This is a genomic window from Streptomyces sp. NPDC048290 (assembly GCF_040652095.1).
Classification (GTDB): Bacteria; Actinomycetota; Actinomycetes; order Streptomycetales; family Streptomycetaceae; genus Streptomyces.
Genome location: NZ_JBEZLM010000019.1, coordinates 29,093 through 142,877, shown reverse-complemented (window position 1 = coordinate 142,877; position 113,785 = coordinate 29,093). Strand labels below are relative to the sequence as shown.

Below are 113,785 nucleotides of genomic sequence, written 5' to 3'. Positions count from 1 at the left end.
GACATCGTCATCCTCGCGGTCGGCTGGACCCGCATACCCACCGTCGTGGCCGGGCTGCCGTCCCTCAAGGCCGCACCAACCAGTTCCTCAGCCTGCCCCCGCACCCGGTGGTGGCCAGCCTCGGCACGATGTCCGGAAGCGAGTTCACAGCTGCCCTCATGCCGGGCGCGCGTGTCGTCAAGGCGTTCAACACGCTCTACGGCCCCTACATTGCCGCTGATCACCGCCACGCGGCGGGCCGCCAGATCCACTTCCTCGCCGACGACGACACCGACGCCAACGCCAACGCCACCGTCTCCGATCTCGCGGATGACTTCGGCTTCGCTCCTATCGACCTCGGATCACTTCACGAGGGCGGACGCCCTATGCAGCTCGGCGGCCCGCACGCCCTCCAGCAGTCGCAGCCGTAGGACCACCAGGAGGTGCGGCAACATCCCCGCGCGTGAGCGCCACCATGGACGCGCCGCGTGAGCGCTGATGCGCAAACGAACACAAGGAGAAAGTGATGATCGCCCAGAACAAGGACCAGCCCACCCGCATTGTGTACAGCACGTACTACCGCGTACATCCGGAAGACCGGCAGAAGTTCATCGACGCAGTGACCCCGCACCTGGCGGTCGAAGCCCAGATCCCGGGGGTCGTCTACTACGTCTTCGCCCAGGACATCACGGATCCCAACACCTTCCATCTCTCTGAAGGGTTCCGCGACCAAGCGGCGCTCGATGAGCACGACCGCTCCCCGGCCTTCGCGGAAGCACTGCGCAAGGTCAGGGACTCGGTACGCATCCTTGATCGGCAGGGACAGCGCTATGTGGTCGCCTCGCAGGGCCCGGGTGACCCGCCCGGTGGGGTCACACTCGCGCAGTAGGCCGTCATGGCACCACTGCCCCGTCAGTCGGCACGAAGAGGACCGCGCAAGTCGGATCAGGGCCTACAACGGACGCATCAGGAGGGTGATATGGAGAGCGTCGAGTTCGAACGTCAGTGAAACACCGGGATCATCGTCCTCCGGGACCCGCCGAGAAGCCGGCTCGGGCGGGCGTTCGCCAACGAGAGCTGGTTGCGAACCTTCATCGCGGAAGTCAAACCAGGCGTATGCGGCTATCGAGGCCCTGCGTATACCGGTTGTCGCGGCTGTTCAGGGTCAGGTGGTTGGCGGGCACTACGAATTGCTTCTCCGGGCTGATGTGGTCCTTGCCGCCGGGGCCGCCTCGTTCACTTGGGTTGAATCGGGCTCCGGCATGACACGACTGGCGGGCGGTGTGCAACGCCTGGCTTGACATCGGCCGTAGCCGGGCAACCGTGCACATCATGCTCGCTCAATGGGTCACCTGACTGACCCCTCAGGGTCGATGCGGCGGCGTGCCTGGGCGGCCGGGCCCGCGCTTGGCGTCGGCCCGCAGGCACAGAACCGGGAGGCTGCCCCCTGGCGCAGCCTCCCGGTTCTGTGCGGGTCAGACGGTTCGCGGCGGGTGGTCGAAGGTCCCGCCCTTCACACTGCGGAGGAAGGCGCTGACCGTCGCCGGGGTGAACACGTGCACAAGGCCGGCTTCGCCCTCGGAGTACACCGAGTGGTATATCGGGGTGACCCGTTCTGGTCCCTGGCCGAGGGCGTCATGCAGGCGCCCGGTCAGGCTGGTCAGTCGGTCGGCTGGGTCAGGGGCGGGAGCCAGCCCGCGATGTGTTCGGGTGTGCCGGTGCCCTTGGCGCGCCGGACGAACGCCGAGCGCAGGGCCGGATGGGGCTCGCCCGGCTCGTAGAAGTTGCGCTTCATGTGCCGCAGTTCGTCCTCCCGGTACGAGGCGAGCGGGCGGTCCGCCTCGTCCGCCTCGCGACGGGCCCGCTTCGCGCGGAGCCGTTCGGCGTGGAGCGGGGACCCGGCGAGCTGGGCGGCGCCGCGCTCCACCCACGCGTCGAACTGGGCGACCGTGCCGGGCACCGCGTGGTCGACGAGACCGATCCTGCGGGCCTCGGCCGCGCCCACCGGGAGGGCCTCCTCAGTGAGCCGCGCCGCCTCCTGGGCTCCGACGCGCCGCGGAAGGGAGTACGTCCAGTACTCGGAGCCGTGGAGCCCCATCAGCCGGTAGTGGGGGTTCAGGACGGACGCCTCCCGGCACCAGACCTCGTCGGCGGCGAGGGCGAGCATCAGGCCCCCGGCGGCGGCGTTGCCGGGGAGGGTCGCGACGGTGAGCCGGTCCGTGGTGGTGAGGACGGCCTCGGCCAGGTCGTCCATGGCGTTGATGTTCGCCCATGCCTCGGCCGCGGGGTCGGTGGCCGCTTCGATGACGCCGAGGTGGATGCCGTTCGAGAAGAAGTCCGTGCGCGGCCCGAGGAGGAGGACGTCCGTCGGACGGGTGCGGGCCTCCTGGTAGGCCGCCAGCAGGCGTCGGCACTGGTCGGTGCTCATGGCGCCGCCGGGGAAGGCGAAGGTGACACGGCCCACGCGGCCGTTCTCCTCGTAGCGGATCTCGGACCAGCCCTCGCCGTCGTCGGGGAGCGGGAACTCCGGGACGCCCGCGACCTTGTCGCCGAGTACCGTGGTGGCCGGCAGCTTCCACGTCGCCGGTCCGCCCGGGGTGCGCCGCCGGCGCAGCTGGGGAATCCACACCGCGCCGTCGGTGGTGGCGCGGCAGACGGCTCCGTCCCGGGTGGCGACGATCTCGCCGGGGGCACCGCTCAGGCGTTCCTCGGCGTGGCCGCCGTGGAGGTAGTACTCCTGGCCGAAGAGTTCGTCGAGGACGCCGGGCTGTGAGTCGGCCGTGCGCAGCTTGCGCAGGACGGTCGCGGTGTCGTCGGCGGTCCAGTCCACGGCGCGGAACGCCTGCCCGTGGTACGGCCGGAGGCGGCCCTGCACGGCGGGGTCGCCGTAGTCCAGCGGGACGGGCTCGTAGTCGCCGCGGGCGAAGCGGGCGACGGCGAGGAGGATCGCCTCCAGCGCGGCGTCCGCCGCGGCGCCCCGGTACAGCTCGCTCTTGCCGCACGCGCCGACCTCGAACGAAGCGTGCGCCCAGATGTCACCGGCGTCCATGTCCTTGTCGGCCTGGAGGACCGTTACGCCCCAGGTCTGCGCGGACTCGTGGAGCGCCCAGTCCAGCGAGGACGGTCCCCGGTCGCCGGGCGGACCGGGATGGACGATGAGGACCCGTCGGTCCTGCCAGATGTCGTCGGGCACGGGCACGGTGAGCATGGGCGCGAGGATCAGATCGGGATCGGCGGCACGGACGGCCTCCCGCATCCCCTGCGCGCTGTCGGGTCCTTCGGCGATGTGGACGGCCACCCAGTGCCCCCGCTCGCGCAGGGCGGTGTGCGTCCGCTGGGTGAGGCTGTTGAAGGCACTGGCGAGCAGCAGAACGTGCATGGGATCCGTCTCCTCCGGCCGTTCGACGCGCCGTGTGGCGCGTCTATCCGGGGAAACGACCGTCCCACCGGTCCCGGTTCACCCCACTTTCCGGCGGCACACGGTTGGGGGCATCGGAGGTCCGGCGGGAACGGTCCGCCCCGGCGGGGCGCGCGGGGGCGGAAGGGGTCCTGGGGATGGGACCGCTGAGGGAGAACGCTGGTGGGGAACGGCCGCCGGGCCGTACCCCGTTGACTCCGGCGGCCATCGGCCGTGGCAGGCGGGAGCACCCTGACCGGCCGGAGTGCCGCCTGCTCCGGGAGGGGGCCGGAGCGGGCACCTGTGCGCCGCCGCGCCCGTCCGGCACCCCGGGCCGCGAGCGTCACGGACGCCGTCAGGCCGCTCAGCCCGACCCGGCGGGACGGTCCGCCGCTCGCAGCGGAACGACCCGTGTCTACCGCCGCCCCGATGGCAGAGAGCCGGTCCGCGCCGTCAGGGAGTCACTGTCCGCCAACGGCATCGGGCTGCTCAACCTCGGCGCGCAGCGCGTCCTCGACGCGCCGGGCCAGGACCTGACCGACGGCCCAGCAGCCCGCCCCGTCCAGGCGCTTGTACGAGGCGGCGGGGCTGGTCTCCACCACGGCGACGGCCCCCTCCGGTCCGACGTCGACACGGACGCGGGCGGTGATCCCCGTCCCCGAGGGCCCCCGCAGGGCCAGGTCGAGCTTGCCGTGTCCGAAGGCGGTGACCTCGTCGAGCCGCAGCGCCGGGGTGCGCTCCACCGCGTGCCGCACACTGTCGGTGAGCTGGTAGGCGGTCCGCTTCCCGACGCCGGGCACGCGCACCTCCCGGACGTACGGCAGTCCCACGGCCTCGGGGCCGAGAACGAGGCCGTAACGCCGGGCGGTCCGGGCCGCGCCAGCCGTGTCCACCGTGGACAGCACGAGAGCGAGGGCGAGCGCAGCGGCGGCACCCGCGCCCGCCGCCGACCCAAGGGCCTCGCCCCACGGGGCACCGTCCCCAACGAGCATGACGGCGGCCATCGCACCCCCGCACAAAACCCCCACCGCCAGAGCGGGCAGGGCAAGCCACCGCAGGACCGCCAACCAGTAGCCGAACATCACATCTTCTCCTTCTCACGCGCGAGTCGCACCATACGTCGGCTGGTGGCCGGGGCCGACATCACCCCCGGTCACCAGCCGCACTCAGCCCCGCGGTGCCCGGACCGGTGTGAGCGGCTGAGGCCGGGCATCCCGGCGGGACCAGGTTCGCCCGGTTCCTCGTTCGCAGGGCCCGCCCGCGGGCCGGTTCTCAGTGCCCGCCGGTGGTCGGGCCGGTCGTGCGGGCGGGGCTGTCGTGGAGGCCGAGGCGGAGGTGTTCGACGTGGTAGAGGGCCTGGTCGAGGAGTTCCGCGACGTGGTCGTCGTAGAGGGAGTAGACGATGGAGCGGCCCTGGCGTTCGCCGGTGACCAGGCCGAGGTTGCGCAGGAGCCGGAGCTGGTGGGAGCAGGCGGAGGGTTCCATGCCGACGGCTTCGGCGAGGTCGCCGACCGAGCAGGGGCCTTCCTGGAGGCGGGCGAGGATGTAGAGCCGGGAGGGTGTGGCGAGGGCCTGGAGGGTGGCGGCGACGTCGGCGGTGCCGACCGCGTCGAGGCGCTCGCGGGCACTGGCGGTGCTGGTGGTGTCGCGTCCATGGCCCATGGCCCCATCCTAACCGCGACACCTGAAGACCTGTTCAGATGTTCCTGTACGGTGGAGGTGTCGGCCCACCTCGCCCGTGAAGGGTTGCTTCGCCATGTCTTCTGATGTTCTGGATCAGCGGTCCGCGCCGCCCGCCGACGCGCCGCGTCCGGTGCCGCCCCGGCGTCGCACCCGGCTGCTCGCGCTGCCCGAGGCCCGCTGGGCGCTCGCCGCCCTGGTGCTGTTCCTTCTCGCCCTCCCGGTCCATCTGCTGGACGGCCCGGGATGGCTGTGGGGGACGCTGTTCGCCGCGACGTACGTCACCGGCGGGTGGGAGCCCGGGTGGGAAGGGCTGAAGGCTCTCAAGGACAAGACGCTGGACGTGGACCTGCTGATGGTCGTGGCGGCGCTCGGGGCCGCCGCGATCGGCCAGGTCCTCGACGGTGCCCTGCTGATCGTCATCTTCGCCACCTCCGGCGCCCTGGAGGCCGTCGCGACCGCGCGGACCGCGGACTCCGTGCGCGGACTGCTCGACCTCGCCCCCACCACCGCCACCCGCCTGCTGCCGGGAGGCGACGAGGAGACCGTGGACGCCGAACGCCTGGTGGTCGGGGACCTCGTCCTGGTCCGCCCCGGTGAGCGGGTCGGCGCGGACGGGCGGGTGATCGAGGGGGCCAGTGACGTGGACCAGGCCACCATCACCGGTGAGCCGCTGCCCGTTCCCAGACAGGAGGGGGACGAGGTGTTTGCCGGCACCGTCAACGGCACCGGCGCCCTGCGCGTACGGGTGGAGCGGGACCCGTCCGACTCGGTGATCGCCCGGATCGTGAGGATGGTCGAGGAAGCCTCCGCGACCAAGGCCCCCACCCAGTTGTTCATCGAGAAGATCGAACAGCGCTACTCGGTCGGCATGGTCCTGGCGACCCTCTCCGTCTTCGCCGTCCCGCTCGCCTTCGGCGACAACCTCCAGTCCGCCCTGCTGCGGGCCATGACCTTCATGATCGTCGCCTCGCCGTGCGCGGTGGTCCTCTCCACCATGCCCCCGCTGCTGTCCGCCATCGCCAACGCCGGACGCCACGGCGTGCTCGCCAAGTCCGCCGTCGTCATGGAACGCCTCGGCCAGATCGACACCGTCGCCCTGGACAAGACCGGCACCCTCACCGAAGGCACCCCCCACGTCACCGACCTCCGCCCCTTGCCCGGCAGCGGCCTGGACGACAACGGCCTCCTGGCCCTGACCGCCGCCGCCGAGCACCCCAGCGAACATCCCCTCGCCCGCGCCGTCGTCACCGCCGCCCGCGAACGCCACCTCCCCCTGGCCGACGCCGACGGCTTCACCTCCGCCCCCGGCCAGGGCGTCACCGCCACCGTCGACGGCCGCACCGTCACCGTCGGAGCCTCCGCGCGGCTGCTGGACGATGCCGCCCGCGCGGAACACCGGGCCGTGGTGGCCGAGCTGGAGGAAGCCGGGCGGACCGCGGTCGTCGTCCTGCGCGACGGAACACCGGTGGGTGTCCTCGGGATCGCCGACCGGGTACGGAGCGACGCGGCGGCCACCGTCGCCGCCCTCACCCGCCTGACCGGCCGTACGCCGATCCTGCTGACCGGCGACAACGAACCTGCCGCCCGGCACCTGGCCGCCGAGGTCGGCATCACCGACGTCCGCGCCAACCTGCTGCCCCAGGACAAGTCCGCCGCCGTCCAGCAGTGGGAAGCCCAGGGCCGCAAGGTGCTGGTCGTCGGTGACGGCGTCAACGACGCCCCCGCCCTGGCCGCCGCCCACTCCGGCATCGCTATGGGCAAGGCCGGTTCCGATCTCGCCCTGGAGACCGCCGACGCCGTCGTGGTCCGCGACGAACTCGCCACCGTCCCGGCCATCGTCCAGCTCTCCCGCACCGCCCGCCGTCTCGTCATCCAGAACCTGGTCATCGCCGGGACGTTCATCACCGTCCTCGTCGCCTGGGACCTCCTCGCCACCCTCCCCCTGCCCCTCGGCGTCGCCGGCCACGAGGGCTCCACCGTCATCGTCGCCCTCAACGGCCTTCGCCTCCTGCGCGAAGCCGCCTGGCCCCACCCCACCCAGGACACCACGTGAACCGACGCACCCGCCCCAGGAGCGGCAGGACCCACCGTCACCGTCTGCCGCGGCTGCGGCACCCCCAAAGTCCCGGGACTCGACCACACCGCCGGGCTCCGCGACCTCGATATGCCGGGCAAAGCCGCCGACTTCCTCCGCACCCGCGCACTGGAATCCGCCGAGCGGGCCGCGCCCGACCAGGGGTGACCGTACCGCGCGGCCGGGGCTGCACTCCCGCAGTCCACCGCCAGCTCCTCGCACTCTGCCAGCCGCTCGACCATGGCCCCGGAACCTCGCAGCGCAAGGCTCGCCGCGAGTACGAGAACCGCGTCAATGCCTTTGAGGCCAGGGCTCAGCGCTGAAGAACCACCAGGGCCGCAGCCCAAAAGAACCAGGGCAGCCAGGCAGGCCCAACTAGGCTACGTGCCGTGCATTCTCACCGGATCATCTGCCCGCCGACCCGCTCCTGAGCGGGGCGCTGCCAGGGCCCGGCCGACGCATACGGCCGCGGCCCCAGTTCGGCGTGGCCTGTGAGCCGCCGATGATCCGCTGCTGGCCCCCGCTCCGACGATGCCCTTCATCCACGTCGAAGCCGGAGCTTTTCCATGCCCACACGCTCGTCACCCACCCTTGCCCGCATCCCGCGGTCAGGCACTGCCTTGCTGATCCTCGCCGGACTGCTGTGGGGCACCGGCGGCCTCGCCGGCGCACACCTCGCCTCCCGTACTGGGCTACAGCCGGTCGCCGTCGCCGCGTACCGGCTGCTGGTCGGCGGCGCCCTCATCACCGCCTACGCCTGGGCCGCGGGCAGGCTCAGGATGGTGCCACGCACACGCGCGGCAGCGGCCCGGGTGGCTGCCACTGGCGTACTGCTGGCCGCGTATCAGACCGCGTACTTCGCGGCAGTGGAGGCCACTTCAGTCAGCCTGGCGACACTGACCACGATGGTCTCGATCCCCGTCCTGGTCACCGTCGGCTCCTCCGCCCTCGACCGGCGTCCGCCCACTCTCCGTGCGGCCGGATCGATCGTGGTCGCTGTCAGCGGACTGATGCTGCTGCTCGATTCCCCGACCAGCACGAGTGGCGACATCACTACAGGAGCGGGCTTGGCGCTGCTCGCCGCGCTGGGGTTCGCCGTGCTCACACTGGACCGCCGAACGCCGCTGCCTGGCCTGGACCTGGACGCCGCGACCGGTCTGGGCTTCCTGACGGGGGGCCTGCTGCTGTTGCCCGCCAGCCTGGCGTCCGGGATGGAGCTGCCACTCCGGACTGACGTGGTCGGCGCTGTGGTGTTCCTCGGGTTGGTGCCCACCGCCGTCGCCTACACCAGCTACTTCGCGGGCTTGCAGCGCGCCGGTGCAGCCGCCGGAATCGTCGCAGTCCTCCTCGAACCACTCACTGCCACGCTGCTCGCGGTGCTACTCGGCCATGATCGCCTGGGTGGGGCGCAGCTTCTCGGCGCCTTCCTCGTCCTGGTCTCGATCGGCATCCAGCAGGCTCCGACCAGGACGAACGCCACACCATGACCATCCCCTACCTGTCCATCGCTGCCTCTCCTGCGAGGCATTGAGCGGGGTGCTCGGGCCAGCGGGTCCGTCCACGGCCCGAGCACCCTCGCGGACAGGAATCCAACGACTCTGAGGACTCTCCGGGTGGAAGAACCATGTCGTGGTCGTGAAGGGGCGTATGGCACCACGTGGGGAACTCGATGACCACTGGCTGCTCCACTCGCCAGCCCCTCCGTCACCCAGGTGCGACTGGACCGTCGGCTGAGCCCCGAACGCCTCCGAGTTCAAGGCCGATTCCCAGTGCCGCGTACCGCTGGGCGGTCGCGGCGGAGAAGCGGTCCAGATACGGCGAGACCAACTCGGCTGGATGCATCGGATACTCCCGCTCACCACCCGGGGCTCCCGTCGGCGCCCTGGCCGTCGCACCCTTCTTCAGCTACAGCCGAACCCAGTCGGCCTCGGTCAGCAATTCCACAACACAGCACGCCTGAGGCTTGTCAGCCGCCGAGAGTCTCCATGCACGTCATGCACCGACTCGTCGCCCGCAGTTGTGTGTTCCCCCCAGTGGCGCGGGCCGGGTTGCTTTCGCGATAACACAGCATGGCCGCGTTGCCCACTACGGCTGCACCAGAAGCTCACCGCTATGCGACTGGGTTGGGTGGCAGAGCGGTTGGCTTCATTGACAGCGGACAGTCGCCGCGGGCTGGATGCCGCCGTACTGGCCTGTCGCGCCGCGCGTTCCGCTCGGCCCGGCGCAGGGTTTCGGCGTGGAACGTGACGGACTGCCGATCCGGGCACGCCGTCAGTGTGGTGGAACGGCGGCGGGGTTCAGGCCGGTCGAGGCCAGGGTCTCTTGCTACTTGTGCGTGGTCGGCCCTGTCGGCGCCTCACTGATGGAAGGCGTCAACTGCTCCCCCGCGACCAGGTGTGCTGCCGCTGCCCGGCGTGTACGCGGGCGCGGAGTCGCCGAGGCCGTCCACGCGGAGGCGTGCGGTGTAGCGGGCGCCCCAACCGGCCACGCGGGGCGGCTCCGACGGGTCGATGCGGACGCCGGGGTGCGTGTCGAGGATGGCGGCGACCATGCCTTCCACGATGGCGGGGATGAACGCCTTTACGAGGCAGGCATGTTCTCCGTGGCCGAAGGAGACCAGGGGCTGCCGTGGGCGGCGGAGATCGAAGGTGTCGGGGCGCTCGAACACCGTCTCGTCGCGGTTGGCGGAGCCGATCGCGGCCAGCACCTGAGCACCGGCGGGCAGTCGCGTGCCGCCCAGCTCCGTCGGCCGGGTGGTCATGCGTTCGGCGAGCCCGAACGGTGGCATCCAGCGCAGGACTTCGTGGACGGCATCGCCGAGGAGCTCCGGGTGGTCGCGGACGAGCCGCCGCTGGTCGGGGTCGCGGAGTAGGGCCACCAGGAGGGTTCCCGCGGCCCACCCCGGTTCGGGAAGGGACGGGAGGACCACATGGATCGTCGGGAAGACCTCCGTCGCGCCGCGCGGGCAAGCGCTTCCGGGGGTGTTGTGCCGCCATCGTGCGACCGCCGAGGACGGGTCCGGGCCGAGGTTCTCGAACCAGGGGGTGAGCATGACGTCGAGTTCGTTCATGGCGGCGGCGGACACCGCGACCTTGGCGGGGTCTGCCGGAGCGAGGATGCCCAGCCACAGGTCCTGTGCCATACGCAGCAGACTCGCGCTGTCGACCTCAAGGCTCAGCATCCAGCGGAACACCTCCGCCGCGACGGGTTGCAGGACCTCGCCCATGAGGTCCGCTCGTCCGTGCAGTCCGGTGACTCGCGCCATGACGCGCTTGCGGGCGTACTCCCGGGCGAGGCCGGCCCGTTCGGGTGCGAAGAGTTCCTCCACATCGGCGCGCAACCGGGTGTGGCGGTCGCCGCTGCTCGACAGGATGTTTCCCGGTCCGTAGATCTCCGACATGGCGGATGGATAGTTGGTGGTGAAGGTCTGGCTGTCGGCCATCACCTCGCGCACGTCCTGTCGGCGTGTGACGAGCCAGCAGCCGAGCGCGGGGATCTCGGCCACCGGGTGGTCCCGTCGAAGCCGCTGGTAGACCGGATAGGGATCTGCCTCGAGCATCTCCGGCGTGATCGTGTCCAGGAACGAGGTCATGCGTCCTCCCGAGGTGCTGCGCGACTGGTCATCGTCGATCTCCTGGAATCCGGAGGTGGGTGACCGCCGTGCAATCGGCGGCCACCCACCTCCGGACGCACCGCGCCCCATGCTCGGCCACGAGGTCCGTCGGGCCCTCGGTCCTGTGCCCCACACACGGCACAGGGGCTGGGAGGTGGGCGGGATGCGGTCCGGCTTGCCGCCGGCGGGGTCAGCGTTGGTGGGGAAGCGGGGGGCGCTCGGCGTCCTTGTCGTCGGAGCGGTCGAACGCTCCGGGCCGAGAGAGGTCGTCGAGCAGTTCGTCGATCAGCTCCTGGGTGACGTGGGGCATGACGTAGATGTGGCTGTAGTCGTGGCGGCGGCCACCGAGGTTGAGGGGGACGCAGGCCAGGGAGTACTTGCGCGTGATCTCGGCGCAGGGCTGCTGGAACCAGACGCTGAGGGCGTGTTCGCCGTGGCCGACCTCGATGCCGTCCTCGGCCCAGGGCTCGCCGCGTTCCTTGAGCCGGTCGCTGAGGTTCCGGAGACGGTCGGCCGTGTACTCGGCGATCCGCAGGACCTCGGCGGCCTGCCGCACCTGCTGCTCCTCACTGAACTGCGCGAGATGGTTCCACATGGCCAGGGAGGCGAAGCCGCTGCGGGAGCCGGCGAAGGTGCTGTCGGGGGAGGAGACGACCGCGGGGTCGGACGGAGGACGCAGCTTGGAGCCGGCGCGGGACATGTAGATGCCGGTGGGGACGGGTGCCCCGGGGTACTTGTGGCCGCTGGTGACGATGGAGGACACCTCGGGGATCCGGAAGTCGAAGACCGGGGGTGCGCTGTCGATGAGTCCGTTGTCGCGGGCCTTCTCCAGGTAGGGGGCGTAGGCGCCGCCGAGGGCTCCGTCGACGTGGATCCAGTAGCCGTTGCGGATGCTGACGCGCTCGGGGTCGTCGGGGTCGAAGCGCACGGTGCGGTCGACGAGGCCGTGCCGCGCGAACACCGGGCGCAGACGTTCACAGGCGCCCTGGACGTCGTCGTAGGCGCCCTTGAAGACGCTGCCGATGTTGAAGTTCACCAGGACGGGGTGGCCCTTGGCCGCGAAGAACTCCACGAGGGCGACCAGCGCGTCGACGTCGACGGTGCCCGGCCCCTCGTCACCGCCGGTGGTCGGGACGCCCCCGAGGGGCCAGCCGTTGTAGGTCTGTGTGCCGGTGCCGCTCACGTCGATGGGGCACTCGCCCGGGTAGAGGCTTCCGCCCAGGTCGTAGAAGGTGGGGATGTCCAGCACCCGCATGGCCTTGATGTGGGAGTAGTGGGTCTCCTGCGAGAAGAACGCGACCGGGGCGTAGGCGTTGGGGTTGTCGTCGGGGTGCTGGGCCCGCAGGTAGCTGGTACGACAGCTGGCGTCGCCGGAGACCTCGTCACGGACCAGGGCGTTGCCGTCGAGGTAGTCCCGCGCGTTCCACATGGCGTAGAGGTTGCCCTCGGTGCTGCCCATCGACAGGACATAGCCCCACCCGTCCTCGTCGCGCGGGCGGGCCGGGTCCTGGGGCAGCGGCGCGTGCCACAGAGCGGCGTAGTGCTCCAGGACCGCCCGCTCCAGCCACCGGGAGTGCAGGCTGTAGTTGCTGTCGACGAACGGGTCCCCGATGTTGTTGATGTGATAGCCCAGGAACCGGCCGAGAGCGGCGTGTCCGTCGAGCGACAGGTTGACCTGGTAACCCAGCAAGCGCCCGCGCCGTTCGCCGAGATAGCCCTCCAGCTTCGCGAGGACGGCACCCCGCTGCTCATCGGTGTAGGCGACGCTGCCCAGCCGGTAGTCGCTGTTCGCCGGCAGTCCCGCCGGGCGGGTGTCAGAGTGTTCGATGGTCATTTCACGTCCGATTCTGGGCGATCCTTCGAAGCGGAATTCAGGCGGTGAATCACCGTCAAGGGAGAATTGCTTCGGAATACGCTCGCTTCTGAGGGGGTGAAGGCGTTGCGAGAATCGACGGCCGACATGAAGCCTGACGAGCGAATTGCCGGAGCAACCCGTCATGGGAATGCCGGGCCGTTTGAGGCGGCGACAACGACCGTGGCCGATGCCCGCGCCCCCAGGACCTCGCGACACACAGGGTAAGTGCGACAAGGAGCCCTAATTACTCACTTGTCTATGCTTATCCTCGGTCTAGCGATTTCGCGTGAAGAATATTTACTTCGATGCCTCGGGGCGTGCCTTTGGGAGCAACGTTTCGGCAGTTCTCGGGGTAGCGGTTTCACGCCATGGAGATTGTCCGACGGCCGCATCTGCGCCCTTCTGGACGAGCGGCCCACGTAGGTGACTTGGGGCGGCGGTCGGGAGTCGGTGATTCCGGGGCACGCCGCCCCAAGGGGTGCGTGAACAGGTCCACGGCCTTCTCGTGCACCCGGACCGCCGCGGAAGACTGTGGCGGCCGGTCTGTCATCGTGACCGCCTCCCGTTCGCCTCCCGTGGCAGCCGGGCCGGGGCGTTCAGGGGGAGTTGCGGACGAGAGTCCGTCCGTGAGCGGCGGTGACGGCGATGCCGTCGAGGTCGGGTCCGTGGTCGCTGGTGAGGTGGACGGCGTCGGCGTCCTGTCCGTCCGCGTGGATGCCGTCCCCCACGGTGAGGGTGTCCAGGCCGCCGTCGATCTCCACGGTGGTCACCCCGTCGCCCCGGGCGGCGATCCGGCCGCCGATCTCCACAATCCCGATGTGCCCGCCCTCCTTGACGCTCAGCGCGGTGGCGGACAGTCGTGTCTGCACCCCGCGGACCAGGCTGGTGCCGGTGCCGCCGGTGGTGGTGAGGTCACCTCGGATGGTCAGGACCGGCAGCGGTTTGCTGACCTGGACGCCGATGGCGCCGTCCCCTGTGGTGGTGATGGAGTCGAACCGGGCCTGCCGCAGGCTGCCGTCGTAGACGTTGAAGCCTCGGGCGCCGGTGCCGTGGGTGGTGATCGGGGCGTGGACGTCGAGTTGGTGGAGGTCGCCGAAGTTGACGAACCCGATCCCGCTCGGTCCTCGGGAGGTGATCGGACCGCCGGCTTCCCAGGAGTCGACGGTCCCCCAGTTGTCGAGGACCATGTCGTTCTGCCCGTACGTCGTGACCGGACCGGCCGTGTGGACCTTTTCGGCGTGGGCACCGGAGATCACGAAAACGCCGCCGGAGATCAGGTCCGGGGTGCCTTCGGGGATGCCGCCGTCCGTGTGGATCTCCCCAGTACGCAGCAGACTCACCCGGAGAATGCCGCCGTCGCCGTGCCCGTCCCGGTCACCGTGGCCGCCGACGAACACCCCGCTCCCGCGCACCGGGCTGTCGGTGCTGCCCACGGAGATGTCGAGCAGTTCGGCGGTGATCACTACGGCCGCGTCGGGCTGCCGGTTCCAGAGTGTGAAGGCGCCCTGGAGGGCGTCGACGCCGAACCCGTGCGGCCGGGCGGCCCGTCCCCGGACATCGGCGGCTTCGACGGTCAGACCTTCCACGCGGACATGTCCGAGGCGGACGGATGCCTCGGCGAGCAGCAGGACCTGTCCCCGGGTGCGCACGCGCTCCAGCGCGAGGGTGCCCAGGTCTTCCACGGTGGTGTCGTTGCAGATCGCGGTCTCGTGGTCGGGGCAGCGGATCGTGATGTCCTGAAGGACGTTGTCACTGGTCAGGCGTATCCCCCGGGCGCCGAACTCCAGGGTTCCGCCGCGCAGCCTGGTCCCGGGCGGGAGGGTGATCATGGGCATTCCCGACACCGTTCCCACCAGTTCGATCGCGGAGACCTTCTTCGCCAGGGCGCCGGACAGTTCGGCGGCCGTCGTCACTCTGGTCCATTCCACGGCCCGCATGGCCCGCTCCCGCACTCCCCGAGCTTCCTACCGTTCCGTTCCCGTTCGGCGCCGTGTGGCGACAGCCCGTCGGGGGAAGCGGGCGGACATGGACGTCGGCGCCATTCCGTCCGCTGTCACGGACACGGTCCATCCGCGGAGCCCCCGCCTTCTCCACGCTACGCCCGCCCCTGTGCGCGTGCATCCCTTCATCGTCGGTGGAGGCCGGGAGTCCGCTTGGTGTCCGCCTGTCAGCAGGGGCGGCGGATGCGGTATCGGGCCCGGGTCGGTCAGCTCCGGGGCTCGCTCGCGGCGGAGCGGGGCCGCCTCAAGACGGCTCCGGTAGTGGAGTCACGGGGGGGCCTCGGGTGGGATGGCAGGGCGAGGGCGAGGAGCGCGAGGTCGTCGGTGACGCCTTGGCCGGTGTGGTGGCGGACATCGGCCACGAGGTGGTCCAGGAGAGCGTCCGGGCCGGTGAACCGGCGAGCCGCGAGACGCCGCGCGGGGTCGTAGAAGACGCCCTGCCGGTCGCGGGCCTCGGTCAGACCGTCGGTGAACAGCAGGAGCAGACAGCCCTGGGTCTGGAGGTCGTAGGTGTCGGAGGTGTCGTAGGTGTGGTCCCCTCCCCCACCGCCGTCGGCATTCGCGTCTCCGTCTCCTGTGAGGTCATGGGTGCCGAGCGGCAGGGCGTAGTGGGTGGGTTGGAGTGCGTGGACCGTGCCGTCCGGGTCCAGGAGCAGGGGCGGTGGGTGACCGCGATTGACGATCCGCAGCGTGCGGCGCCCCGGCGGGATCTCGCAGAGCACCGCGGTGATGAACGATTCGGCGGGCCCGGGGCCTGCGCGGCGGGTGGATTCGCGGGTGATGGTGCGGTCAAGGCTGTCGGCGGCGGCGCACAGGCTGGGTTCGGTGTCGGCGATGACACGGAAGGCACCGATGGCGACGGCGACTTCAGCGACCGCGTCCAGTCCCTTGCCCTGGACGTCGCCGATCAGGAGGCGGACGCCGTACGGGGTTTCCTGGACGGCGTAGAGATCGCCGCCGATCAGTGCCTCGGTGGCGGCGGGCTCGTAACGGGCGGCGACCTCGAACCCCGCGACCTTCCGGGGCGGCAACGGCAGGACGGCGCGCTGGACGGTGGCCGCGGTCTGGCGGGCGGAGGCCAGGCGTCGGCTCGCGGTGAAGATGATGCGGTTCACCAGGACAGCGAGTCCGGTGACGAACAGGACGGTCGCGGTCTCGGTGTCCGCTCTGGGCGATCCCAGCGAGCCGGTGCTCACGTGCAGACCGATCTGCGCGGCGATCGCAGTCAGCCCGATCCCCAGGGTGCCGGGCCAACTGTAGAAGGGGGCCGCCAGCAGAGGCGCGGAGGCGAGCAGCGGCGCGGCGGTGTAGCTGGGCGGGACGAACGTGTCGTAGACGATCGCGGCGCCGATCACCGCCCAGGGCAGCAGCCTCAGCACCGACGGGACACTGCTGCGGGGTGCGTGCCGGTCGACCACTGCGACCGGCCTGCGGATACGGCGCACCCCCTCACACCATCACAGGATGGCTGGCCGTGCCACGCAGGGCAGCCGGTGGTGGTCGGACCATCGAGGCCGGGGGCGGCCCGCGCCCGGAGCAGATCCTCACCCGGTTCGGCGACCTTGTCCGGATCGACACGGATGGCGGTTTCGCCGTCGAGGCATTCAAGCCGTTCAGGGACGGGTGATGAACCCAGGGGGGACGCCGCGTCCAGGTGGAGTAGAGGGCGGTCCATCGGTCCATCTGTATGGGGCAGGGCGTACCGGTCGTACTCGCTGCGGTGTCAGTGGTGATGAGGCCGGACGCTGCGTCGCCGGTGTGGAGGGAGACGCGGGCGATGTCCGCGAGCCGGTGGTCGGCGAGTCCGAGCGTGTGGCGGGCGATCCGGTACTCGTCGGTGAGCGAGGTGCCGAACATCAGCGGGGCTTCCGCGCCGAGCGAGCACCGGATTCCGGCGGTCAGCAGCCGGGGAGCGGGTCCCGGCAGGGTCGGGAACGACGGCCAGAATTCGGTTGGACGTCGAGGACACGTCCGTCCAGCGGGACGTCCCGTTCGGCCGACCGTTCCAGCAGGGGGGTTCTCGACGGCGTGGATGCCATGCGCGACTCGGTCGCGCCGAGGTCTTCGAGGGCGGCCGGGAGGCGGCCGGGGCCGCACAGCTCGTCGGCGTGCGGGGGCGGGGTGAGGTCGGTCGACCTCGGCGATGGCGATGGCCCCGGTGAGGGGCTCGGTGGGGCAGGCCGCCTCGTCGCCCGCGAGGCACCCGTGGCCCGCGTGACGGGCCTGGCGGACGGTGTCCTCGGGGCTTCCCGTGCCGGGAGACGGCGAGCGTCAGGCCGAACCCGACGCCGCACTGACCGCCGGCCTGGCGTGCGGCGTCGATGACCGTCTCCGGACGTACCCGCGAGGATCCGGCACCGGACAACGCTGGAAGGCCCGTTCAGCGGCGTCGTTCCGCCAGGAGGTAGACCAGGTCGTAGAGCGGCTGCGGATCGTCGGCCAGGACCGTGGATCCGGCGAGTTCCCCGCAGTAGGCGAGCACGTCATCGGGGCCGACGTCGCTGCGGCCCTCGCCGGTGACGAGGTCGACGTAGGTGAGGGTGAAGCCGCTGCCGACGAGGTCGTCCAGCACGGTGCGCGGATCGGAGCCCGCGGCCTGGAGACCGGCGGGCCAGAACTCCACCCAGACGCGGTGCACGCGCTCCAGCGTCCTGGTCGCCCCGGCCAGCACACGGCCCTCGGCCCCCTCGACGTCGATCTTGAGCAGGTCGATCGGACCCTGCCCCGCCTCCAGGGCGGACAGGGCACTGTCCAGGGTGAGGGCGTCGACCTCCTCCGACTCGCCGGAGTAGCTGGGCAGCAGGCCGGAGGCCACGGAGTGGCAGGCATGGTAGGTGCGGTCGAGGTAGATCGTCTCCCTGCCATCGCGGTCGGAGATCGCCACGTGCCGGCAGTGCACGCCGGGGTGGTTGCGGCGCATGTTGTCGGCCAGCAGGCCGAAGGCGTCACCGGTCGCCTCGAAGGCGATCACCTGCCCGTCCGGCCCGACGCCGTGGGCGAACAGACTGGCCAGGTAGCCGAAGGAGGCGCCCACGTCGACGATCGTGGCGCCGGGGCGTGCCCACACCGCGAGGCGGGCGAGTTCTTCGGGCCAGCTCACGCCGGTGGCGAGGAAGTGGCCGCCGTGGCTCCGGTCGTTGCTGTCCACCATGAGGCGCGCGCCCCACGGTGTGCTGACCTCGTCGTACGTCGGATCGATCGTCACCATGGCCGCATCTTCCGCCCCGAGCGCAAGGGAAGTCCAGCGACCAAACACCCACCGGGGTAACCCGGTCGATGCCGGGTTGACGCAGGAGGGGGACCTGGTTGCGGAGTTCGCCCCTGCCGGGTCCGGGCGGCCCCGCCAGTCACTGCCGCAGCCCGGGTACACCTACCCGGCACCTGGCCGTCGCTGTGTCGACGGCCAGGCACGGCGGTCCCGCCCGGCACGCCACACCGGTGAGCGCGCCCCGGTCCCCGGCTGCGCTGCCCGTCCCGCCCTGTCGCCCATCCCCCCAACACCAGCCAGGGACACAAGCGAGGGGCCGAGCAGACGGACCCGTTTCACCTCGGCTGGGGCTTCGTGCCTCATGGTGGCGAGACCCCTTCGACGCTCGCCGGGTCACAGCTCTGGACGATCCCTCAGCTGGGGGGGCTGTACGTGCTCCGCTTCCGCTCCCCCGTTCCCTGCCTGGCCGTACTCGGCTCGGCCTGCTGGATGGGACCGACACACCTTGCGCCGCCGGGGCCTGCCTGCCCTCGGTGCCGGGCCGTTCTGACGGACCATCGACGCCAGATCGGCCCGCCCACGCCCGGAGACCACATCGGCGGTCTCAGGAAGCAGGGCCGTGGTCAGGTACAGGAGCCTCCGTCAGGTGAGGCGTTTGCGCACGTCAGACGGGTGGCGGTGGGTGGTTGTCAGGGGCGGGGTCCGTGTATGCGGGAGTGCGTCCGGGGAGGACCAACCGGCTCTCGTAGGCGACGGTCACCAGTTGGGCCCGGCTGGGCGCGCCGATGTCTCTGCCCACTCACGCTGACACGCGCAGCTACCCGGCTAGGCAAAGGCCGGCTGCGAGACCCACGACACGAGCCACTGCTCCGGCCCCGGGGACGCCCACGTCCAAGATCCTGCGGGGCGGGAGCGTGCCTGAGTGGAGGTGGTGGTCTGAGGCCGGTACCTCCGACACCGTCCACGGCCCGGCGCCGCCGCTACCAGCGGGCCGATCTCGGCGACCAGACCGACGTCGTCACCATCGGCGTCTGCGGTGTGCTCATCGCGTGCCTGGAACAGGGCACGGCCGGTAAGTCCTGCCGTGACTACCACGCCCTCCTGCCGCAGGAAGTCGGCGCCTGCAAGCGCGCTTCCCTCACCGGACGCGGCCCGATCACCAACGCCGGCATCGACAGACTGCGCGACGACGTCCTCGTCCCGCATCCGCATCGCCCCCCCTCGAACACTGACCTCCACACCAGCCCGCGAGGAGCAGTCGCCGTTCTCGCCACCATCGGCGCACTCGCCCTTACCGGCACGACGGCCGTCGCAACTCCCTCCGTGCCGCGCGAAGGCACCGCCACGATGCATGCGGGTGCGGCAGCGAGTGAATCGACTACGACGCCAGCCGGGACCGCCGGATCAAGAGCCGGCTCTGCTTCTACGCGAACGGCTGGGGCGGGCTGCCCCCGGAGCTGTCGGTCAGGTGCGAATGGCAGGCCCTCGGCGGGATCGGCTGGCAGGCCCCCCGAACGGCTGCCTCATCAATGACCCCGCCCATCTCCAGGTCACCCACCCCAACGGCGAGGAGATCTACAGCAACCTCGCCGGTGCTGACGGCAAGAGCAGCGCGATCATCCGGCCCGCGGATGTCGGCGTACAGGTGGGCGTTGATGTGTACTCCGGCAACGGACGGACCCGCTCGGGAGGTACGCCGGTGAGGCATGTCCGCCGCCCGAGACGGGTCGGGGACCGTCAGCCGGAGCGGTGGTGGCCGTAGGGCTCCTCGGGGCGGTCGCCGTAGGAGTCGTGGTGGTGCGAGGGCGGGCACTTGGTGCGGATGGTGGCGCGGGCCGGGTCGCTGCGCAGGGCGTCCTCGGCCGCGAGGGCGACGGCCGTGTTGGTGACCCGGCCGGCGCGGGCGTCGGCCTCGGTGACCGTGTAAGTGCCTGTGCAGGTGGTCGACGCGCCCGGCGCCAGAGTCACCGACTCGCAGGTGACGCCGGTGACACGGTCGTCCTCGATGTGGACGCCGGTCGCCGTGGTGCCGCCCGCGTTGGTCACCGTGTAGGTGTAGGTCACCGTGTCGCCGGGGCGGTAGGCGCGTGAGGTGTCCGTCTCCTTGGTGAGCTGGAGCTTGGCCGCGGCGCCCACGGGGAGGGTGACCTGGTCCTCGGGCGAGCGGACCGGGTCGCCGCCGGATGTGCCGGTGGCGCTGGCGGTGTTGGTGACCCGCCCGGCCTCGGCGTCGGCCTCGGTGACCGTGTAGGTGCCGGTGCAGGTGGTCGACGCGCCCGGCGCCAGAGTCACCGACTCGCAGGTGACGCCGGTGACACGGTCGTCCTCGACCGTCACCGACTCGATCTCGGTGTCACCGCCGTTGGTGACCACGTACTCGAACGGCACCTCGGCGCCCGGGAGCAGCGGGTCCGGCAGTGGTGGGTCCTGGGCGACCTGCTTGACCAGGGAGAGCGCCGGGAGCGGACGGTCGGGTTCGATGACGACATTGCGCAGCAGATGGACGTCCGTGAACTGGCCGGTGGAGGCGGCGAACCCGAACTTGTAGGTGTCCGGGAGCGGTTCGGGGGCGTCGGTGGCGAGGACCTGGTGGGTGCCGGTGCCGTCGTGGAAGTCGATGTCGACCGTCAGCCGGGGGTCGGGGGCTGGGGTGAGGGTGACGGTGACCGTGCGGCGGGACTCCTCCAGCGCGGCTTCCGCCTCCTCGGGGGTCGCCCCGGGGGGCAGCGAGGTGGTGGGTCCCTGGAGTCTGCCGGGGAGGGTGGAGGTCCATGGGCCGGTGGTGCTGTCCAGGTTGTCCGAGGTGGCGGTGAGGAAGCAGTAGCCGGTCGTGCCGTCGCCGGGGCCGCGCAGGGTGACCATGTTCGGGCCGGGCGCGGGCACCCGGAAGGCGGTGCCGGCCGGGGAGCGGTCCGCGCAGCCGTCGCCGCGCTGCTCCCAGTCGCCGAAGTAGTTGCCGAGGACGTCCAGGCCGACGCCCAGGTAGCCGCGGTCGACGCCGGGCAGGAAGGGGTTGGCCGGGTTGTCGTCGGGGAGTTTCTGGGCGTAGCCGAGGCTGCCGCCGAAGGCGCCCGGGTGGTCCAGCGAGCCGCTGCCGTCGACCAGGAAGAAGGAGAGGCCGTCGGCGGGGGTGTCCGGGGTGGTGGAACCGTACTGCCACTGGTCGAAACTGACGGTGAGTCCGGCGTCGGCCGGGATCGCCTGGTCGTAGAGGACGGCGCCGGACTGGTCGTGGGCGGCGTCCGTGAGCCGTAGATAGCCGTGCGGGGCGGCGTCGTCCGGCGGGACCGGCCCGGACGCGCCCTGCGGGCAGCCGCCGGGCGGATGGTTGCCGGGGCCGGGCGCGGGGGCCTGCGGCGCCCCGGTGAGACAGGCGGAGCCCACGGCGACGAAACCGGGGTCGGCGGTGGCGCCGGTGAAGGTCTCCGAGACCAGCGGGACGGCCGCGGCGACCCGGGGGCGGGCCGCGTCCGGTGCCAAGGGCGCGGCTACGGCCGCGGGGGTGACGGCCGTCTGGAGCAGGGCGGCGGTGGCTGCGGTGGTGCCCAGGGCAGCGGCCCAGGTGCGACCGCGGTGGCGCGGCCGACCCGGCCCGTCCGTCCCGGACTGTTGTGAATAGCACATGAAGTACATGACGGGCATTAGAACCGCGCGCCCGGACGGTGCCGGGGACGACGGCTGACAGGTCGTCCACCCGGCCGCACCTTCGCCCCACTTTTCACCTGGACGCCACGTCGGAGACACCGTCAGAGGCGTTGCCAGTGGCTGTCAGCGGGGGGGGTGTCAGCGTCGTAGGCGCGACCACTGCGACCGTCACCGCGTCGAAGGCGCGACCACTGCGAACGTCACCGCGTCGTAGGCGCGACCACTGCGACCGTCACCGCGTCCTGGGCCCGCATCGCTGCCGGCCGGCCCGCCACACGACCGTCGCCCGCTCCCCGCCCGCCCCCGACGCCGCGATCGAGGACCTGCCACATATGCCGGGTGGCACCCCGCCGGACGACCCGGTGACACCAGCACGTACGCGGACGACGCGCTGACCTGCTGATCGAGGCCGCCCCGAGCAGCTTCGCCGAGTTCCTGGGCAGCGCCGTGCCCTTCGCGGCCGACGGCTGCCCGGTCGTTCTCGTGGTCATGGCCGTCCGCGAGGCCGACGGCCGCCTGGCCACCACATGCGCTACGCCCGCTCCCTGTAGAACGGCGACACCGGCCGGACCTGTGTCGGACCAGGAGGGTTCTCGAACGCGTCGCGAGACCTTGACCGCTGAGGAGGTGGCTTGTGGAGACGCGTCCCCGGCGGCGAAGTGGCGGCGGAGGAGGCGATGGAGAGAGGCCTGCGGGACCTGGTCCACGTCGTCGGCGGGTGCCGGGCCGGGCTGAGGGGGTGACCGACGGGCACGGTGTCCTCATTCCCACGGCCTGCGGGCCAGGTCGGCGGCCGTCCGGCACACACGCGCGGATATACGCACGGGCCGGAGCCCACCATGAGGACTCCACCCCTACACCCCCGTCTGACCATCAGCGGCAGCGAGTGTCCGGTTCCTCCTCGACCATCCCGCTGTCGTGTGAGTGTGTCCGTGGCTGACGCCACACCACCCGGCTGGAGTTCGTGGGTGGGACGGATGCTGGACGGCACGGCTCCGCGCCGCCAGTCCGAGGGCTCTCTCGGCCGCTGAACGTCTCGCCGCTCTCGTTCCGGCCGTGCCAGGGTCTGTCTGACACGCGGATCGCAGAGGCCCGCGTCCGGCGGACGACGCGCGTCTGATGTCCGAAGCCGCGGCGCGCGGTATACGCACGGTACGTTGCGCTGCTGGCCGCGTGGGTCAGAAGCAGGACCGGTTGTCGGTGGAATCTGGGAACGACGGCGAGCTGACCGCCCTCAAATGGTGCGTGAGAAGTGGGAACAGGTCGGGGCACACCACCGGACCACTTTGGCCGGATCAGGTCTCGCCAGCTGGCGCGCGGCTCCCGAGCATGGCGCAGGACGTCGGGACGCTACGGGGGTCCCTGGAGTGGGCGCGTGCCAGATGTGGTTCCGCCGGAGCTCGTGCGGCGCGAGGTGAGGTGGGGGTTGGGCGGCCGTGAAGCGGATCGGCGACTACACGGTCGTTCGCCTGCTGGGCAGTGGAGGAATGGGTTCCGTCTATCTGGCACGCTCGCGTTCCGGAAGGCTCGTGGCCATCAAGGTCATCCGGCCCGAGTTCGCCGCTGACCCCAGGTTCAGGGAGCGCTTCCGCCAAGAGATCGAGGCCGCCCGCAAGGTCGGGGGCTTCCATACGGCCGCCGTGGTCGACGCCGATACGGCCGCCCCGCAACCGTGGATGGCCAGCGCGTACGTCGAGGGACCGACCCTGGAGGCGGAGATCGGGCGCGGGTCGCTCCCTGAAGGGCAGCTGTGGCGGCTCGCCGCGGCACTGGCCGAGGCACTCCAGGCCATCCACAGTCACGGCCTCGTGCACCGCGATCTGAAGCCCGCCAACATCGTGCTGGCTTCCGACGGCCCCCGCGTCATGGACTTCGGGATCGCACGGGCCATGGAGGAGTCCCGGCTGACGACCGACGGCGTGGTGGTCGGCACCGCGGGATACCACTCACCGGAGCAGGCTCTCGGACGCCCGGTCACGGGGGCGAGCGACATGTTCGCGCTCGGTGCGGTGCTCGTCTCGGCGTCCGGCGGTAGCGCGTTCGGCCACGGCTCGCCCGCGGGACTCATGTACCGGGTGGTGCACGAGGAACCGGACGTCTCCACGGTGCCGCCCTCACTACGGCCCGTGGTCCTCACCTGCCTCCGCAAGGAACCTTCCCGCCGCCCGAGCCCCCTCGAACTGCTCGACCTGTGCGCAGCGCATGTCGGGGCCACGCCGACGCACGACGCCACGGTGATGGACGACGAGCCGCCCCCTATCACCCCTCCGCCCTCGTCGTGGCCCCACGAACCGCAGCCACCGACAGTGTCAGCGGAGAGCCCTTCACCTCCCACTGCCGTGTATGTCGTTCGCAGGTCCGTCTGGTTCCGGCAGATTCTCCGCAACGTGCTCGGTGTGGCGGGACTCGTCGTCGGAACGGTGCTGAGCGGCACGGCCGCCTTCCCCGTCGCGATACCGGTGGCGGCCGGGATCACCGCCTTCCTGCTGGCCATACGGCTCCTGGGCCTGCTCGGCACGGCCAAGGACGGCCTCACCTTCAGCAGCCGCGGCATCGGACTGGGCCCGCCGGACAACCACGTGGTCATTCCCTGGCACGAGATCAAGGCTCTGGAGCTGACACGCCATACCAGGTGGACGGAGCTGACCGTCCATCTCCACGTGGTGCGGCAGCCGCCCACGGGTTCCCACCACCCGACCTGGGTCCGCAGCGGCCACGGCGGTGTCACCCGGATCCGTACGCGCAGACTCGCCCCGATCGGCACCACACCCCAACTGCCCGATGCCCTACATGCGTTCGCCAAGTGGCAGCGGATCCTGGTGCGCGAAGGGTGAACGGGCTGGCGCCGCGTCAACCGGGACAGCTCCTCACCCGACACAACCACTTTTCCCGCGCTCCACAGTCACCCGCGCGATCGGAGAGATGCGCGAGCTGCCGGCCGAACGGGGATGCGCGGTCCCCGACCGTCCCCGGCCTGCGGCTGCGGCTGCGGCTGCGGCTGCGGCTGCGGCTGCGGCTGCGGACCCTGGCAGATGTCTTCGCCCATGCCCAGGCCGGGGGCATCGGGCTACGGCTGGATGCCACTGAGGTCCAGGTCCGCAGGCCCGTGGCCGGCGGCGGCGGACGCAGGGCATTCGTATCGGGCAAGAAGAAGCAGAACACCATGAAGGCCACCGTCGTCGCCGATGCCCGGGGACGCACGCTCTGGACCGACACCCCGCGACCTGGCCGGATGCACGATGCGACCGCCGCACGCGACGAAGGCATCGCCGTCTGCTTCCAGCACTTCCCAGCCGTGGAGGTACTGCTGGACGACGGCTGCCCCGGGCTCCGGCGCGACCATCCCGGCCAGGCGATCACACCACCCGGAAAGCCGAACAAGATCGCCCTGCCGCACATGCACGCAGCCGGAGAAGAGGCCCGGCACAGACACTCGTCGAAGCGCATCATCGTCGAGCACGCGCTCACCGACCACAAACGCTGGAAGCAACTGACCCGCTGGACACACCGGCGAGATGCCCTGCCCGACGCCTACCGGGCCATCGCCGACCGCAACACCACCACTGACGAAACCACCATCTCAGGGCCCCACATCCCCAACAATCACGCACCAGCTCGTTAAGGAACAGGTTCCAGCTGAGGCCCTGGGAGGCACTGAGCGGCGAGGTCCTTCCGGGGACGGGCCCTGTGACACCCGCCCTCATGCCCAGCCCCGAAGCCGGGGCGCCGTCACCCCATTCCGACCTCACGGAGTCGTTCGACCGTCGGCAGCGGTGGCCTTGCTGACCTCATTGTCGGACCGCGCACAAGGTGGGCTCGGGCGAAGTCCGGCACAACGGCCCACTTCCCGCCCCGCAGGACGTCGAGCAGACAAGCTCAGCCCCCATCCGGTCCCCGGCGGCCGTCATCCCGTGGGCCGGGCAGGTTCCTGTAGTCCCGGGGCGACACGCCGTAGGCGGCCCTGAAGAGGCGGCTGAAATGGGCAGGGTTGGTGAAACCCCAGCGTTCGGCGATGACGCAGACCGGTCGGGCGTCCAGCCGGGGATCGGCCAGATCGAGGCGGCAGCGTTCCAGCCGACGCTGCCGAATCCAGGCGGCGGGGGACGTGCCGTCCTCGGCGAGCAGGTGCTGAAGCCGGCGCAGAGAGATGTGGTGGGCGTCCGCGACCGTCTGAGGAGTCAGAGCCGGGTCCATGAGGTGCTGCTCGACAAACACGCCGATCTGTGCCCGCAGTGCGCGTCGGCGGGCCTGCGGGCTCAGTTCCTTCTCGGCCTCGCCGTAACGGGCGACGACGGATGCCAGGAGTTCCAGGGTCACCGTGGTGAGGGTGGGGACGTCGGCCCGGGTGAAGTCACGGGCATTCGTGTTCAGGTCGGTCAGCCAGCGGGCGAGCAGCGATCCCATGCCGCTGCGCCCGCTGATCGGGACGGCGAGCAGGCGCCGCACCGTCCTCTCCGGCAGCGGCATCAGACGGCGCGGGATCTGCACGGTCACATACGACCAGCCGTCCCCGACCGTGCGGATGTTCTTGTGGTAGGGGCGGCTGGTGTCCGTGATCACCAGGTCGCCCTCACACGGCGCCGCGTCCGTCCCTGCGAGGGAGAGGGCTCCCTCCAGACGCAGGAAGTAGTTGACCTGATACGCCTCGGGATCGAACCGCCGGATGACCTTCGCCGTCCTCGTGACATCCAGATGCGGAAAGGTCATGGTGGTCACCTGTAGGTCACCCAGGTCGAGGATTCTCATCCTGGCGCGGAAGTCGTCCTGCCGGTCGCTGCGCAGCCGGTTCGGCATGTGTGATCGGTCGGTGAAGTCGGTGAACAGTTCGAACCGCTCCGCAGCGGTGACAGTCTCCGTGGTGAAATCCGTGACCAGCATCCCGCCCCCGCACAACGTCCCACTCATGCTGCCTTTGAAGGTGGCACAGGCAGACACGGACCGTCCAGCAATACCCCGGCCCCACACGAGCCGCACTCGGCGCCGGGAGCCCAACCCATCCGTGCCCCGCAGCCCGTCCCGGCAAAGACCCGGCACCCCCCACACTGCCCGGCACAAGGCCGTACAACAGCTGACCGCCCATACTTCCCTCCCACCGCGTCAGCCTCCACAGCGACCGGGTACAGGGACGTCCGCCACGACCCGACCGCCCACCGCTTCCTCACCCCGGGGCACGGAAGGCCACCAAACCGATGCATTCGGCCTGCTGACGACGGTCACGTGCGACGACCGCGCCCTCCGCCTGTCCGCTCCGGCACGGCTGACCCTCTCCGTCTCCCTCTGCTCAGCCCTGGGCTGGCTGGACGGGCCAACCCGACGGCCGTAGTGGACACGCCACCCCTCAGCCGCGGCACGCCAACGCCAACGCCAACGACGACCCATTGGGCGAAACCGACCCGACCGCGTCTCCACGGGGCAGCGGGCGAAACCCCTCGATAGCGCGGAACCAGGCACGCAAGAACCAGCGGGACTCTCCCGCATCGAGCGCCGCCAGAGCACCTCCAGAACCACCACGTCCCCCGGCCGCTCAACATCGTCCGCCCGCCGGCCAGATCCGCTGGACCAAGACTCTGATCAACTCGATTCCATCAGCCGTACACAGAGACTCCATCAGGCGGAGTAGGCCACGCTGCGGACTGTGCCATCGCGCCACCGCTCGCCCCAACGAGCCCCACGCCCCGCAGAGTTGCGCCATGGTCACCCCTTGACCAAGGGCTATGCGGAGGTCGTCGCCAGACCACCCAGCGGGACACCATCCACGCGGCCCGCTCGCCTCCCCCAGGTCATCAGAATCCGCCGCGCGAACCGGCCCCCACCGAACATTTGCGCCAGCTTGCGTCAGCGCCTCCGCTCCCGTCGGACGCATGAGGCCCCACTGCTCCACGTCGCTCACAGTGACACTGGCGTCGCCAGGTGGCGCGGGGTGCGGGGCAACGCCAACGGGCCCCGTGCCCGTTACCTGCTGAGAAGACGGTTCAGGAAAGGGGACTTCCGCTTCCGTATTTATGCGGAGCGGAACCGGTCCGTGGAACAGCCGCACGGAAGTCTGTTTCACACAAAAACAATAGGCTGGCCAGATCCGGCCAGCCTCTCCCGTGCACGTTCCCGCCTGGTTGACGCCCGGCGAGATTGCGCCATAGCCTCACCTCTTGGGCAATCAGCCGGCCGCCGGTTGAAGCGCCCTTCATGGGATCGATCCACGGGGGAGGAATTCCATATGGCCGATCTTTTATCGTCCAGACCCGGGTCAGCGCAATTGCCCACGCTTGTCGACACGCTTGAATCGCGAGCGGAACGGCAGCCTACGGACATCGCGTACGTCTTCCTCCACGACGGCGAGGACGACGAACGCGCCATCACCTACCGGAACCTCCGGGCGGCGGCGACAACCCTCGCCGAGGAGCTTACGGAGCGGGGTGGCCGGAACGAGCGGGCGCTCCTGCTCTTCCCGCCGGGACTCGACTACATCGTCGCCTTCTTCGGGTGTCTGTACGCGGGGGTCGTGGCCGTCCCCGCGTACCCGCCGCAGGGTGCCCGGAGCGCGGACCGGCTGGACGCCATCGTGCGTGACTCGGGGGCGCGTCTGGCGCTGACCTCCGGGGACCTGCTGCCGCTGGTGCGCTCGGCGCTGGACACCCCGCTGACTTGGGTCGCGGTCGACGCGGACCGACTGGGGGCGCCGGGCTCGATCCCCTCATCCACCCCGGGCGCGGCCCCCTCATCCACCCCGGGCGCGGTGCCCACGTCCACCCCAGGCACGGCCCCCTCGTCCACCCCGGCGGCGGACGACCTCGCCTTCCTCCAGTACACCTCCGGCTCCACCCGGCTCCCCCGCGGTGTGATGCTGACGCACGCAAATCTCACGCACAATCTGGCCGCCATTGACGAATCCTTTGCCGGCGCTCGCCATGACGTCATGGCGAGTTGGCTTCCCCCATATCATGACATGGGGCTCATCGGGGCCATCCTGGCGCCCATGTACGGTGGTTATCCGGCGGTTCTGATGTCACCGCTGCATTTTCTCCAGAAACCGTACCGCTGGCTCCGTGCCATATCCCGTCACCGGGCCACCATCAGTCCCGCACCCAATTTCGCGTACGAATTGTGTCTGCGCCGGATTGACGAGGAGCAGCGGGCCACGCTCGATCTGAGTTCCTGGCGTGCGGCCGTCAACGGGGCGGAACCGGTGCGGGCGGAGACACTGGACCGGTTCACCGAACGGTTCGCTCCGACGGGCTTCGGTCCGGACGTCTTCCGTCCCAGTTACGGACTGGCCGAGGCCACCCTGCTGGTGTCGACGGATCCGGTCGGCCTGCCCCACGGCCGCTTCACCGTCGAGGACGTGCCCCGGGTCGCCTGCGGGACCGCGCGGGGCGGCCAGTCGGTGGTCGTCGTGGACACCACGACCCTCGCTCCGGCGGGGCCCGGCCAGACCGGTGAGATCTGGGTGTCGGGCCCCAGCGTGGCCGCGGGCTACTGGGGGCGTCCCGAGGAGTCCGCCGCGCTGTTCGGCGCTCGACTGCCCGACGGCCGCGGCCCGTTTCTGCGCACCGGTGACCTGGGGGCGCTGGACGAGCGGGGCGCGCTCGCCGTGACCGGACGGCTGAAGGACCTGCTCATCCTGCGCGGCCGGAACATCTACCCGCACGACGTGGAGAGCGCGGCCGAGCGCGCCCGCGCCGAGGTGCGGCCGGGCTGCGGCGCGGCCTTCACGGTTCCCGTGGACGGCGAGGAACAGCTGGTGCTGGTCTGTGAGGTGACGGACGGCGCGGACACCGACGCGGTGGCGCTCGCCTGCCGACAGGCGGTCCGCGAGGAGTGCGACGTCGACCTCCACGAACTGGTGCTGATCCCGGCCCGTACGGTCCCCAAGACCTCCAGTGGGAAGATCCAGCGCGGCGCGACCCGCGACGCCCATCTGGCCGGAACGCTCTCCCCCGTCGGCGGCTGGCGGGCCTCCCCGGTTCCGGGGGCCCCGGCCGACGGTCCGGTCGGCGTGCCGCCCCGCGATCCCCTGGAGGCGCTGATCGCCGGCATCTGGGCGGAGCTGCTCGGGCAGGACGCTGTCGGCGTCCACGACGACTTCTTCGCGTCCGGCGCCCAGTCCGTACTCCTCACCCAGCTCGCCTCACGGCTGGAGTCCGAGCTGCCGGTGCGGATCACGGTCGGGGACCTGTTCCAGGCCACGACGGTCGCCCGGCTGGCCGCGTTGCTCCAGAGCCGTCCGCTCGTCGCCGACGAGGACCAGGTGGCCGACCTCATCACCCGGGTCGGCCCCGGCTGATCCACCCGGCGCACACATCCCCACCGTCGCCAAAGCCACACGCGCACACCCCCACCCCCACCCCCACCCCCACCCCCACCGTCACCGTCACCGTCACCGTCACCGTCACCGAAGCCACACGCGCACATGCCCCACCCTCACCCCCGCCAAAGCCACCCGCACCAACGCCCCACCCTTCCCGCCGCCATGTCGCACGTACGGAGGGTTCCCTTGGCCGCATCGGATGTCGCGGACGTCTTGGCCGACCTGGTCACCGACGCCACCGAGCACCACTACAGCCCCTACACCCGCTTCGACTGGGCCGACACGCTCGCCGAACGGCAATGGTGGATGTCGCCCGAACTCCTCAGCGTGGCCGGCACCCGGTACGCCGAGGAGTGGGACGAAGAGCGGCTCATGCGGCTGAGCAAGTGGGAGAGCATCAACTTCTTCAGCCTCAACATCCATGGCATCCGTGAGCTGCTGATCGAGGTGACCCGGCGGATCCACACCCCGGGGTTCGAGCTGCCCTCGGAGTTCTTCCACCGCTTCCTGGGGGAGGAGAACGGGCACATGTGGTTCTTCGCGCAGTTCTGTCTGCGCTACGGCGACCGCATCTACCCGGACAAGTCCCTCCCGGTCGCCGGGTCGGAGGAGGACACCGAGGTCGACCACTTCCTGGTCTTCGCCCGCATCCTGATCTTCGAGGAGCTGGTCGACCACTTCAACCTCAGAATGGGCCGGGACACCACCCTGCACCCGCTGATCCGCGAGGTCAACCAGGTGCACCACGACGACGAGTGGCGGCATATCGTCATGGGCCGCAAGCTCGTGGAGCACCTGTACCAGCCGCTGCGCGAGCGCGCCGACGAGGCGCTGCGTGCCCGGCTCGATGACTACCTGCGGCGCTACATCACGGCCAGCATGCAGTCCCTCTACAACCCGGCCGTGTACCGGGACGCGGGCGTCGCCGACCCCTACGTCCTGCGCAAGGAGCTGCTGCGGGACCCGGCGCGGACCCGCTACCACGAGACGTTCTTCAAGCGCATCACGAAGTTCCTCGTGAACCAAGGGATCATCAGCCACTCGCCGTTCGACAGCGTCACGGCCTGACGGGGACGACACGGACAACACGGACGACACGGACGACGGGGAAGACCGGGAAGACCGGGAGACGGGGGACGACGATGATCGAGCAGGTACGTGACTGGCTGCTGGAGCGCAATCCGAAGGTCGCCGAGATCGGATGGGACGAGGACCTCATCGACAGTCGGCTCATCGACTCCCTCGCCTTCCCCGAGCTGCTTCTGCTGCTGGAGGAACTGGCAGGCCGCGAGCTGGAGCTGACCGCGGAGAACGTCGTGTGCTTCCGGACGCTGCGCGGCATCCGTGACAGCGTGCTGGCTCCGCCGCGAAGCGTGGTGGGCGATGAGTGACCTCTACACGGCGGACCGGGGGATGGTGGCCCTCGGACCCGAACTCGTCCGCGTCATGGAGCTATTGGAGGAACGGTTCCTCGGCTGGGCCGACGAGTGCGGTGCCGTCCGGATGATCTTCCCGCCCGTGATCAGCACCGCGGATCTCGCCTCCATCGACTACTTCGACAACTTCCCCCACCTGGCGCTGATGACCGCGCCCCTGGCCCTGTCCCCGGACGCGGCGCCCGAGCGGCCGACCGTGCCGACAGAGCCGATCGTGCCGGCCGACGGGGCGGTCCCGGCCGACCGCCTGGGCGCCAGCGAGTACGCCCTTGCCTCCGCCGCCTGCTACCACGTCTATCTGCACCACCGTGCGCACCGGCTCGGCGGCCCGCTGCGCGTCACCACCGTCGCCCGCTGCTTCCGCAACGAGGACCACTACGACGGGCTGCGCCGACTGCGCGGCTTCACCATGCGGGAGATCGTGTGTGTGGGCTCCCGGGAGGAGGTGCGGGACCATCTCGCGCGCTTCAGGCCGAAGGTGCTGGAGTACGCCGGTCGGCTCGGCCTGGATCTCGCGGTCCAGCCCGCGTCGGACCCCTTCTTCGAGCAGGGCGGCGGCCGGGCGGTGCTCGCCCAACTCTTCCCCGTGAAGGAGGAGTTCGTGCACGGCGGGTCCCTGGCCATCGGGTCGCTCAACTTCCACCGCAATTTCTTCGGTGAGCGCTGTGACATCTCGCTCGCCGACGGCACCCCCGCCTTCACCGCCTGTGTGGCCTTCGGGCTTGAGCGGTGGCTGGGGGCCCTGCTGGAGCGGCACCCGAGCCTGGACGACATCCTCGCCCGGGTCACGGAGGCGGCCGTATGAGCGATCTCCTGAGCCGGCTGGCGTCCCTGAGCGGCGCGGAGCGGGCGCGTGTCATGGAGCGGCTGCGGCAGGGCTCCGGCGGTTCCCCGCCCACCTCGCCGGACACGCCCGCGCCGCTGACCGACGCCGAACAGCGGCTGTGGGTGCTCCAGTCCCTCTCCCCCGGCAGCCCGGCCCACCATCTGTCCGCCGCCCTGTACCTCGACGGTCCGCTGGACGTCCCGGCCCTGGGCCGCGCCCTCACCGAACTGACCGCCCGCCATCCGGCGCTGCGCAGCGTCTTCCGGGAGGAGGACGGGGCCCCGCTGCGCCGCGTCCTGCCTCCCGGGCCCGTCGCACCGCGCCTGGTCGACCTGGGCGGTCTGCCGGTGGCCTCGCGCGAGCCCTCGGCCCGTGGGCTGCACCGGGAGGACGCCCGGCGCCCGTTCGACCTCGCGGCGGCCCCACCGGTCCGCCACACCCTCTACCGGCTCGCTCCACGACGGCACGTGCTGACGGTGGTGGCCCACCATCTCATCTGCGATGGGCGGTCGTTCGACATCTTCACCACCGAACTCGCCGCCCTGTACGAGGCGTTCAGTACCGGGCGCCCGTGCCCACTGGCTCCGGTGCCGTCCGTGGACGTCCGGGCGACGCCCGCGGACCTCCCGGCCGACCGGGAGCGGCACACCCGGGCCCTGGCCCACTGGCGGCAGGCCCTCGCCGGCGTCCTGCCCGTACTCGATCTGCCCATCGACCGGCCGCGTCCGGCGGAGCAGCGGGGCCTCGGGGCACGCCATGGCTTCCGGCTCCCGGCCGAGTTGTACCGCGAGTTGCACACGGCCGCCGCCCGCGGTCGTTCGACCGTCTACGGCGCGCTCCTCGCCGCGTACGCCGTGGCCCTGCATCGGATCACCGGCCAGGACGACTTCGTCATCGGCGCGCCCGTGGACACCCGGCGCGTCCCCGCACAGGAACGCCGGATCGGGTTCTTCGTGAACACCCTGCCGCTGCGGGTACGGCTGCCCGCCGGACGGACGTTCGCCGAGGTGACCGCGCGGGTGGGCGAGGTGCTGCGGGAGTCGCTGGAGCACGATGTGCCCTTCGGGGAGATCGTCCGGGAGACGGGTCCGCTGCGTCTGCCCGGCCGCACCGTCCTGCGGCAGACCGCCTTCTCCTACGAGCCCACCGTGGCGAGCGCGCCGGGCGTGCGGGAGCTGACCCTGACCCCGGCGGGCCCGGCGGACTTCGACCCGGGGGTCTCGCCCCTCGATCTCGCGCTGCATGTGCGGGAGCAGGACGGCGAGCTGCTCGGTTTCCTGGAGTACCGCACGGACCTGTTCGACGCGGAGACGGTCGCGCGCTGGGCCGCGGTGTTCGAGGAGGCGGTCCGGGAGACGGCACGCTCCCCCGAGGCCGTCGCCGTGGCGCCGGAACCGGAAACACAGCTGACGGACAGTCAGCTCGCGCTGTACTTCGGCCGGCAGACCACGCCCGGAGTGCGGCTGTACTACGCGCACGTCACCGCGCTCTACTCCCTCGACGCCCCGCTCGACCACGCCCGCTTCCAACGCGCCTTCCAGAAGCTGGTGGACCACAGCGACGCGCTCCGCAGCACCTTCCACGACCGCGGCGGTGTACCGGTCCGCCGGGTCGCGCGGACCCTGCCCGCGCCGGTCGCCCTGGTGGACCTCTCCGATGAGCCCGACCCCCGCGCGACCGCCCTGGCCTGGGCCCGGGAACGCACCGAGGCGGGCCTCGACCCGGCCCGGCGCGTCTTCGACTCCGCCCTGTTGCGGCTGGGCGAGTCCGCGTTCGTCTGGTACCTCGACATCGACCACAGCGTCGCCGACGCCTGGTCGATGTCCCTGATCCTGCGCACGGTGTCCCACTACTACGACCTCGACGGGCTGGGGTCGCTGGACCGGGCGGCGCCCCTGCCGCCGTTCCGGGCGTACGTCGACCACGAGCGCGCCCAGCGCGGCTCCGAGCGCGGACGCAGGGCCGAACGCCACTGGCGCGAGACCCTGGACCGGCCGGCGGAACGGCTCGCCTTCTACGGCCGTGAGGAGACCGTCGCGGGCACCACCCGCACCGCCCGGACGAGCGTCGGCCTGGATGAACGGCTCAGCTCCCGGATCGCGGAGTTCGTCCGACGGGAGGGACACACCTCCGCCGCGACCGTGTTCGGGGCCGCGCTGTTCGCGTACCTCTTCCGGGTCGGTGGCGGGGAAATCCTGCGCGTCGGCACGCCGTTCGCCAATCGGACGGCCGCTTTCCGGGACACCGTCGGGCTGTTCATGAACGTGCTGCCGCTCCAGGTCCGGGCCGACGGCGAGATGACCCTGCGGGACCTGGCGCGGCAGACGCAGCGCGCCTTCCTGGAGGCGGCCCGCCATCAGGAGCACCCGCCACGCCGACGGGCCGGGGCCCGGCCGTACGACGTGTATCTCAACTATCAGAACGTGGCGTTCCATGGCTTCGGTGGTGTCGTCGGCTTCGAGCTGGTGGACAGCGGGCACTCCCCGGACCGGCTGACCCTCCAGGTCCGCGATCTGCGCGTGGCCCCCGACGCGCCGCCCCGGTTCGTCCTGGACTTCGACTTCAACACCGCCTGCTTCGACGCGCGGCAGCGGGAGCGCACCACCGGGCACTACCTCCGGCTCCTCGAAGCCCTCCTGGAGCAGGGCGGGGAGCGGCTCGGCGACGCCCCGCTGCTGTCCCCGGAGGAGCTGCGTGAGCTGGATTCCTTCAACGACACCGTACGGCCGTACGACCTCGACGTGCCCCTGCACGTTCTGGTCGAGCGGCAGGTGCGCCGGACTCCGGACGCCCCGGCGGTCGTCTTCGAGGGCCAGATCCTCACCTATGCCGAACTGGGCATGAGGGCCGACCGGTTGGCCGAGCGGATCCGCCGGGTCCTCGGGCCCGACGCCGTCCCCGGAGCGGCCGTCGCCGTCCATCTCGACCGGGGTCCCGACCTGGTGGTCGCCCTCCTGGGCGTGCTCAAGGCGGGCTGCGCCTATCTGCCCGTGGACCCGTCCACGCCGCCCGAACGCATGGCCTTCATGGTCGCGGACGCCGACGTGGAACTGGTCCTCACGGCGCGCTCTCTGCCGCACGGCGTGCTGCACCGGGGCGTCGCCGTACTGTCCCCGAGCGTTCCGCAGGACCGGGACCTGCGGGTTCACGAGGACCCCGTCGCGGCGGCCGTCCCATCCGTGGACCGGGACCAGCTCGCCTACCTCATCTACACGTCCGGGTCCACCGGCACCCCCAAGTGCGTCACGCTCACCCATCGCGCTGTGTGCAACCGGCTGCTGTGGATGCAGGACACCTATGGCCTCGGGCCGTCCGACGCGGTGCTCCAGAAGACGCCGTTCACGTTCGACGTGTCCGTGTGGGAGTTCTTCTGGCCGCTCATGACGGGCGCCCGGCTGGTCGTCGCCCGGCCGGAGGGACACCGGGATCCCGGCTATCTCGCCGAGGTGGTCGAGCGGGAGTCGGTGACCACGGTGCACTTCGTGCCGTCCATGCTGCGGGTCTTCCTCGACGACCCGGCGGCGGGCGGCTGCCGCTCGCTGCGCCAAGTGATGGCCAGCGGCGAGGCGCTGCCGCCGGACCTGGTGGGGCGGTTCTTCACGGTGTTCCCGCCGCCGACGGTAGCGCTGCACAACCTGTACGGGCCCACCGAGGCCGCGATCGACGTGTCGGCGTGGGAGTGCCGGCCGGCCGACGCCACCGGTCCGGTGCCCATCGGCCACCCGGTGGCCAACACCACCCTGGACGTCCTGGACGACCGGCTGGCCCTGCTCCCGTCCGGCGTCACCGGTGAGCTGCACATCGGCGGGGCCCAGCTGGCGACCGGCTACCGGGGGCGGGAGGAGCTGACAGCCGAGCGGTTCGTACCGGATCCGCGCCGCCCGGGTGGCCGGCTGTACCGGACCGGCGATCTCGTACGGCGGCGGACGGACGGGGCGCTGGAGTACCTCGGCCGCGCCGACGGACAGGTCAAGGTGCGCGGCCACCGTGTCGAGCTGGGCGAGATCGAGACCAGGCTGGCCGGGCACACCGCAGTGCGGGCCGCGGCGGTGCGGCTGTGGGCGGACCGGCTGGTCGCCTACGCGGTGCCGGCGGCCGGGGCCGCGCTGCCGGACGTGGCGGAGTTGCGGGCCTTCCTCGCGCGTTCGCTGCCGGATCACATGGTGCCGACGGCCGTGCTGCCGCTGGCCGCGCTGCCCGTCACCGCCAACGGCAAGCTCGACCGTTCCCAGTTGCCGCCGCCGGGTCAGGCGTCGGGACCGGCTCCGGACCAGGCTCCGCGTACGCCCCGGGAGCGTGCGGTGACCTCCTTGTGGGCCGGTCTGCTGGGCCGGGCGCCGGACGAGATCGGTCTGGACGACGACTTCTTCGCGGTGGGGGGCCACTCGCTGCTGGCGGCGCGGCTGATCGCCGAGACGACCCGTCGCTTCGGTGTCCGGCTGCCGCTGGCGAGCCTGTTCCAGGCCCCCACGGTGCGCGGTTTCGCCGCGTTGCTGGCCCAGGGGCCGCGGAGTTCGCTGCTGCTGCCGCTGCGGTCGGCCGTCGTAGCGGCGCCGTTGTTCCTGCTGCATCCGGCCGGCGGCGATGTGATGGCCTACCGGGAACTCGTCACGGCGCTGCCCCCGGGGCGGGAGGTGCTGGCCGTGCGGTCGCGCGCCCTGCACGGGGAGCAGGAGTTCGGCACACTCCGCGAGATGGCCCTGTGGTACGCGGAACTGGTCGCCGAGCGGCAGCCGGACGGGCCGTATCTGCTGGCGGGCTGGTCGATGGGCGGGGTCCTGGCGGTCGAGGTGGCGGCCGTGCTGGAGTCCCGTGGGGCCCGGGTCGGCCTCGTCGCGCTGCTCGACTCGTCGGTGCCCGGCCCGGCGGACCCCGATCCGCTGCTGGCACCGGCCATCGCACTGGCCGACGTGCTCGCCGACACCGCCGTCACCGCCGACGACGCGACCACCCTGCGCGACCGGCTGCGCGGGCTGCCGCTGGAGGAACGGCTGAAGCTGCTGACCACCTGGGCCGAGGAACACGGGCTGTCGGGCGCGGACGAGGCCGCGGCCTCCGAGGCACTCCTGACTCAGGCCCGACTGGCCGAACAGCACGAACGGCTGGTCCTGGAGCACCGCCCGCCGGTCGTGGACGCCCCCCTCACCGTCTGGTGGGCACGCGAGAAACTCCACGCACGCCGCACCGGCTGGGCCCACCACACCCGCGCGGGTGTCCGGGAGGAGGCGACACTTCCCGGCAACCACTTCACCGTGCTGCGCCCGCCCCATGTCGCCGGGGTCGCCGCACTGCTGGCCACCGCCCTGGACACCGCCGAAAGATCCTCCGAATGATCCCCCCACCGAATGAGAAGGAAGCGACACCAGTGACGTCAGCCCAAGCCGACCGGGGCACACCCGACCCCGACAGCACCTCCGTGACCCCGGGCACACCACCACTGGCCCTGGCCGCCGGATTGGTGACGGTCGTCCTGTGGGCCTCCGCCTTCATCGGTATCCGGGCCGCGGGCAAGGACATCAACCCCGGCGCCCTGACCCTCGCCCGGCTCTTCATCGGCGCCGTGGTACTCGGCGTGGTCGTCGCGGTCCGCCGGGTGGGGCTGCCGCCCCGCGCCGACCTGCCCCGACTGCTGCTGTGCGGCCTGCTGTGGTTCGGGATCTACAACGTCGCCCTGAACGCCGCCGAGCAGCGCATCGACGCGGGTACGACCGCGATGATCATCAGTCTGGGCCCGGTGCTGATCGCGATCCTGGCGGCAGCGCTGCTCAAGGAGGGGCTGCCCCGGGCACTGGTGGTCGGCGGCGGCGTCGCCTTCGCCGGTGTGCTGCTGATCGGTGTGGCCACCTCCAGCCAGGGCCTGTCGGCCGGTACGGGCACCGCGCTCGCGCTCCTGTCGGCGGTGGCGTACGCGGGCGGTGTCATCGCCCAGAAGCCGCTGCTGGCCAACACCTCGGCCCTGATGGTGACCTGGCTGGCGTGTCTGATCGGCGCCGCGCTCTGTCTGCCGTTCCTCCCCCAGCTGATCGACGATCTGTCACACGCGAGCGGCGAGGCCATCGGCTGGACGCTGTACCTGGGCGTGTTCCCGACGGCCGTGGCCTTCACCACCTGGGGGTACGCGCTGGCCCGGTCGACGGCCGGCCGGATGGGCGCCCTCACCTATCTCTCCCCACCGATCGCGGTGACCCTGGCCTGGCTGATCCTCGACGAGACACCGCCATGGCTGGCCCTGGTCGGCGGCGTGCTGTCCCTCGCGGGCGTCGTCTTCAGCCAGCGCAAGAAGTGAGACGCCGGTGACCGCCGACCTCACCGTCGCCACCGCCGCCGTGGGCCGCGTGCTGGCCCTGCGCGGGGCGGGTGAGGCGGTGCTCACCGCCGCCGAGCGCCGCCGGGCCGCAGCCGCCCGCACCCCCGCGGCCCGCGGCGCCTTCGTCGCCGCGCGCTGCCTGGTACGGCTCTGTGTCGCCCGGCGGACCGGCACGGCCCCCTGGGACGTCGTCCTGGAGCAGCGGTGTTCCCGGTGCGGCGGCCCGCACGGCCCGCCCCGCGTGCGAGGCGCCACAGGCCGACTCTCCGTCAGCCTCTCCTACGCGGACGGGTTCGTGGCCGCCGCGGCGGCGGACCGGCCCGTCGGTATCGACATCGAACGGCTGCCCGCCGGGACGGCCGGACCCGACCCCTGGTCCCGACGACGTTTCCTGACCACCGGGGAGCTCGCCCGCATCCGCGGCTCCCCCGAACCCCGCACGGTCTTCCTGCGCACCTGGGTACGCAAGGAGGCGCTGGTCAAGCTGGGCACGGACGGCCTGCCGGCCATGCCCGCGCTGGACCTGTCGGCACTGCCCCTGACACCGGCGGGCCCGGACCGGCCGCACCGGATCGGCCGGCGGTGCCTGTACGACCTGGCGGACGCCCCTACGGGCGTGGTCGGCGCGGTGGCCGTCATCGGTCCCGGTGACCCGGCCTCGCCCACCCCGCCCGTGCTCATGATCGACAGCCCGATCGAGAACCCCGCCCCTGAGGGAGAGGGACCATGACCGAGACGCAGATCCCGTCCACGCCGTACCAGCCCACTGTCCCCGACGCCCTGACCACGGTGCTGCTGGGCCACAACGCCTTCCAGTTCACCCGCGCAGGCGTCGAACTCGGCCTCTTCGAGCTGCTGGACCGTTCCCCAGGGACGACCCGCGAGCAGATCGGCGCGGAACTGGAGTTGCAGGAACGCGCCCTGGAGATCCTGCTGCTCGGGGTCAGCTCGCTGCGGCTGATCGAGCGCGCCGACGGCGGGTACCGCAACTCCGCCGCCATCACCGATCTGTTCAAGGGAGGCCACTGGGAGTTGGTGGAGGCGGTCGTCGCGTTCGAGGCGTACATCACCTACGCGGGCCTCGCCGACTTCACCGAGTCACTGCGCGCCAACAGCAACATCGGCCTGCGCCGCTACTCGGGCGACGGCGCCACGGTGTACCACCGGCTCACCACGGACCCCGAACTGCTCAAGGTCTTCTACCACTTCATGGGGACCTGGTCACGGGTCGCCAGCAAACACCTGATCACCTACGGCGACTTCAGCGGCTCCCGGCGGGTCCTCGACATCGGCGGCGGCGACGCGACGATGGCCATCGCGCTCGCCTCGGCCCACCCTCAACTGGAGGTGACCGTCCTGGAGATCCCCGGGGTGGTGGATCTCGCGCGCAAGCAGGTGGACGAGGCGGGGCTGTCCGACCGGGTCCGGGTGGTGGAGGGCGACATCTTCGGGGACTCCTACCCCGAGGGCCATGACACGGTGATGTTCGTCCACCAGCTCCAGATCTGGCCGAAGGAAAGCATCCGCACACTCCTCGGCCTCGCTCACGCGGCACTGCCCCCCGGCGGCCGTGCGCTGATCCTCAACTCGATGTCCGAGGACGACCTCGATGGACCGCTGATGGCGGCCCTTGCCAGCCCGTTCTTCGCCGCCGTGGCCGGAGAGGGCGGGATGATCTACCCCTGGGAGAAGTACGAGGAGGCCCTGCGGGCGGTCGGCTTCTCCGACGTCCGGCGCACCCGCTGCACCGAGGCCATCACTCCGCACGGCATCATCACGGCGGTCAAATGACCAGCCCGCTGCCCGAGCCCCGGTTGCTCGACGACCTCGTCCGGCTCCGTGAGGACCTCCACCGGGAGCCGGAGCTGGGCCTCGACCTGCCGCGCACCCAGGCCAAGGTGCTGGCGGCGCTGGACGGACTGCCCCTGGAGATCAGCACGGGCACCGCCCTCTCCTCCGTCACCGCCGTGCTGCGCGGCGGCGCAAGCGGCGGCGGGGCGGGCGAGCGCCCGGTCGTGCTGCTGCGGGCCGACATGGACGCGCTGCCGCTGACGGAGGCGTCCGGCGTGCCGTACGCCTCCACGATCGAGGGCCGGATGCATGCCTGCGGGCACGATCTGCACACGGCCATGCTGGTCGGCGCGGCCCGGCTCCTCGCCGGACGGCGCGCGGAACTCGCCGGGGATGTGATCCTGATGTTCCAGCCGGGCGAGGAGGGCCACCACGGCGCCCGGCTGATGATCGACGAGGGCGTCCTGGAGGCGGCCGGACCGCGTCCCTCGGCGGCCTACGCCCTGCATGTGGCGTCCTCGCTGCTGCCGGCCGGGTTGCTGCTGACCCGCAAGGGCCCGCTGATGGCCGGCGGCGACGCGCTACGGGTCACGGTGCGCGGCCATGGCGGGCACGACTCCCAGCCGCAACTGCTCAAGGACCCGGTGCCCGCCGCGTGCGAGATGGTCCTGGCGCTCCAGACCTTCGCCAACCGCGCTTTCGATCCCCTCGATCCGGCGCTGATCTCGGTCGGCAGCATCCACGCCGGGGTCGCGGCCAATGTGATCCCCGACGAGGCGGAGCTGAAGATCGGTGTCCGGACGTTCGGGCCGGGCGCGAAGGCCCGGGTCGTCCCCGGGCTGCGGAAGCTGCTGGAGGGGATCGCCGCGGCGCACGGCGTCGAGGTCGAGGTCGAGCACACCATGGACTATCCGGTGACCGTGGTCGATCCGGCGGAGACGGACTTCGCGGCGACCACCGTCGAGGAGGAGTTGGGCCCGGGGCGGCTGATCTGGTCGCCGCATCCGCTGAGCGCCTCGGAGGACTTCTCGTTCGTCCTGGACGAGGTGCCGGGGACGCTGCTCTTCCTCGGCGCCTGCCCACCGGACCGCGATCCGGCCACGGCGAGCTTCAACCACCATCCCGACGCCGCCTTCGGGCACGAGGTGCTCGGGGACGGAGCCCGGCTGCTCGCCGCCCTGGCCCGACGTCGACTGGCCAGTGCGGGCTGAGGGGGTCCGTTCCGGGGCGGCGGGCCGGTTCGGGTGCGGGTCAGTCCCGTGCTCCGAGCGGCGGTTCCGTACCGGGGCGGCGGGCCGGTTCGGACTCGGCCCAGTCCCGCGCTCCGAGCGGCGCTTCCGAACCGGGACGGCCAGCCGGTTCGAACGCGGGTCAGTCCCGCGATCCGAGCCAGGCCCGCAGCGCCCGATTCTCCTCCTCCAGCTCCTCGATCCGTTGCCGCACGGGGAGCAGCGCTTCGGCGAGTTCGGCGTCCGAGAACCGCGGGGTGATGTGTTTGGAGCAATTCCACGCGAAGCCTTCGACCCGCACCACGATCAGCTGTTCCGGTAGCCCTTCGGAGCGAATATCGGCCAGCCGCTCCGTCAATTCCGGAAATTCCTCGATCTTCCTGCTCTCGGCCCGACCGAGGATCTTCAGCCGGGTGCGGCGCGGATAATCCATGAAGAACAGCGACACCCGGTCGTCGTCCCGGATGTTGCCTGTCGTGATGTACTGCCGGTTTCCCCGCACCTCGGTATAGGCAAGCGTCCCGCTGTCCAGTACATGCACGAAGCCGGGCGGCCCGCCGCGGAACTGCACATACGGCCAGCCGTCCGCACCCACACTGGCCAGGTAGAACCCGTCGCGGGCCACGATGAAGCCGACTTCGTCGGCGCCCAGCGGGTCCGGTTCCTCGGTGTTCCCGGCGATCAGTCGTTCCATCGCCTGCGCGCTGCCACGTTCCCGCTGGACACTCCTTACGGTTTCGGTGAATACGACCCCGGCATATCGAGTCATCGGCTTCCCCTTGAGGGCATGAACGAACGGCCGCCATTTCTGCGGATCTTATCGTCGCCCTCTTTCCGAAGAAAGGGAAGCCAGGAGCTGGGACTTCGGCGGGATTAGCACTCCAGCGGTGGTTTGCTATGTGACCCTGGTCAGCGGCATCGTCTGGGGTGCTGTCGACTGATGTCGAGTCAGGTGCGGTTGTGGCGGATCGCCTGACTGGCGAGTGGAGGGGGAAGTGTCGGCGCTGTGAGCCGGGCAGCGGCCTCCCAGCGTGAGCGACTTGCGGGTGAGTGTGCGCTCGGTGCAGCGCTGGCGCACGTCGCTGCGGACTCTACGGTGAGGGTCGCTTCACATGTCATCGGGGAGGGATCTGTGCGTTCGACGCTGATATGGCTCATACGGCTGTGCTCGCTCACGGCGTGGGTCGCGGGCGCCGTCGCCTGCATGTGGCTGCTGGGGGCCACCGCCATGGCCCGGCCCTGGCACGAACCCTTCGTGTGGGGTGCCGTCTCTGTGGGGTGCGCGGTGGTACGGGTGGTGGCGCTGTGGGTGCTGCGTGGCGAGCCCGAGGCCGACGGGTTCACGGACGAGTTCTGGGTCAAGCTGCGCACCGGTGCTGTCTGGGTCCTCGTCGCGTTCTCCTCCGCCGTGTTCGCCGCAGCCCTGCTGACCTCGTCCAGCGTGGGCGAGAAGCTCGACGCGCTGCGCGACGCGGGCGCCGAGGTGAGCACCGCGACGGTCCTGGAACTGCGGTCGACACGAGAGGAGCTGAACGACGACGCCGTGGTGAAGGGATACGCGTCCCGGCTCCTTGTCTCCGTGCCCGGCGGTGCCGAACGGCTCACCGTGCGCGGCGCCTATACGTACGAGAAGCCCGGCAAGGGCACCGAGGTGGATGTTCTGTGGGCCCGGTCCGACCCCGGTCTCGGCGGGTACGTCAACGAGAGCAAGGACCTGCCCACGCTCGCCGCGAACCGCTGGCATGCCTTCCAGGGCGACGAGTTGGGCAGGGGCTCGCTGATCGCCTTCATCGTGGTCGCGCTCATCGGCTCGATCCTCGTCCCGGTGTTCACCCGCGTGCCCGACGCCGACGACCTTCAGAAGACGGCCTGGTCGGCGCCGCACCAGACCGTGCGCACCGCACTGACCGTGCTGGTGTTCTGGGGCTGGAGCCCCCTGATGCTGGGGAGCCAGCCGGGCCTTGTGCAGATGCTCGCCGTCGTCGGCAGCTTCTGCCTCGTCCTGCTGGGACACGTCCTCACCTCGCTCCGCGGCTTCGGCTGACACACGGCCGGACGTGGAACGACGTCCGGGCGTCCATCCCTGAGGGCCGGAGACGGTGGTCTCCGGCCCTCAGCTGGGGTGCGGGTTACCGGGTGGCGTGGTCGGCGTGCTTGATCAGGTTGACGGTGCTGGTGGGCTGGCTGATGAAGGGGACGTGGGAGGCTCCGCGGGCCTCTACGACCTTCTCGAACCCGGCACGCTCGTACTCCCAGCGCTGGAGGGCGGGCGGGATGGCCTTGTCGTCGGTGGCGACGAGGCCGTAGGAGGGGATGGTGTGCCAGGCGGCGCTGCGGGTGGGCTCCTCGAAGCCGGCGGCGGTGAAGGGGCGCTGGGCGGCGGCCATGAGGGCGGCCTCGGACCGGGAGACGTCGGCGGCGAAGGCGGCGCGGAACTTGTCGGGCTTGAGGTAGAGGTCGGTGCCGGTGGTGCCGTCGGGGTTGGTGTAGGGCTGGGGATTGATGGCGTCGTTGATGAGGCTGCCGGGGAACTTGGCGAGGAGGTCGCCCTGGAGTTCGCCCGTGTCGGGGACGAAGGCGGCTATGTAGACGAGCGCCTTGACGTTGGCGTTGCCGGTGGCGGCGTTGGTGATGACGGTGCCGCCGTAGGAGTGCCCGGCCAGGACGATCGGGCCGTCGATGTTCCTCAGGACGCTGGCGATGTAGGCGGAGTCGCCCGCCACGCCGCGCAGGGGGTTGGCGGGGGCGATGACCTTGTAGCCGTCGTTCTGGAGGCGCTGGGTGACCTTGTTCCAGCCGGAGCCGTCGGCCCAGGCGCCGTGGACGAGGACGACGGTGGGCTTGGTGCCGGAGGCGGGTGTGCCGTGGTCGCCGAGGGCGGCGGAGGCGGCCGGGGTGAGGAACGCCGCGGAGGCGATCGCGGTGGCGGTGGCGACGGCGAGCTTCGTGCGGCGGGAGAGGCGGGCGGTACGCATGGCGTGCTCCTTGGAGGCGTCGTGGGTGGTGCGGGGCTCGGACCCTCGCGGGAGAGGTCCGGAAGTCTGCGGTGTCGGTGTGCCGTTGGGTCTGCTTGCCGTCTTGCTGCTGCGTCCGGCTTCCCGACGACGTAAGTAGACCACGCAATTGAGTTGTGCACAACTAGATTGGATGCGATTGATATTGCGGGGCGTACGTAGGCCCGCCGCGAGCCGCGGCCACGGTGTGAGCCGGCTCCGCGTGCGGGGCGCGGCGCGGTTCCCGGCTACGAGAACACAGCGGCGTCCCCGTCGCGTCGCCCCGCACCGTCAGAAGCCGTGCCGTGCGCCGCCGTCCACCGACAGCATCACGCCGGTGATGTAGGACGCGGCGGGCGAGAGCAGGAACGCTCCCGCACGGCCGAACTCCTGCGGCGTCCCGTACCGGCGCAGTGGGATTCCGGCCTCGTTGGCCGTGCGCCGGGCGTCCGGGTCGGCGTCCAGGGCGTCCAGGTCGCGCATACGGTCCGTGCCGATGCGGCCCGGGAGCAGCCCGAACACGCGGATGCCGCGCGGGCCCAGTTCGTCGGCGAGGGACTTGGCGAATCCGGCGAGCCCGGGGCGCAGTCCGTTGGAGAGGGTCATGTCGGGCGCGGGTTCGTGGACGGTGATCGACAGGACGAAGCCGATGGTGCCACCGTCCGCCAACTGCGCCGCGGCGACGCGGGCGAGCCGTACCGAGCCGAGGAAGACGGACTCGAAGGATGCCTGCCACTGTTCGTCGGTGTTGTCCGCGATGCCGCCCGCAGGCGGTCCGCCGACGCTGACCAGGATGCCGTCGAAGCCTCCGAACCGCTCCCGCGCGGTGTCGATGAGCCGCTGCGGGGCCTGCGGGTCCGCGTTGTCGACGGCGACCCCGGCGGCGTTCACGCCCAGTGCGGCGGCGGCGTCGGCGACGCGGTCGGCGTCCCGGCCGGTGATGACCACCTTGGCGCCGTCGGCGACCAGTTCGCGTGCGACGGCGTTGCCGAGCCCGCGGGTGCCACCGGTGATGACGTACACGCGGTCCTTGAGTTCCAGATCCATGTCGCTGCCTGTCGTTCCTTGTCTCTTGCCGTGTCTCTCGCCATGTCTCTTGCCATGTCTCTTGCCATGTCTCTTGCGGGCGTTCGCCGAGAAGGCGATGTCCCGCCCCGGCGGGACGGTCGCGGGCGCCGGTCAGGGGCGGGCGCCCAGTGCCGTGGCCACGGCCGCGTCGGCCTGTGCGGTGAGCTTGCTGTCGTCCTCCTCGGTCCCCGCCCAGGCGACATGGCCGTCGGGCCGGACGAGCACCGCGCGTACCTCGTCCCAGCCGCCCGGAACGCCGGTCGCGGCGCCGCTGCCGGGCGTCCCGGCGTGGACGGCGATCCGGTCCCGGGCGCGATCGGCGAGCGCGCCGGTGCCGGTGAGATCGAGCAGGAGGTAGGAGTCGGCGCGCAGCAGCGCGAACAGACCGGTGCCGGTACCGGTGTCGGTGAAGGCGAGTTCGGGGATGCGGGCGCCGGTCAGCGGGTGGGCGGTGGGGTCGGTGCTGGGGTAGCGGACGCCGAGCGCGCTGATCTTCCCGGCGAGGAACCGGTTGACATCGGGCACGTCGTCGACCAGCTGGGCGAGCAGCGACCGCAGGGCGACGGCCTCGGGGGTGAACGTCGTCAGCAGCAGCGTCTGGGCCCGGCTGTGCTCCTCCAACTGGGCGCCGACCAGGTGCCGTTCGGTGTGGTAGCTGTCCAGCAGTCCGTGCGACGCCCAGCCCTGGAGGGTGGCGGCCAGCTTCCAGCCCAGGTTGTGGGCGTCCTGCATACCGACGTTCATACCCACACCGCCGGTCGGGAAGTGCTGGTGGGCGGCGTCGCCCGCGAGGACCACCCGGCCGCGCCGGTACTCGGTGGCCAGCCGGGTGGCGTTGCCGTAGCGAGAGAGCCACGACGGATCGCGCATCCCGAAGTCGTCGCCCGTGATGGCGACCGTCTTCTCCCGCAGCTCCTCCAGAGTGAGGTCCCCGGGCCACTCGGTGGTCGAACCGTCCGGGCTGGTGCCCGCGATCCGCCACCGGCCGCCGGGCAGCGGCACGATGATCAGACAGCCGTTCTCGCAGTATCGGTTGAAGGCGAGCGGCGGCGGATTGTCCAGGGCGACATCGCCGAGCCAGCCGAGCTGATGGGAAGGCGTCCCCGGAAAGTCGATCCCGGCGGCCTCGCGTACGGTGCTGCGCGTCCCGTCGCACCCCGCGAGATACTCGGCCTGGATCTCGTACTCCCCCTGCGGCCCCGCCACCCGCACGGTCACCGCGTCGGCGGACTCGGTGAAGCCGGTGACCCGGTGACCACGGCGGATCGTGGCACCGAGCCCGACGGCGTACTCCTCGAACAGTTCCTCGGTCCGCGCCTGGGGCAGGAAGAGGGTGTACGGGTACGGGGTGTCCAGCAGGGAGAAGTCCAGGCGGCTGGGGAGATTGCCGAAGTGGCCGGTCGGGATCTTGGGGACCCCGTCCTGGAACCGCTGGGCCAGGCCGCGGGAGGCGAGCAGTTCGATGCTCCGGGGATGCATGGTCAGCGCCTTGGAGCGCTGATCGACCTCGGTGCGTTCTTCCAGGACGGTGACAGAGACACCGTTGAGCCGCAGTTCGGCCGCGAGCCAGAGCCCGACGGGTCCGCCACCGGCGATGACGACCTGCTGAGTTTCCATTCGACCACCTCTTCGGTCGGCGGCCGGTACCCGGGCAGAGGTCTGGCCAGGGTCCCGACGCGCCACGGGCACGATCCCGCTCTAGGTCACTGACCTAGAGCCTGGTCGCAGTAAACTAGGTCAATGACCAATAGGCAACACGGAGAACGGCTGGATCAGGCCACGGTGATCCGTACGGCACTGGAACTCCTCGACGCCAAGGGCCTCGACGCCGTCTCCACGCGGGCCGTCGCCGACCGGCTCGGCGTCCGCATCAACACCGTCCAATGGCACGTCAAGACCAAAGCCCGGATGCTGGAGCTGATGGCGGACGCGGTGACCGGCGAGACCCCGCTGACGGACCTGCCGTCCGCCCCCGACGAACGCGTCCGCGAACTCGCCCGCCGCTATCGCCGCACCCTGCTCGCCCACCGCGACGGCGCGTCCCTCGTCGTCGGCACCTACCCGGCCGAACCCCACACCCTGCGCTTCGCCGACACCCTGGTGGGGGCCCTCCTCGACAGCGGCCGGGAGGAGCAGACCGTCGCCTGGACCACCTGGGCGATCATCTACTTCACTCTCGGCCTCACCCAGGAGGAGCAAGCGGCCGACCAACGCCCGCTGGGCGACCTCCTGGCCCGCGCGGTCTCCGAGGACACCCACCCCGCCCTGCACCGGATCGCCGGCCACCTCGCACCCGGCTCGTTCGACGACCGGTTCGCATTCGGGGTCAGCGCCATCCTGGCCGGAAACAGCGGCTGATCCGCGCGCCGCGAGGGCGGGGCCGAGATCCGCAGGCGACGGCGCAGGAGCCGCTGCGGTGGGCCAAGGTGGCGGCCGTCTCCGGCCACGCCGGAGCAGGCTCATCTCGTCTGAGACTGGCGCGAGTTCACGGGCCGGACGCCGACGGTCTGGCGGCGCGGCGAGATTCTTCTCGGGGCCGAGTGGTCGGCGCTCGCGCGGGCTTACGTTCCCGCTCATCAAGACCGGCGACCGGCGGCAGGCGCCACTGTCCATGCCAACATCGTCCGAGGTTGTCCAGAGCCGGTCGGCGGTATCGGGCAGGCAGAAGGTCGCGGGCGTGAGCGGGCAAGAAGAGGGGCGGCCGACACGATGTCGACCGCCCGCACTCCTACTGATGACCCGGCGCCCTACCCACCGACGCCGGGGCGATGCGTCACCGTCCGAAGATGCCCTGGAAGGTGAAGCGCTCCCACTCGGTGTTGCTCTGCCCGTCGTTGTACCAGACCGGGCCTACGCCCTTGATGACACCGGCGAACGACGTGCTGCCGGTCTGGTGGACGCCTTGCGAACCGCTGGCCTGGACGACTCCGCCACCGTCGTTGGCGAGGGCCGAGCCGGCGCCACCCAGCAGAATGCCGACGGTGAAGACCGAGGCGGCCAGGACTGAGCGCATACGCATGAATACTCCCGAGTCTCTCTGGAAGACGTGCCAGGAAACTGTCACGTCGGCCGTTCAACGCCCCGCGACGATCAACGGAAACGACAGGTCACCCAGATGCCCGAACGCCACCACCCGCCGGGACGGAACAGCGGCTTCGGCCCCGCGCGACCGAGCCGCCCCTCGCCAGCAGGGTCCGCAGCATAGGGAGGGACCCGCCATCGCCACCCGCGCCGGGGCCACGCGACCACGGTCTACCGCCGCTGGGGCAGCGTCGCCGAACTGATCTCTGACGTCATGATTAGCCGCTTCTCCGGCGACATCGTCGTCCCCGACCCCGGCGGCCTCCGCGGCGACCTGGAGCGCTATGCGTACGACCTCGCCAAGGACCTCGGCGACCCCGACACCCTCGCCCTGGTACGTGCCACCATCGGCACCGGCGGAGAACAAGGCGCCGCCGTATGCCGCACAGAACGCCAACGACAGCTCGAAGCGATCCTCGAACGGGACCAGGCCCGGGGCAACCACCCCCGTCCCTGGAACGCACCACTGACGCCGTCCTCGCCCCCCTCTACTACCGGGCCGTCTTCACCAACGAACCCCTCACCCCCGAATGGGCACAGACCCTCGTCTACCTCCCCTTCCTGCTGTCCGGCCATCTCCGCGGTGTCGAAACCCGCGAGGCGTTCCTATGCCGTGGTTCCGTTCTGCGCTCGGTGCAGCAGCGTGGGGTCGTGGGCGTTGACGAGCAGCAGGCCGGGAGGGTTCTCGGCGTAGAGCTGGGTCAGTCGGCGGTGGTTGCCCGCGACTTGGGACCAGTCGGAGGCGACCGCTCGTTCCATGGTGGTCAGGGACTTCGGGGCCCGGCCGGTTCCGTCGATCTGTCCGCGGTGGTAGAAGGAGTCACCGACGTGGAGGACCCAGTGGGTGCCCGCGTCGACGGCGATGGCGGCATGCCCGCGGGTGTGGCCCGGCAGGCTGATCATGACGATGCCGTCGGTGATGTCGGTGAGTTCTTTGGCGTTCGGGAAGCCCTGCCATGGCTCGCCGCCGTCGAGGGTGTGCGGAATGATCAAGGGGTTGTGGGCGCGATGGGTGGTGAGGTAGCGGCCCCGCTCGGTGAATCCCTTCGGGTGCAGGGCGGCATGGTTCTCGGTGGTGGTGAGGTGCACCTGGGCCCAGGGGAAGTCCGCGAGTCCGCCGGTGTGGTCGGCGTCGAAGTGGGTGAGAACGATGTGCCGGACGTCTCGGACGTCGTAGCCGAGCGCGGCTACTTGGTGGGTCGCCGCCTCGGTGGTGTCGAAGGCGGGTCGGACATAGAAACGTGCTGGTCCGAAGCGTTTCGCCGGGTCGGCGGCGTCCTGGAGGCCGAGGCCACTGTCGACGAGTACGAGGCCGCTGTCGGTTTCGACGAGCAGTACGTGGCAGACCAGTCCGTCGGGGGCTCGCCATGGGCGCATGGTGCCGCAGTTGAGGTGGTGGACCTTCATAACGAGTCTCTGTTCCTGTGAATGACCTGCGAAATCACCTGGTGGAGAGGGACTGCGGTCGGGCTTCGCCCCGGCGGGGTCGGAGACCTCGGTGACGGTGCCGGGCTGATACTCGGAGGCCAGGTAGGCGGATCAGCCGTCCTCGCCGCCGACCCGTCCTTCCTGCCCCACGGTGAAGCCAGTACTCCAGTAGGCGAAGTGCTGTACGCCTTCGTGGCCGGTGACGAGGAAGTCCCGGTGCATCGAGGTGCCGCCGGTCAGCGCGCGCGCATCGCCGATCCGGCCCCGATGCTGTGCGTGGTCAAGTGCGTGCTCCCGCGTCCTAGCTGTCGAGGTTCGGCTTGGTGGTGTTCAGGAGCCTCGGGTCGGGCTTCGACCCCGCTGTGGAGAGTGCGCCGCGAAGGACGCGGGCGAGCTTGAGGAGGCCGGAGGGCTTGCGCAGGTTGATGCCGGCGATCAGTTGTTTGAGGACGGTGAGCTGGTCGAGGTAGATGCGCTCGGTGACCAGGTTCTCGTTCTCGTCGAAGATGAAGTACGCCGTCATCCGGGTGCGGTGTTTCGACCCGGTCGGCGGGATCTTGCCGAGCATGCCGCGGTGGGTGCCCAGCAGCCAGAACTCCACGATCACCGCGTCGGCACTGTGCCGAAAGGCGATCAGCTCGTGGTCCTGGTCGGGGAAGGCGACCCTGCTGTCGTGGTAATAGCCGCGGACTTCGGAGTCGCCGTCGTGCACCACCATCTGCGCGATCAGCTCGTAGTGCGGGTGGGGGAACGTCGCGAGGGTGGCGTCCCAGTCGTGGCGGACCTCGTCACGGAAGTGGTCGAGCACGAGCTTCTCCCGGGCGCGCAGAACGGCCTCCGCGGGCAGTGTGAACCGGGCGGGAGGTGACGGGTCGGCGGGTGCGGCGGACATCTTTCTGTCTCCTGTCTCAAGTCTCATGTCTCATGTCGCATGTCGCATGTCGCATGTCGCATGTCGCATGTCTCAGGCGGGCTGGGCGCCGTGGCGGATCGCGCCGTGAGTGAACGTCGGCTTCGTGCCGGGATTGGTCCAGGCACCGGTGAGTTCACTGGAGGGGAGGAACTGCGGGAACCGTGGATCGGCCTGGCTGGGGTCGGCCAGGGCCTTCTCCATGACGACCGAGTTGTACTGATCGGCCGTCGTCTCGATCGTGTTCGCGTTCAGCACGACCTCCTGCTGCCACGCGCGGGCCCACCTCGCCAGGCCCGGGAGCCTGGAATGCTCCGGGACCAGCGCCTCGGTGGCGATGACGTTCTCGCTGGACACCCAGATCCCGGTGTCGGTGTTGACGACCAGGGACTGGTTTCCGAAGACATGGCCGGGGGTCTTCAGTACCGCCACGCCCGGACCCAGGACCACCGAGCCGTTCACCGGCAGGAACGCCTCAGGCGGGACATCCGCGTAGGCGGCCGGCTGGTACCAGGGCTTCTGCAGCGGGTGAAGGTCGGTCATCGCGGCCAGTTCGTCGCGCTGGACGATCACCTTCGCGTGGGGGAACGCTGCCTCGGGTGTCCGCCCGAGATCGTGCTGGAAGGCGGTGGTCCCCACCCAACGCCGCAGGTCCTGGGTATGAAGGTGGTCGAACAGCAGGTAGTCCACCTCCGCCGGCTCGATTCCGAGCCGGGCCAGATGACCGAGCACGGTCCCGTGCTCCGTCACCAACTGCCGCTCCACAAAGCCAGGCGTGCGCTGGGAGAGCGTGTCGAAGTACGGCGTGTACCGCCCCTGCTCGTGGTCGCTCGGCTCGAACAGCAGCACCCGTCGGCGGCCGTCGGACTCGGTCCAGCGGATCACCTGCATCCGGTTCGTGATCGACAGGAACGGCGCGAGCGCTTTCGAGGCCCGGAAGAGCCCGAACCGCGTGGGATAGGGCAACGTCACCAGGTCGCGCGTCACGACACTGTCCGGCGTCCCGGTCGACGCGAACTCGCTGCGGAACGCGGCAGCCTGCCGCCGGGCGATCCGCAGTCGCGCTCCGGGCGGCTCCTCGGAGCGGGACAGGTCGGTCACCGCATCGACCGCCGTGCCGACCGTGGGCAGATCGGCCACCTCGGTACTGGTCCAGGGGAAGCGCATCGTCACTCCTCACGCAGGTTTACCCACGTCGTGGGTTTCTGCCCGGGGCCACTATATCCACGGCGTGGATTTAATCAATGGGCTCCTGCACAATGAACCGCATGACTCCCTCCACGGACGCCAACGCCGGAGCCCGCCGCGGCAGACCCCCCAAGGGCGCCCCGCAGCTCTCCCGGGACGCGATCGTCGACGCCACCATCGAGGTCATCGACCTCGACGGGGTCGCCGCGGTCAGCATGCGTTCCGTCGCGCGAGTCCTCGGAGTCGACGCCAAGAGCCTCTACAACCATGTCGACGGCAAGGACGGGCTCCTCGACGCCGTCGCCGAGCACCTCCTCGGCGGGGTGTCCATCCCACCGATGACCGGCGACCTGGGCATCGACCTGGCCACGATCTCCGACGCCTTCCGCGACCGCGCGCTCCTCCACCCCGAGGCCGCGCCCCTCGTACTGACCCGCCAACTCTCATCCTTCCAAGGGCTCGCACCGCTCCAGGCACTGTTGGGCGTACTCAGAACAGCGGGCTGCCCGCCCGGGGAATCGGTACGGCTGGTGCGCTTCCTCCTGGCCACGCTGATCGGCACCCTGCTGCGGGAAGTCCAGGCCGGCCCCACCTTCGGCGTCTCGGACGAAGACGGCATCGCCGCGCGGCAGCACATCCTGGCGGACTCCGGCCTTCCCCACGTCGTCGAAGCCGCCCCACATCTCGCACGGTTCGACCGCGACGCGGAGTACGAGTACGCCGTCCAAGCCGCCACATCACTTGTACGGGACCGGATCAGGGCAGCGCAGGTGGATGCGGGCGGGCGTGATGATCGCACGGCAGCTGAACGACACAGACGGCCGAGCTCACCTCTGTCGTCGGACGATCGACTGGTGACTCGACGGCTGCGCAGAAACGGCGCGTGATCTCGCCCGTGTAGCGCCGCTCAAGGAACGCGACCGTAGGCGTCGATTCAAGCAACGCGGAGTAGGCGCCGATCTTGTTGCTCTTGACACGCAGGGTCGACCGGGTCCGATCGCCTGGACGGGCGAAGCGTGACGCCGTCCTCGAGCCCGCTGTCCAACGCCACCACCACCGCTGGGACAAGATCGAGGAGCGCCTGCCAGTCCACCACCGAAGAGTCCGGGACACGCACGTCCGGCAGCGACCCCACCACGTCAGGGTCGAAGAAACCGCTCACGTCCTCCCACAACAGATCGACCACCGCGCCATGCAGCACGGTTCCCCGGCCCAACGCACCCCGATTCTTCGACGTCGGGGTCCGGCCGATGGCTTCGGGTCAGGTCCGCTTGCGGCTCGCGATCTCGGCAGAGAGCTGCTGCACGTGGGCGGGGTCCGCGTCCCGGGCAAGGGCGACGTAGTGGTCCATGACGGTCGGCCGGTAGCGCACGGGAAACGTCTGTCCTGGGGCGAGTCGGGTGAGTTCGGTGATCGTGAGGCCCTCGTCTGCGATACCGCGGAACGCGATGCCGTCGGCGGTCTCCACGTCGACCATCAGGACCACACGTGGATTGCTGTTGACCTCCCGCCAGTCGACGAGAACGCCGAGCGCGAGCGCCCCCGTACGCAGTTCCGCATTGCGCTTCCTCGCATCACTGCTCAGGATCGGGTTCGGGGCGACGCCCGGGAAGTCGGGTCCGACGCCGAGCGACTCCCGACTTAGGTCGGGCCTGAGCTGCGCCATCAGATCGTCGAGAGACGCCCTGCGCTTCTTCCTCGAACCGAACATCCTGGCCCTCCCTCACACCGGTGCCGGAATCTCGGCCTGGCGCTTCGCCCTCACTGCGAGTGTATGGCGCGGCCATTCCCGACCGCCGTCGCACCGCACGTCCCGATGGGGTCACCGTCTGCGGTCGCGGACGGGCTCGGCCGGTGCACCTGTCTGTCGGACGCGCCACGTCCGCACACCGACAGGAGGCCCAAGCCGTGATCGATGTTGACCCCAGCAGCAGCGGACTTCCGGGGATCGCGCAGTGTGCGACATCGTGGGCGCGGTGATGACCGCCGGCCTGGTCGCGACCATGCTCGTCGTCCTGTTCGTGGTCCGGCCCAGCATCATCGGGGTTCGCTGCGGGACATTCCTCTGCTGGACGCGCTCCACACCGGAGGAGGCCACTGCCGACGCGTCGCCGCGGCCGGTCCGAGACCTCGTGCAGGTATCCCGGCTCGCCCGCAGGAACTTCCTCGGCCTCCGGTGGGCGGGCGACGACACCGCCGCCAGCACCCCGTCCCCTCCCTGCCAGCAGCTTGCCGTCTGCCGTCCCCAGGAAGGCAGTGCCTGCGCCAGGACGTCTTCCTCGACGCCGCACAGGCCGGCCAGGAGCTGCCGTCCGGCCGCGTTCAGCAGCAACTCGGTGTCGGCCTGCGCGCCCCCTCCGTCGTGCCTGGGCGGGTAGTCGCGCCCTAAACAACACGACCGCAATGCCTTCGCTTCCATCCCGTAGCGGCTCACGATGCGGCAGACCAGCGACAAGGTCGTCTCTCCCAGGATTCCTGGATACCCGCCGTGCCGACCGCGTGGCGGAACTTCTCCAGCAGGGGTCAGGCCGCCGCCCAGGTAGCGAAGGACTCTCCGCCCCCATGCCCGGCGAACCACGTCTCCAGGTCCTCCATCTGAAGCAGCGGGCGCCTGCGGAAGCGGTTACTCCCGAAGCTGCCGGGCACATCCGATGCATGGACAAGTGGGAGATGGAGCGCGCTGTGGAGCGCGGGGTGCGGCGCGCGAACGGTGAGGACGTACCCGACGACGACGCCTGCTGTAGCTGCCTCGCCGTACCCGGCTGTCTCCTGATCGTCGGCTTCATCCTGTTCGTGATCGTCCAGTCCGGAATGCCGTGGGATTGGTAGCCGGACCGCGAGGGCGAGACGTACGTCCTCCTGCGCTCGTGGGGAAGCGCGCGATGCCTGTCGATGGCCTCTGACGAGCTGCTCTTCAGCTTCGTCAGCGCCAACGGCCGCGCCAGGGGGAGTCATGTGGCCCCGACGATCGAGTAGATGAACGCCGGTGACAGTTTCGGACGCTCCGGCGCCACCTTCTGGGACGGTCCCGTGACTGGCGGGGGGCCTGTTCATCGTCACCGACCGCTGGGGGGGGGAGGACAGCGGCGACCACCGCGACCGGTGGGTGCAGATCCAGGTCCAGGTGTAGCAGGCCGTGGTCGATTCGACACTGCGCCCGGACGGGGCCGATGCCGTCCAGGCAAGCGTGGAGGCGGTGGAGTCGACCGTGGAGTCCCCAACAGTCCTGGACCACGGAGAGCCCCGGGTCCGGCTGCGCTTCTTCGGCTACCGCAGGACCACCCGCAAGGTCAGGCTGATCAACGTCACGAGCGGCAAGGATCTCGACGTGTACGAGGACTCGACGGACGAAGGCACACCAATCTCATCCAGTGGCACGACGAAGGCGCCACCCACGAACGCTGGCACGTCCAAGACGTCTCACAGGCACGCCGCCCGGCCCTGTGGGCCGTGGCCCCCGGGCCAGGGAGTGGAAGAACTGGAGCGCTCACCTGGGTGTTCGCCGGACAGGGGGGCGGCCTTCGTCTGATCCTTTGCTCCGACCAAGGTGCACCGATCAAGACAAGGGCCCTGAAGGTGAGCTTGCTGCCTGATCCTGGTCCCGGGGAAGCGTTCGCGGGAGCGTCACGCTGCTCGGCCTTGGCAGCCGGAAACCGCTACTCGGCGTCGGCCCCCTGGCCGGGCTGATACTGATACGCCCACGGGTCGAGCATTCGCCGAGCCAACGTCACGCCGACGCTGACACCCGCTCCATGGCGTGTTGCCGTGGCTGCGCAGATTCCCAGCGTCGCGTCGGGAGAGCCGCCCAGCAGCCTGCTCGACTCCAGCCAGCGAAAGGCCACTCTGGCAAGTGTCCAGTCCGCAGGTGCCAAGCTCCAGGTGCCGGCGTCGAGGTGCGCGTGACACCAAAGGGCCCATTCGACATCATCGGCCACCCTCGCGTGCATGGCTCCGAGGTCTGCCGGGGTGAATCCGGGCGAGGCTCCGGGCGGGCAGGTGAACAGCAGTGTCAGGGCCAGGACGTCGTGCGCGGCGCGGTACTCGAACGATGCCTGTGACCAGAGTGGCTGGCCGTGTGCGAGGAGGCGACTGGCGCTGTCCTGCGCGCACAGCCAGGCAAGCGGCACCTCGGCGGCGTCGCTCCGCGGGGTCACTGGAAGGAGTCGCCGCAGGCGCAGGAGCCACTCGCGTTCGGGTTCTCGATCACGAAGCCCGACTTCTGCAGTGTGTCCAGGTAGTCGATGCTCGCTCCCCGCAGATAGGGGCCGCTCAATGGGTCGATCACCATGGCGAAGCGGTCGAACCAGATCACGGACATCCTGTCAGCGACGAGAGCCGCACGCTGGTCCACGGTCTGCGGGTCGTCCACCTCGGCCAATCCCTCGCCGTCCCGCTCTGCCAGCGTCTTGGCGAGGGCCTTGGCGTATGTGTCGGTGAAGAACAGCTGGTACCGCATCCCCGAGCAGCCACCCGGCTGCACCGAGACCTGCAAAGCCAGTCCGGGCTCCTCCCGTTGCAGCAGGTCGGTGACCTTGGACACCGCCGCCTGCGTGAGCTCGACGGCATACGTCGTCTCTGGCACTACGCCCTCCTGTCGGCCGGGCCCAGGTCTTTTCGGGCACCGATGAGATCACGGTGGACGGCGGGACTGAGGTTCACATAGCGCGCCCAGGTATGCCGTGAACCGGCCGATTCCCCGTGTGACGAGGTCAGTTGTGATGCCCGGACCGGCAGACACATCTGGTCCGCGGGCTCGGACACGCGTACCCCCTCTCCCCCCCACTCACTAGGAAGCAGGGCAGGCACCCGCTCGGCCCCGCGGCCGTGATCCCCGCGACTACGGGACGTCCGCGCCGTATCGGCGATCTCCGCCGTCATTGCGCACGATGAGCCCGACTGCACTTCGGCGCCGGGCCGCGACAAGCGGACCACGGGCGCGCAATTCGACATCCCGCGTCCACTGGCCGCCACTTCGCCCGGCTCACCGACCGAGCCGACAAGGACGGCGTCATCACGGCCACCCTCCGCCGCTCCTTCATGCGCCAGATGGGTCGCGTACAGCCGCTCGCCGTCACGTCGGGCTCCGCCCCGGCTGGGCCATCCTGGTGCACTGCGGGCTTCTCCCAATCCGCCTGCAAACACTCGCCGGTCTCGCCCGTGCAAACAGTCCTCAGGGGCGCCGGGAGCGATACGTCTGCCGGTCACTGCGACGTCCGACACTCCCCCACCGATGTTCAGCACCCGGTGGTGCCGATCCCTCCGCCGACCGGTCCAGTCCGCTCCGCCCACGGTAAGCGGGCCTCGGCGCGCGCGGCGTAGCGCTTCCGCTGCTTCCGGAGGTACACCGCAACCCTCCTGGCGAAACCCCAGCCGTACCCGATGATCGGGACAAGACCGGCAAGGAAGAACAGTCCGCCGGGAACCATCAGCTTCGTCCAGCCGAGTTGGCCGGGGAACAACGCATGACCGGGTCGTGACGCATCGTAGAGAACCGTGACATGGTCGCCCGCCGACAGGCCATCAGGAGCCTGGAAGACGTTGTCGACGGACGCTCGGACATCGTGGGCTCCAGCCACGTCGACGCTGATGAACGAGGCTCCCTGCTTCCACTGCGGCTTCACGTAGTCAGCCTCGACCACCACTGCTGACACCCTCTCGGCATCACGGAAGTACCACCGCGCAGACACGTTGTCCCACGCGAGAAAGGAGCCCATGACGACGAAGGCCACCCCGCCCAGCAGACCAACCGTGTAGCCGAGCGCCTGGTAGATTCTCGCGACGCCCGGAGGTGTGTAGACCTGTCCGCGGCCCACGCCGACGGTCCTGCCGCTCTGCCGACTCCCGCGTGTCATGGCTCCCCCGTGGTCGAGTCGCCTCATTGTCCTGCCCGGCAGGCCGAAGGGATCACCTTCGGTGCGACGGTCCCCAGACCGTCTCCGCCCGGCCAGGGCCAGTGCACCGTCTCCGGCTCGGGAATGAGGAGATCGCCGATCCCGCAGCCGAGGACGACGCCGATGACGTTCAGGTCCTCCACCTTGAGAGGGACGGGATGGCCGGACCACGGCCCGGTGCGTTCCGCCCGCCGACTGGAGGGGACACATCGGGAGTCGCGGTCCGGCACGTCGTACGCTCCCTCCGACACCCGATGCGCCGCCGGGGGGGGGCGGCTCGGCTCCTGCCGCGTGCTGCCGGGACATCGGCAGCACGCGGCAAGTTGCCTGCGCTCGATGACGACACCTGACTGCCGGGCAGACCTCACCCAGAGCCGGGCAACGTCTACCCCGCTGGCACGGTCAGGGCCCCACCCGGAGCCCGGCCCACGTCCCAGGTACCGAAGGGTCGGCCGGTCAGCGCCCGATCGCTCAGACGAGTACCGCAATCAGAGTCGCGCTGCCCGCCGACGGCTACCACCAGGGCGTGCAGGTGATGCCGGAGTCCCTGACGGCGCTGGTCAACTGGGCGCAGACACGGAAGGCCCGGCTGGAGGAGCTGCTGGTCGGATAGGCCGGAGTCGTGATCCTGCCGTTGGCCGAGCCCAGGGTGAACGGGCCGCACTGGATCCACGACGCCTTGTTGTCGTTGGTGACATCCATCCAGACCGCTCCCACGGCACTGGGACCCCATGTGCTCCCGCTGCTCAGCACACCCCACCCCATCGACCTCCCGCCGACGTTCCCGGTCTGCATCGCGTAAGAGACGACCGCGTGGGGGTGATCGATCACCAGCGCACCCGCCCCACCCACGCCCTGCCCGGCGAGGCTGTCGGGGATGTCGGTGAATCCGGCCCTGCCGCCCGTACAGTCCGACGCCGCCGCCTGAGCCGCACCCGCAGAACCAGCCACGAGCCCTGCCCCGAGCACGACAGCGGCCGTTCCCATGCTGAAGATCCGATGCATACTGCGCATGTGTGTCCCCCTGATCGAACTGAAGTGGTCACTGGCTCATACGCGGGAAACGGCGGACTGGTTGCACGGGAGTCGCGGCACTTTTGTGAGGCACATCATGCACTGGTCCCTCATACAACACGGCGGCGTCAACGGTCCGGTCGAAGCTGCTCGATTGCCGGGAAGACGGACATCTCCCCGTCCACTCAGGGCTATCAACTGCGGCCGTTCCGGCATTGGCCCAAGCGAGTCAACATCGAACCAGCACGGGGGAATCGCGTGCTGGGCGCACGACGAGAAGCTGTCTGCTCCAGTCGTGTAGGCCAGTCCAGCGCGTGGACGACCTCGACCCCGCCTACCGCACCGTCCGACCGGACAAACAGTCTCATCCGCCGAATGGCCCCGGCCAACTCGTAGGCGTTCCAACGGTCCCTCAGCGCCGAACCGCATCCCGCCCGCCGCTCAGACCGCGCACAACTCAATCCTTCACCGCCTTCAAAGCTACGTGTCGGCTCATCGGCGGGCACTGGCGCGCACATGGGTGCGTACCCCATGCGCGCCGAACAGGATAAGGAGTTCGACCGCTCCGCCATCGGCGCTCCCCAACCAGTGCGGCAGGGACGTGTCGAACTCAGCCGCCTCACCCGGCGGCAGCGTGAGGTCGCGCTCGCCGATGACCAGCCGGAGACGTCCGCTGAGCACATAGAGCCATTCGCAGCCTTCGTGGGTCTGCGGGGTGGGCTCAAGTGGCTGCGGCGGGGCCGGAATGATCATCTTGAAGGCGTGGACGCCGCCCGGTCGCCGGGACAGCGGCACGTACGTCATTCCGAACCGTCTGATCGGCTTGAGGTGTACCCGGGGGTCGCCGGTGCGCGGGGCGCCGACGAGGTCGTCCAGCGGAACGTCGTAGATACGCGCCAGAGGCAGCAGGAGTTCGAGGCTCGGTCGGCGCCGCCCGCTCTCCAGCCGGGACAGGGTGCTCTCGGACACGCCCGTCGTCGCCGAGAGGTGGGCGAGGGTGATGCCGCGGTCCCGGCGCAGCGCGCGGAGGCGGGGGCCCACGCTGTCGAGTACGTCGTCGTCGGTCTGGGAGTGACCCATGCGACCCATATCCATGCGCCCCATCTTGCCGTAACCGCAAGATTCCGTGCCAAGGCGCAAGGTGCCTGGCGAGACTCAGGGAGACCGGCCGCCACACATGCCACGTAGGGGGCCCACCCGCGCACGCCCACTCATGCGACGGCTCGACCGGCCGCTGATCCGCCTCCCCCAGGACGGGAACACATGAACTCAGCATCACGGCAACTACCGTGCCGCTTCCGCCAACCCGCGCACCCACTGACCGCCGTCCTGCTCGCGCTCCTACTCACAATCGGCACGGCGGCCTGTTCCGCGCCCGTGGCCGACCACGACGCTCCCGCCCACGCCGCAGTCACCCAGGACGACCCCGCCTCCGCGAACACCTTCCAGCACGAGTTCACCGACGTCGACGGCGTCCGTATGCACTACGTGACCGGCGGCAGCGGCACACCGGTCGTGCTGATCCACGGCTGGCCACAGACCTGGTACGGCTGGTGGCCGATCATGCCGGAACTCGCCAAGCACCACACCGTGTACGCCGTCGACCTGCCCGGACTGGGAGACAGCACCGGCACACCGACCGGCTACGACAAGGCCACGCTGGCGCGGTATGTGCACACACTGATCGCCGACCGGCTCGGGGTCCGTGACGCCCGTGTCATCGGGCAACTTCGGCGCCGCGGTGGCCTTCCAGTACGCCAGCCAGTTCCCGGACGACGCATCGAACTGACACCGACGGCGGATTCGGGCACGGTCATCCACTGGCATGGCACCTACGACACGAACTGGCTGATGGGCTGGATCATGCCGCGCTATCTCCAAAGGTTCATGCAGGGCATGGCGGAAGGACTGGCCCGCTGCGCCGAGGAGTGCACGCCTGCCCCGTGAAGCCCGCGCCGCAAGGATGCGGCCGATCCCGGACCGCCCGCCCGTCCTTCCGTCGCCTGCCCCGGGCAACGCCCTCGGGCATGAGATCCCGATCGCGCCTCCGGGGACAGCCCGTTGCGGAGCGGGGAGGAGCTGGTTCACCCATACGTGTGCTTGTCAGCCCGACAGCAGTGTGACTATCTGGTACCGGTTCGCAACTGCCCGTGCAGGGCAGTCAGTTGAGGGTGAAGGGACGACGATGAGCACTGCCCAGGCGGCAACCACCGGTGGCGGGAACCCCATTCCGCCGATCAGTACGGCCGCGGGGACCGGGACCGCCGGTTTCAGCGGGGACAACGGGCCTGCCACCGCAGCTCAGTTGAACCGGCCGTACGGGGTCGCGGTGGACAGCAACGGCACCGTCTACTTCTCCGACTACAACAACCACCGGGTCGGGAAGATCGCGACCGACGGGAGGATCAGCACCGTCGCGGGCAACGGGGCCGCCGGATTCCGCGGGGACGGCGGTCCGGCCGCCTCGGCCCAGTTGAACGGTCCGCGCGAGGTGGCGGTGGACGGCGCGGGCAATCTCTACATCGTCGATGCCAACAACCACCGGGTCCGTAAGGTCGCCACCAACGGGGTGATCAGCACCGTCGCGGGCAACGGGGCCGCGGGGTTCAGCGGCGACGGCGGCCCAGCCACCGCCGCCCAGCTCAACCTCCCGCTGGGGGTGGCGGCGACCAAGGGCGGCGTTCTCTACATCGCTGAGTACAACAACCACCGGGTCCGGAGGGTCGCCGCCGACGGGGTGATCAGCACCGTCGCGGGGAACGGGGCCGCGGGGTTCGCCGGGGACGGCGGCCCGGCCACCGCCGCCCGACTCAATCGGCCGTACGGGGTGGCAGTGGACAGCGCCGGCAACCTCTACATCACCGACTCCGAGAACCACCGGGTCCGGAAGGTCGCCACCGACGGCGAGATCAGCACGGTCGCGGGCAATGGGACCGGAGGGTTCGCCGGGGACGGTGGCCCGGCCACCGCTGCCCAGCTGAACCTCCCGCTGGGGGTCGTGGCGGACAGCACGGGAGCCCTCTGGATCACCGACCACCGAAACCACCGGGTCCGCAAGGTCACGGCCGACGGGAAGATGAGCACGGCGGCCGGCACGGGCACCGCGGGGTTCGGCGGCGACGGCGGACCCGCCACCTCGGCCCAGCTGAACGCCCTGTACGGGCTCGCCGTGGACAGTGTCGACACCGTCTACATCGCCGACCACGTCAACAACCGGATCCGGAGGATCGCCTCCCCCCGTATGGCCGGACTCCCCGATTCCGGGACGGTGGTCTCCTGGGCCAGTGTCCGCAGCCGACTGCGCATGGCGGTCCTGCGTGAATCCACCAAGGACGGGGCCGAGGTCCACCAGGAACTCGCCATCTCCAGGGACCACCAGCGGTGGCGGATGGTCGTGGCGGGCCAGGACAACGGCGAAGTCCTGTACACCATCGAGAACCTGCGCAGCGCCAAGGTCCTGGAGGTCGTCGGGGCGCAGGGGAGGAACGGTGCGGTGGTCGCGCAGCGCGCCTACGAGGGGGGCGACGCACACCACCAGCAGTGGCGGCTGATCCCGGTGGGTTCGGCGGACGCCAGCCCCAGGGTGTACGAGATCGCGAATCGCAACAGTGGTCTGCTCCTGCGGGTCGACACCAACGCCCGTACGGTGATCAAGCAGCACGGGTCGGACGGCGACCACCGCGACCGGCAGTGGCACCTGCTTCCGGTGTGACGCGAAGGGGGGCAGGGGCGAGGACGCCCCTGCCCCCAAGGCAGGCCCTACTTCCGGGAACCCTTCGAGCCCCCAGAACCCACGAACCCTTCGAACCCAATGATTCCGATGAACCCTACGAGCGCCACAAACGCTACGAGCGCTACGAGCGCTACGAACCCGATGACTGCGATGGATTCTCGGCGGTCGGCTTGGACGCCTTGGGCGTCGGCGGCGCCTTGGGCGGCTGGGTGAACTCACTCTTCCGCGGCATGGTCTCCAGGTCCTCGTCCTTCTGGAGATCCCCGTGCTCGGCGACGGTCGGGCTTGACTCCTGCATCCGCGCGGACGCCGCCGTGGACACCGAACCGGGGTCTCCGGCGTAGCGGGCCTGGGCGTCGGCCGACGACTGGGTGGTCTCGATGAAGGCGCCGAGGAAGCCGAGGACGGCTCGTGCCTCAGGTGACTGCTCCTGCACCACCTGGGCCCGGGACGAGGCCCCGTGGATCGCGCTGCTGAAGAGGCTGGTGCTCGTGTCGTCGTAGGTGTGGTCGTCGGAGTCCTCGAAGTCGACGCCCTGTCCGGGCCGGGGCTTGGCGGCGTCGGTGGTCACCGAGAAGAGGCCGGCTCCCCTGTCCGCGGAGCCGAAGATGTTGTGGAACACCATGGTGGTCACTCCTGGTCGTCATCCGGGCGCACAGGCCGCGGGATCAAGGTGTCTTGTACAGTGCCCGGTCGCTGCCGGTCAGGCTCTCGCCGTCGAACATGGTGTGGTGGACCTCCAGCGCGGAGACGACCTCGGCCAGCCCCTTCATGCGGAAGCCGCCACCGGAGAGGTCGAGGTCGGCGATGTCACGGGCGACCACGCGTTCAAGAGCGGGGTAGTCCCCGGACTGTGGCGGGGACAGGACGGCCACCGGTACGTCGTACTGCACCGCGAGCAGCCCGGAGAAGGTCACCGGGATCTCGTAGGTGTACTCCTTGCGGGCGCGCCGCTGGGTGACGATGGTCTCGACCCGCGAATCCGGCTCCACCGTGCCGGAGATCTCCGACTTCGAGGCCCAACTGGTCGTCAGGGTGCCGCCGACCGACGCCGTGATGCCCAGCATCAACTGGGCGTTGAGCTCCGCGCTGCCGGTGGCGCTGCCGGTGGCCGTGAACGCCGTCGAGGCCGTCACCGAGCTGGACGCCGTGTTGGTGACGCTGTTGGTCGTCGAGTTGGTGACGCCGTTCTCGGTGCCGTTGGCGGTGTCGACCCCCATGTCGTCCTTACTGTTCTCGTTGGTCACGGTGTTCGTGGCCTTGTTCGCCATCTCGTTCTGGAGCTGGTTCTGCAGCTCGGCCTGGAGCTGCGCCTGGAGGTCGAGCTGGAGCTGTTTCTGGAGCTGGAGCTGGAGTTCCGCGCCGACCTTGCCGCCGAACGTGAGCTGGGTCTCCCCCTGGAGCGACCACGTCACCTCGTTGGACACGGTGAACTCGACCGAGTCGGTGAAGCTCATCGGGGTCGCGAGGCTGCGGTTGACATAGGCGCGGGAGGAGAAGGTGTCGGGCTCCGGCTGGCCGATGCCGCGCCGCTCCTCGATCAGCGGCTCCCCGAGGTTCATGTAGGCGAGCCAGCCCAGTTGGAAGGCGGACCCGGGGAAGGAGCCGAAGCTCGACTTGTTCACGGAGAACCCCACGGGCTTGTGCCGCACACCGTAGTCGTCGACGTAGACCAGGTTGGGGTGGTCCAGGATGGACTGCCAGGTCTGTTCGATGTTGAGTTCCCGCAGGTTCTTCTTCGTCAGTGGCTGACGCTTGGCCCGTTCCAGGTTGTACGCGTGGGAAGGCATTTCCTCATCCTCGGCTGAATTCGGGTGAACCGTGCCAGGTGAATTGAAAACAGGCATCTCGTACGTTCCGAAAACCGAAGCTAACACGGCGCCCGTTTCCGTGGAGGGGGCTGTCATGCATCCCGCCCATTCGGGTGACATATGTCGACGGAGGTCATCAACTCCCTTGCGGCGAAGGTAAGTTGCGACGCTGTCGGCCCACGGGGCGACGATTCATCGGGCATGTCGCACCGCGGGCATTCGGGCTCCGGTAGCTCGTGCGGGCGGGGCTATGGGGGTATTCGGGTGAGTCGTCCAGACGTTTCCGGCGGGTGTTTTAGGCCGGGCATTTCGGTTGGACGTCCCCGCTTGGGCGCTCGGGTTGAGCGTTGCGATGGGGCGTTCCGGTGGGCTTCTTCGGCCGGAATTGAATTGCTCTGCGGCGATTCGTCTTGTGGGCCATTTCGCGCCGGATGTCCGGCACGCTGCTTCTTCATTCTCAGGGACAGGTGAGGTTCCGCGATGTACACCCAAGAACGCACGGTCATGTCGAACTTGGTGGTCGGCGGACCGGTGGCGGTGAACAGCTACGACAACGCGATCGTGGCGGCACTGATCGAGAACCGGCCGGTCATGCTCGTCCATGCCTTCAACGGCGGCTATCTGCGGCCCGTCGAGCTGAAGGAGGACAGCCATGACAAGGGGGTCAAGCTGGCCACCGCGCTCGACCCGGCCACCAAGGACGCTCAGGGTCACCTCTGGCACATCACCCCCGGCGGCTTCTTCGGACAGCGACCGCTCTATTTCATCGAGAGCGCGGCGGGGCAGGTGCCGCCCACGCCCGCGGTAGCCGCCGGTGCCGCCGGTGCCGCCGGTGCGGGGAGGGCCGACACCGGGCGCGGTGACGACGGGGTGCCGAAGCCGAGGCGCCGGCGTATCTCCGTCCATCAGGAGGCGCCGAAGAGCACGGCCGACACCGTGCAGCTCGGTCTCCCCGACAAGGTCGGCGACAAGTGGCGGGGGAAGAACGGCGCCATCGAGGACACTCAGCTCTGGGTGGTGACGGTGACGCCGTGGGGCGGGATCACCTTCGTCCCGATCACCCATCCCGATGCCATCCTCGGCTTCAAGGACCACGCGGTGACGGCGGACGCCGAGGCACGCCTCACCTACAACTGGGGCGGCGACTTCACCGGAACGGTCATCAACACCTTCTATCCGCGGCTGCCCAACGAGTGGAACGTCCCCTACCACCACGTCTTCACGTGATCCGCCACCACGGTGCCGGAGCCGCACCGAGCCCGAGCCCGCGAACGACCCATCTGGAAGAGGCACCACGATGACCGTGCCCAGGGAAGAACTGAAACTGGAGATCGTCCACGCCGTCACCGGAAAGACCCTCGGCGCCAGGGTCGCGCCGAGCGCGGACGGGACACTCGTCGTCCGTGACGTCCCCGCCGGTGGCCCGGGTCCGCAGCGGTGGCAGCTCGTCCCCGTGCCCGGGGCGCCGCAGGGCGGGAAGGCACACGGCGACGGCCACGCGTACGCGATCCGTGACGCCGCCGGTGGCCAGGTGCTCGACAACCCCGCCGCCGCGGACCGCGGTCTACGGCAGGGGGTCGCCGCCGCCGGGAAGAAGAGCCAGCGGTGGCATGTCGTCCCGGTCGACGGAGAGGCCGGGCTGTACTTCATCGAGACCGCGACCGACGGCACCGTACTCGACCTCGACGAGCCCGGTGCGGAGGACACCCGGGTCGTGCTGCGCGCGTACGACGAGGGCGCGGCGAGCCAGCGGTGGCGGTTCGTCACGGCCGCGCCCGAGCGCACCAGCGACCTCGCGCTGCGCTGGGGATCGCGGAGTCACTGGAACGGACGGCGGTCCTGGCGGCTGGACCGCTCCGCAGCGCTGCGGCCGGTGCCCGGTGCGACGCCCTCCTTCAGTGATCTGCTGCTGGTCCTCGAACAGTTCGGCAGCGACCCGGTCGCCGGGGAGTGGAAGGGCGACGGGGCCACCTCTCCTCCCGGCGCCCAGCCGGAGCGGTGGGCGGGGACCGGTGCGCGGTTCCTCGCCGACACCACGGGCTCGGGGCGGGCGGACATCGTCGCGCTCAAGCCCACGAAGGGAGCCGTGGCCTCGGCCACCGGAGGTGACGGCACGTTCGGCGCCGAGCGCGTCCTGCACCCGCCCGTCCCGTCCCCGAGCCCTTCGGACCTGTGGGCCCTCGCGGACACCACGGGCAGCGGGAAGCCCGATGCGGTCGTGCTCGCCGCCGACGGTGTGCGGGTGTTCCCGCAGGCCGGGGGCGGGACCTTCGCGGCCGGGAGCGGCAAACCGGTGGTCAAGGCGTTCGGGCACGGCGCACCGGGCGGCGGCTGGCGCGCCGACCGGCATCCGTGCCTCCTGGCCGACACCACGGGCGGCGGCAGGCTCGATGTCGTCGGCTTCCACGACGACGGTCTCCGGCTGTCGCTCCAGGACCAGGCGGGCGCCTTCGCCCCGGTCGCCGACGAGCCGGTACTCCGGGCCTTCGGTTACAGCGATCGGGCGGGCGGCTGGCGGGTGGAGAAGCATCCGCGCTTCCTCACTGACACCACGGGTGACGGCAGGCTCGATGTCGTCGGCTGCCACAGTGACGGTGTCTGGGTGTCGCTCCAGGACGAGGCGGGCGCCTTCGCCGACCCCCTTTATGTGCTCGCCGAGTTCGGCGTGGACCAGGGCTGGCGCTCGGTCGCGGAGCACCCCCGCTTCCTGGCCCCGGCCGCCAAGGGCGGCACTCCGGACCTCGTCGGGTTCGGACCGCAGGGCGTGGTCGTTGCCAAGGGCCGCGGGGACGGCACCTTCGAGCCCGCCCGGATCGTCCTGAACGACTTCGGCTCCGCCCAGGGCTGGACGAGCGCGAAGCACCTCCGCTTCCTCACCGATGTCACAGGCGACGGCCGTCCGGACATCGTCGGCTTCGGCAATGAGGGGGTCTGGGTGTCGCACGGCCGCGGTGACGGCCTGTTCGAGCAGGCGCAACTGGTGTGCCGGGGGTTCGGCTACAACGAGGACGCGGGCGCCTGGCGGGTCGGCCGCCATCCGCGCTTCCTCGCGGACATCACGGGTGAGGGCCGCGTCGACATCGTCGGCTTCGGGGGGCCGGGGGTGTACGTGGCCCGGAACCTTTACCGCCGCTTCCGGACCACGCGGTAGTTCCGGGGGCTCGGTAGTTCCGGCACGCGGTAGTTCCGGGGGCGTGTTGGTCCTGGTGCCGCCAGGGGCGTGCGGCCCGGCAGGTTCTCACCCGCTGGGCTGCACGTCTGGCCATCGCGGGCTGACACGACGTGATGCTCACCGGGCGGCACCGGTCCACTGCGCCAGGAAGCCGTGAAGGGCGAGCGGTGGCGTACCTGGCATGAGTGGAGGCCCCGACCCCACCGACCACCACGCCGGCCTCTCAGAAGGCACAGCCCGACCGGCCCGGCCGGACGATCCCCGTCCGCTACTCGACGGAGGTACGGCGCTGGATGCACCGCGCTACGGCGAGCACGGTCGGTGCCGCGAGCCACCACAGGTACGAGGCGGGACCCAGCAGGAACGCAACACCGCGGCCAGGCAGACGCTGCGTACCAGACTCTCGGCGAACACCCCGGGCGGGGCATCCGCCCGGTACAGATGCGCGCGCCGGATCTCCCGGATGAACAACGCGAACGACGTGGACGCCAGGACCTGCACGAGCACGTACAGACCGAACCGCGGCGGGAGGACGCCGTCGGAGGTGATCACCCGGGTCACGAAAGGTCGATGGTGACTAGCCCGTACGGCCCGCCCCCGACGCGGACCACCACCTCGTCGGTCCCGTCGCCCCAGTCCGCGAGTACGACGCCACCGACAGCACGGCACGGCACGGACCGGGCGACCGACCGGGACCCCGCGCGAGCTCCCTCGCCCTGTACCGGATTCCCTGGACACAGGGCCAGACAGCGTGTCAAGAACCTTCCGGATCTTCCATGAACGCGGCGGCATGGTCACCGGCCCACTGGCGAAACGTGCGCGGCGCCCTCCCCAGGATGTCGGCCACCGCGCTGGTGACATACGCGGGCTGTCCGATCGCCGCGCTCCACGCGGCGAGCAGCATGTCGACGACCGAACGGGGCGCCGTGCCCTCCGACAGGCTTCGGAACTCGTCCGGGGTCATCTCCTCGAACGCGATCCGGCGCCCCAGCGCGTCACCGATGACGCCCACCTGCGCGGCCTGGGTCAGTGACTCGGGGCCAGTGAGGACGTAGTCGCCTCCGATGTGTTCGTCCTGGCAGAGCGTCCGCGCCGCGACGGCTGCGATGTCGCGTTCGTCGACCGGTGCCGTCTCGGCGGCGCCGTAGGGCCACCGGACGACTTCACCGGCCCGGATCGCGGGCGCCCACCAGGCCAGCGAGTTCGACGCGAGCATCCCCGGCCGGATGATCGTCGACTCAAGTCCGGTGGCCTCGATGAGCCGCTCGATGTCGGCGTGCAGCGCCGCCATGGGATTCGGCTGCTGGAAGAAGGGGTGCGGCGTCTGATGCGGGGAGGAGAGGAAGACGACCCGCCGCACATGGGCTGCGAGCCGTTCGACGGCTGCCGCGGCGGTCTGGGGCGGGGCGGTCCAGAGGAGGAAGACCGCACCGACGCCCTGCAATGCCGGGTCGAGTGTCTCGGGCTCGGTGAGGTCGCCGGTGAAGATCTCGACCTTCGCCGACAGCGTCGCCGCCGCCTCGGAGCGGCGGATGAGGGCGCGGACCGGCGCGCCCGCGTCGAGGAGTTGGTCGATGACGACGCGGCCGATCCGGCCCGTCGCGCCGGTGACGAGGATGGGAGGAGTGTCCATCTGGTTCATGCCGTCCATGAAAACGTTACTCGGTTAAAAATACAACTCAGTCACTAGTGTTACCTTGGTCAGATGAGCGAGCCGACGGGGCTGCGGGCCCGCAAGAAGGAGCGGACGCGCGACGCCATCGGCGACGCGGCCGTCGCGCTGTTCCTGGAGCATGGCTTCGACCGTGTCTCGGTCAACGACATCGCCGCGGCGGCCGAGGTCTCCAAGCCGACCCTCTTCCGGTACTTCCCGACCAAGGAAGACTTGGTGCTGCACCGGTTCGCGGACCACCAGGGCGAAGCAGCACGCGTCGTACGCGACCGTGGCCCCGGCATCAAGCCGATGACCGCCCTGCACCGGCACTTCCGGGCCGCCCTCGATCGGTACGACCCCGTCACCGGCCTCAACGATCATCCCGAGGTGGTGGCGTTCCACCGGCTGGTGTTCACCACGCCGAGCCTGGCCGGACGGCTCACCCGCTACCAACTCGACGACGAGGAGGCGCTGGCGGACGCCCTCGGCGAAGGCATCCAGGCACACCTGCGAGCCGCTCAGGTACTCGCGGTCCAACGGGTACTCGCCCGCGCCAACTGGCAGAAGATCGCCGACGGTCGAACCGCGCACGACGTACACCCGGAAGCCGCGGCCGACGCCGACCAGGCATTCGACCAACTGCGGTGACTGGCAGGCGAGACTCCGGGGCGAAGCAGGCTCGACGGCCCGGCGTACCTGTTACCACGGGCCCGGTCCGGCCGCCCGCTGCGTACGCCGCGCACGGCATAGGCTCCGACCCCGCACACGGCGAGTCCAGGTGCGAGCACCCGCCGTCACCGAAAGCCACTGTCCACGCCGTCCCACCAGCTCCGCGCCGAGCCCCGAGCCGTCAGCCCCGGGACCGCCGTACGCTCAGAGTCTGCAACTCGGTGAACTCCAGCAGTCCCGCCAGCCCGCTCTCCACCCCGATACCGGACTGCCTACGGCCACCGAACGGCACCAGCGGGTCCAGGTGCATCACCTCGTTCACCCACACGGTGCCCGCCTCCAGTCGCTTGGCCAGCTCCAAGCCCACCACCGGGTCACCCGTCCACACCGACGCCCCCAGCGCGTACTCACTCGCGTTGGCCCGCCGCACCACCTCGTCCACCTCCCGGTACTTCAGCAGCGGCAGCACCGGACCGAACTGCTCCTCGCGAACGATCCGGGAGGAGTCGGGCGGGTTGTCCACCAGCGTCGGTGCCACGAACAAGCCTGCGGTGCCGGTCTCCGGCAGCCCACCTGTCAGGAACCGGTAGCCGTGATCCCGGCAGTCGCTCAGCAACGAGACGACTGACTCGTACTGGCGCTGGTTGGACACCGGCCCCAGATCCACCTCGCTCTCGGACGGGTCCCCGACCCGCACCTGCTCGGCCAGCCGTACCAACTCGCGCGCCAGGTCGTCGTACACGTCCTCATGTATGTACAGCCGCTTGGCCGCCAGGCAGATCTGGCCGCTGTTGGCGAACGCCGCCCAGAAGAGCTGGGGCGCCACCTCACTCACCTCCACATCCGGCAGCACGATCGCCGCGTCGTTTCCGCCGAGTTCGAGGGTGACCCGCGCCAGCCGCTGCGCCGCGTTCGCCATCACCGCACGGCCCGTCCGGGTCGACCCGGTGAAACTGATCTTGTCGAAACCCGGGTGCCCGGTCACCCATGACCCCAGGTCCCCGCTGCCCGTCACCACATTCACCACACCGGCCGGCAGCAGGTCCCGCCACACCTCGCCCAGCCGGAGGTTCGCCAGCGGGGTGAACGCCGACGGCTTGAGCACCACGGTGTTGCCCGCCAGCAGCGCCGGTCCCAGTTTGAAGGAAGCCTGTCCCACCGGATAGTTCCATGGGGTGATCGCCGCCACCACGCCCAACGGCAGGCGCCGGGTCACCGACAGGCGCTCCCCGTCGTCCTGGTTGACCGTCTCCTCCCACTCCAGTTCCGCCGTCCTGCGCAGCCACATCGCCAGCCCGGCGACCTCGGCGACCGCGACCGGGCGGGGCTTGCCCTGCTCCAGGACGATCAGGGTCGCCAGATCCTGTGTGTGGGCATCCACCGCGTCCGCCATCGACACCAGATGGCGCCGGCGCTCCGCGATGTCCAAGGCGGCCCAGGCCGGGAACGCCGCCCGTGCCGCCGCGACCGCCTCGTCCAACTGCTCCCGCGTGCAGTCCGGGGCAGCCGCCACCACCCGGCCGGTCGCCGGATTGACTACGCCGAAGGTCGACTCACCGGCCACCGAACGGCCACCGATGGTCAGCGTGAACGCCCCTGAGGCGCCGAGGTCGTACGACATGTGCTGCTCCGTGATTCAGGTCCCGCGTCCGACTGTCCGGCTGGACGCCGGGACACGGGAGAGAGATGAGTCGGACGTGCCGACGGCTGTCGGCGAGGCGAGTGTCAGCCCTGGGGCAGTCGACAAGAAGGTCCCGCGAACCTGGGTGTACCGCACCCCCTCTGAGGGGCTGATTGAGTCGCCGGTGCGTGTCATGGTCGTAGCCGGTCGCCCGGCATCGCGTCGGGGCGGCGCAGCGCCTACCGGCGGCAGCCCTCCAGGAGTCGCGTCGGCTGGGTGACGTGATGGCGGGCGCCGCCGGGCAGGGGCGTGTGGCGTCGGTGATCAGGCGGTGTCCGCTGCCCGTCCTGTCCCGGTCGACGGGATCTCGTCCGGGCTTGGCTCCCCCCTTGGATGCCCTCACGCCCGGCCTCGGGGGCCGTCGACGGCTGCGCGGGAGAGGTCCAGAACTCATGACGCCGTCCACTGGTGACCACCCACTGACGCGCTGACCTCGGGCGATATCGACGCTTGCTAGAATTTCGATAATCTCGCATAATGACGATACTTTGGGGCGGCGGGCCGCTCGGAGATCAGCGGCCCGGCAGGCGAGCGCGACACATGATCCGCGTCGGGGACTGCTGACGCTGGGACGGGAGGAAGCGACATGAGCAGCAGAGAGAAGCCATCCACTCCCCGGCCCGACTGGGCCGCGGCCCTCGTCGGGACGTGGTCCTTGGGCAGCGTCCGCGAGGTGGACGCGAACGACACTGTCCTGCGGGAGCCGTACGGGCACCGTCCGCCGGGGAGACTGCACTACGGCCCGGCACGGCAGGTGGCGGTGGTGATCCCGGGCCACGCCGACGCGCCCGCGGTGGCGTACCTCGGCGATTACGAGATCGACAGGGACGGGGTGCTCCGGCACATCGTGCGGGTCGGACTGCCGCCCTTCACCGAGGACCAGGTCCGGTGGGCGCAGCTCGACGGCGACCGCCTGACTCTGTCGACGGACATCAAGGGGCGCCGCCGCACCGAGTTGCGATGGACACGCGACTGAGGGGCTCCCCCTCGTCCATAGCCCCCCACTTCAGCGACTCATGTGTGTCGTCCGTGCCCAGGCCGCAGTCGGCAACCGGCGTACGCACCTACACATCTCAAGGAGAACGCGATGGCTCTGCACCGCCTGACGTCGATCACGCTCGGCGTCCCCGACGTCGAGGCCGCGGCCGGTTACTACGAGGAGTTCGGCCTGACGCCCGTAGGGGACGGAGTAGGCGACGGAAAGGTCCGCCGCTTCGCCACTCAGGAGGGCGGTGAGCAGCTGAAGCTCGCCCACTCCGCGCAACGCCGACTGGTCGAGCTGGGCGTCGGAGTGGACGACCAGGACGACCTGGACCGCGTGGCCACGAGCCTGGCGAAGCTGGACGTTCCGGCCGAGCGGGGCGCGACGTCGCTTCGGGTCACCGACCCGAACTCCCATCTGACGGTGGTTCTGGAGATCGCCGCGCACCTGAAGCAGACTCCCGCCGAGCAGGTGCCCTACAACGGGCCCGGTCGCCCCTCCCGGCCCAATGGCCGCGCCCCCGGCGTGGAGCGGACGAACCGCGTGCAGCCGCGCAAGCTCGGTCACGTGGTGATCGGCTCGCGTGACCAGGACGCGAGCCAGCGCTTCTTCACCGAGGGCCTGGGCTTCAAGGCCACCGACCACGTGCCCAGCCTGGCCAGTTTTCTGCGCTGCTCCACCGACCATCACAACATTCTCATCCAGCGGGCTCCGGTGGACTTCCTCCACCACACGGCGTGGGAGGTCGACGACGTGGACGAGGTCGGCCGTGGCGCCACCGCCATGCTGGAGGAGCACCCCGAGCGGCATGTGTGGGGACTGGGCCGCCACCACATCGGCTCGAATTTCTTCTGGTACCTCAAGGACCCGGCCGGGAACTTCTCCGAGTACTACAGCGACCTCGACTGCATCGTCGACGACCAGCTGTGGAAGCCGTCCACCGTCGACGGAGCCCGTGGGATCTACAACTGGGGTCCGCCGCTGCCGCCGTCCTTCATCAAGCCCGAGGACCTCGCCGCGCTGATGACCGGTTCGCACAGCCCGCGCTGACACCGTTTCGCCCGCACACCCACAGGAGTAGTCATGCGCATTGGCAGAATCGACGGCAGGCTGGCACTGCTGCACAGCGACCGGGCACTGGACGTCGAGACGGCGAGCGACGGCAGGTTCGCGGCCGAGCCCGACGCGGTCTTCCCTCGGTGGGACGAGTTCGCGCAGTGGGCCGAGGGCCGCTCGCTGGATGACGCGGTGCCCTTCTCGCCCGCCCAGGTCGGCGCCCCCGTCCTGCGCCCGGCCCAGGTCTTCGCGATCGGCCTCAACTACCGGGCGCATGTGGCCGAAGCCGGAGTACGGCCGGAGATCACCGCACCGGCGGTGTTCACGAAGTACCTCTCCAGCATCGCCGGCCCGCACGACACCGTGACCCTGCCCAGCGCACGGGTCGACTGGGAGGTCGAGCTGGTCGCGGTCATCGGGCGCGCGGGACACCAGGTGCCGGAGAAGGACGGATGGAGCCATGTGGCGGGCCTGACCGTGGGTCAGGACCTGTCCGAGCGGACGGTACAGCTGGAGGGGCCCGTACCGCAGTTCTCCCTCGGCAAGTCCTACCCGGGATTCAGCCCGATCGGCCCCTCGCTGGTGAGCGTCGACGAGTTCACCGACCCTGACGACCTGGCCCTGTCCTGCGCCCTGGACGGCGAGGTGCTCCAGGCAGGCCGGACCAAGGATCTGATCTTCTCCGTGCCCGAGCTGGTCGCGCGGATCTCCGCCGTCGTCCCACTCCTGCCCGGCGACATCATCTTCACCGGCACCCCCTCAGGCGTGGGGATGGGCCGGAACCCGGAGCGATACCTACAGCCAGGAGGCACCTTGGTGAGCACCGTCGAGGGCATCGGCTCGCTCAGCAACCGCCTGGTGGCGGGCTACGCGGCACAGGGTTCCAGCTGACCGGCCCCGCTCCCCAACCATCAACCATCAACGAGAACAGAGCAGACCGAGACGCCGGCTCCGACCGGCAGGAGGGAACAGCAATCATGAGTGACCAGACACGCGATGTGGTGACCAGGTTCCTCAAGCACCTGGGCGAGGGCGACATCCCGGCGGTGGCGGGGCTCTTCGCGGACGACGCCCACTGGGAGATCCCCGGTGATCCGGAGATCGTCCCCTGGGTGGGCCGCCGTACGGCGGCCGACATCCCGGACTTCTTCGAGACGATGGGCCGCCTCACCGTCCGTGAACTCTTCGAGATCGACCGCGTTCTCGTGGACGGTTCCAACGCGGTGCTGATCGGACGGGCGCGGGTCGTGGTCCGCGCGACGGACAAGGTGATCGACACTCCGTTCGCGCTGGACATCGTCGTCGACGCGAAGGGCCGCATCAGCCGCTACTACATGTTCGAGCACTCCCTGACCGTCGCCCAGGCCATGCGCCCCTGACACAGCGTGTCGTCGGGGAGGCGGTGACCATCCCGTTCATCCACCAGTTCATCAGCACCATCCATGATCGAGGAACGAGTAGGGGCCTCCAGGGCCCGCCGGAGCGTGGAGGACACCTCATGGGGAACCGGACAGTAGCCCAACAGCTCGTCGACGAACTGCGTCTGGCCGGGGTGTCCCGGATCTACGGAGTGGTCGGGGACAGCCTCAACCCGATCGTGGACGCGGTCCGCCGCGCCAAGGGCATCGAGTGGGTCCATGTCCACAACGAGGAGTCGGCCGCCTTCGCCGCGGCATCGGAGGCACAGCTGACCGGCCGACTCGCGGTGTGCGCGGGAAGCAGCGGGCCCGGCAACACCCATCTGATCCAGGGACTGTACGACGCGCACCGCAGCGGCGCTCCGGTGCTGGCCCTCGCCTCGCACATCCCCTCACGCCAGATCGGCACCGGCTACTTTCAGGAGACACATCCGGAACGCCTCTTCACCGAATGCAGCGACTTCTGCGAGCTGGTCGCCACACCCGACCAGATGCCGCGTCTGCTGCGGATCGCCATCCAACGAGCCGTCGGTCACAGTGATGTCTCCGTACTCGTCCTCCCCGGTGACCTCGCGGCGGCTCCGACCACCAACGCCACCGGAACCCACCCCCCAGTGCTTGCCGTGGGCCGTGTCACCCCCGACGATGCCCAGGTGCAGGCCCTGGCGGACCGGCTCAACTCCGCCCGGACCGTCATGCTCTTCGCCGGGGCGGGCGTACGCGGCGCCCACGCCGAGGTCATGCAACTGGCCGAACGGCTCAAGGCCCCCATCGGACACACCCTGCGCGGCAAGGAATGGATCCAGTACGACAACCCCTACGACATCGGCATGAGCGGCCTGCTGGGCTACGGCTCTTGCTACGACACCATGCACGACGCCGACCTGGTGGTGCTTCTGGGGACCGACTTCCCCTATGACGAGTTCCTGCCCCAGAAGCGGACCGTGCAGATCGACCACGACGCCGGACGACTGGGGCGACGGACAGCCCTGGAACTGGGCGTGCACGGCGACGTCCGGCAGACCCTGCGAGCGGTCCTGCCCCTGCTACAGGACCAGCAGGACCGCGGCTTCCTTGATACCAGCCTGCGCAGACATGCTCAGTCCCTGGAGCGCGTCGTCTCGGCCTACACCCACGACGTGGAGCGGCGCACCCCCATACACCCCGAGTTCCCCGCCGCCATCCTCGATGAACTGGCGGACGACGACGCCGTGTTCACCGTCGACACCGGCATGTGCAATGTCTGGGCCGCCCGCTACATCACACCCAACGGAAAGCGCCGCATCCTCGGCTCGTTCCTGCACGGCACCATGGCCAATGCCCTGCCCCACGCCATCGGAGCACAGCTGGCCGACCGTGACCGCCAGGTGATCTCCCTGTCCGGAGACGGCGGCCTCGCCATGCTGTTGGGTGAGCTACTGACCGTGAAGCGGCACGACCTCCCCGTCAAGACGGTCGTGTTCAACAACTCCTCCCTCGGCATGGTCAAGCTGGAGATGCTGGTGGACGGGCTGCCGGAACACGAGACCGATCACGAACCGGTCGACTTCGCGGCGATCGCCGCGGCTGCCGGAATCCACGCGATCCGTATCGAGCGACCCGATGCGGTCCGCGAGGGTCTCAAGGAGGCACTGGCATTCCCCGGCCCCTGCCTGGTGGAACTCGTCACTGACCCGAACGCCCTCGCCATCCCCCCACGGATCACGCCCCAACAGGTCAAAGGCTTCGCCCTGGCGGCGGGGCGAACGGTCCTGGCCGGAGGTGTAGGTCAGATGCTCGACGTGGCACGGGCCAACCTGCGTAGCATCCCCCGGCCGTAGGCCCAGCGCAGTCGTGTCGCGCTCCGATCCCCATCAGGCATCGCAGCCGTGATCACTCGGGACCCCACGGACCGGTTTGCACCTCGCGGGCACCGACGCGGCCTTTCCGACCGCGCCGCGACGCCCTGGCTCACCGCCCCGGCAGAAGAACAGAACCGTACGGCTCACCAGCTCTGCCTGGTGACACCCTTCGAAGGACGCCCATGCACATCGGAACACTCGGTGCCGGAACGGTCGCGCGAGCCATCGCCCGTCACGCCGTCGCCAGCGGGCACCACGTCATCCTCAGCAACAGCCGCGGTCCTGCCTCACTGGCCGCCGCCGTGGGGGACCTGGGACCGCTGGCCCGTGCAGGAACACCTGAGGAAGCCGCCGCGGCCGAGTTGGTCGTACTGGCTGTCAGATGGCCGCAGATTCCAGCGGCGGTGGCCTCATTGCCCCCGTTCGACGGACGTATCGTGATCGACGCCACCAACCAGTTCGCCGACCCGCCGTCCCACTCCGCGATCGTGGACCTGGGGGAGCTGACCGGAAGCGAGTTCGTCGCGGCGCACCTGCCCGGAGCCCGCGTGGTCAAGGCGTTCAACAGCCTGTACGGCCAGTACATCGCCGCCGATCCCCGGCACCCGGCCGGCCGTCAGGTGCTGTTTCTCGCCGGTGACGATCCCGACGCGAAGTCCACCGTCGAGGAGCTGGCGTCCGACTTCGGGTTCGCCCCCGTCGACCTGGGGTCACTACGTGAAGGAGGACGTCTCATGCAACTCGGTGGCCCGCTGTCCGGGCTGCACGTTCTCAAGCAGGACTGATGTCACTCCTCCCTCGCCCGCTCGTCGGCGGATGCGTGGGATCTTCCAGGTTGTGCTCTTGGGCGTAAGCGATCAGCATGCGAGGCGCCCTGTCGATATGTTCGACGAGCACCGCGACCGCCGCGTCCGCGTCGCGGGTCAGCGCATGGTCGCGCAGCGCCCGGTGCTCCGCGGCGAGGTCACGACCCTGGTCCCCCGTCAGGCTCCAATACCATCGCCGGTAGAGTTCCGCGCTATCACGCAGCGCAGTGACAATCCCCATGAGGCGGGGGCTCCGGCAACCGGAAAGCAGTGCCCGATGAAAGGCCCGGTGCGCAATGGGCCAGTCCTCGTTGAGGCGGCCGTCCGCCGCGTTGGTCGGGGTGCGATCGAGTGTGTGGCAGGACGATACGACCAGGGCCTCCCATTCGACGTCCCCCAGAGCGATGGACTGCCGCAGGGCTAGCGACTCCACCTGAATCCGGGTTCTGGTGAGGTCGGACATGTCGTCGATCGACAGCGGCATCACGCTGAATCCCCGCTGGGGACTGGCGACGACCAACCCCTGCTCGGCGAGCCTGGTCAGCGCCTCCCGTACCACCGAAAGACTCACGCCGAAGCGGCCGGCAAGGGCAACGAGCTTCAACCGCTGCCCTGGGGCGAGTTGCCCGTTGAGCAAATCCGCCCGGATGTCGTCGAAGACCTCTTCAGTACGCGTCGCCTTTTCTCTGCCCACCGCGTCACCCTAACATTTTTAGCGATGAATGATTCATTTAATGCAATTTGGGGTCAATATCGATAGCGCACCTCAGTGGCCGCGGCCCAACCTATGAGCTAAAGTCGTAACATCTTCAGTTACAACGAAAGGTGAGGGGCATGTGGAGCGTGGTGTACAGCGAGGCTGGCGACGCAGCCGCCGTCGCGCGCGTCGAGGACGTACCCGAGGCGCGTGCGCCGAGCGCCGGTGAAGTTCAGGTAGCCGTCAGCTTCGCTCCAGTGCATCGAGGAGATCTGGCCGGCACCTCAAGGGCTTTGCCCGGTGGAGCGTCGGCTCGGGCGCTGGGGACCGAGGCGGCAGGCGTCGTCACCGCAGTGGGTGAGTCGGTGTCCACGCCGCGAGTCGGTGACAGGGTGGCCGTGTTCCCCGCTGTGGGGGCATGGTCCGAACGTGTCACTGTGCCTGCTGAGTTCACCGTGGTCGTCCCGGAGTCGGTGAGCGACGAACTGGCGAGCATCACGCTCGTCAACTCCGTGACGTCGCGGACCGTGGTGCGGGCGGTCGAGGAACTGCGTAGCGCCGCGGCGGCTCCGGACGGGGCACCTCTGGTGGTGTCGGCCGCAGCGTCAGCGGTGGGCAAGCTGATCGTCAGGCAAGCCGTCGATCGGGAAGCCGCCCTCGAACTCGCCGCGCGGCACCCCGAACTCCTCGCCGTCCATGCCGCCTACCCGCTCGACCAGTTGCGCGACGCCATCGACGCCGCGAGAACGAACGGCACGGGCAGCACGCTGCTCGCCCTGAGCTGAGGGCACGGCCCCCGATCTCCAGGCGCGGGTCTCCGCCCCGGGACAGCACATACGCAACGCTCCAGGGCTTTTGAATCGACCCTCTCTTCACACCATCACGTCACCACGCGAAGGAACAGACCCATGTCTACAGACACGGACACCCCGCGCGCCGTCGCCGGGCAGTTCGTCGAGCGCCTCGGCAAGCAGGACCAGCACGGGATACAGGAGTTGTTCGCACCAGAGATCGACTGGCATGTTCCCGGCAGCGACAAGCTGCCTTGGACGGGCAGCCGCACACGACGCGAAGAAGTCGCCCCGTACTTCACGACGATGTGGCCCCACTACGTGCCCGGCGAGTCGAGGGTCGTGCTGGAGCGGACCATCGTCGAGGGCACTGACGTGGTGCTGCTGGCGACCTTCAGCCACGTCATAGCGACCAGCGGAAAACGGTTCACGACCCCAGCCTCCCTCCACCTGGTGATCGAGGACGGCCAGATCGTCCAGTTGCATCTCTACGAGGACACGCTGATCGTCGACCAGGCATTTCACGGGCCTGGAAGTGACTGAACGAGGCGGGAGCATCAGGGAGGAGGGGGACGCGGCACGTCCCCTCCCCCTCGTGCTCGCATCTGCTCCAGGGTCCCACCATGAGAGGAAGACATCATGAAGACAGTCACGTTCGAGCGGAACGGCAGCGTCGGAAGCATCGTCCTTGTCAACCCTCCCGACCAGGCTCTGAGCCGCACGTTCGCCAGCGACCTGCTGGCGGCTGTCCATGAGGCAAGCGGCAGCGACATCCGGGTCCTGGTGGTACGCGCCACAGGCCCGAACTTCGGCACCGGTGGTTTCGTCCCCGAGTGGCCCGGCAAGGACCGGAACTGGTTCCGCACCTTCATCGCCGAAGTGAACCAGGCCTACACGGCGATCGAGGCCCTGCGCATACCCACCATCGCCGCCGTGCGTGGCCGCGCAGTCAGCGGCCACTACGAGCTTGTCCTGCGCTGCGACCTCATCGTCGCCGCCCAGGAGGCCACGTTCACATGGGTGGAGGCCGACACCGGTATGGCACCGCTGGCCGGGGGCGTGCAGCGCCTGGCGGAGCGAGTGGGGCGCGGGCGCGCCACCGCGCACGTGCTGCTGTCCGAGACCCTCACCGGGGCCGAGGCCGCGCAGAGCGGGCTGGTCAACCTCCTCGTACCCGACGATGAGCTGGACGAGGCCGTCGATCGCCTGGCTGAGCGGCTGGCGGCGGGACCCACGCGGGGCTATGCCGCGGTCCGCTCACTGTTCAAAGCCTGGTCGGGCGGTGGAGTGGCATCAGCGGATCAGCTGACGCTCGATCTCACGATGGACCTCTTCGAGTCGTCGGACGCACAGCGCGCGTTCGCCGCCGTGAAGAAGGCCGCCGAGACTGGTGACGGCATTGTCAGGCCGACGTTCGTGGGCGAGTAGGCACGGGGCGGGAGTTGTGCGGTTGCTGCATCGGGGCTCGCGGGCGTCTCGGTAATCGTAGTGATTGCTGGGGTCGAGGCAGAGCCGCGCAGGCGGGAGGCCGGGAGTGTGTGACCTCGCCTGCCCCGGCTATGTGGGCCGCCGGGGCATAGCGCGCGTGCCCAGCGCGTCCAGCAGGCCGGACGGCAGGTCTTCCCTACTCCGAGTGAGCATGGGGCCATCTGCCGTGAGAATGGCTTGGTTCGGAAGCACGTGGCATGCTCCCGGTCACCGCCTCAGGCGGACCGTTCTTCCTGGCTGATCAGGCGGATCGCCTCCAGCGGAAAGGGGGTTGCACGGCTCTCGTCCCGGAATCGGCCATAGAAGTCCCCCATCACTTCGGCGATCGGCGCGTAGCGGACAAGGATTTCCGCGATCGCCGCAGGGATCTTTCCCGGAGAAACCCCTTGCGCGCAGGTGCGCACGAACGCTTTGCGCTCCTCTGGTTGGTATCCGTACAGAGCGACGGCCAGCCAGTTCACGAAATGTGTGACGGCGTAGTACTGGTCGTAGGTGTCGTGCTGTTCTAGAAAGTCGGCCTCATCCTGTGTGAGTTCGAAACGAGAGGAGATCGCGAGGCCGTAGTCGGCGAAGAAGAGCCGTCGGCCGTCGGTCAGGATGTTCTCGAAGTGGGTGTCGAAGTGCAGCAGCCCGCGGGTGTTCATGAACGCGATGTCGGCCTTCAGCTCCTTGTCCACCATGATGCAGGCCCGCTCGGCTGCCTCCTCACTGGCGCCCATTTGGATGCCCAACCAGTTGTGGAGGTTCTGCGGGATGTACTCCAGGAACAGTGTGAGACTGGCCGAGGACTGCTGAAGAGCCTCGATCCGGCTGCGTATCTCCGCTCCGCCTCCCCAGTAGGCGACGGCTTCTTCCACATCGGCCAGTTCCTCGGGTAGCGGGTGGCCGAGGTCGGGGAGTAACCGCCAGTGGTACATGAGGGGGAAACCCTCGTAGTCTCCCGTGATCACCCAGTTCGTCGTCATGGTGTGTACGGCCAGTTCCCGCCAGGCTCCGAATCCCGGGCCGCCGATTCTGCCGACGCCGTAGTGGCAGAAGAGCGGCAGTTCGTGCAGATTCGCTGTGGAGTGGACGTTCTCCGGCAGTTTCTCCAGGTCGGTCAGGCGTATCTGCTTGACGAAGGTTGCGGTTCCGTCGACTTCGAGGAGGACTGTCTTTCCGCCGATGCCGGAGCCGATCGGTGTGGCGGCGTCCATGAGTTCGCGCAGTCTGCGGTCACTGCATTGCGCCAGGGATGTGGAAACGGCGTCGTAGGCGGCCAGACGGGCGCTGCGGGACATGTCAGGGTGTTTCATCTGTGCCTCCAGCATGGCCTCAGCCGGTCCTCCTGCACGTCGAAGCAGACCAAACTCGTCGTTGAAGACCCGGCCGGCGGTCTTGTCGTCCGTCGGCCTCTCGCCTTCCCAGACAGCCAGGTCGTAACTCATGCCCGGAGGCTCTCACGGCGAATGAGCGTGAGCAGAGGCGGGTCGATGTGCGCTCGGCTGAGCAGCCGGTCAGCATAGCGACAGAACGTGCCCAGTGTGTCCGCTGCTCCGTTCTACGACCGCTTCCGCCCGAAGTGCCGGACCGTTCCGCTACGTTGATGATGACGTCGGGGCAGTCCGCCGGCACTGGCAGACGGCTGTTCTTTTCCGCTGTTTCCCGGAGGTTCTCCCAGAGTGACGACCCGGCCCACTCCGCTGACGACTGGTGAGGTGCTCGACCGGCGTGCCCGGGAGAGCGAGCGGCGGCAGATCCGTGACGGCACGGCTCCCGCGTTGCGGAGGCTGAAGGATGGCGAGTTCGGTGCGCTGCTCTCCAGGGCGTGTGCGGACGGCCTGGTCACCGGGGAGTTTCTCGCGGAGGTGGTACGGCGGGCGGAAGCCGATCTGCTGGGGACGGACGGTCTGCGGGCGCTCCTGCTCGGCAGTCCCGGAGCGCCGGGAGTCGTTGGTCCCGGAGCGCCGGAGGTCGTTGGTCCCGGAGCGCCGGAGGCCGTTTCGTCGGCTCGCTGGGCCGCCTGGGCGTCGCTGGCCACTGCCGGGGAGCGTGCCACCACGATTCTCACGGCTCACGCTGAGGCGGAGGGCTCGGCGTTCGTGCTGCGTGAGGTGGCTGCTCGGCCCGGTATGGGTCGCTTCGGCGCACAGGCCGGTTGGCGGTCGCAGGAGGGGTTCGCGCACGGTATCGCCGTGTACGCGGACCGGCGGCACACGGCCCGTTTGCTGGCGGCGGTGAGTCTGGTCGGGCACCTGAGCGGCGTAGAACCCGTGGTGCAGGAGTCGGACGACGGTGAGGAGTGGGCGCGGGTCGGATCGGGCGGCGGGTCTTTGGCCCCATCCCCCGAGTTCGGTTTCCGTGCCCGGCTGCGGCAGGCGTGCGCGCGGGACGCGGTGGCGCCCGTGCTGGTTGCCGAGGTCGCGGCACGGGCCATGGCCGGGGTGATGGACACCGATGAGGCGTACCTCGTGCTGTTCGAGGCGAAGGCGCCGCAGTGGGCGCCGGCGCGCCGCGCCGTCATGGAGTCGGTCGCCGCAGGCTCGGCGGGGACCGCGTCAGCGCTCCTCCAGTCGCACGCGGCAGCGGGCAGTCGGCCCTTGCCGGTCTTCGAGGACACCGTCATCCCTGGCGCCGGGCCGGATGAGATGCGGTACCGGGCCTGCTTGGCGTATGACTCCGGAAGCGGTCTCCTGCGCGCGGACAGTGGACCGCGGCGCTCGAAGAAGGTCGCCCGTCGTACGGCCGCGACCGCTGTCCTGGCTCAGCTGGCCGGAATGACATCGTCAGGGGCGGCGGACGCGCCGCCGACGGCGCCCGGCCGCAGGAACCCGGTCAGCGCGCTGGACGAGCTGACACAGATGGGGCTGGTCAGTGACCTCGTTCTCGATGTGCCGCCCACTCTCACAGGGCGGCAGCCGCTGTTCACCTGTCGGGCCTCCTGTCGGGCGGGCGGCCGGGACCTCGCGGCCACGGGGAGCGGGCTGAGTACCGGTGCCGCACAGGAGGACGCGGCCCGTGCGCTGCTGGGCCTGGTCGTGGCGGAGAGTCAGGAGCCTCCTGCCGGGCCGGTCCGGGCCGTGCCCGCGACCAAACCGCTGGCCCCGGGCCGGAGTCCCCTGGGCGCGTTCAACTCGCTGCGGCAGACCGGTACGGTCACCGATGTCGAGACCGGCTACGCGTCCACAGGGCCCGCGCACCGGCCGATGTTCCGGTGCACTCTGTCGTGCCGGTTCCGGGGGAGGCCCGTGCGGGCTCGGGGGCGGGCCGCGAGCAAGCAGGCATCCCTGACCGAGGCCGCGCGGGTCCTGCTCGCCGTGCTCTCCCTGGTACCGGCCGACCCGGACCGGCATGTCCGCGAGGCGGAACCCCGGTCGATCCGGCCTCGCCAGCAGACCGGTACCTCACCCGACCAGTCGATGCAGTCCGGCCAGCCCGACCAGTCCCTCCAGCCCCTCCAGTCCGCCCAGCCCGACCAGTCCCTCCAGCCCCTCCAGTCCACCCAGCCCGACCAGCCCCTCCAGTCCGCCCAGTCGGGCCATCCCATCCCGCCCGTCCAGTCGACCCACCCCATCCCGCCCACTTCGGCCCCTGACCTGCTCGCCGCCACCCTCCGCGCGGGCGCCGCGCTCACCGCTGACCTCAGCGACGGCTCCCCCCGGATGCTGGTCTTCCACCTCGCCGGAGCCCCTCCCCTTCCGGACGGACCGCCGCTCCCGTTGCGCTCCGGCAGCGCCGACCTCTTGCTGCCGGGGGACGGTGTCGCCGTACGGGCGGAGTCGGTGATGGTGTGGGAGGTGCCGCTGCGGCTGCTGGCCGGGGTGTTGGCGGGCCTGGACGGCGACGGGCTGCACGCCAGTGTGGAGATCTGGCGGGCCGTCATCCGGCTGGGAGTCGAGGCCGTCGCCCAGCAGCGTGTCTACCCGGGCGCCGACCCGCTGGGCCGCGACGCCTGGCGGCTGGGTCCGCTCGGGCCGGATCAACGGGCAGCCGCCGACACGCTCGCCCGCGGGATGCCGCCGTACGCGCACTGTGTCCCCGCGGCTCGTGGCCCGTACCGCCTGTGGGCGCCGGACGTCGTGGTGGGGCGGGTGCTCGACGCGCTGGCCGACGCGGTCGTGCGCTCGCCAGGAGCGCCGTACGTGCTGGGCGCGGCTCCCTATACGGCCCCGCTGCCGCGGGCTCAGGGCCCTGCCCTGGAGATGTGGACCGATCGCGTCGCCGCTCTGGCCGATGCCGGGCCCTCGCCCGGTCTGGTTCTGACGATCAAGCCGCCGCCCGCGAACACCCCCGCCGACAGTGAGCCCGAACTGCTGTGGGCGGTGCTGCGGATCAGGACCCACTCGCCCGGCGGGGAAGCGCGGGTCGTGGACGCCGCCTCGTATCTGCCCGGGAACGGTGCCCACCCGGCCCTGCTGGAGCGGGTCCGGCGACGGCTGCGGGCGGCGGCCCGGCTCTGGCCGCCGATGCGGCGCCTGCTGGAACAGAGCCATCCGTCCCGGTTCACGGTGCGGGCCGCCGAAGCCGCGCTGCTGCTCGGCGAGATGGGACGAGACCTCGCCCGGACGGGCATCGAGATCTCCTGGCCCGATCAGTGGGCGCGGTCCCTGGGCGTACGTGCCGTGATCGGCACCCGCTCCGTCCGGGCCGAGAGCGCCTTCTTCGCCCTGGACAGCGTCCTGGACCACCGCTGGCAGCTCACCGTCGACGGCGACGCCCTCACCGACGCGGAGATGGACGCCCTGGCCGCCGCCGGAGGCTCGCTGATCCCGCTGCGTGACCGCTGGCTGCTGGTCACCCCCACCGCCGTGCGCCGGGCGGCGGACCGCCACATCGGCACCCTCCCCGCGGCCGAGGCCCTGACCGCCGTCCTGACCGGCAGCATCAGCGTCGGCGCTGAGGTGGTCGCCTGCGAGCCGGCCGACGCGCTCGCCGAACTCGTGGACTTCCTGTGCGCCGGGTCCCACCAGCCGGTCCCGCAGCCCGCGGCGCTGACGACGACACTGCGCGACTACCAACTGCGGGGGCTGGCATGGCTGGCCAACCTGACCCGCCTCGGGTTCGGCGCGTGTCTGGCCGACGACATGGGCACCGGCAAGACCGTCACCGCGCTCGCGCTGCATCTGCACCGCGGCGAGCATCCGCGGCACGCCGGGCCGACCCTCGTCGTCTGTCCGGCCACCATGGTCACCGCGTGGCAGCGCGAGGCCGCCCGCTTCGCCCCGGACACACCCACACGCCGCTACCACGGCGAGGGGCGCGGACTGTCCGGCCTGACCGCCGCCGAGATCGTGATCACCACCTACGGCACCCTGCGGCTGGACGCCGACATCCTCGCCGCGCAGCCGTTCGGTCTGGTCATCGCCGACGAGGCCCAGTACGCGAAGAACCCCCGCTCGCACACCGCCCGGCAACTGCGCCGCCTGAACACCAAGGCTCGTGTCGCGTTGACCGGCACACCCGTCGAGAACGGTGTCATGGACGCCTGGGCCGTCCTGGACTGGGCCAACCCCGGTCTGCTCGGCACCCGCCGTGCCTTCGGCGAGCGCTACGCCCGCCCCGTCGAACAGGACCCGCAGGGCGACGACGCCCGCCGCCTGGCCCGTCTCCTCAGTCCCTTCCTGCTACGGCGTCTGAAGACGGACCCGCACATCCTCAAGGAACTCCCCGAGAAGATCACCACCCGCCGTATCGTGTCCCTCACCCGCGAACAGGTGGGCCTGTACGAGGCGGTCGCCCGGGACACCATGGAACGTATCCGTGTCGCCCGCACCGGCGAGCGGCGGGCGCTGGTCCTCACCCTGCTCACCCAGCTACGGCAGATCTGCAACACCCCCGCGCACTACCTGCGGGAGACGCCGGACCAGGACGGGTACGATCCGGCGGCGCACCGGCGGCGCTCGGGAAAGCTCACCGCCGTCGACGACCTCCTCGCTCAGATCACCGCGCGCGACGAGTCGGTCCTCCTGTTCACCGGCTACGCGGCCATGGGCCGGCTGCTGGAGACCCACCTGCGCGCCCAGGGCTTGACTCCGCTGTTCCTGCACGGCCAGATCCCCGCGGGTCAGGCCCGTCAGGACCTGGTCGACGCGTTCCAGTCCGGCCGCGCCCCCGTCATGATTCTCACCGTGAAGGCCGGTGGTACCGGTCTGACCCTGACCCGGGCCAGTCATGTCGTCATGGTCGACCGGCCGTGGAACCCCGCTGTCGAGAACCAGGCCATCGACCGCGCCCACCGCATCGGCCAGACCCGCACCCTGAACGTCCATCTCCTCCAGACCGAGCTGACCGTAGAGGACCGTATCGACGCCCTCCTGGCCCGCAAGCGCGCCCTGGCCGACGCTGTCCTGCTCGGCGGGGAGACCGCGCTCGCCGATCTGTCGGACGGCGAGATCGCCGAACTCATCGCCCTCGGGGGGTCGTAGTGTCCGAGTCGACCGCCGCGCCGTGGGCCCTGGCCTGGGAGTCCGCCCACAAGGAGGCCACCGCCAGCCCTGTGATCCTCCTCCAGGGTCACCACGTCTATCTGGCTCCGGGTAACCCCATCACGCTCTCCCTCCAACCCGGACTCGTCACCGCCACCATCACCCCCCGCCACAGCGAACCCGTCCGCACCGGCATCCGTATCGCCCAGCTCACCGAGGACGAGCAGCGCGCGCTAGCGGGCGCCCTGACGCAGAGTCACAGGAACGCCCTGCTGTCCGGCCAACTGCCCGCCGAACTCACCGACCCCGCTCACACGGGCGGCATCCGCATCGCCCCGGCGGCGGGCCAGTTGTCCTTCGTCTGCACCTGCCGGCAGGCGCCGTGCCGACACACCGCCGCCCTCGGCCACGCCGTCACCCGGCGCCTGCGTACCGCGCCGCCCATCCTGATGACCTTGCGCGGGCTGGCACAACGCAACGTCACACGCCTGCTCACTGATCCCGGTTCCGCGCCCGCCCAGGCCGCCGCGAGTGGGCCACCGCGCTCACAGGTCGCCGCTCACCACGCCTACCTTCAGTGGGCCACCGGCACATCCGCCCCGGCAGGCGACGAGTGGGCCCATGACGGCGAGCTGGAATCCTCCGTGTTCGCCGCCATGGAACTGCCCGACCCACCAGCACCGGCGCCCTCACTCCAGCGGCTCCGCAGCCTCGCCGCCGACGCCGCCGACCAGGCCCGGCGCCTCCTCACCGACGGGACCATGCCGGAACTCGACCCGGTCACCGACGCCGTCCGGCTCGCCGCGAGCCTGCCGACCAGCGAGGGGACCGAAGCCGTCGCCCACCGTCTCGGCATGGAGCCCCAGGCCCTGCGCCGTCTCCTGCACACCCATGCCCTCGCCGGTACCGCGGGCGTACGCGCCACGCTCCAGCCCCACCAGGCCGACCCCCGTGTCCTCCAGGAGGCAGCCGCCGCGATCAGCCCACTGCGCCCGGACCCGACCGCACCGCTGCTGATCTCCGACCACCGCATCACCGACACCACCGCCGACATCCAGCTCCGCCAGGGCACGGACGGCCGGTGGTACGCCTTCTCCGGAACCAGTCACGACTGGCACCTCATCGCCCCGCCCGCCGACGAACCTGCCGACGCGTACCGCGGCGCGCTCACCGCGCTTGACGGGCGCGGTCGGCCGGGGCACTGAGCGCCGGGGGGGGCAGCGCGCGTCTCGGCAGCGTACTGAGCGGAACAGCACCGCCACGCCGACGAGCAGCAGCACCGGGCGGGTGGCACGCGCGGGACGGACGAGTTGACGTACCTCGGCCATCCGCTCGCGGGGCGTGCTGAACGAGTGGGGCCAGCGGCCGGTGACCCGGACCGCCGACGCCTCCGAGCAGCGGTTCGTACACTGCGAGGGTGAGAGACCATCCGGCCACCAGGATCGTGGCACGTCCGGCGCCCGGCCTGCGGCGGTACGTCGGTTCGTATGTCGGTTTCGATCTTCGGGGGTTCCCGGCGGGAGTGCACTGCGGTCCGCCGGGTCGCTTGCTCACTACGGTGATCAGTCTGTCCGGCCGACTGGAGGTGGCGGCGGGTGTGGACGACGGGTCTCCGGTCACCGGATACGACAGCGTGGCCGGCGGTCTGATGCGCCGGGCCGTGGCGATCCACCACGACGGACGCCAGGAAGGCGTCCAGGTGTCACTGACACCGCTCGGGGCTCGGGCCGTCTACGGCATCCCCGCCGCTGATCTCGCCCACCGGCTGGTCCCGCTCGACGTGCTTCTCGGAGCGCTCGGCGTGGAGCTGGTCGACCGGCTCCGCGCTGCGGCGACTTGGGAGGCGCGGTTCGCCGTGCTGGACGCGTTGTTCCTGCGTGCCGTCGGCGACCGTGTGTCACGGGTACCTCCAGAGGTGGCCGAGGCATGGCGCCGCCTGGTGGTCTCGCGGGGCCGGGTCCAGGTCGGGGCGGTGGCCGCCGAGCTGGGTTGGAGCCGTCGCCATCTCACCGAGCGGTTCCGCGGTGAGGTGGGTCTGTCGCCGAAGACCTTCGCACGGGTTCTGCGTTTCGAGCACGCCCACGAACTGGCGACCGCGCAGGAGCCGGTCCCGTGGGCGGAGGTGGCGGCCGTCTCCGGCTACGCCGACCAAGCCCATCTCGTCCGGGACTGGAGTGAGTTCACGGGTCGGACGCCGACGGTCTGGCGGCGCGGCGAAGTCCTTCTCGGTACCGGGTAGCCGCCCCTCACGCAGGATTCCGTTCCCATTTCTTCAAGACCACCCGGTCGCTGTCCTGTGACGATCGTCGGCATGAGACTCGTCCAGCACGAACCCGATGCCATCGACCTGCGGACCACTCCCGTGCACCTCGGACTGGGGTCGCGCGCCCATCCCGTCGAGGGCTTCGCCTGGGATCCGGAGGTGCTCCGGGCCTACAGCGCCGCGGTCGCGGCGGACGGCGCCGAGGGCCGGTTGGTGACGATCTTCGACGGCGACGGCCCCGGCGACCACTGGGAGCGCCACCCCGCCGGTGACGAACTGGTCGTCTGCCTCAGCGGGTCGGTGACGGTCACCCGTGATGCGGAGGGAGTGCCCGACCGGGTGGTGCTCGGGCCGGGCGAGGCCACCGTCAACCCGGCCGGGACCTGGCACGCGGTCGACATGGCGGGACCGGCGTCCCTCCTCACCATCACCGCCGGCCTCGGCACCGAGCACCGTCCCCGGACCCAGGCCCATCCGACCGAGCACGTCGGCGTGTCCGGCCCGCGCACACCGTGACGACCCGTGTCGCGTGCCTCGGCGACAGCATCACCCGCGCGCAGCTCAGCGTCGACTACCTGGACCTTCTCGAACGACGCCACCCGCCGGGCGACGTACGGCTCGCCCGCTTCGGTGTCAATGGCGACTTCGCCCACAATCTCCTACGCCGTCTCGATGCAGTCGTCGCGGACCGGCCCGATGTGATCACCGTGCTGATCGGGACCAACGACGCCCGAGCGAGCCTCGCCGGGTACCCCGTCGAGCAGGCCATGAAGCGCAAGCGGCTGCCCGAGCGCCCGTCGGCCGGCTGGTTCCAGCAGTGCCTGGCAGCCGTCGTCGAGCGGCTGCGGACGCAGACCGACGCGACGATCGCCCTGCTGTCGCTCCCGGTCCTCGGCCAGCGACCCGACGCAGCCGCGGCGCAGGCGTCACAGGCGTACAGCCGTCTGATCGCCGAGGTCGCCACCGCTGAGGACGTGGCCTATCTCCCGCTCCACGAACGTCAGACCGAGGAACTACGCCGGGCCAGCCCGCCGCCGGTCCCCTATCAGGAGCCGACAGCCGCAGCGAGCGTCGGCGTCCTCGTCCGGCGTGCCGTGCTGCGCCGGAGCCTCGACACCGTCTCCCGGCGCCGGGGTCTCCTGCTCACGACCGATCACATCCACCAGAACAGTCGCGGCGCCGCCCTTGTCGCCGAGGTCATCGACACCTGGCTCCCGACCCGGAGCGCGTGACCGGGTCCCGCCCTCAACGGGCAGGCCAGGCGGTCGCGATCGGACCGGTGCCCGCGCCGCGTCAGGGCCTCACTCGCCCCCGTGCCATGTGGCCAGCCCGGACACCGTCACCGTGACCGTGTCCCCCGGCGCCGCCATGGCGGGGCCGAGGACGCGGGCCGGGACCGTGGTGTCGAGGCCGGGGACCGCGATGCCGACCATGCTGTGGTGGCCGTGGAAGGCGACGGACCGGACGGTGGCCGTGATGCCGTCGGGGGTGTCGGTGTCCGGGGTCAGGGTGATCTGCTCGGGGCGCAGGACGGCGACGCCCGTTCCGGGCGTGACCGGGGTGTGGAGCGGGACGGGGCCCAGGGCGGTGGTCGCCGTCGTTCCGTGTGCGGTGCCGGGGAGTTGGACGGCGTCGCCGACGAAGGACGCCGTCCACAGGTCCGCCGGGCGGCGGTAGACCTCCTGGGGTGTGCCGCACTGCACGACCTGTCCGTCGCGCATCACCGCGACCAGGTCCGCGCTGGACAGGGCCTCGTCCTGGTCGTGGGTGACGAGAATGCCGGTGGCTCCGGCGGCTGCCAGGGCGGCGCGTACGTCGTCGCGGATGCCCGCCCGCAGGGCGCTGTCCAGGGCGTTGAAGGGTTCGTCGAGCAGGACGAGCGCGGGGCTCGGCGCCAGGGCGCGGGCCAGGGCGACGCGCTGCTGCTGGCCGCCGGAGAGTTCGTGCGGCATCCGGTCGCCGTAGCCGTCCAGGCCGACGAGTTCGAGCAGTTCGGCGACGCGTCGGTCGCGTGCCGTCCGCGCGGTGCGGGGCAGGCCGAAGGCTATGTTGCGGGCGACGCTCAGGTGCGGGAAGAGCGCGCCCTCCTGCGGGACGACGCCGACGGGCCGCTTCTCCGGAGGCACGTGCAGGCCCGGACCGGTCATGGTCCGGGAACGGATGTCCACCGTGCCGGAGTCGGGGCGCAGAAAGCCCGCCACGACCCGCAGCATGGTGGTCTTCCCGCAGCCGGACGGCCCCAGCACGGCCGCCAGACAGCCACCGGGCACGGTCAGGTCGAGCCCGTCGATCACCGGTCGCTTCGCGGCGTACGACACGGTCAGCCCGGTGATGCGCAGGTCGGTCATGTGCGGTGCCTTCCGAGCAGGTAGGAGGGGACGGCGGCGATCGCGATGAGTACGGCGGCGTAGGGCGCGGCGGCGGCGTAGGAGGCCGTCGCGGTCTCGGTCCAGAGCCGGGTGGCGAGGGTGTCCATGCCGGTCGGGCGGAGCAGCAGGGTCGCGGGCAGTTCCTTCATGCCGACGACGAAGGTGAGGGCGGCGCCCGCGGCGATGCCGGGTGCGGCCAGTGGGACCGTGACACGGCGCAGTGCGGCGAACGGGCCGCTGCCCAGGGAACGGGCCACGTCCTCCAGGACGGGCGGCGCCTGGAGCACGGCCGCGCGGGTGCTCGCGACGGCGACGGGCAGGAAGAGCACCGTGTAGGCGGCGACCAGCAGGGGGAGTTCCTGGTACAGCGGGTACATGTAGCGGACCGCGAGGAAGACCATGGCGAGGGCGACCGTGATGCCGGGGATGGCGTGGCCCGCGTAGGCGGCCTGCTCCAGCAGCCGGGCACCGCGGGTGCGGTGGCGGGCGGCGAGCACACCGACGGGCAGCGCGAGGGCGACGGTCGCCGCGGCGCCCAGGGTGGCGACGAGGACCGTGTTGCCGGTCGTCTCCAGCAGGAGGCCCGGTTCCCAGGTCCCTGAGCGGCCCACCGTCAGCCAGTACACCAGTGTGCCGACCGGGAAGGCGACACCGGCGGCGGCGACCGCCGTGCACCAGGCCAGCGCGGGCCAGTGCCACCTGCCGAGGGCGGCGCGGCGTGCGACACGGGGCGCGCCGCCGCCCGTACGGAAGTGCACCCCACGGCCACGGGTGCGTGACTCGGCCGCCACCAGGGCGATGGTGATGACCACGAGGACGACGCTGAGGGCGGCGGCCGGTGTCCGGTCGAAGCTCGCCTTGTACGAGGTGTGGATGGCGCGGGTGAAGGTCTCGTAGCGCATGAGGGAGACCGCGCCGAAGTCGGAGAGCACGTACAGGGCGACGAGGAGGGAGCCGCCCGCCGCCGCGGGGCGGAGCTGGGGCAGGACCACGCGCCGGAACACGGCGAGGGGGCCGTGGCCCAGGGAGCGTGCCGCCTCTTCCTGCGCGGGGTCCATGCGCCGCAGTACGGCGGTGACCGGCAGGTAGACATAGGGGTAGCTGACGAGGGTGAGGACGAGTGCCGCGCCGGTGAAGCCGGCCAGTTCGTCGCTCGCGGAGATCCAGGTGAAACCGGCCACGTAGCTCGGCACCGCGAGGGGCAGCGTCGCCAGCACCGACCACAGCCGGGCGCCGGGCAGGTCGGTGCGGGTGGTCAGCCACGCCAGGGAGATCCCGAGGACCAGACTCGCGAGCACGACCACCGCCGCGAGGCCGAGGCTGCGCGCCAGCAGCGCCGCGACCCGTTCCCCTGTGACGATGTCCCAGGCGAAGGCCGGTCCGCGCTCGAGGGAGCGTACGCCGAGGTAGACCAGCGGCAGCAGGGCGACGACCGCGGCGACGGAAGCGGCCACGAGGAGCAGCACGGGAGGGCCCTGCCGTCGCCCGCCGCCCCGCCGGGTCCCCCCGTCCCGCGTGTACGGCGTTCGGGAGCGGAGGGAGGCGGGGAAGGCGAGGGGGACCCGGCCGCCGCGCGGCCGGGGACCGGGTGCTTTCACGTGGGTCAGACCATCCCGGCTTCCTGGAGCATCTCCAGGGTCACATCGAGGGATTCGAGCTTGCTGAGGTCGATCTCGGGGGTGCCGATGGAGTCGAGCGCGGGCAGTTCGCTGTTGCCCGCGACGCCCGCGGCGAGCGGGTACTCGTGCGTCTCGTCGGCGAAGTAGGTCTGCGCCTGCTGCGACAGCAGGAAGTCCACGGCCTTCTGGGCGGTGGCACCGGCGTCCGTGCCCTTGAGGATGCCGACTCCGGCGACGTTCACCAGCGCGCCGGGGTCACCCTTGGTGGGGAAGCTCAGCTTGGCGTTGAGCTTGTCCTCGCCGACCTCGGCGGCCTTCTCGTACCAGTAGTAGTGGTTGATGAGGCCGAGTTCCGCCTCACCCGCGTCGACCGCGTCGAGCACGGCGCCGTTCTTCTCCAGCACCTGCGGGTCGTTGGCCTTGAAGTCCTTGAGCCAGGTGCGGGTGGCGTCGTCGCCCTTCATGACCCGCATCCCGGTGACGAACGCCTGGAAGGAGGCGTTGGTCGGAGCGTAGGCGACCTTGCCCTTCCACTTCGGCTCGGTCAGCTCGTCGACGGAGACGGGTGCGTCCTTGACCTTGTCGGCGTTGTAGGCGATCACGCGGGCACGGCCCGAGACGCCGACCCAGGTGCCGTCCTCGGCGCGGAACACCTGGTCCACCTCGTCGAGGGACTTCTGCGGCAGCTCCGCCAGGCGTCCGTTCGCGCCGAGTGCGCCCAGCGCGCCCGCGTCCTGCGAGAAGAACAGGTCGGCCTTGGTCCGGTCGCCCTCTTCGAGGAGCTGGGCGGCGAGTTCGGCACTGTCCCCGTACCGGACCTCGACCTTGGCCCCGGTGGCCTTCTCCATGTCCTTCAGCAACGGGGCTATCAGCTCTTCGCTGCGCCCGGAGTAGACGACGAGGCTGCCGGTGCCGTCCGCCGTGGACTTCTCGGCGGTGCCGGTCTCCTTCGAGTCCGATTCACCGCCGCAGGCGGCGAGGAAGGGGAGTGAGAGAGCGGTGACGGCAAGGACGCGGACGCGACCGAGTCTAGACCATGACATGGCAAAGCCCTTCCAATGAAAAAGTAACGTAACTGAGGTTAACCTAACTTTTAACGGTGCTGACCTGCCACTTCGTGGCGGCAGGTAACGAATGCGCATCCGTGCGGGAGGGGAGGCGGGGCGTGGGACCGGGGCGGGGAGGCGGGCGGAGCGCTGGGGATGTGGTCGGCGCATGGGCATTAGCGCGCCAGGAACGTGGTCGGGACACGGGCATTAGCGCGCCAGGAACGTAGTCGGGACACGGGCATTAGCGCGCCAGGAACCTGGTCGGGACACGGGCATCGGCGCCCCGGGAACGTGGTCGTCAGCACACGGCATGGGCGCGGTCAACACACGGGCATCGGCGCCCCGGGAACGTGGTCGTCAGCACACGGGCATGGGCGCGGTCGACACACGGGGGTCATGGGGACTCCCCGCGGCTCGCACCCGTGCCGGTCGCGGCGATCAGCGAGCGGCTGTCACCTCCCGCCCGCACCGGTCAAGTCATTAACCCGTTGCCGGGGAGCCGAGGGTCCGGTTACGTTCCTCCGGCCGTCCGATGATGATCGGGACCGGCGCTGTCGACGAGGAGGTGTGGAGCACATGCGCAGGAGTGCCCAGCAGTTGAGCCCGCGTACCGACCTTTGCCGCCTCTACACCACGGAGACACCTTGTCGTCTCGTATCACCCCACTGACCGACCCCGCTCACGGCCCGAACAGCCGGCGTCTCGCATGGCTGGCGTCCGACGCCGATTCCCTTCCCGTCGGAAGCGCCTTTCTGCGCCTGTTCACCAGTCCCGGACAGGAGCACCTGGCCGAACTGACCCTCCAGGTCCATCCGGCGGAGCGCCGCCGGCGCGTCGGCTCGCAGCTCCTCGACGCCGCCGTGGCCGCCGCCCGAGCCGATGCCCGGCGCTGTGTCATCGCGCAGGCCGAGGCTGGATCGCCGGGCGACCACTTCCTGCCGACGCGCGGTTTCCGGAAGGTCCTCACCCTGAGGTTCTCCCGCCTGCCACTGGCCGACGCGGACACCGCCGCCCTCGCCCATGTCATCGAGCGTCCCCATCCCGGCTACCGGCTGACGTCATGGTGCGGAACCGTGCCCGACGGCCTCGCCGAGACGTTCGCCGCCTCGCGTCGCGCCATGGACGACATGCCCATGGACGACACCGACTACGGCACGGTGACCTGGGACGTGGACCGGGTTCGCGCCGCCGCGAAGGCGGTCGCACAGCGGGGCGACCAGCTGCACACCGTCGCCGCCGTCGACACCTCCGACGGCTCGATCGCCGGGTTCACCGAGCTGGTCGTCCCCGGCGACGGCAGAGGTGACGGCCAGCACTACGGCACCGGCGTGCTGCCCGAACACCGTGGACACGGCCTCGGCCGCTGGATGAAGGCCGAGTCGATCCGACACGCCCTTGGGCGCTATCCCGACCTCGGCGGCCTCCTGACGGACACCGCCGACAGCAACACACACATGAGGCAGATCAACGACGGTCTCGGCTATACGCCCACGCACACGACACACCAGTACCAACTCGACCTCTAGCGGCGGACGGGACTGGTGGCCGGGCGACCGGCTCAGACCGGCTTGCGCCACACGGAGATGTGCTTCGTGGAGTCCTGGGTGAGCGGGGAACCGTGCCAGTCCGCGACGCGGCGCTCCAGGTCGAGCCCGGCGATCCGCGCCATCAGGTCCAGCTCCGCCGGCCAGGCGTACCGGTGCCGGGAGTTGTCGCGGCGGTAGTGGCCGTCGTCGCCGTCTCGGGTGAAGTGGTTCGAGACGAGCACCTGCTCGACCAGGTCGAAGGTGTCGAAGCCGAGATGCCGCTCGGAGACGTCGAAGGGCACCGCGACCTGGCCGGGCGGCAGGCGCCGCAGCGGTGGCACCTCCAGTTCGATGACGAACCGGCCGCCGGGCTCCAGATGCCGTGCGGCGTTGCGGAAGCACTCGACCTGCTCATCCTGTGTGAGCAGGTTCGAGATGGTGTTGTAGACGAGGTAGACCAGGGTGAACCCGCCGGGTACGACGGTGGTGGCCATGTCCCCCATGACTACCGGGAGGGTGTCCTCGTCCACCTTGCGTCGGAGCACCGCCGCCATGTGCTCGGACAGTTCGATGCCCGCCACCGGCACACCGCGTTGCCGGAGCGGGACTCCCACCCGTCCGGTGCCGATGGCGAACTCCAGCGCCCGGCCGTCTCCGGCGAGTTCGGCGAGGAAGGCGAGGGTCGGTCCGAGGGCGGCGGCCGAGGACGATTCGGCTTCCTCGGCGTCGTAGCGTTCGGCGGTCGCACGGGTCCACAGTTCACTGCTCGTCACGAGTGGCAACTGTGCCCGGGTGCCGGGGCGCTGTCGAGGCAATTACGTGCTCCGCGGCTCAGTTCAGCCGGTGCGGTCACCGTGTGCGGTGGCCGGACGCAGCCCGGACAGCCCCCCTGTAGCCCCTGTGCGGTCCCGTAGAGCAGGCCCCTCCCCTGGCTCACGGTGGCGCGATCGTTCAAGACACCCCCGGCCGCACCCCCCTACCGTGTCCGCAGGACGCAGGGGACGGGGACCGGGACGACGGAAGGGGCGCGCTGGTCATGGACGAGTTCGCGAGCGCCAGACTGGTGGCGCTGGTCCAGCGGTCGCTGGCCGGTGAGGGCATCCAGGTGGCCGCGCCGACGGCTGCGGGGGCGTTGCTGCCGTTCGAGGCGAAGCGGCGATTCCTGCGGGCGGTAGCGCGTGATCACGGGTTGCTGCCGCTGCTGCGGGCCGGTTCGCTGATGGCGGCCAGTCCCGCCGACCCGGCCGTGTCGGCGCTGCTAGGCGCGGCCGGTCCGGGGGACCTGTTCGGGCGGTGGCAGCGGCTGGAGGCATTCACCCACTCACGGCACCGGGTCGTGATGCGGGAGTGCGGTGCGGGGCACGCCGTCGTGGAACATGTCGGGCCGCGCGGTCGGCCGCCGGAGCCCGCCGAGGACGCCGTGGTACTGGGCGTGCTGACCGCGCTGCTGGCGCTGACCGGCGCACGCGACCTCACCGTCGGCGCCGGGTATGGGGAGGTGTCGACGGTGTTCGCCGCGGGGGCCGTCAGGGCGGCACCGCCCCGCCATGGCGGCGGGCTGTGGCGGTTCACCTGGTCCGGCACCGCCCCACCCGTACCCTCGAACCCGGCGCGCACCGGTACGGACGTGGTCGCCCGCACCCGCGTACTCCTCGGCGCCGATCTCGCCCGGCGCTGGACCCTGCCCGTCCTCGCCGCCGAACTGGGCCTGCCGGTGCGCAGTCTGCAACGGCGGCTCACCGAGGTGGGCGGCTTCAGCCACCTCCTCGGCGAGCTGCGTGCGGAAGCCGCCGCCGCGCTGCTCCTGGACGACGCGCACAGCATCGGCGTCATCGGATTCGCCTGCGGCTACGCGGACCAGCCCCATTTCACCCGCCACTTCCGGCTCCGTACGGCGATGACACCGGCCGCGTACCGGTCGGCGTTCCGGCGGTCCGACGCCCACCAGTCGGGCGCGACGGCGCGCACCGCCCGTCCCCATGGAGCAGCGAGGAGCAGGACCGCGTGAAACTCACCGGCACAACGGTGCTCGTCACCGGCGGAACCCGCGGCATCGGCCGGGAGATGACCCGGCAACTGATCGGGCTCGGCGCGCATGTGGTGGCCGTGGGCCGCACGCCCGGCCCGCTCGCCGCCCTGCGGGCCGAGTACGGCGATCAGGTGTCGACCGAGACCGTCGATCTCGGCGACCGGGACGCCGTCGACACCTTCGGCGACGCACTGCCCGACCGTCACCCCGCGCTGTCGGTCGTCATCAACAACGCCGGTGTGCAGCATCTCAACGACTTCCTCACCGCCGACCCGCGCGAGACACGCACGGTGCTGCGGCGGGAGTTGGCGGTCAATCTGGACGCCGTCATCTCCCTGTCCACCGGCCTGCTCCCCCACCTCAGCCGCCGCCCCGACGCCGCGATCGTGAACATCACCAGCGGACTGGCCATCGTCCCCAAGCCGTCGGCGCCCGTGTACTGCGCGGCCAAGTCGGCGGTGCGGACCTTCACGCGGTCACTGCGCTACCAGTGCGAGGACGGTGCCCCGCACATCCGTGTCATCGACGCGGTCCTCCCTCTCGTCGACACCGACATGACGCGCGGCCGGGGCCGGGGCAAGATCAGCCCGGCGGTCGCGGCGCACGCGGTGATCGAGGGCATCCGCCGCGACCGGGCGGAGATCTACGTCGGCAAGGCGCGCCTGCTGCCGTCCCTGATGCGCCTCTCGCCGTCGCTGGGATACCGGGTCCTGCGCCATGGCTGAGACCCGCGCTCCCGCCCCGGCCGCCGGGCCAGGAGGCTCCACCCGCACGGTACGGCTGCTGCTGCGGCTGGACCGGGCCGCGCACCGGCGCTGGTTCCTGCCCGCGCTCGCCGTCTTCCCGCTGAGCGACTACGCGCTTCCGGTGCTGCCCAACCAGATGCTGCTGGCCGGGTTGTCGGCGCTGCATCCCCGGCGCTGGAGGGTGATCGCCCTGACCTTCGTCACCGCGTCGGTGCTGGGCGCCTTCCTGGTCGCGACCGCCGTTCACGCGGCCGGGCCCCCGCTGCTGGAGACGGTGGGCGCCGTCGCGCCCGGACAGGCGGAACTCAAGGAGGTCGCCGGGTGGGTGGAACGCCACGGCGGGTGGGCGCTGGCCGTCCTGGCGCTGCTGCCGTGGACACCGAGGGCCGCGGTGGTGATGTGCGCGCTGGCCGGGATACCGCCCTGGACCGTCGCCCTCGCGGTACTGGCGGGCCGCCCGCTGCCTGTCACCCTGCTGGCCCTGGCCGGGGCGCGGGCTCCGGGGCTGCTGCGCAGGTCGCGCCGGATCGACCGGGTGTTGCGGGAGGTGGAGGCGGGGCGGCGTGCCGTCGGCTGATGTCGGGGTAGGCGGGAAGTCTCCCTGGAGTGGGAGCAGCCGACACCAACAAGCGTGACGGCCTGCCGCGGTCCCGTGGGTCCGCGGCAGCCACCGCCGGGCCTTCGGGCGCCTGTACTGAGGCGCGCGACCGGGCCCGGGGACGCGGGTTACGGCTGGGGCCGCCAGGTGCCGTCGAGCGGGACACCTGCCGCTTCGGCGATACGGTCGCGGGAGGCGAGCAGGCGGGTCCGCAGGGCAGGCAGGTCCACGCCGACCAGGGCTCCGTCACGCTTGACGACACGACCGGCCGCGAGGACGGTGTCGACCAGACCGGGGTGACCGTGGCTGACGATGCTCGCGGCGGGGTCGGTGACGGGGAAGATCGTCACGTCGTCGGTGCGCAGCAGGACGATGTCGGCGTCCTTGCCGGGAGTGAGCGAGCCGGTGCGGTCCCGCAGGCCCATCGAGGCGGCTGCGTCGACGGTGGCGAAGTCCAGCAGGTCGCGGGAGCGCAGGCCGCCGTCGATTCCGCGCTGGGCGGCGAAAGCGGTGCGCATGGTGGAGAACATGTCGCCGCCGACGGAGGGGACGTCGTCGATGGACAGGGTGGGGCGCAGTCCGGCGGCGAGGGCGACGCCGGTCATGGGTGCGCCGAAGCCCATCTTCAGCTCGACGTCGGGGCTGATGGAGAGGGAGCCTCCGGCGTCGGCGAGCAGGCGCAGTTCGTCCTCGCCGATGCCGTTGGCGTGGACGCCGGTGAGGGTGTCGCGCAGGAGACCGTGTTCATGGAGTGCGGTGATCACTCCGGGTGCCTCGATGTGGAGGCTGATGCGCAGGCCGAGTTCGTCGGCGAGCTTGACCTCGCGTGCGGCGGTGTCGATGCCGGTGGCACCGGGGCCGCGCATGCCGAGCGCCAGGTCGATACGGCCGCCGCCGCTGAGGCGGGCGCGTACGCGGCGGATGTCGTCGTCGACGGAGTCGCCGCCGCCCCAGCCCGCGCCCAGGCAGAACACGGAGCGTCCCGGCGCGTCGGTGAGCGCGTCGATAGCGGCGTCCTCGTGCTCATGGGTCTGGGCGACGTGATACCAGTCGAGCATGGTGGTCACACCGGAGTGCAGGGCTTCGAGACGGCCCAGCAGCGTGCCGATGTAGACGTCCTCGGGGGTGTAGTGGGCCTTGACCGTGCCGTGCATGGCGGCTGCCCACTGGGGGAACGTCCAGTCCGAGCCGATACCGCGGAAGGCGGTCTGCCAGGCGTGGCGGTGGTTGTCGACGAAGCCGGGCATGACGATCCGGTCACAGGCGTCGATGACCTCGGCGTCGGGGGCGTCGATATGCGCGGCGACTTCGGTGATCAGGCCGTTGTCGACCAGTACGTCACCGCGGGCGAGGTCCCCGATGGACGGGTCCAGGCTGACCACGGTTCCGCCGGAGATCAGGGTCTTCATGAGGGGGCTCCTTGACGTGCGGGTGCGGACTTCACGACCGCTGGTAGTGGTGGGGGGATGTGGGTACGGGGGCTGTTGCCCACCGGGCAGATGCAGCGGCCCGGTGGGTCGTCGTGCGGCGCAGGCCGACGCTCAGGCGGTTCCTGACGCGCTTGACACGGCGTCGGCGGCGGCCAGGACGTCGGCGACCAGGTCGGCGGTGTCCTCCGTACCCGCCGCCAGCCGGATCAGTCCGGGCGGGACGGCTTCGGTGAGCTGCTCGTCGCTGAGCATGCCGCGCCACATGGACGCCGGGTGGACGGCGAGGGACTCCACGCCGCCGAGGCTGGCCGAGCGGCGGGGGTAGCGCAGGTGGCCCAGGAAGGCGTCGGCCATGTCGTAGCCGCCGGTGAACTCCATGCTGAGGACTCCGCCGAAGCCGGTCATCTGGGCGGCGGCGAGGGCGTGCTGGGGGTGGGTGTCGAGGCCGGGGTAGTGGACCCGGGTGACGGCCGGATGCCGGGTCAGTGCCTCGGCGAGGGCCAGTCCGTTGTCGTTGTGCCGCGGCACGCGCAGCGGCAGGGTCCGTATGCCGCGCAACAGGAGCCAGGCGTCGATGGGGCCGAGAGTGGCTCCGGTCAGGAGGCTGGTGTCCCAGACGCGGTCCAGGATCGCCGCGGGCCCGGCCAGTACTCCGGCGGAGACGTCGGAGTGGCCGTTGAGGTACTTGGTGGCGCTGTGCCAGACCACGTCGACGCCCAGGTCGGCGGGCCGCTGGTTGAGGGGGGTGGCGAAGGTGTTGTCGGCGAGGGTCAGCACATCGTGCGCACGCGCCAGTTCGGCCACGGCACGCAGGTCGGTGATGTGCAGCAGCGGGTTGGAGGGGGTCTCCACCAGGATCAGCCGGGTCTTGGGGGTGAGCGCCTTCTCGAACGCTTCGGTGTCCCGCTGGTCGACCAGCGTGGTGTCGACGCCCAGCCGGGGCAGCAGGTTGAGCAGGACCGAGGCGGTGCCGCCGTAGGTGGACTGCTGGCCGATGACATGGTCACCGGCGGAGACCAGGGCGAGCACGGCCGTGGTGATCGCCGCCATGCCGGACGAGGTGACCATGGCCGCCTCGGTGTTCTCCAGCTCGGCGACCACGGCGGCGACCTGGGCGTGATTGGGGTTGCCGAAGCGGGTGTAGAAGCCCTCCCCGCGCGGCTCGACGGCACCGGCGGCGAACGTGGCACCGTCGTCGGCGGAGAACGCGGCCGTCTGGTAGATGGGCTGCGCGAGGGCGCGGCTGGGGTGGGTCTCGCGGTCGGCGTGGATGGTGACGGTGCTCGCGCCCGGCATGGCGAAACCTCCTGGATCCGGTGTGTCGTCCCCTCCAGCATGGACGGCACCACCCACCGAACACACACGGAGCGAGCAACTTTGGCACATAATTGCGGACTGGGTCGGCATCCAGTTGTGCTAGCAGCCTCCCTGGCGCAATAATCTGCCCATGGAGGAAGTGGACCGCCTGATCCTGGCCGAGCTGGAACGCAATGGCCGGATCAGCAACAAGGAGCTTGCCGCACGGGTCGGACTGTCACCGTCGCCGTGCCTGCGACGGGTACGGCACCTGGAGGAGAGCGGCGTCATCCGCGGCTACCGCGCCCTGATCGACCCGGCCGCGGTGGGGCGGGGCCTGCGGGTGCTCGCGGGGGTACGGCTGATGCGGCACGTCCGCGCCGAGGTCGTCGCCTTCGAGACCGAGGTGATGAAACTGCCGGAGGTGATCGCCTGCCACCACATCACCGGCAACTTCGACTATCTGTTGCAGGTGGAGGTCGCCGACCTGCCCGCGTACGAGGAGTTCCACGCGAACCAACTGGCCGCGCTGCCCGGCGTGGCCACGGTGAACAGCTTCGTCATCATGAAGACCCTCGACGCCGTGTGACCGTCCAAGGGCGCCGCCACCGGCCCCGCCGTGTGGGCGAATGCAGGGGCTCGCGTTGCCGGAAGGGGAGAAAGACAGCCGCTCTGTGCAGTCCCACGAGCATCCGGGGGCGGTCACCGCACCTCGGCACACGCATCGACAAGCGCGCAAAGCCCAAGGACAAGACGCGCGAAGTGGGGAGCGGGATCCGGACCGGCCCGCATGTGCGGCGCGTCCTGGAGCCACCGCTGCCACAGCCCCTCCGGTCCCTGGAAGCGGCCGGTTCGACCACCTCCAGGGTTCGACTCGACGACCTGAAGAGCGCCCATGACGACGGCCTGGTCGTACCCCAGGTCGGGACGGCGGAGGTATCGGTCGAGGTAGGCGGCGAGGAGTTCGGCGTCCCGATCCGCTCCGAACCCGGCCAGAGCCACGCTGTAAGCCAGACCGACACAGCAGACCTCACTGTCCAGCAGCAGTTCTCCCAGCCGCTCACGGAACTCGGTCCGACGGGAGACGGCCACGAGCCACGCCGCGGTTCTCCGCTCGCGCCACCCACCTTCCAAGAGGGTGGCGATCTCATCCGAGGTGATGACTCCCGCGTCCTCGCCGAGCCGCCGCACGAACCGGTCGTACTCAGGACCCTGCATGTTGAGCAAGCCGCCGCCGAGCTTCAGGTAGCGCCGCTCGGGCGTGACATAGCGGCGTACCAGGGCCAGCAGTTCAGGATCTTCGTGGGCGCGGCGGATCACGGGGCTGATCCTCCCTCCTGGCTATGCGGCGAGGCCACCGCTTTCCTCATGCGCCGCCCTGCCGGAGATGGAGCGAGGCATCGGGACGACCGCGACACCCACGGTGGTGTCCTCGCCACGTCTAGGAGCGGGAGGAACCGGGTGCGCACTCGACGCTGCCCGCCGGCTTTCCCGTCACCTCTCGGATCCCCGCCCCGCTGGCAATCGTGTGGACTGCGAGGACCGAGTCGAGAGGTTCCACGAGCGCTTTCGTGACTACGGCCATGAGCCGCGCGGGCGCGTCACCGTCCAGCAACGCGGTCACGTACTCGATGGCCTCCCCAGGCGAGAACACCGGCAGTCGCTGGCGCAGTGTCCGCACAGCGTGCATACGGCCGCGCGCGGTGGCGACCTCGCGCAGCGCGTCGTGCAGCTCGTCTACGGCGGTGCGTACCGGCAGCCCGCGTATCCGGGCTCGATAGTCGGCTTCCCACGCCCCGATCTTCGCGGAGACGACGCCGATCTGGTGCAGTGTGCCGTCGACCCGGTCGACCAGGTACGGCCCGTTGCCGACCAGCATGAACGCCGGGTTCCGGGTGCGCGCGAACTCCGCCGAGTTCCAGAAGACGATCCACACCAGCTCGTGCTCCTCGACGTCGACCACAACCATCCGGACCGCGCCCACACCCACAGCCAGCCACTGCTGGTAGTCGCGCTCCAGTTGCTCTTCGACGGCCCGAACCGCGGCCTCACGCTCGATCACGCATACAGCATGCCTCGCGGGCTCAATCGGAGGGCGCGTGACCGGGTACCGCATGCCGAGCCACTGTTCGGCGTCCCAGGCATGGAACCGCTCTACTTCGGTGAAGCCCAGTTTTGCCGCGAGGCGCATCGAGCCGGCGTTGGCGGTCTGGGTGGCGAGCGCTACCGGCTCGCCGGGAAGGACGCTGTCGAACCAGTCGAGTGCCGCCGTGCACGCCTCGGTGGCGTATCCGAATCCCCAGGCCCGGGGGAGGAACAGGTAGCCGAGATCGACTTTCCCCGCGGCAGCCGGGCGGCTGTGCGCCGGTGCTCTCCTGAGCAGGATCTGACCGATCATCGACCCGTCGAGGTCTACGGCGAAGCTCCCGGTCCACTGCTCGGGCACCTCGGGCGTCGCGCGCTCCAGCTCGTCACGCGGGCGGGCGCCGCCGAGGTAGGTGTGCACCTCTGGTGAGGCGAGCAGTTCGATGAACGCCGCCCGGTCCCGGGCCTCGGGCTCACGGAGCACGAGCCTCTCGGTCCTGATCGGGGCGGGTGGCCAGGCGACGGGTCCGAGCGCAGTCATGTCGGCCATGCAAGCAGCAGGCTCGGCAGCGATCAAGTCACCGGCGCCCGAGTTCTCGCCCTCATGAGCGGCGCCAACGGCCGACCCGGACCCCGCGTTCCCGTCGAAGTGGCGAGGCCGGCGGCGTCACAACGTGATCGTGCCGCGGATGGCCACGGTCGTCGCGCCGCCCACCCAGACCGTGCCGTCACCGTCGGCGGTCACCTCGATGCTGGCGGCACGTCCCAGGCGGGAGCCCTGGGAGACCCGGTAGGCGGTGGGGGCGGTGCCGGTGGAGATCAGCCACTGGCCGACGCCGGCGTTCATGCTGCCGCACGCGGGGTCCTCCGGTACTCCGACGGCCGGGGCGAAGGTGCGCAGTTCGAAGTCGTGCCCGGCGTTGTCGTCATGGGCGCCGATCGCTCCGGCCATCGCGTCGGGGATGAGGGACAGGTCCGGCTCCAGGGCGAGGACCTCACGGGCGGAGGCCAGCCTGAGTACCGCCCAGCCGGGGCCGTTGTCCACCCACTGGTGGTCCAGGACCTGTTCGCGGGTGATGCCGAACGCCGTGATGAGCCGCTGGAGATATGCCTCGTCCAGCGCGCCGTCCCGTACGCGCGGCGGGGCGGCGAAGGCGAGGGCGTCCTGGTCACGGCGGACGATGACCAGCCCCGCCCCGCATTCCTGGACGATCCGGTCGGCGCGGCGGGGCGTGTGGCCCGCGTCGAGCCAGGCGCGGGCGGAGCCGAGGGTGGGATGTCCGGCGAAGGGCAGTTCGCCGCCGGGGGTGAAGATCCGCAGTCGGTAATCCGCGTCCTCGGTGGTGGGGGGCAGTACGAATGTGGTCTCGGACAGGTTGGTCCAGCGTGCCAGGCCCTGCATGTCCTGCTCGTCCAGGCCGGTGCCGTCCAGGACCACGGCGACCGGATTGCCGTGGAAGGCCAGTGTGGAGAAGACATCGACCTGGGCGAACGCCCGGGTACGCGGCAGGGTCATCAGGTGTCCTTTCGTCAGGCCGCCGCTGCGGCCTCGGGTTCGGAGAGGGGCCCGTCCCCCGGGCCCCGTCGTGGTGTGGCGGCCCGGGAACGCCGGGCCGGGCATGGGGGTCAGGCGATCGACGGTGCGAGGTACTCCAACGCGTATCCGTCGTCGCTGCGGCTGACGCGGCCCACGCCGGGCGAGTCCAGATGGGCTCCGGCGACGAAGTGGCCGGGCTCGGTCAGCCGCTCCAGGAGGGCGCGGCGGGCGCGGCGGGCCTGGGGCTGGTCGCCGTCGAACTCCCAGGACACATCGGGCCGGGTGAACTGGAGCGAGGGCACATGCACGGTGTCGCCCCAGATCAGCAGGGTGCCGGTGCTGCTGGTCGCCTCGTAGACGGTGTGGCCGTCGGTGTGGCCCGGAGTGGGCCGGGCGGTGACCCGCGCGGTGATCGCGGTCGTGCCGGTGACCGGGACGACGCGGTCGGCCACCGGGGTCAGGCGGCCGGTGAAGACGGAGGCGTCCCCCGCGCCGATCCACACACGCTCCAGCGCGGGGAACGCCTGGGTCCCGTCGGGGGCGATGAGCCCGTTGACGTGGTCCTCGTGGTGGTGGGTGATGGCCACGTCGGTGAGGGACGCGCGGTCCACTCCTGCCTCCGCCAAGGCGGTGAGGAGTGACCCCATGGTCGAGTGCCAGGCATTGGAGGCGCCGGTGTCGACCAGGACCGAGCCGCTCTCGCCGCTGATCAGGAAGGCGTTGACGGACAGGCGCAGTTGGCCGTCGACGAGCGGGACCCCGGTGGGCACCTCGTCCAGGACCTCGCCGCGCGCGTCACGCAGCCGGGTCGTGGGCATGTCGACGTAGCCGTCACGCAGCGAGGTGACGGTGAGGTCGCCGAACGCGAAGGTGGTGTGGTGCGGGCCGCTGGAGATGGGGCGCATGGCAACTCCCGTAGGCGGAGGCGGAGGCGTGGTAGACGGGATGTGGGCGCTGTCCTGGTGCAGCAGTGGGGCGGTGATCGCCGTGGTCCAGGTGAGCAGCAGGCTGCGGCGGCCGATGTCGTTCAGGAGGCTTCCTCTCGTCCGGGGGCGGTGGGCGCGATTTGGCGGGGCTCTTCGGCGCGGGCACGGGCGGGAGCGGGGAATGTGTGGTGTGCCCGCGCGGCCACGGCCCCGATGACGGCGAGTGCGGCGACGGCGATACCGAAGGCGGTGGTGCCCGCGGTCAGTCCGGCCGCGTCGCTGAGGTAGCCCGCGGCCACCGGCAGGGTCCCGGCGAGCAGGTATCCCCCGGCGGTCAGCGCCGCGTTCGCCCGCGCGAGGTGCGTGGCGGGCACCACCGCGGCAAGGGTGGACAGCCCGCCCAACTGGGAGGTGCCCTGGCCCAGGCCGGACAGGACGGCGGCCGTCAGCAGCAGCGGTACCGAGGTGAGGGCCACGGCGGTCACCAGTGCCGCCATCGCGACGACGGTGAGGGCGGCGCCCACCTGGAACAGCACCGGGACGCGCAGCCGGCGCACCGCGAACTGCACTCCGGTGGCGGCGGCGAACAACAGGAAGACCAGGCCCCCGGACAGCAGCCGGTTGTCCGTACGCAACAACTGGGCCAGCAAGGCGGGGCCGAGGCTCAGGACGAATCCGGTGGCGGTGATCGCCGGGGCGAACACGGCCAGGCTCACCCACAGGGAACGGCGGTGGGGCCGGGGCACGGACGGCAGCCGCAGCCATCGCCCCTTGGCGGCTGCCGCGTCGGCGCGGATCGGCGGCAGCGGCATCCTCGGAACCAGCAGGAGGGCGCCCAGCAGCAGGAACAGCTGGACGACGAAGACGGTGACCGCCGGGGCGGGGAGCGTCTGGGAGAGGACGCCGGTCAGCAGTGGTCCGACGGCCGCGCCGCCCACCATCGACGCCGAGGCGATCAGACCGGCGAGCCTCTTGTCCCCGTCCGGTGCCAGATCGGAGACGGCGGCCATGCCCGCCGACAGCACCGCGCCCACCGCGATACCGCTGAGCAGCCGGGCAAGCCCGAGCACGGCCACCGAGTGTGCGGTGATGAACAGCGCGGTGGCCACCAGCCCCAGAACGAGACCGGGCAGCAGTACCGGCCGGCGCCCGTACCGGTCGGCCAGTGGCCCGCCGAGGGACAGGCTGACCAGCAGACCGGCGATGTACCCGGCGTAGATCAGCGTCAGCGTGGCCGTGGTGAAGCCGATCTGGTGCTGCCACAGGACGTACAGCGGCGTGGGTTCGTTCGACAGGGCCATGGCCGCGACGACGGGCCAGGCGGCCAGCCACATCCAGCGCCGGGACAGCGCGGAGACGGAGGCGGAGGCAGGGGCTGAGCGCGGGCGGGCTGTCGGCATGGTGTGCTTCCAGGACGAGTCGGGCCGTGCGGTGGGGGGCGGGGGCAGCCTGCGGGGTGCGCGCCTCGGTCCGTATGGCTCGGTGAACGTCAGCAGCTTCATGGCCGCGCCTCCTGATCCCGAACCAGCGACAACCAATCTCCCTATTGGTTGCGAGTCGGTCGGGATTGGCGACATGGGCAGCGTAAAGCGCCCTGTTCTCCCGTGTCCAACGATCGGCGATCGACTAGCATTGGTTGCGATTGGTTTCGCTTGGTTACGACGGGCAGAGAAGGCAGGCATGACACAGCAGACGGGGGCCCGGCGCCCGGCCGACACCACCACCTCCCAGGTGCGCGCCCTGATCGAGGCCGGGCTCCGCGACGGCGACCTCACGCCCGGGAGCCGCCTGCCCACCGAACGGGCCCTCGCCACCGCACTCGGCACCACACGAGCAGCCGTCCGCCAGGGGCTCGCCGCCCTGGAGCGCGAGGGCCTCATCACCCGCCACGTCGGACGCGGCACGTTCATCGCCGCGCCCGCCCGGGAGGACGAGCGGACACTCCAGACCAGCCCTGCCGAGATCATGACCGCACGCCTGCTGATCGAACCGGAGATCGCCTACCTCGCCGCGCACCAGGCGACACCCGCCGACCTCACCGAGATCGGGCGAAGCCTCAGCCGCGGCTGCGCCGCCGGTTCACACGAGGAGTTCGAGTCCTGGGACTCCGTCCTGCACCGCTCGATCGCCCAGGCCGCCCACAACAGCCTTCTGCTGCGCATGTTCGACACCATGAACGCGGCCCGCGACCTGCCCGTCTGGGGCAACATCAAACGCCGCTCGGCCAGCCCCGAACGCCGCGAGCGCTACGAGCACGCCCACGCGCGGATCGTCGAGGCGCTCCACGACCGCGATCCCGAGGCGGCCCGCCAGCACATGCGCGCCCATCTCCTCGACGTCCGCACCAACCTGCTGGGGCCGACCTGACGGGGGGCGAAGTCCCCCAAATCGGACCCCAACTCGGACCCCAACTCCGATCCAGCCCCAACTCCGACCTGGCCCCCACTCGGGCCCCACTCGGGCCCCAGCCCCAGCCGGACGGCCCCCCTTCCGAAGCCGCTCAGCCGATCATCAGCCGACCCCCTCCAAAGCTGCCAACCCTCGCCCCAGCACCCCCTCGAACCCACCCTCATCGTCGCCATCGAGCCACGTCCGCTGCGCTGCGGTGAGACAGCCGAACGCCGCGGCCACCAGGACGCCGAGCGAAGGATCGTCCGCCGCGTACGGCCGCCCGGCGGCGAGGGCACGCTCACGCATGGTGGCCACCACGGTCTCCTGCACACGATGTTGGCGCTCCAGATATCCGGCGAGGAGATGGGGCGTCTCGAAGATCACACGTTGCATGGGCGCGGAGACCGAGTTCTTGTCCGCCGAGTCGATGTGCGGCACCAGCATCTCCAGCATGGCCCGCAAGGAGGTCCAGACCGGCTCGTCGAGCGGGCGGGCGCTCAGTACGTCCAGCATCGCGGCGGCGAGTGTGTCGAACTTCCCCAGAGCCAGATCCTCCTTGGCGGGGAAGTAGCGGAACACGCTGCGCTTCGACATGCCCACGGCCGCGGCGACATCGTCGACCGTGGTCGCCTCGTAGCCGCGCTCGACGAACAGCGAGGCCGCCACCTCCGAGACCTCCCACTGGACGACGGTGCGCTTGCGCTCTCGAAGCGGCGGGATCGGCTTGCTCATGATCTCACCCTATCGCGCACTTCTGACATCTGGTGTTAGATTTGGCACGCGGTGACAGTTTCCCGCTCGTGTGCGGCCCGGAGCCGTCGCGACCCGCAAGAAGGGATCACCCGATGGGATCACCCCGATGAAGAAAGTCGCCTTTGTCACTGGTGCTTCGTCCGGCATCGGAGCAGCGACCGCGTTGCGTCTGAACGACGCCGGATACCAGGTCTACGCGGCGGCGCGGCGTGTCGAGCGCATGGCGTCCCTGGAGGCCGCCGGCATCCACGTACTGAGCCTCGACCTGACCGACCCGGACTCGATCACCGCCGCCGTTCGGACGGTCCTCGCGGACGGGGGGCGGCTCGACCTGCTCGTCAACAACGCCGGCTACGGGTCCTACGGAGCCATCGAGGACGTACCCATGGCCGAAGCGCGTGCCCAGTTCGAGGTCAATGTGTTCGGCCTGGCCGACCTCACACGGCAGGTGATGCCGCAGATGCGCGCACAGCGCGGCGGCACCATCGCCAACATCAGCTCGATGGGCGGAAAGGTCGTGGCCCCCCTGGGCGGCTGGTACCACGCCAGCAAGTTCGCGCTGGAAGCGCTCAGCGACGCCCTCCGCATGGAAGCGCGGCCGTTCGGCATCCATGTGGTCGTCATCGAGCCCGGGTCGGTGCGCAGCGAGTGGGGCCGGGTGGCCGCCGAGCACCTCCGGAGCACCGCCCGCACCAGCCCCTACCGCGCTGTCGCGGAGCGCGTCGCCGATCACTTGGCGGCGAGTTCCGAGCCTGGCTCACGCACCACGTCCGAACCGGAGGTCATCGCGCGGACGGTGGTGCGCGTGGCGCGAGCCACTCGGCCGCGGACCCGCTACCGCACCGGATTCGGCGCGGCACCGCTGGTCTTCCTGCGGTGGCTGCTCCCCGACCGCGCGATCGACTCACTCGTCCGGCGTTCGTTCGGCGTCCATCAAGCGCCCATCCCTACGGCCGACGGCCCGAAGACCGACAATCAAGATCTGGAGACGGAACGTGGCTAGCAGCGATTGGGACCCGACTCAGTTGCCGCCCCAGCGGGGCAAGACCTTTGTCGTGACGGGCGGCACCTCAGGCATCGGGTACTTCATCAGCGAACAACTCGCCGTCGCGGGAGCCCGGATCGTGCTCGCCGCCCGGTCGCCGAAGAAGGCGGACATCGCGGCCCGCTCCCTGCGCACCCACGCCCCCGAGGCGAAGATAGAGGTCGTTCCCCTGGACCTGTCCTCGCTCGCCTCGATCCGCGACGCGGCCGAGACCCTGCGGCAGTTCGCACCACTGGACGGGCTGATCAACAACGCGGGCGTCGCCAGTGGTTCACAAGGGCGCGAAGTCACCCAGGACGGCCTGGAACTCATCGCCGCCTCCAACGCGTTCGGCCCGTTCGCGCTCACCGCCCTCACCCTCCCCTCGCTCCGCCCTGACGGCCGTGTCGTCAGTATGGGCAGCATGGCCACGCAGCTCGTCCGGCTCGATCCGTCGAACCTTCAGAGCGAGAGTGGGCGCTACCGGCCCTTTCGCGCCTACGGCTACTCGAAGCATGGTGTACACGCCTTCGCGTTGGAGTTGCAGCGCAGGCTGAGCGCCGCACAGAGCGGAATCCAGTCCCTGCTGGCCCACCCCGGGAGCGCGATCGACCTCCGGTCCGCGCGACGACCGGGGATCAATGACGGACGCAAGTTCTCCGACTACCTGTCCGCGCTCACCGCCCAGGGAAAGGACCGGGGCGCGTGGCCGATCGTGCGCGCGGCCATCGACCCCAAGGCGGAGGGCGGGCAGTTCTACGGTCCCCGCCGCGGCATGAGGGGTCGTCCCGTCCTCGTGCAGCCCGTCGCCTCCAGCGCGAGCGAGGAGTTCGGGCGGGAGTTCTGGCGACAGGCCGAGGCCGCGACGGGTGTCGTGGTCGATCTCGGCGTGTAGCAGCGACGGCAGGGGCCGATCACCGTACCCGTGGCAGCGGCCATGACCTGCTACTCGATGCCTTCATGGGTTCATCGGGTCATGGCCGGGCTCAAGGCAGTGGCGATCGCGGGGCACTCTTCCAGTGGAAGCGCACCCCGCGATCGGTCTACCCGGGCATGGTCAGGCGAAGGTGATGTTGTCCTTGGCGAATCCGGCGCCGATGACAACGTCCGCGTCCCACGGCATCGCCGCGAACCCACGACCGTTGTGCCACGCCTTCACATCACCGTTGTCCAGCACCGTCACCAGCTCAGAACGGCCATCACCGTCCAGGTCCGCGAAGTGCACGTTGCCCTTCGCGAATCCCTGACCGATCACCACATCGCCGTCCCACGGCATCGCCGCGAACCCACGACCGTTGTGCCACGCCTTCACATCACCGTTGTCCAGCACCGTCACCAGCTCAGAACGGCCATCACCATCCAGATCGGCGAAGTGCACGTTGCCCTTCGCGAAACCCTGACCGATCACCACATCGCCGTCCCACGGCATCGCCGCGAACCCACGACCGTTGTGCCAGGCTTTTACGTCGCCGTTGTCCTGCACGGTGATCAGCTCCGAGCGGCCATCACCGTCCAGGTCGGCGAAGTGCACATTGCCCTTCGCGAAACCCTGACCGATGACAACGTCCGCGTCCCACGGCATCGCCGCGAACCCGCCGCCGTTGTGCCACGCCTTCACATCACCGTTGTCCAGCACCGTGATCAGCTCAGAACGACCGTCACCGTCCAGGTCGGCGAAATGCGCGTTGCCCCTCGCGAAACCCTGACCGACGACGACATCCGCGTCCCACGGCATCGCCGCGAACCCACCGCCGTTGCGCCACGCCTTCACATCACCGTTGTCCAGCACCGTCACCAGCTCAGAACGGCTGTCACCCGAGAGCGAGGCGCCCTGCGCGGCACCCGTCCACAGGTGGTTCGCTATGACGACGGCGTCGGCGGCCTGGACACCGTACCGATAGCGGTATTCGGCGGCGGGGCGTTGCACGTCGGCCGCGACATCTCCGATGGGGGCGGTGTTCCAGGACCCGCCCGGATAGAACCTCTCCATGGTGTCGAGGAACTTGTGGGTCGCGATGACGGGATCGGTGCGCTCGGCGAAGCTGCCCCAGCTCGCCCGTTGCTGGTAGAGGCCGACCGAGTCGCGGTCGCCGCCGTCCAGGTTGCGCACACCCGTCTCCACGATGACGGTCGCGATGGCGATGGCGCCCGCTCGCGGATTGAGGCCGCGCGCCTTGACCGTCTCGATGATCGCCCTCGCGCACGAGGCCGTGTACGCGTTCATGTTGCCTCGCATGGCGTTGCGTAGCTGCGGGTTGAGGGCCGCCGCGTTCGCGGTGTCCTGGGCCGTCGGACCGCCCGCCACACACGGCAGGGAGTTCCAGTTCACGGCCGCCACTCCCCAGGGGCGCCCGGTCGCGATGTCATCAGGGTCGCCGACAGCGGCGGCGGGGAGGGCGGCGGTGGAGAGGAGGAGGACCGTGATCGCGGTCACCACGGTGCGCTTGGTCTTCTTGCTGGTCGTCTTCGCGTAGGAAGGCATGAGTCTGCTCCGATTCCGGACAGTGAAGGAGAGGGGTGCGGTCGGGCCGCGCCGAGCCGTTGCGGCGCGGCCCGTTGTGCCTGGATCAGGCGAAGGTGACGTTGCCCTTGGCGAATCCGGTGCCGATGACGACGTCCGCGTCCCACGGCATCGCCGCGAACCCACGACCGTTGTGCCAGGCCTTCACATCACCGTTGTCCTGCACCGTCACCAGCTCAGAACGGCCATCACCATCCAGGTCCGCGAAATGCACATTGCCCCTCGCGAAACCCTGACCGATCACCACATCGCCGTCCCACGGCATCGCCGCGAACCCACGACCGTTGTGCCAGGCCTTTACGTCACCGTTGTCCTGCACGGTGATCAGCTCCGAGCGGCCATCACCGTCCAGATCGGCGAAGTGCACGTTGCCCTTCGCGAAACCCTGACCGATCACCACATCCCCGTCCCACGGCATCGCCGCGAACCCACGACCGTTGTGCCAGGCCTTTACGTCACCGTTGTCCTGCACGGTGATCAGCTCCGAGCGGCCATCACC

At 70.5% G+C, this 113,785-nt stretch carries 94 protein-coding genes and 8 pseudogenes (1 of these 102 only partly in view); 54 read left to right on the top strand and 48 right to left on the bottom strand.

Features of this window, described 5'->3' with window-relative positions; all coding sequences use genetic code 11:
• The 4 genes and pseudogenes from AB0D49_RS28905 to AB0D49_RS28890 all read left to right on the top strand — a co-directional run.
• A pseudogene (locus tag AB0D49_RS28905) lies at positions 1-3 on the top strand (NAD(P)-binding domain-containing protein); its annotated part reaches 177 nt to the left of the window's first position; the annotation flags it as partial.
• Between the two features lie 125 nt (positions 4-128).
• Complete coding sequence (locus AB0D49_RS28900; RefSeq protein ID WP_362762726.1) at positions 129-410, top strand: hypothetical protein; 282 nt, start codon at positions 129-131, stop codon at positions 408-410.
• Positions 411-505: 95 nt separating this feature from the next.
• Positions 506-868, top strand: a complete 363-nt coding sequence (locus tag AB0D49_RS28895; RefSeq protein WP_362762631.1) for an antibiotic biosynthesis monooxygenase family protein — start codon at positions 506-508, stop codon at positions 866-868.
• The gene (locus AB0D49_RS28890; protein WP_362762630.1) at positions 810-1,280 is read left to right on the top strand and encodes an enoyl-CoA hydratase-related protein; all 471 of its coding nucleotides are present in this window, start codon (positions 810-812) and stop codon (positions 1,278-1,280) included. Before AB0D49_RS28895 ends, AB0D49_RS28890 begins: the two co-directional genes overlap by 59 nt.
• A gap of 359 nt (positions 1,281-1,639) precedes the next feature.
• Here AB0D49_RS28890 and AB0D49_RS28885 read toward each other — a convergent pair whose 3' ends face one another.
• The 3 genes from AB0D49_RS28885 to AB0D49_RS28875 all read right to left on the bottom strand — a co-directional run bounded on the left by AB0D49_RS28885 (position 1,640) and on the right by AB0D49_RS28875 (position 5,038).
• Positions 1,640-3,358 carry an enoyl-CoA hydratase-related protein gene (locus AB0D49_RS28885; RefSeq protein ID WP_362762628.1) on the bottom strand — a complete coding sequence of 573 codons (1,719 nt, stop codon included), beginning with the start codon at positions 3,356-3,358 and terminating at the stop codon, positions 1,640-1,642.
• Between the two features lie 479 nt (positions 3,359-3,837).
• Positions 3,838-4,458 carry a hypothetical protein gene (locus AB0D49_RS28880; RefSeq protein WP_362762626.1) on the bottom strand — a complete coding sequence of 207 codons (621 nt, stop codon included), beginning with the start codon at positions 4,456-4,458 and terminating at the stop codon, positions 3,838-3,840.
• Between the two features lie 190 nt (positions 4,459-4,648).
• Positions 4,649-5,038: a metalloregulator ArsR/SmtB family transcription factor gene (locus tag AB0D49_RS28875; RefSeq protein WP_362762625.1), complete on the bottom strand. Its 390-nt coding sequence runs from the start codon at positions 5,036-5,038 to the stop codon at positions 4,649-4,651.
• 94 nt (positions 5,039-5,132) lie between these two features.
• Between AB0D49_RS28875 and AB0D49_RS28870 the strand changes: the two genes are divergently transcribed.
• The 3 genes and pseudogenes from AB0D49_RS28870 (at position 5,133) to AB0D49_RS28860 (ending at position 8,620) form a co-directional block, all read left to right on the top strand.
• Positions 5,133-7,112 (top strand): heavy metal translocating P-type ATPase, encoded by a 1,980-nt coding sequence (locus AB0D49_RS28870; RefSeq protein ID WP_362762623.1) that lies wholly within the window; start codon positions 5,133-5,135, stop codon positions 7,110-7,112.
• A 3-nt stretch (positions 7,113-7,115) separates the two neighbouring features.
• Positions 7,116-7,211, top strand: a pseudogene (locus AB0D49_RS28865) ((2Fe-2S) ferredoxin domain-containing protein); the annotation flags it as partial.
• A gap of 542 nt (positions 7,212-7,753) precedes the next feature.
• The gene (locus tag AB0D49_RS28860; RefSeq protein ID WP_362762621.1) at positions 7,754-8,620 is read left to right on the top strand and encodes a DMT family transporter; all 867 of its coding nucleotides are present in this window, start codon (positions 7,754-7,756) and stop codon (positions 8,618-8,620) included.
• 274 nt (positions 8,621-8,894) lie between these two features.
• Here the strand turns inward: AB0D49_RS28860 and AB0D49_RS28855 are convergent.
• The 5 genes and pseudogenes from AB0D49_RS28855 to AB0D49_RS28835 all read right to left on the bottom strand — a co-directional run.
• Positions 8,895-9,038, bottom strand: a pseudogene (locus tag AB0D49_RS28855) (nitroreductase); the annotation flags it as partial.
• Positions 9,039-9,489: 451 nt separating this feature from the next.
• Positions 9,490-10,725, bottom strand: coding sequence for a cytochrome P450 (locus tag AB0D49_RS28850; protein ID WP_362762620.1), 1,236 nt, complete (start codon positions 10,723-10,725; stop codon positions 9,490-9,492).
• A gap of 211 nt (positions 10,726-10,936) precedes the next feature.
• Entirely contained in the window at positions 10,937-12,580 is a 1,644-nt protein-coding gene (locus AB0D49_RS28845; protein ID WP_362762618.1) for a histidine decarboxylase, read from the bottom strand.
• A gap of 617 nt (positions 12,581-13,197) precedes the next feature.
• Entirely contained in the window at positions 13,198-14,538 is a 1,341-nt protein-coding gene (locus AB0D49_RS28840; RefSeq protein WP_362762616.1) for a hypothetical protein, read from the bottom strand.
• 269 nt (positions 14,539-14,807) lie between these two features.
• Complete coding sequence (locus tag AB0D49_RS28835; protein WP_362762614.1) at positions 14,808-15,980, bottom strand: PP2C family protein-serine/threonine phosphatase; 1,173 nt, start codon at positions 15,978-15,980, stop codon at positions 14,808-14,810.
• Between the two features lie 95 nt (positions 15,981-16,075).
• On the opposite strand from AB0D49_RS28835, the gene AB0D49_RS28830 reads away from it, so the two are divergent.
• Positions 16,076-16,228, top strand: a complete 153-nt coding sequence (locus tag AB0D49_RS28830) for a hypothetical protein (protein WP_362762724.1) — start codon at positions 16,076-16,078, stop codon at positions 16,226-16,228.
• A 146-nt stretch (positions 16,229-16,374) separates the two neighbouring features.
• On the opposite strand, the pseudogene AB0D49_RS28825 reads toward AB0D49_RS28830, so the two are convergent.
• Positions 16,375-16,698 (bottom strand): annotated as a pseudogene (locus AB0D49_RS28825) (hypothetical protein); the annotation flags it as partial.
• Positions 16,699-16,981: 283 nt separating this feature from the next.
• Complete coding sequence (locus AB0D49_RS28820; protein WP_362762612.1) at positions 16,982-17,809, bottom strand: FkbM family methyltransferase; 828 nt, start codon at positions 17,807-17,809, stop codon at positions 16,982-16,984.
• 1,474 nt (positions 17,810-19,283) lie between these two features.
• On the opposite strand from AB0D49_RS28820, the gene AB0D49_RS28815 reads away from it, so the two are divergent.
• Positions 19,284-19,571 (top strand): hypothetical protein, encoded by a 288-nt coding sequence (locus tag AB0D49_RS28815; RefSeq protein ID WP_362762610.1) that lies wholly within the window; start codon positions 19,284-19,286, stop codon positions 19,569-19,571.
• Here the strand turns inward: AB0D49_RS28815 and AB0D49_RS28810 are convergent.
• Positions 19,547-21,433, bottom strand: a complete 1,887-nt coding sequence (locus tag AB0D49_RS28810) for a hypothetical protein (RefSeq protein ID WP_362762608.1) — start codon at positions 21,431-21,433, stop codon at positions 19,547-19,549. The two genes, AB0D49_RS28815 and AB0D49_RS28810, sit on opposite strands and share 25 nt — an antisense overlap.
• Before the next feature lie 1,457 nt (positions 21,434-22,890).
• Here AB0D49_RS28810 and AB0D49_RS28805 point away from each other — a divergent pair.
• Complete coding sequence (locus AB0D49_RS28805) at positions 22,891-24,288, top strand: serine/threonine-protein kinase (protein WP_362762606.1); 1,398 nt, start codon at positions 22,891-22,893, stop codon at positions 24,286-24,288.
• A 58-nt stretch (positions 24,289-24,346) separates the two neighbouring features.
• Positions 24,347-25,076, top strand: a pseudogene (locus tag AB0D49_RS28800) (transposase family protein); the annotation flags it as partial.
• A 254-nt stretch (positions 25,077-25,330) separates the two neighbouring features.
• Here the strand turns inward: AB0D49_RS28800 and AB0D49_RS28795 are convergent.
• Positions 25,331-26,359 (bottom strand): helix-turn-helix domain-containing protein, encoded by a 1,029-nt coding sequence (locus AB0D49_RS28795; protein WP_362762604.1) that lies wholly within the window; start codon positions 26,357-26,359, stop codon positions 25,331-25,333.
• Positions 26,360-27,707: 1,348 nt separating this feature from the next.
• On the opposite strand from AB0D49_RS28795, the gene AB0D49_RS28790 reads away from it, so the two are divergent.
• From AB0D49_RS28790 to AB0D49_RS28750, 9 genes are all read left to right on the top strand, one after another.
• Entirely contained in the window at positions 27,708-29,735 is a 2,028-nt protein-coding gene (locus AB0D49_RS28790) for an AMP-binding protein (RefSeq protein WP_362762602.1), read from the top strand.
• Between the two features lie 210 nt (positions 29,736-29,945).
• Positions 29,946-30,827 (top strand): diiron oxygenase, encoded by an 882-nt coding sequence (locus AB0D49_RS28785; protein WP_362762600.1) that lies wholly within the window; start codon positions 29,946-29,948, stop codon positions 30,825-30,827.
• Between the two features lie 74 nt (positions 30,828-30,901).
• Positions 30,902-31,150, top strand: coding sequence for an acyl carrier protein (locus tag AB0D49_RS28780; RefSeq protein WP_362762599.1), 249 nt, complete (start codon positions 30,902-30,904; stop codon positions 31,148-31,150).
• A complete protein-coding gene (locus AB0D49_RS28775) occupies positions 31,143-32,000 on the top strand; it encodes an aminoacyl--tRNA ligase-related protein (RefSeq protein ID WP_362762597.1) in 858 nt (285 codons plus the stop codon). The genes AB0D49_RS28780 and AB0D49_RS28775 overlap by 8 nt, the downstream gene beginning before the upstream one ends.
• Positions 31,997-37,354, top strand: coding sequence for an amino acid adenylation domain-containing protein (locus AB0D49_RS28770; protein ID WP_362762595.1), 5,358 nt, complete (start codon positions 31,997-31,999; stop codon positions 37,352-37,354). Before AB0D49_RS28775 ends, AB0D49_RS28770 begins: the two co-directional genes overlap by 4 nt.
• A 32-nt stretch (positions 37,355-37,386) precedes the next feature.
• Positions 37,387-38,307 (top strand): DMT family transporter, encoded by a 921-nt coding sequence (locus AB0D49_RS28765; RefSeq protein ID WP_362762593.1) that lies wholly within the window; start codon positions 37,387-37,389, stop codon positions 38,305-38,307.
• Between the two features lie 7 nt (positions 38,308-38,314).
• Positions 38,315-39,058, top strand: coding sequence for a 4'-phosphopantetheinyl transferase superfamily protein (locus AB0D49_RS28760; protein ID WP_362762591.1), 744 nt, complete (start codon positions 38,315-38,317; stop codon positions 39,056-39,058).
• Positions 39,055-40,119 carry a methyltransferase gene (locus AB0D49_RS28755; RefSeq protein ID WP_362762589.1) on the top strand — a complete coding sequence of 355 codons (1,065 nt, stop codon included), beginning with the start codon at positions 39,055-39,057 and terminating at the stop codon, positions 40,117-40,119. The genes AB0D49_RS28760 and AB0D49_RS28755 overlap by 4 nt, the downstream gene beginning before the upstream one ends.
• Entirely contained in the window at positions 40,116-41,330 is a 1,215-nt protein-coding gene (locus tag AB0D49_RS28750) for a M20 family metallopeptidase (RefSeq protein ID WP_362762587.1), read from the top strand. The genes AB0D49_RS28755 and AB0D49_RS28750 overlap by 4 nt, the downstream gene beginning before the upstream one ends.
• Positions 41,331-41,490: 160 nt before the next feature.
• On the opposite strand, the gene AB0D49_RS28745 is transcribed toward AB0D49_RS28750, so the two are convergent.
• The gene (locus tag AB0D49_RS28745; RefSeq protein WP_362762585.1) at positions 41,491-42,117 is read right to left on the bottom strand and encodes a pyridoxamine 5'-phosphate oxidase family protein; all 627 of its coding nucleotides are present in this window, start codon (positions 42,115-42,117) and stop codon (positions 41,491-41,493) included.
• Positions 42,118-42,480: 363 nt separating this feature from the next.
• On the opposite strand from AB0D49_RS28745, the gene AB0D49_RS28740 reads away from it, so the two are divergent.
• Complete coding sequence (locus AB0D49_RS28740; RefSeq protein ID WP_362762583.1) at positions 42,481-43,392, top strand: hypothetical protein; 912 nt, start codon at positions 42,481-42,483, stop codon at positions 43,390-43,392.
• Positions 43,393-43,477: 85 nt separating this feature from the next.
• Here the strand turns inward: AB0D49_RS28740 and AB0D49_RS28735 are convergent, their stop codons facing one another.
• From AB0D49_RS28735 to AB0D49_RS28725, 3 genes are all read right to left on the bottom strand, one after another.
• Positions 43,478-44,323 carry an alpha/beta hydrolase gene (locus tag AB0D49_RS28735; RefSeq protein WP_362762581.1) on the bottom strand — a complete coding sequence of 282 codons (846 nt, stop codon included), beginning with the start codon at positions 44,321-44,323 and terminating at the stop codon, positions 43,478-43,480.
• A gap of 309 nt (positions 44,324-44,632) precedes the next feature.
• Positions 44,633-45,388, bottom strand: coding sequence for an SDR family oxidoreductase (locus AB0D49_RS28730; RefSeq protein ID WP_362762579.1), 756 nt, complete (start codon positions 45,386-45,388; stop codon positions 44,633-44,635).
• Positions 45,389-45,520: 132 nt separating this feature from the next.
• The gene (locus AB0D49_RS28725) at positions 45,521-47,026 is read right to left on the bottom strand and encodes an FAD-dependent monooxygenase (protein ID WP_362762577.1); all 1,506 of its coding nucleotides are present in this window, start codon (positions 47,024-47,026) and stop codon (positions 45,521-45,523) included.
• A 123-nt stretch (positions 47,027-47,149) separates the two neighbouring features.
• On the opposite strand from AB0D49_RS28725, the gene AB0D49_RS28720 reads away from it, so the two are divergent.
• Both AB0D49_RS28720 and AB0D49_RS28715 read left to right on the top strand, forming a co-directional pair.
• On the top strand, positions 47,150-47,767 hold the full coding sequence (locus AB0D49_RS28720; protein WP_362762575.1) for a TetR/AcrR family transcriptional regulator C-terminal domain-containing protein: 618 nt from the start codon (positions 47,150-47,152) through the stop codon (positions 47,765-47,767).
• Between the two features lie 44 nt (positions 47,768-47,811).
• Positions 47,812-47,947: pseudogene (locus AB0D49_RS28715) on the top strand (AraC family transcriptional regulator); the annotation flags it as partial.
• Positions 47,948-48,182: 235 nt separating this feature from the next.
• Here the strand turns inward: AB0D49_RS28715 and AB0D49_RS28710 are convergent.
• Positions 48,183-48,428, bottom strand: a complete 246-nt coding sequence (locus AB0D49_RS28710) for a hypothetical protein (protein ID WP_362762573.1) — start codon at positions 48,426-48,428, stop codon at positions 48,183-48,185.
• A 276-nt stretch (positions 48,429-48,704) separates the two neighbouring features.
• Here AB0D49_RS28710 and AB0D49_RS28705 point away from each other — a divergent pair, with 276 nt between their 5' ends.
• Positions 48,705-49,184: a TetR-like C-terminal domain-containing protein gene (locus AB0D49_RS28705; protein WP_362762571.1), complete on the top strand. Its 480-nt coding sequence runs from the start codon at positions 48,705-48,707 to the stop codon at positions 49,182-49,184.
• On the opposite strand, the gene AB0D49_RS28700 is transcribed toward AB0D49_RS28705, so the two are convergent.
• From AB0D49_RS28700 to AB0D49_RS28690, 3 genes are all read right to left on the bottom strand, one after another.
• The gene (locus tag AB0D49_RS28700; protein ID WP_362762569.1) at positions 49,097-49,897 is read right to left on the bottom strand and encodes an MBL fold metallo-hydrolase; all 801 of its coding nucleotides are present in this window, start codon (positions 49,895-49,897) and stop codon (positions 49,097-49,099) included. The two genes, AB0D49_RS28705 and AB0D49_RS28700, sit on opposite strands and share 88 nt — an antisense overlap.
• 322 nt (positions 49,898-50,219) lie before the next feature.
• The gene (locus AB0D49_RS28695) at positions 50,220-50,810 is read right to left on the bottom strand and encodes an ester cyclase (protein ID WP_362762568.1); all 591 of its coding nucleotides are present in this window, start codon (positions 50,808-50,810) and stop codon (positions 50,220-50,222) included.
• 72 nt (positions 50,811-50,882) lie between these two features.
• Complete coding sequence (locus AB0D49_RS28690; protein ID WP_362762566.1) at positions 50,883-51,995, bottom strand: hypothetical protein; 1,113 nt, start codon at positions 51,993-51,995, stop codon at positions 50,883-50,885.
• Positions 51,996-52,096: 101 nt separating this feature from the next.
• On the opposite strand from AB0D49_RS28690, the gene AB0D49_RS28685 reads away from it, so the two are divergent.
• Entirely contained in the window at positions 52,097-52,903 is an 807-nt protein-coding gene (locus AB0D49_RS28685; RefSeq protein ID WP_362762565.1) for a TetR family transcriptional regulator, read from the top strand.
• Positions 52,904-52,950: 47 nt separating this feature from the next.
• Here the strand turns inward: AB0D49_RS28685 and AB0D49_RS28680 are convergent, their stop codons facing one another.
• Complete coding sequence (locus AB0D49_RS28680; RefSeq protein ID WP_362762722.1) at positions 52,951-53,217, bottom strand: hypothetical protein; 267 nt, start codon at positions 53,215-53,217, stop codon at positions 52,951-52,953.
• Positions 53,218-53,277: 60 nt separating this feature from the next.
• The gene (locus AB0D49_RS28675) at positions 53,278-53,727 is read right to left on the bottom strand and encodes a hypothetical protein (protein WP_362762563.1); all 450 of its coding nucleotides are present in this window, start codon (positions 53,725-53,727) and stop codon (positions 53,278-53,280) included.
• Positions 53,728-54,578: 851 nt separating this feature from the next.
• Here AB0D49_RS28675 and AB0D49_RS28670 point away from each other — a divergent pair.
• Entirely contained in the window at positions 54,579-54,845 is a 267-nt protein-coding gene (locus AB0D49_RS28670; RefSeq protein WP_362762562.1) for a hypothetical protein, read from the top strand.
• An 827-nt stretch (positions 54,846-55,672) separates the two neighbouring features.
• Here AB0D49_RS28670 and AB0D49_RS28665 read toward each other — a convergent pair.
• The 5 genes from AB0D49_RS28665 to AB0D49_RS28645 form a co-directional block, all read right to left on the bottom strand.
• The gene (locus tag AB0D49_RS28665; protein ID WP_362762560.1) at positions 55,673-56,170 is read right to left on the bottom strand and encodes a hypothetical protein; all 498 of its coding nucleotides are present in this window, start codon (positions 56,168-56,170) and stop codon (positions 55,673-55,675) included.
• Positions 56,167-56,598, bottom strand: a complete 432-nt coding sequence (locus tag AB0D49_RS28660; protein WP_362762558.1) for an iron-sulfur cluster insertion protein ErpA — start codon at positions 56,596-56,598, stop codon at positions 56,167-56,169. Before AB0D49_RS28660 ends, AB0D49_RS28665 begins: the two co-directional genes overlap by 4 nt.
• Before the next feature lie 652 nt (positions 56,599-57,250).
• Positions 57,251-57,829: a DUF3592 domain-containing protein gene (locus tag AB0D49_RS28655; protein WP_362762556.1), complete on the bottom strand. Its 579-nt coding sequence runs from the start codon at positions 57,827-57,829 to the stop codon at positions 57,251-57,253.
• A 591-nt stretch (positions 57,830-58,420) separates the two neighbouring features.
• Complete coding sequence (locus AB0D49_RS28650) at positions 58,421-58,609, bottom strand: hypothetical protein (RefSeq protein WP_362762554.1); 189 nt, start codon at positions 58,607-58,609, stop codon at positions 58,421-58,423.
• 804 nt (positions 58,610-59,413) lie between these two features.
• On the bottom strand, positions 59,414-60,001 hold the full coding sequence (locus tag AB0D49_RS28645) for an XRE family transcriptional regulator (protein ID WP_362762552.1): 588 nt from the start codon (positions 59,999-60,001) through the stop codon (positions 59,414-59,416).
• A 297-nt stretch (positions 60,002-60,298) separates the two neighbouring features.
• Here AB0D49_RS28645 and AB0D49_RS28640 point away from each other — a divergent pair, with 297 nt between their 5' ends.
• Positions 60,299-60,868: an alpha/beta fold hydrolase gene (locus AB0D49_RS28640; protein WP_362762550.1), complete on the top strand. Its 570-nt coding sequence runs from the start codon at positions 60,299-60,301 to the stop codon at positions 60,866-60,868.
• A 238-nt stretch (positions 60,869-61,106) separates the two neighbouring features.
• Positions 61,107-62,633: an RICIN domain-containing protein gene (locus tag AB0D49_RS28635; protein ID WP_362762548.1), complete on the top strand. Its 1,527-nt coding sequence runs from the start codon at positions 61,107-61,109 to the stop codon at positions 62,631-62,633.
• 151 nt (positions 62,634-62,784) lie between these two features.
• Here the strand turns inward: AB0D49_RS28635 and AB0D49_RS28630 are convergent, their stop codons facing one another.
• Positions 62,785-63,279, bottom strand: coding sequence for a hypothetical protein (locus AB0D49_RS28630; protein WP_362762545.1), 495 nt, complete (start codon positions 63,277-63,279; stop codon positions 62,785-62,787).
• Between the two features lie 43 nt (positions 63,280-63,322).
• Positions 63,323-64,444 carry a hypothetical protein gene (locus AB0D49_RS28625; RefSeq protein WP_362762543.1) on the bottom strand — a complete coding sequence of 374 codons (1,122 nt, stop codon included), beginning with the start codon at positions 64,442-64,444 and terminating at the stop codon, positions 63,323-63,325.
• Positions 64,445-64,945: 501 nt separating this feature from the next.
• Between AB0D49_RS28625 and AB0D49_RS28620 the strand changes: the two genes are divergently transcribed.
• Positions 64,946-65,692 (top strand): hypothetical protein, encoded by a 747-nt coding sequence (locus tag AB0D49_RS28620; RefSeq protein ID WP_362762541.1) that lies wholly within the window; start codon positions 64,946-64,948, stop codon positions 65,690-65,692.
• A gap of 70 nt (positions 65,693-65,762) precedes the next feature.
• Entirely contained in the window at positions 65,763-67,616 is a 1,854-nt protein-coding gene (locus AB0D49_RS28615; RefSeq protein ID WP_362762539.1) for an FG-GAP-like repeat-containing protein, read from the top strand.
• Positions 67,617-68,391: 775 nt separating this feature from the next.
• Here AB0D49_RS28615 and AB0D49_RS28610 read toward each other — a convergent pair.
• Complete coding sequence (locus AB0D49_RS28610; RefSeq protein ID WP_362762537.1) at positions 68,392-69,279, bottom strand: NAD(P)H-binding protein; 888 nt, start codon at positions 69,277-69,279, stop codon at positions 68,392-68,394.
• A 63-nt stretch (positions 69,280-69,342) separates the two neighbouring features.
• Here AB0D49_RS28610 and AB0D49_RS28605 point away from each other — a divergent pair, with 63 nt between their 5' ends.
• Positions 69,343-69,939, top strand: a complete 597-nt coding sequence (locus AB0D49_RS28605; protein ID WP_362762535.1) for a TetR family transcriptional regulator — start codon at positions 69,343-69,345, stop codon at positions 69,937-69,939.
• Positions 69,940-70,141: 202 nt separating this feature from the next.
• Here the strand turns inward: AB0D49_RS28605 and AB0D49_RS28600 are convergent, their stop codons facing one another.
• The gene (locus AB0D49_RS28600; protein ID WP_362762533.1) at positions 70,142-71,581 is read right to left on the bottom strand and encodes an aldehyde dehydrogenase family protein; all 1,440 of its coding nucleotides are present in this window, start codon (positions 71,579-71,581) and stop codon (positions 70,142-70,144) included.
• Positions 71,582-72,227: 646 nt separating this feature from the next.
• Between AB0D49_RS28600 and AB0D49_RS28595 the strand changes: the two genes are divergently transcribed.
• The 6 genes from AB0D49_RS28595 to AB0D49_RS28570 all read left to right on the top strand — a co-directional run bounded on the left by AB0D49_RS28595 (position 72,228) and on the right by AB0D49_RS28570 (position 77,723).
• Positions 72,228-72,617, top strand: coding sequence for a hypothetical protein (locus AB0D49_RS28595; RefSeq protein WP_362762531.1), 390 nt, complete (start codon positions 72,228-72,230; stop codon positions 72,615-72,617).
• Between the two features lie 111 nt (positions 72,618-72,728).
• Complete coding sequence (locus AB0D49_RS28590) at positions 72,729-73,673, top strand: VOC family protein (RefSeq protein ID WP_362762530.1); 945 nt, start codon at positions 72,729-72,731, stop codon at positions 73,671-73,673.
• A 33-nt stretch (positions 73,674-73,706) separates the two neighbouring features.
• A complete protein-coding gene (locus AB0D49_RS28585; protein WP_362762528.1) occupies positions 73,707-74,570 on the top strand; it encodes a fumarylacetoacetate hydrolase family protein in 864 nt (287 codons plus the stop codon).
• Between the two features lie 86 nt (positions 74,571-74,656).
• Positions 74,657-75,058, top strand: a complete 402-nt coding sequence (locus AB0D49_RS28580) for a nuclear transport factor 2 family protein (RefSeq protein ID WP_362762526.1) — start codon at positions 74,657-74,659, stop codon at positions 75,056-75,058.
• A gap of 119 nt (positions 75,059-75,177) precedes the next feature.
• Positions 75,178-76,917: a pyruvate dehydrogenase gene (locus tag AB0D49_RS28575; RefSeq protein ID WP_362762524.1), complete on the top strand. Its 1,740-nt coding sequence runs from the start codon at positions 75,178-75,180 to the stop codon at positions 76,915-76,917.
• 203 nt (positions 76,918-77,120) lie between these two features.
• Entirely contained in the window at positions 77,121-77,723 is a 603-nt protein-coding gene (locus AB0D49_RS28570) for an NAD(P)-binding domain-containing protein (protein WP_362762522.1), read from the top strand.
• Here the strand turns inward: AB0D49_RS28570 and AB0D49_RS28565 are convergent.
• Entirely contained in the window at positions 77,710-78,438 is a 729-nt protein-coding gene (locus tag AB0D49_RS28565; RefSeq protein WP_362762520.1) for a GntR family transcriptional regulator, read from the bottom strand. The genes AB0D49_RS28570 and AB0D49_RS28565 overlap by 14 nt on opposite strands.
• Before the next feature lie 140 nt (positions 78,439-78,578).
• Between AB0D49_RS28565 and AB0D49_RS28560 the strand changes: the two are divergent.
• The 4 genes and pseudogenes from AB0D49_RS28560 to AB0D49_RS28545 form a co-directional block, all read left to right on the top strand.
• Positions 78,579-78,842: pseudogene (locus AB0D49_RS28560) on the top strand (alcohol dehydrogenase catalytic domain-containing protein); the annotation flags it as partial.
• 36 nt (positions 78,843-78,878) lie between these two features.
• Positions 78,879-79,226 (top strand): hypothetical protein, encoded by a 348-nt coding sequence (locus AB0D49_RS28555; protein WP_362762720.1) that lies wholly within the window; start codon positions 78,879-78,881, stop codon positions 79,224-79,226.
• Between the two features lie 123 nt (positions 79,227-79,349).
• The gene (locus AB0D49_RS28550) at positions 79,350-79,775 is read left to right on the top strand and encodes a nuclear transport factor 2 family protein (RefSeq protein WP_362762518.1); all 426 of its coding nucleotides are present in this window, start codon (positions 79,350-79,352) and stop codon (positions 79,773-79,775) included.
• A gap of 96 nt (positions 79,776-79,871) precedes the next feature.
• The gene (locus AB0D49_RS28545) at positions 79,872-80,660 is read left to right on the top strand and encodes an enoyl-CoA hydratase/isomerase family protein (RefSeq protein ID WP_362762516.1); all 789 of its coding nucleotides are present in this window, start codon (positions 79,872-79,874) and stop codon (positions 80,658-80,660) included.
• Between the two features lie 275 nt (positions 80,661-80,935).
• Here the strand turns inward: AB0D49_RS28545 and AB0D49_RS28540 are convergent, their stop codons facing one another.
• The gene (locus AB0D49_RS28540; RefSeq protein ID WP_362762718.1) at positions 80,936-82,015 is read right to left on the bottom strand and encodes a protein kinase family protein; all 1,080 of its coding nucleotides are present in this window, start codon (positions 82,013-82,015) and stop codon (positions 80,936-80,938) included.
• 366 nt (positions 82,016-82,381) lie between these two features.
• Here AB0D49_RS28540 and AB0D49_RS28535 point away from each other — a divergent pair, with 366 nt between their 5' ends.
• From AB0D49_RS28535 to AB0D49_RS28515, 5 genes are all read left to right on the top strand, one after another.
• Positions 82,382-87,124, top strand: a complete 4,743-nt coding sequence (locus AB0D49_RS28535; RefSeq protein ID WP_362762514.1) for an SNF2-related protein — start codon at positions 82,382-82,384, stop codon at positions 87,122-87,124.
• Positions 87,124-88,329 (top strand): hypothetical protein, encoded by a 1,206-nt coding sequence (locus AB0D49_RS28530; protein ID WP_362762512.1) that lies wholly within the window; start codon positions 87,124-87,126, stop codon positions 88,327-88,329. The genes AB0D49_RS28535 and AB0D49_RS28530 overlap by 1 nt, the downstream gene beginning before the upstream one ends.
• A gap of 212 nt (positions 88,330-88,541) precedes the next feature.
• Positions 88,542-89,363 carry a helix-turn-helix domain-containing protein gene (locus AB0D49_RS28525; RefSeq protein ID WP_362762510.1) on the top strand — a complete coding sequence of 274 codons (822 nt, stop codon included), beginning with the start codon at positions 88,542-88,544 and terminating at the stop codon, positions 89,361-89,363.
• A 72-nt stretch (positions 89,364-89,435) separates the two neighbouring features.
• Positions 89,436-89,903 (top strand): cupin domain-containing protein, encoded by a 468-nt coding sequence (locus AB0D49_RS28520; protein ID WP_362762508.1) that lies wholly within the window; start codon positions 89,436-89,438, stop codon positions 89,901-89,903.
• Positions 89,900-90,619: an SGNH/GDSL hydrolase family protein gene (locus tag AB0D49_RS28515; protein WP_362762506.1), complete on the top strand. Its 720-nt coding sequence runs from the start codon at positions 89,900-89,902 to the stop codon at positions 90,617-90,619. Before AB0D49_RS28520 ends, AB0D49_RS28515 begins: the two co-directional genes overlap by 4 nt.
• A gap of 69 nt (positions 90,620-90,688) precedes the next feature.
• Here the strand turns inward: AB0D49_RS28515 and AB0D49_RS28510 are convergent, their stop codons facing one another.
• The 3 genes from AB0D49_RS28510 to AB0D49_RS28500 form a co-directional block, all read right to left on the bottom strand.
• Positions 90,689-91,735, bottom strand: coding sequence for an ABC transporter ATP-binding protein (locus AB0D49_RS28510; protein WP_362762504.1), 1,047 nt, complete (start codon positions 91,733-91,735; stop codon positions 90,689-90,691).
• Positions 91,732-93,222: an iron ABC transporter permease gene (locus AB0D49_RS28505; RefSeq protein ID WP_362762502.1), complete on the bottom strand. Its 1,491-nt coding sequence runs from the start codon at positions 93,220-93,222 to the stop codon at positions 91,732-91,734. The genes AB0D49_RS28510 and AB0D49_RS28505 overlap by 4 nt, the downstream gene beginning before the upstream one ends.
• 137 nt (positions 93,223-93,359) lie before the next feature.
• A complete protein-coding gene (locus tag AB0D49_RS28500; protein WP_362762499.1) occupies positions 93,360-94,418 on the bottom strand; it encodes an iron ABC transporter substrate-binding protein in 1,059 nt (352 codons plus the stop codon).
• A gap of 650 nt (positions 94,419-95,068) precedes the next feature.
• Here AB0D49_RS28500 and AB0D49_RS28495 point away from each other — a divergent pair.
• The gene (locus AB0D49_RS28495; protein ID WP_362762497.1) at positions 95,069-95,950 is read left to right on the top strand and encodes a GNAT family N-acetyltransferase; all 882 of its coding nucleotides are present in this window, start codon (positions 95,069-95,071) and stop codon (positions 95,948-95,950) included.
• Between the two features lie 32 nt (positions 95,951-95,982).
• On the opposite strand, the gene AB0D49_RS28490 is transcribed toward AB0D49_RS28495, so the two are convergent.
• A complete protein-coding gene (locus AB0D49_RS28490) occupies positions 95,983-96,723 on the bottom strand; it encodes a class I SAM-dependent methyltransferase (protein WP_362762495.1) in 741 nt (246 codons plus the stop codon).
• Positions 96,724-96,986: 263 nt separating this feature from the next.
• Between AB0D49_RS28490 and AB0D49_RS28485 the strand changes: the two genes are divergently transcribed.
• The 3 genes from AB0D49_RS28485 to AB0D49_RS28475 are packed head-to-tail and all read left to right on the top strand — an operon-like array spanning position 96,987 to position 99,302.
• Entirely contained in the window at positions 96,987-97,958 is a 972-nt protein-coding gene (locus AB0D49_RS28485; RefSeq protein ID WP_362762494.1) for an AraC family transcriptional regulator, read from the top strand.
• Positions 97,955-98,704 carry an SDR family NAD(P)-dependent oxidoreductase gene (locus tag AB0D49_RS28480; RefSeq protein ID WP_362762491.1) on the top strand — a complete coding sequence of 250 codons (750 nt, stop codon included), beginning with the start codon at positions 97,955-97,957 and terminating at the stop codon, positions 98,702-98,704. The genes AB0D49_RS28485 and AB0D49_RS28480 overlap by 4 nt, the downstream gene beginning before the upstream one ends.
• Positions 98,697-99,302, top strand: a complete 606-nt coding sequence (locus AB0D49_RS28475; RefSeq protein WP_362762489.1) for a VTT domain-containing protein — start codon at positions 98,697-98,699, stop codon at positions 99,300-99,302. The genes AB0D49_RS28480 and AB0D49_RS28475 overlap by 8 nt, the downstream gene beginning before the upstream one ends.
• Positions 99,303-99,451: 149 nt before the next feature.
• Here AB0D49_RS28475 and AB0D49_RS28470 read toward each other — a convergent pair whose 3' ends face one another.
• Positions 99,452-100,732 (bottom strand): amidohydrolase family protein, encoded by a 1,281-nt coding sequence (locus AB0D49_RS28470; protein ID WP_362762487.1) that lies wholly within the window; start codon positions 100,730-100,732, stop codon positions 99,452-99,454.
• A 132-nt stretch (positions 100,733-100,864) separates the two neighbouring features.
• A complete protein-coding gene (locus AB0D49_RS28465; RefSeq protein WP_362762485.1) occupies positions 100,865-102,049 on the bottom strand; it encodes an aminotransferase class I/II-fold pyridoxal phosphate-dependent enzyme in 1,185 nt (394 codons plus the stop codon).
• 151 nt (positions 102,050-102,200) lie between these two features.
• Here AB0D49_RS28465 and AB0D49_RS28460 point away from each other — a divergent pair, with 151 nt between their 5' ends.
• The gene (locus AB0D49_RS28460; RefSeq protein ID WP_362762483.1) at positions 102,201-102,638 is read left to right on the top strand and encodes an Lrp/AsnC family transcriptional regulator; all 438 of its coding nucleotides are present in this window, start codon (positions 102,201-102,203) and stop codon (positions 102,636-102,638) included.
• A gap of 113 nt (positions 102,639-102,751) precedes the next feature.
• Here AB0D49_RS28460 and AB0D49_RS28455 read toward each other — a convergent pair whose 3' ends face one another.
• The 6 genes and pseudogenes from AB0D49_RS28455 to AB0D49_RS28430 form a co-directional block, all read right to left on the bottom strand.
• Entirely contained in the window at positions 102,752-103,369 is a 618-nt protein-coding gene (locus AB0D49_RS28455) for a DUF6000 family protein (RefSeq protein ID WP_362762481.1), read from the bottom strand.
• Between the two features lie 121 nt (positions 103,370-103,490).
• A complete protein-coding gene (locus AB0D49_RS28450) occupies positions 103,491-104,165 on the bottom strand; it encodes a YrhB domain-containing protein (RefSeq protein ID WP_362762717.1) in 675 nt (224 codons plus the stop codon).
• Positions 104,148-104,675, bottom strand: a pseudogene (locus AB0D49_RS28445) (GNAT family N-acetyltransferase); the annotation flags it as partial. The pseudogene AB0D49_RS28445 and the gene AB0D49_RS28450, both read right to left, overlap by 18 nt.
• Before the next feature lie 126 nt (positions 104,676-104,801).
• Complete coding sequence (locus tag AB0D49_RS28440; protein WP_362762479.1) at positions 104,802-105,650, bottom strand: PhzF family phenazine biosynthesis protein; 849 nt, start codon at positions 105,648-105,650, stop codon at positions 104,802-104,804.
• 110 nt (positions 105,651-105,760) lie between these two features.
• The gene (locus AB0D49_RS28435) at positions 105,761-106,576 is read right to left on the bottom strand and encodes an MBL fold metallo-hydrolase (RefSeq protein ID WP_362762477.1); all 816 of its coding nucleotides are present in this window, start codon (positions 106,574-106,576) and stop codon (positions 105,761-105,763) included.
• 122 nt (positions 106,577-106,698) lie between these two features.
• Positions 106,699-107,931 carry an MFS transporter gene (locus AB0D49_RS28430; protein ID WP_362762715.1) on the bottom strand — a complete coding sequence of 411 codons (1,233 nt, stop codon included), beginning with the start codon at positions 107,929-107,931 and terminating at the stop codon, positions 106,699-106,701.
• A 346-nt stretch (positions 107,932-108,277) separates the two neighbouring features.
• Between AB0D49_RS28430 and AB0D49_RS28425 the strand changes: the two genes are divergently transcribed.
• Positions 108,278-108,964 (top strand): FCD domain-containing protein, encoded by a 687-nt coding sequence (locus tag AB0D49_RS28425; RefSeq protein WP_362762475.1) that lies wholly within the window; start codon positions 108,278-108,280, stop codon positions 108,962-108,964.
• Between the two features lie 144 nt (positions 108,965-109,108).
• Here the strand turns inward: AB0D49_RS28425 and AB0D49_RS28420 are convergent, their stop codons facing one another.
• A complete protein-coding gene (locus tag AB0D49_RS28420; protein ID WP_362762473.1) occupies positions 109,109-109,720 on the bottom strand; it encodes a TetR/AcrR family transcriptional regulator in 612 nt (203 codons plus the stop codon).
• A 127-nt stretch (positions 109,721-109,847) separates the two neighbouring features.
• Here AB0D49_RS28420 and AB0D49_RS28415 point away from each other — a divergent pair, with 127 nt between their 5' ends.
• Positions 109,848-110,744: an oxidoreductase gene (locus tag AB0D49_RS28415; RefSeq protein ID WP_362762471.1), complete on the top strand. Its 897-nt coding sequence runs from the start codon at positions 109,848-109,850 to the stop codon at positions 110,742-110,744.
• A complete protein-coding gene (locus AB0D49_RS28410; protein WP_362762469.1) occupies positions 110,737-111,660 on the top strand; it encodes an SDR family NAD(P)-dependent oxidoreductase in 924 nt (307 codons plus the stop codon). The genes AB0D49_RS28415 and AB0D49_RS28410 overlap by 8 nt, the downstream gene beginning before the upstream one ends.
• A 162-nt stretch (positions 111,661-111,822) precedes the next feature.
• Here the strand turns inward: AB0D49_RS28410 and AB0D49_RS28405 are convergent, their stop codons facing one another.
• Together AB0D49_RS28405 and AB0D49_RS28400 are read right to left on the bottom strand one after the other, a co-directional pair.
• Positions 111,823-113,247 (bottom strand): VCBS repeat-containing protein, encoded by a 1,425-nt coding sequence (locus tag AB0D49_RS28405; RefSeq protein ID WP_362762467.1) that lies wholly within the window; start codon positions 113,245-113,247, stop codon positions 111,823-111,825.
• A gap of 85 nt (positions 113,248-113,332) precedes the next feature.
• Positions 113,333-113,785, bottom strand: a 453-nt coding sequence (locus AB0D49_RS28400) for a VCBS repeat-containing protein (RefSeq protein ID WP_362762466.1), incomplete at its 5' end; no start/stop codon positions are given.

What these genes read in the sequence shown, in the direction of transcription:
- AB0D49_RS28900 (WP_362762726.1), top strand. Translation starts at nt 129, where the DNA reads ATGTCCGGAAGCGAGTTCACAGCTGCCCTCATGCCGGGCGCGCGTGTC.
- AB0D49_RS28895 (WP_362762631.1), top strand. Translation starts at nt 506, where the DNA reads ATGATCGCCCAGAACAAGGACCAGCCCACCCGCATTGTGTACAGCACG.
- AB0D49_RS28890 (WP_362762630.1), top strand. Translation starts at nt 810, where the DNA reads ATGTGGTCGCCTCGCAGGGCCCGGGTGACCCGCCCGGTGGGGTCACAC.
- AB0D49_RS28885 (WP_362762628.1), bottom strand. Translation starts at nt 3,358, where the DNA reads ATGCACGTTCTGCTGCTCGCCAGTGCCTTCAACAGCCTCACCCAGCGG.
- AB0D49_RS28880 (WP_362762626.1), bottom strand. Translation starts at nt 4,458, where the DNA reads ATGTTCGGCTACTGGTTGGCGGTCCTGCGGTGGCTTGCCCTGCCCGCT.
- AB0D49_RS28875 (WP_362762625.1), bottom strand. Translation starts at nt 5,038, where the DNA reads ATGGGCCATGGACGCGACACCACCAGCACCGCCAGTGCCCGCGAGCGC.
- AB0D49_RS28870 (WP_362762623.1), top strand. Translation starts at nt 5,133, where the DNA reads ATGTCTTCTGATGTTCTGGATCAGCGGTCCGCGCCGCCCGCCGACGCG.
- AB0D49_RS28850 (WP_362762620.1), bottom strand. Translation starts at nt 10,725, where the DNA reads ATGACCTCGTTCCTGGACACGATCACGCCGGAGATGCTCGAGGCAGAT.
- AB0D49_RS28845 (WP_362762618.1), bottom strand. Translation starts at nt 12,580, where the DNA reads ATGACCATCGAACACTCTGACACCCGCCCGGCGGGACTGCCGGCGAAC.
- AB0D49_RS28840 (WP_362762616.1), bottom strand. Translation starts at nt 14,538, where the DNA reads ATGCGGGCCGTGGAATGGACCAGAGTGACGACGGCCGCCGAACTGTCC.
- AB0D49_RS28820 (WP_362762612.1), bottom strand. Translation starts at nt 17,809, where the DNA reads ATGGTGACGATCGATCCGACGTACGACGAGGTCAGCACACCGTGGGGC.
- AB0D49_RS28815 (WP_362762610.1), top strand. Translation starts at nt 19,284, where the DNA reads ATGGCAGGCCCTCGGCGGGATCGGCTGGCAGGCCCCCCGAACGGCTGC.
- AB0D49_RS28810 (WP_362762608.1), bottom strand. Translation starts at nt 21,433, where the DNA reads ATGTGCTATTCACAACAGTCCGGGACGGACGGGCCGGGTCGGCCGCGC.
- AB0D49_RS28795 (WP_362762604.1), bottom strand. Translation starts at nt 26,359, where the DNA reads ATGAGTGGGACGTTGTGCGGGGGCGGGATGCTGGTCACGGATTTCACC.
- AB0D49_RS28780 (WP_362762599.1), top strand. Translation starts at nt 30,902, where the DNA reads ATGATCGAGCAGGTACGTGACTGGCTGCTGGAGCGCAATCCGAAGGTC.
- AB0D49_RS28775 (WP_362762597.1), top strand. Translation starts at nt 31,143, where the DNA reads ATGAGTGACCTCTACACGGCGGACCGGGGGATGGTGGCCCTCGGACCC.
- AB0D49_RS28770 (WP_362762595.1), top strand. Translation starts at nt 31,997, where the DNA reads ATGAGCGATCTCCTGAGCCGGCTGGCGTCCCTGAGCGGCGCGGAGCGG.
- AB0D49_RS28755 (WP_362762589.1), top strand. Translation starts at nt 39,055, where the DNA reads ATGACCGAGACGCAGATCCCGTCCACGCCGTACCAGCCCACTGTCCCC.
- AB0D49_RS28750 (WP_362762587.1), top strand. Translation starts at nt 40,116, where the DNA reads ATGACCAGCCCGCTGCCCGAGCCCCGGTTGCTCGACGACCTCGTCCGG.
- AB0D49_RS28745 (WP_362762585.1), bottom strand. Translation starts at nt 42,117, where the DNA reads ATGACTCGATATGCCGGGGTCGTATTCACCGAAACCGTAAGGAGTGTC.
- AB0D49_RS28735 (WP_362762581.1), bottom strand. Translation starts at nt 44,323, where the DNA reads ATGCGTACCGCCCGCCTCTCCCGCCGCACGAAGCTCGCCGTCGCCACC.
- AB0D49_RS28730 (WP_362762579.1), bottom strand. Translation starts at nt 45,388, where the DNA reads ATGGATCTGGAACTCAAGGACCGCGTGTACGTCATCACCGGTGGCACC.
- AB0D49_RS28725 (WP_362762577.1), bottom strand. Translation starts at nt 47,026, where the DNA reads ATGGAAACTCAGCAGGTCGTCATCGCCGGTGGCGGACCCGTCGGGCTC.
- AB0D49_RS28720 (WP_362762575.1), top strand. Translation starts at nt 47,150, where the DNA reads ATGACCAATAGGCAACACGGAGAACGGCTGGATCAGGCCACGGTGATC.
- AB0D49_RS28710 (WP_362762573.1), bottom strand. Translation starts at nt 48,428, where the DNA reads ATGCGTATGCGCTCAGTCCTGGCCGCCTCGGTCTTCACCGTCGGCATT.
- AB0D49_RS28705 (WP_362762571.1), top strand. Translation starts at nt 48,705, where the DNA reads ATGATTAGCCGCTTCTCCGGCGACATCGTCGTCCCCGACCCCGGCGGC.
- AB0D49_RS28700 (WP_362762569.1), bottom strand. Translation starts at nt 49,897, where the DNA reads ATGAAGGTCCACCACCTCAACTGCGGCACCATGCGCCCATGGCGAGCC.
- AB0D49_RS28695 (WP_362762568.1), bottom strand. Translation starts at nt 50,810, where the DNA reads ATGTCCGCCGCACCCGCCGACCCGTCACCTCCCGCCCGGTTCACACTG.
- AB0D49_RS28690 (WP_362762566.1), bottom strand. Translation starts at nt 51,995, where the DNA reads ATGCGCTTCCCCTGGACCAGTACCGAGGTGGCCGATCTGCCCACGGTC.
- AB0D49_RS28685 (WP_362762565.1), top strand. Translation starts at nt 52,097, where the DNA reads ATGACTCCCTCCACGGACGCCAACGCCGGAGCCCGCCGCGGCAGACCC.
- AB0D49_RS28675 (WP_362762563.1), bottom strand. Translation starts at nt 53,727, where the DNA reads ATGTTCGGTTCGAGGAAGAAGCGCAGGGCGTCTCTCGACGATCTGATG.
- AB0D49_RS28670 (WP_362762562.1), top strand. Translation starts at nt 54,579, where the DNA reads ATGCCCGGCGAACCACGTCTCCAGGTCCTCCATCTGAAGCAGCGGGCG.
- AB0D49_RS28650 (WP_362762554.1), bottom strand. Translation starts at nt 58,609, where the DNA reads ATGGATGTCACCAACGACAACAAGGCGTCGTGGATCCAGTGCGGCCCG.
- AB0D49_RS28645 (WP_362762552.1), bottom strand. Translation starts at nt 60,001, where the DNA reads ATGGGTCACTCCCAGACCGACGACGACGTACTCGACAGCGTGGGCCCC.
- AB0D49_RS28635 (WP_362762548.1), top strand. Translation starts at nt 61,107, where the DNA reads ATGAGCACTGCCCAGGCGGCAACCACCGGTGGCGGGAACCCCATTCCG.
- AB0D49_RS28630 (WP_362762545.1), bottom strand. Translation starts at nt 63,279, where the DNA reads ATGGTGTTCCACAACATCTTCGGCTCCGCGGACAGGGGAGCCGGCCTC.
- AB0D49_RS28625 (WP_362762543.1), bottom strand. Translation starts at nt 64,444, where the DNA reads ATGCCTTCCCACGCGTACAACCTGGAACGGGCCAAGCGTCAGCCACTG.
- AB0D49_RS28620 (WP_362762541.1), top strand. Translation starts at nt 64,946, where the DNA reads ATGTACACCCAAGAACGCACGGTCATGTCGAACTTGGTGGTCGGCGGA.
- AB0D49_RS28615 (WP_362762539.1), top strand. Translation starts at nt 65,763, where the DNA reads ATGACCGTGCCCAGGGAAGAACTGAAACTGGAGATCGTCCACGCCGTC.
- AB0D49_RS28610 (WP_362762537.1), bottom strand. Translation starts at nt 69,279, where the DNA reads ATGAACCAGATGGACACTCCTCCCATCCTCGTCACCGGCGCGACGGGC.
- AB0D49_RS28605 (WP_362762535.1), top strand. Translation starts at nt 69,343, where the DNA reads ATGAGCGAGCCGACGGGGCTGCGGGCCCGCAAGAAGGAGCGGACGCGC.
- AB0D49_RS28600 (WP_362762533.1), bottom strand. Translation starts at nt 71,581, where the DNA reads ATGTCGTACGACCTCGGCGCCTCAGGGGCGTTCACGCTGACCATCGGT.
- AB0D49_RS28595 (WP_362762531.1), top strand. Translation starts at nt 72,228, where the DNA reads ATGAGCAGCAGAGAGAAGCCATCCACTCCCCGGCCCGACTGGGCCGCG.
- AB0D49_RS28590 (WP_362762530.1), top strand. Translation starts at nt 72,729, where the DNA reads ATGGCTCTGCACCGCCTGACGTCGATCACGCTCGGCGTCCCCGACGTC.
- AB0D49_RS28585 (WP_362762528.1), top strand. Translation starts at nt 73,707, where the DNA reads ATGCGCATTGGCAGAATCGACGGCAGGCTGGCACTGCTGCACAGCGAC.
- AB0D49_RS28580 (WP_362762526.1), top strand. Translation starts at nt 74,657, where the DNA reads ATGAGTGACCAGACACGCGATGTGGTGACCAGGTTCCTCAAGCACCTG.
- AB0D49_RS28575 (WP_362762524.1), top strand. Translation starts at nt 75,178, where the DNA reads ATGGGGAACCGGACAGTAGCCCAACAGCTCGTCGACGAACTGCGTCTG.
- AB0D49_RS28570 (WP_362762522.1), top strand. Translation starts at nt 77,121, where the DNA reads ATGCACATCGGAACACTCGGTGCCGGAACGGTCGCGCGAGCCATCGCC.
- AB0D49_RS28550 (WP_362762518.1), top strand. Translation starts at nt 79,350, where the DNA reads ATGTCTACAGACACGGACACCCCGCGCGCCGTCGCCGGGCAGTTCGTC.
- AB0D49_RS28545 (WP_362762516.1), top strand. Translation starts at nt 79,872, where the DNA reads ATGAAGACAGTCACGTTCGAGCGGAACGGCAGCGTCGGAAGCATCGTC.
- AB0D49_RS28540 (WP_362762718.1), bottom strand. Translation starts at nt 82,015, where the DNA reads ATGAAACACCCTGACATGTCCCGCAGCGCCCGTCTGGCCGCCTACGAC.
- AB0D49_RS28520 (WP_362762508.1), top strand. Translation starts at nt 89,436, where the DNA reads ATGAGACTCGTCCAGCACGAACCCGATGCCATCGACCTGCGGACCACT.
- AB0D49_RS28510 (WP_362762504.1), bottom strand. Translation starts at nt 91,735, where the DNA reads ATGACCGACCTGCGCATCACCGGGCTGACCGTGTCGTACGCCGCGAAG.
- AB0D49_RS28500 (WP_362762499.1), bottom strand. Translation starts at nt 94,418, where the DNA reads ATGTCATGGTCTAGACTCGGTCGCGTCCGCGTCCTTGCCGTCACCGCT.
- AB0D49_RS28485 (WP_362762494.1), top strand. Translation starts at nt 96,987, where the DNA reads ATGGACGAGTTCGCGAGCGCCAGACTGGTGGCGCTGGTCCAGCGGTCG.
- AB0D49_RS28475 (WP_362762489.1), top strand. Translation starts at nt 98,697, where the DNA reads ATGGCTGAGACCCGCGCTCCCGCCCCGGCCGCCGGGCCAGGAGGCTCC.
- AB0D49_RS28470 (WP_362762487.1), bottom strand. Translation starts at nt 100,732, where the DNA reads ATGAAGACCCTGATCTCCGGCGGAACCGTGGTCAGCCTGGACCCGTCC.
- AB0D49_RS28465 (WP_362762485.1), bottom strand. Translation starts at nt 102,049, where the DNA reads ATGCCGGGCGCGAGCACCGTCACCATCCACGCCGACCGCGAGACCCAC.
- AB0D49_RS28460 (WP_362762483.1), top strand. Translation starts at nt 102,201, where the DNA reads ATGGAGGAAGTGGACCGCCTGATCCTGGCCGAGCTGGAACGCAATGGC.
- AB0D49_RS28450 (WP_362762717.1), bottom strand. Translation starts at nt 104,165, where the DNA reads ATGCGGTACCCGGTCACGCGCCCTCCGATTGAGCCCGCGAGGCATGCT.
- AB0D49_RS28440 (WP_362762479.1), bottom strand. Translation starts at nt 105,650, where the DNA reads ATGACCCTGCCGCGTACCCGGGCGTTCGCCCAGGTCGATGTCTTCTCC.
- AB0D49_RS28435 (WP_362762477.1), bottom strand. Translation starts at nt 106,576, where the DNA reads ATGCGCCCCATCTCCAGCGGCCCGCACCACACCACCTTCGCGTTCGGC.
- AB0D49_RS28430 (WP_362762715.1), bottom strand. Translation starts at nt 107,931, where the DNA reads ATGTGGCTGGCCGCCTGGCCCGTCGTCGCGGCCATGGCCCTGTCGAAC.
- AB0D49_RS28425 (WP_362762475.1), top strand. Translation starts at nt 108,278, where the DNA reads ATGACACAGCAGACGGGGGCCCGGCGCCCGGCCGACACCACCACCTCC.
- AB0D49_RS28420 (WP_362762473.1), bottom strand. Translation starts at nt 109,720, where the DNA reads ATGAGCAAGCCGATCCCGCCGCTTCGAGAGCGCAAGCGCACCGTCGTC.
- AB0D49_RS28415 (WP_362762471.1), top strand. Translation starts at nt 109,848, where the DNA reads ATGAAGAAAGTCGCCTTTGTCACTGGTGCTTCGTCCGGCATCGGAGCA.
- AB0D49_RS28405 (WP_362762467.1), bottom strand. Translation starts at nt 113,247, where the DNA reads ATGCCTTCCTACGCGAAGACGACCAGCAAGAAGACCAAGCGCACCGTG.